This window comes from Flavobacterium sp. LC2016-23, assembly GCF_009674775.1.
In the GTDB taxonomy this organism is placed as follows: Bacteria; Bacteroidota; Bacteroidia; order Flavobacteriales; family Flavobacteriaceae; genus Flavobacterium.
This window is the reverse complement of sequence record NZ_WKKE01000016.1, coordinates 1-115343: the sequence shown is the minus strand read 5'-3', so window position 1 is coordinate 115343 and position 115343 is coordinate 1. Positions and strand designations below refer to the sequence as shown.

The 115343-nt window shown below is 35.9% G+C and carries 100 protein-coding genes (1 of these 100 running past the window's edge); 56 read left to right on the top strand and 44 right to left on the bottom strand.

Annotated elements, in window-relative coordinates; all coding sequences use genetic code 11:
* From rpoN to GJU43_RS14755, 4 genes are all read right to left on the bottom strand, one after another.
* Positions 1 to 655: the beginning of an RNA polymerase factor sigma-54 gene (gene rpoN / locus GJU43_RS14770; protein WP_154341527.1), read on the bottom strand. Its footprint begins 806 nt before the window's first position; the window shows 655 of its 1461 coding nt (coding positions 1-655); the start codon lies at positions 653 to 655; the stop codon falls past the left edge of the window.
* 140 nt (positions 656 to 795) lie between these two features.
* Positions 796 to 2229 carry an asparagine--tRNA ligase gene (gene asnS, locus GJU43_RS14765; RefSeq protein WP_154341526.1) on the bottom strand — a complete coding sequence of 478 codons (1434 nt, stop codon included), beginning with the start codon at positions 2227 to 2229 and terminating at the stop codon, positions 796 to 798.
* A gap of 367 nt (positions 2230 to 2596) precedes the next feature.
* The gene (locus tag GJU43_RS14760; RefSeq protein WP_154341525.1) at positions 2597 to 3403 is read right to left on the bottom strand and encodes a hypothetical protein; all 807 of its coding nucleotides are present in this window, start codon (positions 3401 to 3403) and stop codon (positions 2597 to 2599) included.
* A 26-nt stretch (positions 3404 to 3429) separates the two neighbouring features.
* Positions 3430 to 5814: an RND family transporter gene (locus GJU43_RS14755; protein WP_154341524.1), complete on the bottom strand. Its 2385-nt coding sequence runs from the start codon at positions 5812 to 5814 to the stop codon at positions 3430 to 3432.
* 182 nt (positions 5815 to 5996) lie between these two features.
* Here GJU43_RS14755 and GJU43_RS14750 point away from each other — a divergent pair, with 182 nt between their 5' ends.
* The 4 genes from GJU43_RS14750 (at position 5997) to GJU43_RS14735 (ending at position 10670) form a co-directional block, all read left to right on the top strand.
* Entirely contained in the window at positions 5997 to 6326 is a 330-nt protein-coding gene (locus tag GJU43_RS14750) for a multidrug efflux SMR transporter (protein ID WP_154341523.1), read from the top strand.
* A 312-nt stretch (positions 6327 to 6638) separates the two neighbouring features.
* Positions 6639 to 7400, top strand: coding sequence for a histidine kinase (locus tag GJU43_RS14745; RefSeq protein ID WP_154341522.1), 762 nt, complete (start codon positions 6639 to 6641; stop codon positions 7398 to 7400).
* Positions 7363 to 8082 carry a LytTR family DNA-binding domain-containing protein gene (locus GJU43_RS14740; protein WP_154341521.1) on the top strand — a complete coding sequence of 240 codons (720 nt, stop codon included), beginning with the start codon at positions 7363 to 7365 and terminating at the stop codon, positions 8080 to 8082. The genes GJU43_RS14745 and GJU43_RS14740 overlap by 38 nt, the downstream gene beginning before the upstream one ends.
* A gap of 317 nt (positions 8083 to 8399) precedes the next feature.
* Positions 8400 to 10670, top strand: coding sequence for a cation:proton antiporter (locus tag GJU43_RS14735; RefSeq protein ID WP_154341520.1), 2271 nt, complete (start codon positions 8400 to 8402; stop codon positions 10668 to 10670).
* A gap of 205 nt (positions 10671 to 10875) precedes the next feature.
* On the opposite strand, the gene GJU43_RS14730 is transcribed toward GJU43_RS14735, so the two are convergent.
* From GJU43_RS14730 to pyrH, 3 genes are all read right to left on the bottom strand, one after another.
* Positions 10876 to 13371, bottom strand: a complete 2496-nt coding sequence (locus GJU43_RS14730; protein WP_154341519.1) for a DUF5686 family protein — start codon at positions 13369 to 13371, stop codon at positions 10876 to 10878.
* Between the two features lie 118 nt (positions 13372 to 13489).
* Entirely contained in the window at positions 13490 to 14053 is a 564-nt protein-coding gene (frr, locus tag GJU43_RS14725; protein ID WP_154341518.1) for a ribosome recycling factor, read from the bottom strand.
* Between the two features lie 150 nt (positions 14054 to 14203).
* Positions 14204 to 14911, bottom strand: a complete 708-nt coding sequence (pyrH, locus tag GJU43_RS14720; protein ID WP_127340530.1) for a UMP kinase — start codon at positions 14909 to 14911, stop codon at positions 14204 to 14206.
* Positions 14912 to 15112: 201 nt separating this feature from the next.
* Here pyrH and GJU43_RS14715 point away from each other — a divergent pair, with 201 nt between their 5' ends.
* Positions 15113 to 15730: a thioredoxin family protein gene (locus tag GJU43_RS14715; RefSeq protein WP_154341517.1), complete on the top strand. Its 618-nt coding sequence runs from the start codon at positions 15113 to 15115 to the stop codon at positions 15728 to 15730.
* Between the two features lie 486 nt (positions 15731 to 16216).
* On the opposite strand, the gene truB is transcribed toward GJU43_RS14715, so the two are convergent.
* From truB to GJU43_RS14695, 4 genes are all read right to left on the bottom strand, one after another.
* Positions 16217 to 16906, bottom strand: coding sequence for a tRNA pseudouridine(55) synthase TruB (gene truB / locus GJU43_RS14710; protein ID WP_154341516.1), 690 nt, complete (start codon positions 16904 to 16906; stop codon positions 16217 to 16219).
* A 2-nt stretch (positions 16907 to 16908) separates the two neighbouring features.
* Positions 16909 to 17706, bottom strand: coding sequence for an undecaprenyl-diphosphate phosphatase (locus tag GJU43_RS14705; protein WP_154341515.1), 798 nt, complete (start codon positions 17704 to 17706; stop codon positions 16909 to 16911).
* Positions 17707 to 17806: 100 nt separating this feature from the next.
* Complete coding sequence (locus GJU43_RS14700; RefSeq protein ID WP_154341514.1) at positions 17807 to 18049, bottom strand: DUF3098 domain-containing protein; 243 nt, start codon at positions 18047 to 18049, stop codon at positions 17807 to 17809.
* A gap of 83 nt (positions 18050 to 18132) precedes the next feature.
* Complete coding sequence (locus GJU43_RS14695; RefSeq protein WP_154341513.1) at positions 18133 to 19008, bottom strand: ABC transporter permease; 876 nt, start codon at positions 19006 to 19008, stop codon at positions 18133 to 18135.
* Positions 19009 to 19783: 775 nt separating this feature from the next.
* Between GJU43_RS14695 and leuS the strand changes: the two genes are divergently transcribed.
* From leuS to GJU43_RS14670, 5 genes are all read left to right on the top strand, one after another.
* Entirely contained in the window at positions 19784 to 22675 is a 2892-nt protein-coding gene (gene leuS, locus GJU43_RS14690; protein WP_154341512.1) for a leucine--tRNA ligase, read from the top strand.
* 272 nt (positions 22676 to 22947) lie between these two features.
* Complete coding sequence (locus tag GJU43_RS14685) at positions 22948 to 23799, top strand: alpha/beta fold hydrolase (protein WP_154341511.1); 852 nt, start codon at positions 22948 to 22950, stop codon at positions 23797 to 23799.
* Positions 23799 to 24266, top strand: a complete 468-nt coding sequence (locus GJU43_RS14680; protein ID WP_154341510.1) for an RNA polymerase sigma factor — start codon at positions 23799 to 23801, stop codon at positions 24264 to 24266. The genes GJU43_RS14685 and GJU43_RS14680 overlap by 1 nt, the downstream gene beginning before the upstream one ends.
* Positions 24259 to 24849: a hypothetical protein gene (locus GJU43_RS14675; RefSeq protein WP_154341509.1), complete on the top strand. Its 591-nt coding sequence runs from the start codon at positions 24259 to 24261 to the stop codon at positions 24847 to 24849. Before GJU43_RS14680 ends, GJU43_RS14675 begins: the two co-directional genes overlap by 8 nt.
* Before the next feature lie 160 nt (positions 24850 to 25009).
* Complete coding sequence (locus GJU43_RS14670) at positions 25010 to 25696, top strand: zinc metallopeptidase (protein ID WP_154341508.1); 687 nt, start codon at positions 25010 to 25012, stop codon at positions 25694 to 25696.
* Positions 25697 to 25811: 115 nt separating this feature from the next.
* Here the strand turns inward: GJU43_RS14670 and GJU43_RS14665 are convergent, their stop codons facing one another.
* The 3 genes from GJU43_RS14665 to GJU43_RS14655 all read right to left on the bottom strand — a co-directional run bounded on the left by GJU43_RS14665 (position 25812) and on the right by GJU43_RS14655 (position 27859).
* Positions 25812 to 26282 (bottom strand): Lrp/AsnC family transcriptional regulator, encoded by a 471-nt coding sequence (locus GJU43_RS14665; RefSeq protein ID WP_007811264.1) that lies wholly within the window; start codon positions 26280 to 26282, stop codon positions 25812 to 25814.
* Between the two features lie 144 nt (positions 26283 to 26426).
* Entirely contained in the window at positions 26427 to 27176 is a 750-nt protein-coding gene (locus GJU43_RS14660; RefSeq protein WP_127340493.1) for a uroporphyrinogen-III synthase, read from the bottom strand.
* Positions 27177 to 27190: 14 nt separating this feature from the next.
* A complete protein-coding gene (locus GJU43_RS14655) occupies positions 27191 to 27859 on the bottom strand; it encodes a DUF4271 domain-containing protein (RefSeq protein WP_154341507.1) in 669 nt (222 codons plus the stop codon).
* A gap of 105 nt (positions 27860 to 27964) precedes the next feature.
* On the opposite strand from GJU43_RS14655, the gene GJU43_RS14650 reads away from it, so the two are divergent.
* The 3 genes from GJU43_RS14650 to GJU43_RS14640 are packed head-to-tail and all read left to right on the top strand — an operon-like array spanning position 27965 to position 30541.
* Positions 27965 to 28690, top strand: coding sequence for a polyprenol monophosphomannose synthase (locus GJU43_RS14650; protein ID WP_154341506.1), 726 nt, complete (start codon positions 27965 to 27967; stop codon positions 28688 to 28690).
* A gap of 11 nt (positions 28691 to 28701) precedes the next feature.
* Positions 28702 to 30042, top strand: a complete 1341-nt coding sequence (locus GJU43_RS14645) for a dihydroorotase (RefSeq protein ID WP_154341505.1) — start codon at positions 28702 to 28704, stop codon at positions 30040 to 30042.
* A 10-nt stretch (positions 30043 to 30052) separates the two neighbouring features.
* Positions 30053 to 30541 carry a DUF4296 domain-containing protein gene (locus GJU43_RS14640; RefSeq protein WP_154341504.1) on the top strand — a complete coding sequence of 163 codons (489 nt, stop codon included), beginning with the start codon at positions 30053 to 30055 and terminating at the stop codon, positions 30539 to 30541.
* A 4-nt stretch (positions 30542 to 30545) separates the two neighbouring features.
* Here GJU43_RS14640 and GJU43_RS14635 read toward each other — a convergent pair whose 3' ends face one another.
* Positions 30546 to 31547, bottom strand: coding sequence for an NAD-dependent epimerase/dehydratase family protein (locus GJU43_RS14635; protein WP_154341503.1), 1002 nt, complete (start codon positions 31545 to 31547; stop codon positions 30546 to 30548).
* Between the two features lie 142 nt (positions 31548 to 31689).
* Complete coding sequence (locus GJU43_RS14630) at positions 31690 to 32937, bottom strand: tRNA modification GTPase (protein WP_154341502.1); 1248 nt, start codon at positions 32935 to 32937, stop codon at positions 31690 to 31692.
* A 271-nt stretch (positions 32938 to 33208) separates the two neighbouring features.
* Between GJU43_RS14630 and tyrS the strand changes: the two genes are divergently transcribed.
* Positions 33209 to 34504: a tyrosine--tRNA ligase gene (tyrS, locus tag GJU43_RS14625; RefSeq protein ID WP_154341501.1), complete on the top strand. Its 1296-nt coding sequence runs from the start codon at positions 33209 to 33211 to the stop codon at positions 34502 to 34504.
* Positions 34505 to 34595: 91 nt separating this feature from the next.
* Positions 34596 to 34943 carry a hypothetical protein gene (locus GJU43_RS14620; RefSeq protein WP_154341500.1) on the top strand — a complete coding sequence of 116 codons (348 nt, stop codon included), beginning with the start codon at positions 34596 to 34598 and terminating at the stop codon, positions 34941 to 34943.
* 60 nt (positions 34944 to 35003) lie between these two features.
* Here GJU43_RS14620 and GJU43_RS14615 read toward each other — a convergent pair whose 3' ends face one another.
* From GJU43_RS14615 to GJU43_RS14600, 4 genes are all read right to left on the bottom strand, one after another.
* Positions 35004 to 35984: an acyl transferase gene (locus GJU43_RS14615; protein ID WP_154341499.1), complete on the bottom strand. Its 981-nt coding sequence runs from the start codon at positions 35982 to 35984 to the stop codon at positions 35004 to 35006.
* Between the two features lie 155 nt (positions 35985 to 36139).
* Positions 36140 to 36478 (bottom strand): T9SS type A sorting domain-containing protein, encoded by a 339-nt coding sequence (locus GJU43_RS14610; protein ID WP_154341498.1) that lies wholly within the window; start codon positions 36476 to 36478, stop codon positions 36140 to 36142.
* 105 nt (positions 36479 to 36583) lie between these two features.
* Positions 36584 to 37771 (bottom strand): hypothetical protein, encoded by a 1188-nt coding sequence (locus tag GJU43_RS14605; RefSeq protein WP_154341497.1) that lies wholly within the window; start codon positions 37769 to 37771, stop codon positions 36584 to 36586.
* A gap of 190 nt (positions 37772 to 37961) precedes the next feature.
* Positions 37962 to 40775 carry a TonB-dependent receptor gene (locus tag GJU43_RS14600; protein ID WP_154341496.1) on the bottom strand — a complete coding sequence of 938 codons (2814 nt, stop codon included), beginning with the start codon at positions 40773 to 40775 and terminating at the stop codon, positions 37962 to 37964.
* A 230-nt stretch (positions 40776 to 41005) separates the two neighbouring features.
* Between GJU43_RS14600 and GJU43_RS14595 the strand changes: the two genes are divergently transcribed.
* The 3 genes from GJU43_RS14595 (at position 41006) to GJU43_RS14585 (ending at position 44457) form a co-directional block, all read left to right on the top strand.
* Positions 41006 to 41689 carry a response regulator transcription factor gene (locus GJU43_RS14595; RefSeq protein ID WP_026983516.1) on the top strand — a complete coding sequence of 228 codons (684 nt, stop codon included), beginning with the start codon at positions 41006 to 41008 and terminating at the stop codon, positions 41687 to 41689.
* A gap of 223 nt (positions 41690 to 41912) precedes the next feature.
* Positions 41913 to 42998: a cell wall metabolism sensor histidine kinase WalK gene (locus GJU43_RS14590; RefSeq protein ID WP_154341495.1), complete on the top strand. Its 1086-nt coding sequence runs from the start codon at positions 41913 to 41915 to the stop codon at positions 42996 to 42998.
* 163 nt (positions 42999 to 43161) lie between these two features.
* Positions 43162 to 44457: a porin gene (locus tag GJU43_RS14585; protein WP_154341494.1), complete on the top strand. Its 1296-nt coding sequence runs from the start codon at positions 43162 to 43164 to the stop codon at positions 44455 to 44457.
* On the opposite strand, the gene GJU43_RS14580 is transcribed toward GJU43_RS14585, so the two are convergent.
* From GJU43_RS14580 to GJU43_RS14560, 5 genes are all read right to left on the bottom strand, one after another.
* Positions 44454 to 45530 carry a glycosyltransferase gene (locus tag GJU43_RS14580; RefSeq protein WP_154341493.1) on the bottom strand — a complete coding sequence of 359 codons (1077 nt, stop codon included), beginning with the start codon at positions 45528 to 45530 and terminating at the stop codon, positions 44454 to 44456. The genes GJU43_RS14585 and GJU43_RS14580 overlap by 4 nt on opposite strands.
* 243 nt (positions 45531 to 45773) lie before the next feature.
* Positions 45774 to 46343, bottom strand: a complete 570-nt coding sequence (locus GJU43_RS14575; RefSeq protein WP_154341492.1) for a hypothetical protein — start codon at positions 46341 to 46343, stop codon at positions 45774 to 45776.
* Positions 46344 to 46406: 63 nt separating this feature from the next.
* Positions 46407 to 49835, bottom strand: a complete 3429-nt coding sequence (locus GJU43_RS14570) for a hypothetical protein (protein WP_154341491.1) — start codon at positions 49833 to 49835, stop codon at positions 46407 to 46409.
* A gap of 271 nt (positions 49836 to 50106) precedes the next feature.
* A complete protein-coding gene (locus tag GJU43_RS14565; RefSeq protein WP_154341490.1) occupies positions 50107 to 50523 on the bottom strand; it encodes a hypothetical protein in 417 nt (138 codons plus the stop codon).
* A gap of 461 nt (positions 50524 to 50984) precedes the next feature.
* Positions 50985 to 51899: a glycine zipper family protein gene (locus GJU43_RS14560; protein ID WP_154341489.1), complete on the bottom strand. Its 915-nt coding sequence runs from the start codon at positions 51897 to 51899 to the stop codon at positions 50985 to 50987.
* Between the two features lie 155 nt (positions 51900 to 52054).
* Between GJU43_RS14560 and GJU43_RS14555 the strand changes: the two genes are divergently transcribed.
* A complete protein-coding gene (locus tag GJU43_RS14555; protein ID WP_195760051.1) occupies positions 52055 to 52411 on the top strand; it encodes a helix-turn-helix domain-containing protein in 357 nt (118 codons plus the stop codon).
* Between the two features lie 80 nt (positions 52412 to 52491).
* Here GJU43_RS14555 and GJU43_RS14550 read toward each other — a convergent pair whose 3' ends face one another.
* Complete coding sequence (locus GJU43_RS14550; protein ID WP_154341487.1) at positions 52492 to 53751, bottom strand: aspartate kinase; 1260 nt, start codon at positions 53749 to 53751, stop codon at positions 52492 to 52494.
* 140 nt (positions 53752 to 53891) lie between these two features.
* Complete coding sequence (locus tag GJU43_RS14545) at positions 53892 to 54362, bottom strand: GNAT family N-acetyltransferase (RefSeq protein ID WP_154341486.1); 471 nt, start codon at positions 54360 to 54362, stop codon at positions 53892 to 53894.
* A 171-nt stretch (positions 54363 to 54533) separates the two neighbouring features.
* Between GJU43_RS14545 and fbp the strand changes: the two genes are divergently transcribed.
* Positions 54534 to 55541, top strand: coding sequence for a class 1 fructose-bisphosphatase (gene fbp / locus GJU43_RS14540; protein WP_154341485.1), 1008 nt, complete (start codon positions 54534 to 54536; stop codon positions 55539 to 55541).
* A 165-nt stretch (positions 55542 to 55706) separates the two neighbouring features.
* On the opposite strand, the gene GJU43_RS14535 is transcribed toward fbp, so the two are convergent.
* The gene (locus GJU43_RS14535; RefSeq protein WP_154341484.1) at positions 55707 to 56138 is read right to left on the bottom strand and encodes a TerB family tellurite resistance protein; all 432 of its coding nucleotides are present in this window, start codon (positions 56136 to 56138) and stop codon (positions 55707 to 55709) included.
* A 171-nt stretch (positions 56139 to 56309) separates the two neighbouring features.
* Here GJU43_RS14535 and GJU43_RS14530 point away from each other — a divergent pair, with 171 nt between their 5' ends.
* The 5 genes from GJU43_RS14530 (at position 56310) to GJU43_RS14510 (ending at position 59705) form a co-directional block, all read left to right on the top strand.
* Positions 56310 to 56903, top strand: coding sequence for a HupE/UreJ family protein (locus GJU43_RS14530; RefSeq protein WP_154341483.1), 594 nt, complete (start codon positions 56310 to 56312; stop codon positions 56901 to 56903).
* Positions 56904 to 56908: 5 nt separating this feature from the next.
* On the top strand, positions 56909 to 57340 hold the full coding sequence (locus GJU43_RS14525; protein ID WP_154341482.1) for a dCMP deaminase family protein: 432 nt from the start codon (positions 56909 to 56911) through the stop codon (positions 57338 to 57340).
* Positions 57341 to 58918 carry a S41 family peptidase gene (locus tag GJU43_RS14520; protein ID WP_154341481.1) on the top strand — a complete coding sequence of 526 codons (1578 nt, stop codon included), beginning with the start codon at positions 57341 to 57343 and terminating at the stop codon, positions 58916 to 58918.
* Between the two features lie 15 nt (positions 58919 to 58933).
* Positions 58934 to 59299, top strand: a complete 366-nt coding sequence (locus GJU43_RS14515) for a nuclear transport factor 2 family protein (protein ID WP_154341480.1) — start codon at positions 58934 to 58936, stop codon at positions 59297 to 59299.
* Positions 59300 to 59393: 94 nt separating this feature from the next.
* Positions 59394 to 59705: a hypothetical protein gene (locus GJU43_RS14510; protein WP_154341479.1), complete on the top strand. Its 312-nt coding sequence runs from the start codon at positions 59394 to 59396 to the stop codon at positions 59703 to 59705.
* Positions 59706 to 59811: 106 nt separating this feature from the next.
* On the opposite strand, the gene GJU43_RS14505 is transcribed toward GJU43_RS14510, so the two are convergent.
* The 3 genes from GJU43_RS14505 to GJU43_RS14495 form a co-directional block, all read right to left on the bottom strand.
* Positions 59812 to 60417, bottom strand: a complete 606-nt coding sequence (locus GJU43_RS14505; protein WP_154341478.1) for an FAD-dependent oxidoreductase — start codon at positions 60415 to 60417, stop codon at positions 59812 to 59814.
* Position 60418: 1 nt separating this feature from the next.
* Complete coding sequence (locus GJU43_RS14500; protein WP_047778985.1) at positions 60419 to 60619, bottom strand: hypothetical protein; 201 nt, start codon at positions 60617 to 60619, stop codon at positions 60419 to 60421.
* A 105-nt stretch (positions 60620 to 60724) separates the two neighbouring features.
* On the bottom strand, positions 60725 to 61303 hold the full coding sequence (locus tag GJU43_RS14495) for a MarC family protein (protein ID WP_127340463.1): 579 nt from the start codon (positions 61301 to 61303) through the stop codon (positions 60725 to 60727).
* Between the two features lie 376 nt (positions 61304 to 61679).
* Between GJU43_RS14495 and GJU43_RS14490 the strand changes: the two genes are divergently transcribed.
* From GJU43_RS14490 to GJU43_RS14405, 18 genes are all read left to right on the top strand, one after another.
* Positions 61680 to 62249 carry a DUF3109 family protein gene (locus tag GJU43_RS14490; RefSeq protein WP_154341477.1) on the top strand — a complete coding sequence of 190 codons (570 nt, stop codon included), beginning with the start codon at positions 61680 to 61682 and terminating at the stop codon, positions 62247 to 62249.
* Positions 62250 to 62584: 335 nt separating this feature from the next.
* Positions 62585 to 63574 (top strand): ribonucleotide-diphosphate reductase subunit beta, encoded by a 990-nt coding sequence (locus GJU43_RS14485; RefSeq protein ID WP_154341476.1) that lies wholly within the window; start codon positions 62585 to 62587, stop codon positions 63572 to 63574.
* A 266-nt stretch (positions 63575 to 63840) separates the two neighbouring features.
* A complete protein-coding gene (locus tag GJU43_RS14480) occupies positions 63841 to 66243 on the top strand; it encodes a ribonucleoside-diphosphate reductase subunit alpha (protein WP_154341475.1) in 2403 nt (800 codons plus the stop codon).
* 510 nt (positions 66244 to 66753) lie between these two features.
* Positions 66754 to 67581 carry a prephenate dehydratase gene (locus tag GJU43_RS14475; RefSeq protein WP_154341474.1) on the top strand — a complete coding sequence of 276 codons (828 nt, stop codon included), beginning with the start codon at positions 66754 to 66756 and terminating at the stop codon, positions 67579 to 67581.
* A 198-nt stretch (positions 67582 to 67779) separates the two neighbouring features.
* Positions 67780 to 68925 carry a pyridoxal phosphate-dependent aminotransferase gene (locus tag GJU43_RS14470; protein ID WP_154341473.1) on the top strand — a complete coding sequence of 382 codons (1146 nt, stop codon included), beginning with the start codon at positions 67780 to 67782 and terminating at the stop codon, positions 68923 to 68925.
* A 329-nt stretch (positions 68926 to 69254) separates the two neighbouring features.
* Positions 69255 to 70112, top strand: coding sequence for a prephenate dehydrogenase (locus tag GJU43_RS14465; protein WP_154341472.1), 858 nt, complete (start codon positions 69255 to 69257; stop codon positions 70110 to 70112).
* A gap of 18 nt (positions 70113 to 70130) precedes the next feature.
* Positions 70131 to 71213 carry a bifunctional 3-deoxy-7-phosphoheptulonate synthase/chorismate mutase type II gene (locus GJU43_RS14460; protein WP_154341471.1) on the top strand — a complete coding sequence of 361 codons (1083 nt, stop codon included), beginning with the start codon at positions 70131 to 70133 and terminating at the stop codon, positions 71211 to 71213.
* A 425-nt stretch (positions 71214 to 71638) separates the two neighbouring features.
* Positions 71639 to 74953: a VIT domain-containing protein gene (locus GJU43_RS14455; protein WP_154341470.1), complete on the top strand. Its 3315-nt coding sequence runs from the start codon at positions 71639 to 71641 to the stop codon at positions 74951 to 74953.
* 142 nt (positions 74954 to 75095) lie between these two features.
* The gene (rsgA, locus tag GJU43_RS14450) at positions 75096 to 76073 is read left to right on the top strand and encodes a ribosome small subunit-dependent GTPase A (RefSeq protein ID WP_154341469.1); all 978 of its coding nucleotides are present in this window, start codon (positions 75096 to 75098) and stop codon (positions 76071 to 76073) included.
* A gap of 145 nt (positions 76074 to 76218) precedes the next feature.
* Positions 76219 to 76671, top strand: a complete 453-nt coding sequence (dtd, locus tag GJU43_RS14445) for a D-aminoacyl-tRNA deacylase (RefSeq protein WP_154341468.1) — start codon at positions 76219 to 76221, stop codon at positions 76669 to 76671.
* A 63-nt stretch (positions 76672 to 76734) separates the two neighbouring features.
* Positions 76735 to 78642 carry a DUF3857 domain-containing protein gene (locus tag GJU43_RS14440; RefSeq protein WP_154341467.1) on the top strand — a complete coding sequence of 636 codons (1908 nt, stop codon included), beginning with the start codon at positions 76735 to 76737 and terminating at the stop codon, positions 78640 to 78642.
* Positions 78643 to 78650: 8 nt separating this feature from the next.
* Positions 78651 to 80666 (top strand): DUF3857 domain-containing protein, encoded by a 2016-nt coding sequence (locus tag GJU43_RS14435; protein WP_154341466.1) that lies wholly within the window; start codon positions 78651 to 78653, stop codon positions 80664 to 80666.
* Complete coding sequence (locus GJU43_RS14430) at positions 80667 to 82658, top strand: DUF3857 domain-containing protein (protein WP_154341465.1); 1992 nt, start codon at positions 80667 to 80669, stop codon at positions 82656 to 82658. It begins immediately after the preceding gene.
* Between the two features lie 2 nt (positions 82659 to 82660).
* Positions 82661 to 82987 (top strand): nucleotide pyrophosphohydrolase, encoded by a 327-nt coding sequence (locus GJU43_RS14425; protein ID WP_127340449.1) that lies wholly within the window; start codon positions 82661 to 82663, stop codon positions 82985 to 82987.
* 134 nt (positions 82988 to 83121) lie between these two features.
* Positions 83122 to 84345, top strand: coding sequence for a 3-phosphoshikimate 1-carboxyvinyltransferase (gene aroA, locus GJU43_RS14420; RefSeq protein WP_154341464.1), 1224 nt, complete (start codon positions 83122 to 83124; stop codon positions 84343 to 84345).
* A 386-nt stretch (positions 84346 to 84731) separates the two neighbouring features.
* Entirely contained in the window at positions 84732 to 85781 is a 1050-nt protein-coding gene (gene queA / locus GJU43_RS14415) for a tRNA preQ1(34) S-adenosylmethionine ribosyltransferase-isomerase QueA (RefSeq protein ID WP_154341463.1), read from the top strand.
* A gap of 280 nt (positions 85782 to 86061) precedes the next feature.
* Positions 86062 to 87339 (top strand): kynureninase, encoded by a 1278-nt coding sequence (kynU, locus tag GJU43_RS14410; protein WP_154341462.1) that lies wholly within the window; start codon positions 86062 to 86064, stop codon positions 87337 to 87339.
* Between the two features lie 96 nt (positions 87340 to 87435).
* Positions 87436 to 87852 (top strand): glycine zipper family protein, encoded by a 417-nt coding sequence (locus GJU43_RS14405; RefSeq protein WP_154341461.1) that lies wholly within the window; start codon positions 87436 to 87438, stop codon positions 87850 to 87852.
* Positions 87853 to 87917: 65 nt separating this feature from the next.
* On the opposite strand, the gene GJU43_RS14400 is transcribed toward GJU43_RS14405, so the two are convergent.
* Complete coding sequence (locus tag GJU43_RS14400; RefSeq protein WP_154341460.1) at positions 87918 to 89723, bottom strand: hypothetical protein; 1806 nt, start codon at positions 89721 to 89723, stop codon at positions 87918 to 87920.
* A gap of 85 nt (positions 89724 to 89808) precedes the next feature.
* Positions 89809 to 91365, bottom strand: a complete 1557-nt coding sequence (locus tag GJU43_RS14395; RefSeq protein WP_154341459.1) for a hypothetical protein — start codon at positions 91363 to 91365, stop codon at positions 89809 to 89811.
* A gap of 117 nt (positions 91366 to 91482) precedes the next feature.
* Between GJU43_RS14395 and GJU43_RS14390 the strand changes: the two genes are divergently transcribed.
* On the top strand, positions 91483 to 93870 hold the full coding sequence (locus GJU43_RS14390; protein WP_154341458.1) for a penicillin acylase family protein: 2388 nt from the start codon (positions 91483 to 91485) through the stop codon (positions 93868 to 93870).
* Between the two features lie 117 nt (positions 93871 to 93987).
* Here the strand turns inward: GJU43_RS14390 and GJU43_RS14385 are convergent, their stop codons facing one another.
* From GJU43_RS14385 to GJU43_RS14355, 7 genes are all read right to left on the bottom strand, one after another.
* Positions 93988 to 94440, bottom strand: a complete 453-nt coding sequence (locus GJU43_RS14385; RefSeq protein ID WP_154341457.1) for a hypothetical protein — start codon at positions 94438 to 94440, stop codon at positions 93988 to 93990.
* 222 nt (positions 94441 to 94662) lie between these two features.
* Positions 94663 to 95079 (bottom strand): DUF6157 family protein, encoded by a 417-nt coding sequence (locus GJU43_RS14380; protein WP_154341456.1) that lies wholly within the window; start codon positions 95077 to 95079, stop codon positions 94663 to 94665.
* Between the two features lie 117 nt (positions 95080 to 95196).
* Positions 95197 to 96663 carry a serine hydrolase gene (locus GJU43_RS14375; protein ID WP_154341455.1) on the bottom strand — a complete coding sequence of 489 codons (1467 nt, stop codon included), beginning with the start codon at positions 96661 to 96663 and terminating at the stop codon, positions 95197 to 95199.
* A 140-nt stretch (positions 96664 to 96803) separates the two neighbouring features.
* On the bottom strand, positions 96804 to 97277 hold the full coding sequence (locus GJU43_RS14370) for a DUF4440 domain-containing protein (protein WP_229655066.1): 474 nt from the start codon (positions 97275 to 97277) through the stop codon (positions 96804 to 96806).
* Between the two features lie 32 nt (positions 97278 to 97309).
* Positions 97310 to 98839, bottom strand: coding sequence for a serine hydrolase (locus GJU43_RS14365; RefSeq protein WP_154341453.1), 1530 nt, complete (start codon positions 98837 to 98839; stop codon positions 97310 to 97312).
* Positions 98840 to 98914: 75 nt separating this feature from the next.
* Positions 98915 to 99721, bottom strand: coding sequence for an AraC family transcriptional regulator (locus GJU43_RS14360; protein ID WP_154341452.1), 807 nt, complete (start codon positions 99719 to 99721; stop codon positions 98915 to 98917).
* A gap of 67 nt (positions 99722 to 99788) precedes the next feature.
* Entirely contained in the window at positions 99789 to 100184 is a 396-nt protein-coding gene (locus GJU43_RS14355) for a helix-turn-helix domain-containing protein (RefSeq protein WP_154341451.1), read from the bottom strand.
* A gap of 167 nt (positions 100185 to 100351) precedes the next feature.
* Here GJU43_RS14355 and GJU43_RS14350 point away from each other — a divergent pair, with 167 nt between their 5' ends.
* Positions 100352 to 100690 carry a hypothetical protein gene (locus GJU43_RS14350; protein ID WP_154341450.1) on the top strand — a complete coding sequence of 113 codons (339 nt, stop codon included), beginning with the start codon at positions 100352 to 100354 and terminating at the stop codon, positions 100688 to 100690.
* A 17-nt stretch (positions 100691 to 100707) separates the two neighbouring features.
* Here the strand turns inward: GJU43_RS14350 and GJU43_RS14345 are convergent, their stop codons facing one another.
* Positions 100708 to 101301, bottom strand: a complete 594-nt coding sequence (locus tag GJU43_RS14345; RefSeq protein ID WP_154341449.1) for a GNAT family N-acetyltransferase — start codon at positions 101299 to 101301, stop codon at positions 100708 to 100710.
* Between the two features lie 454 nt (positions 101302 to 101755).
* Here GJU43_RS14345 and GJU43_RS14340 point away from each other — a divergent pair, with 454 nt between their 5' ends.
* On the top strand, positions 101756 to 103096 hold the full coding sequence (locus GJU43_RS14340) for an NAD(P)/FAD-dependent oxidoreductase (RefSeq protein ID WP_154341448.1): 1341 nt from the start codon (positions 101756 to 101758) through the stop codon (positions 103094 to 103096).
* Between the two features lie 53 nt (positions 103097 to 103149).
* Here the strand turns inward: GJU43_RS14340 and GJU43_RS14335 are convergent, their stop codons facing one another.
* On the bottom strand, positions 103150 to 104667 hold the full coding sequence (locus GJU43_RS14335; RefSeq protein ID WP_154341447.1) for a helicase HerA-like domain-containing protein: 1518 nt from the start codon (positions 104665 to 104667) through the stop codon (positions 103150 to 103152).
* A gap of 379 nt (positions 104668 to 105046) precedes the next feature.
* On the opposite strand from GJU43_RS14335, the gene GJU43_RS14330 reads away from it, so the two are divergent.
* The 8 genes from GJU43_RS14330 (at position 105047) to GJU43_RS14295 (ending at position 111540) form a co-directional block, all read left to right on the top strand.
* On the top strand, positions 105047 to 105871 hold the full coding sequence (locus GJU43_RS14330; RefSeq protein ID WP_154341446.1) for a MotA/TolQ/ExbB proton channel family protein: 825 nt from the start codon (positions 105047 to 105049) through the stop codon (positions 105869 to 105871).
* Positions 105872 to 105917: 46 nt separating this feature from the next.
* On the top strand, positions 105918 to 106544 hold the full coding sequence (locus GJU43_RS14325) for a biopolymer transporter ExbD (protein WP_154341445.1): 627 nt from the start codon (positions 105918 to 105920) through the stop codon (positions 106542 to 106544).
* Between the two features lie 19 nt (positions 106545 to 106563).
* A complete protein-coding gene (locus GJU43_RS14320; protein ID WP_154341444.1) occupies positions 106564 to 107127 on the top strand; it encodes a biopolymer transporter ExbD in 564 nt (187 codons plus the stop codon).
* Between the two features lie 30 nt (positions 107128 to 107157).
* Complete coding sequence (locus GJU43_RS14315) at positions 107158 to 107958, top strand: energy transducer TonB (protein ID WP_154341443.1); 801 nt, start codon at positions 107158 to 107160, stop codon at positions 107956 to 107958.
* Positions 107958 to 108188: a hypothetical protein gene (locus GJU43_RS14310; protein WP_154341442.1), complete on the top strand. Its 231-nt coding sequence runs from the start codon at positions 107958 to 107960 to the stop codon at positions 108186 to 108188. The genes GJU43_RS14315 and GJU43_RS14310 overlap by 1 nt, the downstream gene beginning before the upstream one ends.
* Before the next feature lie 2 nt (positions 108189 to 108190).
* Positions 108191 to 109114, top strand: coding sequence for a PstS family phosphate ABC transporter substrate-binding protein (locus tag GJU43_RS14305; protein WP_154341441.1), 924 nt, complete (start codon positions 108191 to 108193; stop codon positions 109112 to 109114).
* Positions 109115 to 109130: 16 nt separating this feature from the next.
* Entirely contained in the window at positions 109131 to 110801 is a 1671-nt protein-coding gene (locus GJU43_RS14300) for a tetratricopeptide repeat protein (RefSeq protein ID WP_154341440.1), read from the top strand.
* Between the two features lie 106 nt (positions 110802 to 110907).
* Positions 110908 to 111540, top strand: a complete 633-nt coding sequence (locus GJU43_RS14295) for a 7-carboxy-7-deazaguanine synthase QueE (protein ID WP_154341439.1) — start codon at positions 110908 to 110910, stop codon at positions 111538 to 111540.
* 84 nt (positions 111541 to 111624) lie between these two features.
* Here GJU43_RS14295 and GJU43_RS14290 read toward each other — a convergent pair whose 3' ends face one another.
* Positions 111625 to 112170 carry a YfiT family bacillithiol transferase gene (locus GJU43_RS14290; protein WP_154341438.1) on the bottom strand — a complete coding sequence of 182 codons (546 nt, stop codon included), beginning with the start codon at positions 112168 to 112170 and terminating at the stop codon, positions 111625 to 111627.
* A gap of 10 nt (positions 112171 to 112180) precedes the next feature.
* Positions 112181 to 112888, bottom strand: a complete 708-nt coding sequence (locus GJU43_RS14285) for a bifunctional 2-polyprenyl-6-hydroxyphenol methylase/3-demethylubiquinol 3-O-methyltransferase UbiG (protein WP_154341437.1) — start codon at positions 112886 to 112888, stop codon at positions 112181 to 112183.
* 74 nt (positions 112889 to 112962) lie between these two features.
* Here GJU43_RS14285 and GJU43_RS14280 point away from each other — a divergent pair, with 74 nt between their 5' ends.
* Together GJU43_RS14280 and GJU43_RS14275 are read left to right on the top strand one after the other, a co-directional pair.
* Complete coding sequence (locus GJU43_RS14280) at positions 112963 to 113457, top strand: YkgJ family cysteine cluster protein (protein WP_154341436.1); 495 nt, start codon at positions 112963 to 112965, stop codon at positions 113455 to 113457.
* Positions 113458 to 113575: 118 nt separating this feature from the next.
* Positions 113576 to 114811, top strand: coding sequence for an ABC transporter permease (locus tag GJU43_RS14275; RefSeq protein WP_154341435.1), 1236 nt, complete (start codon positions 113576 to 113578; stop codon positions 114809 to 114811).
* Positions 114812 to 115343: the final 532 nt, after the last annotated feature.

Sequence of the window (115343 nt, the reverse complement as noted above, 5' to 3'; positions counted from 1 at the left end):
TAATGTCAATCGCTAAATCAACATATTCGGTTGGTGTTTTGTGCTTTAACTGCAATAATAAACATTCCTGTAAATCACGTGCCCCGACTCCCGAAGGCTCCAGCTCGTGAATCACATGCAGCATCTTTTCAACCATTGCTTCATCGGTATAAATACCCTGCGTAAAAGCCATGTCGTCTACAATGTCGGCAACACTTCTGCGGATATACCCCATGTCATCAATACTTCCCACGAGGAATTCAGCGATTTCGCGCTCTTCATCATTCAGAATAAAAGTATTCAGCTGATTGATTAAATCCTGATGAAAACTAATCGGAGAAGCAAAAGGAGTTTCACGTTCTTCCTCGTCCCCGTAATTGTTAACCTGCGTTTTATAATCCGGAGTGTCGTCGTCGCTTAGGTATTCATCTATATTAATATCGTCTGCTTCAATTCTGTCCGATTCTGCATCGTCATAATCGTCGTATTCTTCATTCGCAAATTCATCGGCTTCGTATTCGTCTTCTTTTCCGGCTTCTAAAGCCGGATTTTCGTTCATTTCTTCTAATAAACGCTGTTCAAAAGCTTGCGTAGGCAATTGAATTAACTTCATCAGCTGAATTTGCTGTGGAGATAATTTTTGGGATAATTTTAAATTTAAAAATTGCTTTAGCATAAAAAAAAGTGACTAAGTTACTGAGGCACTAAGGCACTGAGTATCTTTTATTGACGAATTAAATTCGGATTAAATTATTTTTTTTCATTTCTATTTAAAAAACTTAGAAGCTTAGTATCTCAGCCTCTCAGTGCCTTTTATTAAAACTCTGCATTCCCCGGAGTTCTCGGGAAAGGAATTACGTCTCTGATGTTTGTCATTCCTGTTACAAACAATACCAGACGCTCAAATCCAAGTCCGAAACCTGCGTGGGTCGCCGATCCGAATCTTCTGGTGTCTAAATACCAGGATAATTCTTCTTCGTCGATTTCCAGGGCTTTCATTTTTTCAATTAAAACATCGTAACGCTCTTCTCTTTCAGAACCACCTACGATTTCTCCAATTCCCGGGAAAAGGATATCCATGGCACGAACTGTTTTCCCATCTTCATTCAGACGCATGTAAAACGCTTTGATGTTTGCCGGGTAATCGAATAAAATTACCGGACATTTAAAGTGCTTTTCTACTAAATAACGTTCGTGTTCTGACTGTAAATCAGCGCCCCATTCGTTAATGATATAGTTGAATTTTTTCTTTTTGTTTGGCGTGGACTCTCTCAAAATGTCAATAGCTTCTGTATAAGAAACACGTTTGAAGTTGTTCTCCAAAACGAAGTTTAATTTTTCCAGCAAAGGCATTTCGCTTCTGTCGGCCTGTGGTTTTGATTTTTCTTCTTCCAAAAGTCTTCCTTCCAGAAATTTCAAATCATCAACGCAATTGTCCAACGCATATTTGATTACGTACTGAATAAAATCTTCAGCCAGATCCATATTGTCATCCAGGTCATTAAAAGCTACTTCCGGCTCGATCATCCAGAACTCTGCCAGGTGACGCGAAGTGTTTGAGTTTTCAGCTCTGAAAGTTGGTCCAAACGTATAAATCTGTCCCAAAGCCATAGCGAAAGTTTCCCCTTCCAATTGTCCTGAAACCGTTAAGTTTGTTTCTTTTCCGAAGAAATCCTCTTTATAATTTACTTTTCCGTCTTCTGTTCTTGGCGTGTTGTCAAATGGTAAAGCGGTCACTTTAAACATTTCTCCGGCACCTTCCGCATCAGAACCGGTAATGATTGGCGTATTTACATATACGAAACCTTTTTCCTGGAAATACTTGTGCACCGCAAATGACAATACCGAACGCACACGCATAATGGCTCCAAAAGCATTCGTACGCACACGTAAATGTGCATTCTCACGTAAAAATTCAAGGGAATGTTTTTTAGGCTGCATTGGGAATTTCTCCGCATCTGAATCTCCTAAAATTTCCAGTTTTTGAACCTGAATTTCATATTTCTGACCTGCACCCTTACTTTCTACCAAAGTTCCAATTACAGAAACGGCAGCTCCGGTGGTGATTCTTTTTAAAGTTTCTTCCGCTGTATTTTCAAAATCAACAACACATTGTATATTATTAATGGTAGAACCGTCGTTTAGCGCGATGAACTGATTATTTCTAAAAGTTCTCACCCATCCTTTTGCATTAACTTCCTGAAGCGTCGTAGTACTGATTAATAAGTCTTTAACTTTTGTGTGTTTCATTTTAATTTTAGATTTTAGATTTCTGATTTTAGATTAAAATAAAATCAGTGTTTTATATCGAGTTGCAAATATAAACGATAATTATTAAAATTAGAAGCTGTTTCCTGCTATCCGCTATATCTTTTTAGGCAGATCGTTTACGGTAAATAAGATATTTCAAATGGCCTAAAAAGGATACCGCTTCTATCAGGGCTAGGACTCCAGTTTTCAAAAGACCCCCAAAAGCTTATCTTGTCATTGCGGAGAACTGAGCAACCGAACAATGTAAGAGAAGTAATTTAACAAATTAACTTGCTTTGTTTCAAAAAGATTAAATTATCTGAAATCGCTCTTTTAGTCACTAATAACTAGATTGCCTTTTTGATTTTTAAAATACGAATAACTCTTTTAGCTCATCGGGAATTTGATCCTTTTCCTCTATTTTCTCGTAAATTTTTTGAGCCTTTTGTTTCATTTTCTCATCTTTTGTTATCTCCGAAGCTTTTAATAGGCAAAGTGAATAATGAACTCTAAAATTAAAATCTTTTTTATATGTCGATGAAACATTTTCTAGAAAGGGCAGGGCTTCTTCGTATCTTTTGTTTAATGATAGTAGAATTCCTTTTATAAATAATACATCATTTCCCAATTTTGGATTTATAATTATATATTTCTGTATAGCAGTATTTATATTTTCTAATCCTTTTTCATAATCTCCTAAAATTGGTGCGGTAACTGCGAATCCGTAATATCCTTCAGGGTTTTCAGGGAATAGTTTAATTATTTCAGTATACTTTTTTCGTGCAAGTTTTATGGTTTTTTCAATACCATATCGTAAACATTCTGCTGCAAGATTAGTTTTGAATTCAATGGATTTGTTATATGAACTGTCTGCTAACATATAATAAGCCAAAGCATTTTTATCGTTTAGTAATTTTAAAGTATAGCCTGTAAAAAATAATGCATCGCAAAAAGTTGTATCTTTTTTATAAGCTTGAAAAAAAGCTTTAGATGTCATTTGTAGATATTTTTTATCTAATGATCTATTTAAATAAAGAGTTTCAATACCAACATTAAATAACTCAATTGCCTCTGGATTCTCAGATTTGCAATATAAGTTTTTGCCTTCAAAATAATTTTGAGAAAACATCAAATTTATATTCAATATAAGAATTGCCAGTATAATTTTTTTCATATAAAGTTTGCTTTAGACTTTTTATGCTAATTTGTGAAATTAGCGTTTCCCTCCAAACCCTCTAAATCCTCTTTCTTCGCCTTCTTCTTCTCAAAAGTCAGAACCAAAGCAGGTAGAACCAATAAATTCGCAAACATCGCAAACGCCAAAGTACACGAAATTAACCCGCCAAGCGCAATTGTTCCGCTAAAGCTTGAAAGCGTGAAAGTAGCAAAACCTAAAATCAAAACTACCGAAGTATAAAAAGTACTGATTCCGGTTTCTCTCAAAGCACTGAAAACAGATTTTTTTACTTTTCCGTTATTCTGCAATAAATCATGTTTGTATTTCGCCATAAACTGAATCGCATTATCAACCGAAATTCCAAACGCAATACTAAAGACCAAAATCGTTGATGGTTTCAACGGAATTCCGAAATACCCCATTAATCCCGACGTAATACAAAGCGGTAAAATATTCGTGATAACCGAAGCAAATACCATTTTAAACGATCTGAATAAATACAACATCAAAGCTGCAATTACCAAAATGGCAAAAATCAACGATTCGATTAAGTTGTCTACCAGATACGAAGTTCCTTTCTGGAACACCAAAGCTTTTCCGGTTACGGTAACTTCATAACGGTCGGAAGGGAAAATCTCATCGATTTTGGCGTGCAGTTTTTTCTCCACTTTCGCCATTTCATCGGTACCAATATCTCTCATGAAAGTCGTGATTCGGGCATATTGTCCGGTGGAATCCACATAGCTTTTCATTAAATTGTCTTTGCTGTTTTTCGTTGCATTTTTAGCGTACGACAAAATAAAAGTCTGTTCCTGCGAAGTCGGCAATTGGTAATATTCCGGATTTCCGTTATAAAAAGCCTGTTTCGAATATTTAACCAGATTCACTACAGAAACCGGTTTTGATAATTCCGGCATTGAAGCGATAGTGTTTTGAAGTTCGTCCATTTTGCGCATCGTCGATAATTTCATTACCCCTTTTTTGCGCTTGGTGTCGATCATTATTTCGAGTGGCATCACGCCGTTGAATTCTTTTTCGTAGAATAAAATATCCTTAAAAAACGAAGCGCTTTTTGGCATTTCGCCAATCAGACTACCGGAAACTTTCATTTGCGAAACCCCGATAACACTGAAAACCAATAGTAATCCGTAAATCGTATAAATAACTTTTCGTTTATTTTTTACCACATTTTCAACAAAGTCAAGCAAAGTCGAAATGTAGGTTTTGGTCAAATGATACAAATGTTTTTCATTTGGCATTGACATAAAACTGTATACAATCGGCACAATCAAAAGGGTCAGTAAATAAACCGAAATCACATTGATCGAAGTCACCAGACCAAACTCAAAAAGCAAATCGTTACCTGTGATCATAAAAGTGGCAAAACCAATGGCAGTTGTTAAATTCGTCATTAAAGTCGAAACGCCGATTTTAGAAATAATACGCTGCAGCGCTTTTGCCTGGTTACTGTGCAATTTGATTTCCTGCTGGTATTTATTGATGAGGAAAATACAGTTTGTGATTCCGATTACGATAATCAATGGCGGAATAATAGCGGTTAAAATCGTGATTTTGTAATGAAACAATCCTAAAGTTCCAAACGACCAGATGACACCCACAATTAAAATACAAATCGAAATAAATGTTGCCCTGAAGGAACGGAAAAAGAAAAAGAAAATTAAAGAAACGGTAAACAAAGCCGCTCCGATAAAAAGCCCGATCTCACCTTTCATGTTATCGGCATTGATGGTTCTGATGTAGGGCATTCCCGAAACACGAAGATCAACTCCCGTGGTTTTTTCGAATTTATCGATTTTCGGAACCAGATTTTGAAGAATAAAAGTCTTTCTTTCCGCGGTGTTTACCAATGCTTTATTGATGTAAACTGCAGAACGCACACTACCGCTTTCTTTGTTAAATAACAATCCCTCGTAAAAAGGCAGATTGTGAAACAAATCGTATTGAACATTTTTTAAATAAGCCGGATCGTGCGTTTTATTTTGATTGATAAAAGGCGATAAAACGAATTTTTCATTAACCGTATCTTTTTCTAATTTCTTTAAATCATTTAATGAAACGACCAGATCAACTTCTTTCGAATTTTTCAAACCGGTCATCAGCTCATTCCAGGCAGCGTAATTTTTTGGTGTAAAAAAGTTCGGATCCTTAAAACCAATAACCACGAGATTCCCTTCTTCACCAAACCTGTCTAAAAACTTTTGATAGTCTTTATTTGCAATATGATCTTTAGGAAGCAAATTGGCTTCGGTATAAGTCATGGCCAGGTTTTTCCATTGGAAAGCAAGGAATAGTGTTAAAACAGCAAGAACAATCAAAATTGTTATTCTGTTTTTAAGTATGAGTCGGGCTATTTTTTCCCAAAATCCAACTTGAATGGTGTTTTTCATAAAATCTTTAAAATGGTTGCAAATGTAGTGAAAAGCACTCTAAATCATAATTAATCGAACTCGTTTTTACTTTTTGTTAACACAAATATTCATATTAGTTTTGTGATAATATTGGTTTCTTTTGATGGTTTCTCCACGGGCTTTTCTCATATTTGTATTCAAATTTAAAAAAGGAAACGAAAATGAACTGGATTTTATTGATTATCGCCGGACTTTTCGAAGTTGGATTTGCATCCTGCTTAGGAAAAGCTAAAGAAACCACCGGAATGATCTCGACCTATTGGATGGCAGGTTTTTTTGTCTGTCTTTCGATCAGTATGCTTTTGCTGTACAAAGCGACTCAGGTTTTGCCTATTGGTACGGCGTATGCCGTCTGGACAGGAATTGGCGCTGTTGGAACTGTTTTGGTTGGTGTCTTGGTTTTTAAAGAGCCGGCAACTTTCTGGAGAATCTTTTTTCTTTCGACTTTAATCGCTTCGATTATCGGATTGAAATTTGTGTCCAGTCATTAAATTATAGGTCACGGATTTTACGGATTGTACTGATTTACACGGATTATAAAATTATTTTAATCTGTGGCAAAAAAGTTCCCGCAGATTTTGCAGATTAAACAGATGTTATAATTCGTGTTTATTTGTGCAATTCGTGGCAAAAAAAATATAATCTCTTATACCGAGAGCTATTGGGAGTGGCAAACAAAACCCACACAGATTTTGCAGATTTGCAGATATCGGGATTTTAAATTTGTGTAATTCGTGCAATTGCTTCGCCTGTTCGCTATCACTCGGGTCGTGGCGAAAAAAACGTTTAAACTTTAAATAACAATGCAGGAAAACAACACCATCACATTTATATTTCTCGCAATTCTTTTATTGCTGATTGTCATCATCTGCTTTTTGATCTACCAACTGATGCAATTCAAAAAAGCAAAAGACGATGCCGAAAAGAGTTTTTATGCACTCGAAATGAAAGTGAATGATTTGCAGCTGGAAACGCTGGAGTCGAAACTCAATCCGCATTTGTTTAAGAATATACTGAATTCGATTCAGTCTCATGCCTATCAAACGTATTTTGCTTTGGATAAACTGGCGAATGTACTGGATTATATTTTGTACGAAAGCAAAAAGAAATTTGTAACGGCAAAAGAAGAAATTGATTTTGCGCTGAATTTAATCGAAATCAATAAAATCAAAATCAGTCCACTTTTTGAACTGAAGATCAAAACCAATATCAATAAGGAAGACAAACTCTATGAACAGCCCTTACTGGCGCCGCTGATTTCTATTGATCTAATCGAAAATGCTTTTAAGCATGCTGATTTGCAAAGTGCCGATGCTTTTATATCAGTGGTTTTTGAATTTAGGGACAATGCTTTTTTTATGACTGTTTCGAATAAAATTTCCGATAAAAAAGTATTAAAAAAAGAACGCAGCGGTTTTGGCCACGCCACTTTAGAGCACCGTTTACGGATTATTTATAAAAACAACTTCAAACTGGAAAGGTTTGTAGAAAATGATATTTACATAGCCCATCTAAAAATAGACTTACTTGAATACAAAACTGAAATGCTTGCTTCTGGACGATGAGCTGCCGGGATTGACGTACCTCAAAATGCTTTGCGAACAAATTCCCGAAGTAGAAATCGTAAAAACGTTTAACAACCCGGAAAAACTCCTTGCTGATATTCCAAATCTCGATTTTGATTTGCTAATATCAGATATCGAAATGCCCGGAATTGACGGACTTCATCTGGCGGAAATGCTCGATAATAAATTGGTTATTTTCTGTACGGCCTATAAAGAATATGCGGCGGATGCTTTTAATATTGATGCAGTCGATTATCTTACAAAACCGGTAAAACTGGAACGCCTGCAAAAAGCGATCTCAAAAGCTTTTGAGCGTTTTCACAAACCCGATGCGGCCAAAAAATTCATTCAGCTGAATACAGACAAAGGAAAAACACTCTTGTATTTTAATCAGATCCAGTACATCAAAACTGCAGTTAGTGACAGTCGGGATAAAACAGTCCTTTTGGCCGACGGAAGTTTTCTGAATTTGAAAAACGTTAAATTCGATACGCTTTTAAACGAATTGCCCGAAGCCGATTTCTGCCGTGTAAATAAGAAAGAAATTGTGGCGGTAAAAGCAATTAAATTTTTTAATCACAACGAAATTGTCCTGCATCACTTAGAGAAAAAAGACAAAAACAGCACCCTGATCTTGAGCGAAACCTACCGTGCTGACTTTTTAAAAAAGGTAAAAATTTAAATTACAACAATAGAGTCAGGCTGAGCGAAGTCGAAGCCCTTTTGCGCAATGCAAGCCTTCGACTCCGCTCAGGATTATAGTTGTTTTTGCAAGATGAGTTGGCCTAAAATATGTCAGGCTGAGCGAAGCCGAAGCCCCCTCGTTGACTTTATAATCAGGCTTTCGATTCGGGAAACACACTTGTTTTTAGAGCAATTATCTAACTTATTACAAAGTTTTTCAGACTTGTTACATACATTTAAAATTAAGTAAAAAAAACCTTTTTCACTTCATGTTCAGTGTTGATATTTGCACCATTAAAATCAAAAAAACGAGTTATGAATAATATTAAAAACTCCTTATTTTACATTACGGTTATTGGTGGTTTTACAACTCTGATATATTGGGTAATTTCAAAAGGTGCCGCACTCGAAGTAGGACGCGGAATCGTTCAGAAAAAAATCGAAAGCAATCACTGGAATGATTTTTTGCATTCTATGGTGGAAAATCTGCAACATCCTCTGGCTATTTTACTTGCGCAGATTGTGACTATTATTTTGGTAGCACGTTTGTTTGGATGGGTTTTCAGAAAAATAGGGCAGCCGTCTGTAATTGGAGAAATGATTGCAGGTATCGTTTTGGGGCCCTCTTTGGTCGGAATGTATTTTCCTGAATTTTCAGCGGCTTTATTTCCAAAAGAGTCATTAGGGAACTTACAATTTTTGAGTCAGATTGGTTTGATTCTTTTTATGTTCGTAATCGGAATGGAGCTGGATTTGAAAGTGCTTAAAAATAAAGCACATGATGCTGTGGTAATCAGTCACGCCAGTATTGTGATTCCGTTTGCATTGGGTTTGTCACTGGCTTATTTTATTTATCATACGTTCGCTCCGGTTGGGGTTGAATTTGCCTCTTTCGGATTATTCATGGGAATTGCAATGAGTATCACTGCATTTCCGGTACTGGCCAGAATCGTGCAGGAGCGGGGCATGCAGAAAACAAAACTCGGAACTATCGCCATCACCTGTGCTGCAGCCGATGATATTACGGCCTGGTGTATTCTGGCTGTTGTAATTGCGATTGTAAAGGCGGGTTCTTTTACAAGTGCTTTATATGTAATCGGTCTGGCTATTTTGTATGTAATTATTATGCTGAAAATAGTTCGTCCGTTCCTGAAACGTGTGGGAGACTTAAACTCAACCCGTGAAAGTCTGAATAAACCTGTGGTAGCTATTTTCTTCCTGACACTTTTATTCTCTGCTTATGCTGCCGAATTAATTGGAATTCACGCTTTGTTCGGCGCTTTCTTAGCAGGAGCCATTATGCCGGAAAACAATAAATTCAGAAATATTTTTATTGAAAAAGTAGAAGACGTTTCGATCATTGTCTTATTGCCATTATTCTTTGTCTTCACTGGTTTACGTACACAAATAGGTTTGTTAAACGATCCTTATTTATGGAAAGTTACTGCTGTGATAATCGCAGTAGCCGTTGCCGGTAAATTCCTCGGAAGTGCTTTTGCTGCCAAATTTGTCGGGCAAAGCTGGAAAGACAGTCTGGCCATTGGAGCTTTAATGAACACACGTGGTTTAATGGAGCTGGTGGTTTTAAATATTGGGTATGACTTAGGCGTTTTATCTACCGAGATTTTTACCATGATGGTTATTATGGCGCTGGTAACTACGTTTATGACAGGCCCGGCTTTAGATTTTATCGGATTTATTTTTAAGGATAAAATAACCGCAATTCCACAGGAAATCGGAAATAAAAGTAAATACAAGATTTTGCTTTCGTTTGCCACTCCGGAAAGAGGTAAGAAATTATTGAGAATTGCGAACAGTCTGGTTAAAAAACAAGGGGATAATTCTATTATTACGGCAATGCATTTGTCTTTAAGTACAGAAATACATTCGTTTGATGTAAAAGATCACGAACGAAAAATGTTAGTACCCGTTATTCAGGAATCAGAACGTCTGGAACAAAATATGGTCAGTATATTTAAAGTGACGAATGATATTGATACCGATATTATCGATACCGCCAATCAGGGCGAGTATGACTTATTGCTGGTAGGATTGGGGCAATCTATTTTTGACGGGACCTTATTGGGGAAAATCCTTGGCTTTACCACCCGAATCGTAAATCCGGATCGTCTGATCGATAAGTTTACCGGAAAAGAAGGCTTGTTCGAAAATTCTCCTTTTGATGAAAGAACCCGTCATATTATTGCCAAAAGTAAAATGCCGGTTGGGATTTTTATCGATAAGGATTTAGAAGAAGTAAATCAGGTTTTTATGCCAATTTTCAGTAAAGAAGATTCTTTTTTAATTGAATACGCTAAAAAATTAATCAACAACAATGGTTCTCAGATTACGGTTCTGGACGCAAGCGGTGAAGTGAAAAACACACGTGATATCCAGGAAACGATTCGTTCGATAGAACAGATTGCTCCCAACCACATTATGATCATGCACGACAGAACTATCAAGAAAGAGTTTCTGGAAAATCAGAACCTGATGATTATTAGTCTAGACAGTTGGAAAAAACTGATTGAATCGCAAAGCACGTGGCTGAATAACACGCCATCGGTTTTGATTTTGAAACCATAGGCGGAGGAAGAAATTCCAATAATTTAAAAATCCCAAATTCCAATCGTAAAATTGGGATTTGGGATTTTTATTTTGTGTATTAGCGTTTCTTTTTACGCTCTGTCATTTCGACGAAAGGAGAAATCACATCCGCTAAATCCACACAGCTAAAGTTGGAATTTGGAATTTATCCCGAGGCTTCGGGATTAGAATTTGGGATTTAACCCTAAAGTCCCAAATCAAGCACATAAGAAATCTTAACAGCAATATTATCGTCAAATCGTGGTAACTGATTGGGGCCATATCTGTAAAATCCGCCTAAACCGATCCCTTTGTAGATTTTGTTTAATTCAATTCCGGATTCAAAATAACCTTTGTCCAGTGTTTTGTAAGCTGGCCCGACATGCTGCTGTGGATTTTCCATATTTCCCCAGGCCATTCGGGTCACCAAAACCAGTGATGGGCGGACTTTTCTCATAATTTTGATACGGTCAAAACCATGTTTGATTTGAAACATAACATATTCGCTGGAGAAAAACTCATTAAAAAACATCGTTTCAAAACTGTTACGTCCCGAAAAAGTAATACGCTGAACGATGGTCTCTTTGGTTAGGTTATTCGGAGCCGTATTGTATAAATGTGTAATCGGAACATCCCCAAAAGCATATCCTCCCTGCAGCAGTAAACTTGTTTTCTGGCGATTGAGATATTGTTTTTCATATTCGGCCTTAAAATCGATTTTGCCAAAATTAAAATCGTTTTCCAAAACATTGGGCAAGGACTGCGTGTACTGGAAAGTAAATCTCGGAAACCTTTTGTCAGATTCGTTTCTTCCGGTTGGCGTTTGCATGAATTCACTAAAGGGCGCCCAGACTACAGATAACATAGCCGTGGTCATAATGTAACTCGAATACAATCTGCCGTTGAGGTTAAAAAGATAATCAAATTTGGGTTCGATTAAGTTTCTTGATACTTCTAAAACAGCTTCGGTTTTCGGAATAATTTTAGACTGAACATTCGCTCTCCAGCCCGTATATTGATAAAAAGTACTAATGTTAATCGGACGCGGATCGTAAATTTTAAAAACACGCTTGTCAACCGCAAAAACAGTACTCGCAATTTCCCGTACATCATCCATGTAATAACCGTTGATCCAGGTATTAGTGCTTTTGTCAAGCAGAACTCCCGTGCCGATACTGTATTTAAAAGCACCATCTTTAGTTCCGTATGCCGTATATCCTTCGATACGGAAATCTTTAGAGAAACGATCGTTGGTAATACCGCCAAGACCCAATCGGAACCCTTCGTAATTATTATAACTAATGATTTTCTTTAAGTCAAGATCAACCGGGCCAACCGGATAGAAACCATTGATGATTTTTCGGCCTATTCCCAAGCGTTTTTCTACTCTTTTTTTGATCGAAAGGCTGTCCAGCAACAAATAGGTTTTCTGGCTTCTTAAATCCAGGTTTTCTTTTCGGTAGCTTTCCCAGAAAGTTTCCGGTTTTTTGCTGGCATCGTCTTTAATTTCGATATAAAGTGCCGGATTTTTTATCGGCGGATTGGTATTGTAATGAATATCGAAGTTGTTACTTTCAGAAAGTAAATAAGTAAAGTCTGAAGCGACTTTTTTTCTGGGTTCTAAACTTTCTTCCGCGTCTGCATCAAACTGAATTGTTCCGCCCAGAATTTTAATATCCTCCTCGTTTTTGCCTTTTACAATTTTAAAGGTCGTATTGCTTTGAAACCATATTTTTTCGCTTGGAGCGTATTCAAACTCATGAATGCCGCTAATATCCAAAACGCCTTTGATACGCATCACCGCTTTGGCGACGGCAAAATTTTCCTGGTCGATATACAAAACGCCTTCCAGTCCTGAAGTTTTTCTTTTGTGCTTGTTTTTGAAATAAATCATGTAGGTATCCCTGCCTTTTATGTTTACCGTATCAAGCAGTTTGTAATTGTAATCTTTAAGAGCGTTGTCTGAAATCGGACTTTCGTATTTGGTTTCCAGTAATTCATATTTGGGATCGTAAATAGAAATAGATTGCAGGTTGAAAGCGATAATTTCATAAACAGGCTGCCTGAAACCGGCCATTTTACTGCCCAGAACAGTTTCTTTAAGTTTGTGGTTTCCAAATTGATATTGCGACACTTTTTCAGTCTGAAACAAATGCTGCCTGCTGATGATTTCTTTGAATTTATAATCCGAAGAATCAATGTTGATTTTCTTTTTGTCTAAATCCTTATAAGTTGCCGAAGAATCAATCCGGCCGTCAATAGAATCAGGATTAGCAGTGACAATAAGTTTATTGTAGGTTTTGTACTCAAAACTATTCAGCTTTTTTTGCGGATTATTCGTGTTTTTATTTAAGATTACTTTTCTTAAAATTGATAAAGCCGGATTTTCATTTGAAACGACGACTTCTTTTAAATCATCTGTTTTCTGGGAAAGGGAAATCGTGTAGAATTTTTTGTTTTTTATGACAGTTATGGTTTTCGTTTCAAAACCAACATAAGTGACTGTATAAAAAGCAAAGTCAGCTGAAGCTGTAAAGGTAAATTTACCATCAACATCGGTTATGGTGCTAAAGTTGTCTGATGTTTTGATGGTGGCAAACGGAAGAGGTTTGTTGTTGGAGTCATTTACAATTCCGCTTATTTGAAATTGCGCCTGAATGGTCAGCGTGAAAAACAAACTCAGAAAACAAAATAGCTTCATACAGAGGATTCTAGTTTCAAAAATGAAAACAGTTAATTTTTGGTATGCAAAAATAACAATAAAAAAATCCGTCTAGTACAATTTAACTAAACGGATTTTTATTTTGTGTCGAATAAGATTACACTTTCATGATTTCAGCTTCTTTTGCTGCTAATAATTCATCAATTTTTTTAATGTACGTATTCGTTAAGTTCTGAACTTCTTCTTCTGCAGATTTGCAAATGTCTTCAGAAGTGCCTTCTTTTTCTAATTTTTTAATATCACTATTAGCATCTTTACGTACGTTACGCACACCGATTTTTGCATCTTCAGCTTCAGATTTTGCCTGTTTGGCCAAATCTCTACGGCGTTCTTCTGTCAAAGGCGGAACACTGATAATGATAACGTCTCCGTTATTCATTGGGTTGAAACCAATATTGGCGATCATGATGGCTTTTTCAATGGCTTGCAGCATGTTTTTTTCAAAAGGCTGTAAAGTAATTGTTCTCGCATCAGGAACACTGATTTTTGATACCTGCGAAAGTGGTGTTGCAGATCCGTAATAATCTACAAAAACACTTCCAAGCATAGCCGGAGAAGCTTTTCCTGCACGAATGTTAAGAAATTCTTTCTCTAAATGCGCTATCGAACCATTCATGGATTCTTCAGTACTATCTAATATAAATTCTATTTCTTCAGTCATTTTTTTTAGATTTTTAGATTTTCAGATGGTTGGATTTTCAGATTTCTAAAAATTTTGGCATCTAATTTACTAACTAATATGTTTTTTGTTTTTTGAATATTAAGCGATTATTGAAATCTAATAATCTAAAATTCCAACAATCTACGTAGTCTAAATATTTACTACAGTTCCTATGTTGTCGCCTTCACAGATTTTCAACAGATTTCCAATTTTGTTCATATCAAAAACAACGATTGGTAATTTATTTTCCTGGCTTAAGGTGAAAGCGGTAGTGTCCATGACATTTAATCCTTTTTTCAGGACATCATCAAAAGAGATGAAGTCGAATTTTACTGCCGAAGCATTTTTCTCCGGGTCAGAATCGTAAACACCATCAACGCGTGTTCCTTTCAGGATTACGTCAGCATTGATTTCGATTCCTCTTAAAACGGCTGCCGTATCGGTAGTAAAATAAGGATTTCCTGTTCCCGCACCAAAAATTACGATTCTTCCTTTTTCAAGGTGACGGTCTGCTCTTCTTTTGATGTAAGGCTCTGCAATAGATTCCATTTTCAAAGCAGTCTGCAAACGTGTCTTCATTCCTTTGTCTTCCAGCGCACCCTGCAAGGCCATTCCGTTAATTACGGTGGCCAGCATTCCCATATAATCGCCTTGTACTCTATCCATACCGGCACTTGCACCTGCAACGCCCCTAAAAATATTTCCTCCTCCAATAACAATAGCAATTTCGACTCCTTTGCTGTGAATTTGCTTAATTTCCTCGGCATATTCGGCTAATCTTTTTGGGTCAATTCCGTATTGTAAATCACCCATTAAGGCCTCGCCACTTAGTTTTAGAAGAATTCTTTTATATTTCATTTGTTGTGTTGCGTTAATTTGTGCAAATATAGACATATTCTGATTTTTAAAAATAATGTTTAGAAAAATAATTTTTGATCTCTGTGATTTAATTCAGCATGCTTTTTTAGATTCATTTCTCCTTGAATATGAAATATGACAAAAGTCACTCCCGCGTCTTTCTAAAATTTGTATTTTTATGAAATCCTAAACCAATCAAATATGAAAAGTATTGTAGCCAAAGCATTATTCAACAGTTACTCTTATGCTGAATATCGAAAATTAGTGACCGATTTATTGTCCGAAGGAAAATCTACGGGTGATGTGCAGTCCGAAAGCCTCACGCATTACACCAGCCTGAACGAAGCCCGAATGAATCGTCTCGAGAAAACCATAAAAATTACTGAAGATGCCATCGATAAGCTGCAAAAACTGGAAAACCATTATATCTGGCTCGTAATTTCCGAAGGCTGGTGCGGTGATGCGGCACAAATACTTCCGATTATCAATAAAATGGCCCAGGCTTCTGATAAAAAAGTGGACCTGCGAATTGTTTTGCGTGATGCAAACGATGAATTAATGAGTCAATATTTAACAAATGGCGGAAGGGCTATTCCTAAAGTGATCGTTATTTGCAAAGAAGCCGGAATTGTCCGTGCCGATTGGGGACCAAGACCAAAAGGGGCAACCCAACTAATGTCCGATTATAAAAAAGAATTTGGAGTAATTGACGATAAAATCAAAACCGATTTGCAATTGTGGTATCTCGCAGATAAAGGGGTTTCGGTTCAGGAAGAATTGCTTGAAATCATGGAGAATATTAAATATAATCCATTGTAATTTTATAAGAATAAAATCTTTTCAGGCCCTTTTAAATCTGGTAATTTGCTGAAGGGAAGTGTTTTAGTGTGAAAAATATGCTAAAATATTTTTTTATTATATACGATTTTGTATCTTAGTAAAATAATCCCACTTCTATTATTTACTTTTTGATTTACTCTTTTTATTGGTGTTTATTTAATCTTTAACTATTAAAAACTACACTATTATGAAAAAGTTATTCGAAAGGTTTTACGACTATTTTTCATCATTCTTGTTTGGAGGGAAAAGCGTTTCCCACTATTAATCAGAGGAAAACAAGTATGAAGTAACATTACTTAGGAGCTGGCACATTACAATACCCCATTGTGTAATGTGCTTATTTATTGTCGGTTTCAGTAAGATTGCTTTGCTTTAAAGAACAACTCTTAAAACTAATCACAGAAATGCCAAAAATTATTGGTAACGCTGTATTATAAAAAATAAAAGTGAAATGCGAATTATTCTTTATTGGAAGCTTTGCTCAAACAAAGTAATGTCAACTGCATTTTTTACATCGTAATCACCAATTTTAGTCCGGCGCAAAACCGTTAAGTGTGAACCTGAATTCATGGCTTTTCCAAAATCAAAGGCCAAAGAGCGAATATAAGTTCCTTTACTGCAAACGACTCTGAAGTCAATTTCAGGTAATGCAATCCTCGTAATTTCAAATTCGTGAATGGTGGTTTTTCTGCTGGCAATTTCAACAGTCTCTCCGGCACGGGCATGCTCGTACAGGCGGACACCGTCTTTTTTAATGGCCGAAAAAATGGGCGGTTTCTGATCGATTTCTCCCAGAAATTGTTTTACGGTTTCATGAATTAAAGCTTCATCGATATGTTCCGTTGGGAATGTTTCGTCGATTTCCGTCTCTAAATCATAAGATGGAGTAGTAGCACCAATATAAAAAGTGCCGGTATATTCTTTTGCCTGACCCTGTAACTCCGAAATTCTTTTGGTGAATTTTCCGGTACAGATCAGTAATAAACCGGTTGCTAAAGGATCTAAAGTTCCCGCATGACCAATTTTGAACTTCTTGGGAAGTCCGACTTTATTAATTAAAAGATACTTTAATTTGTTGACTGCTTGAAACGAACTCCATTTTAGTGGTTTGTCTATCAGTAAAACTTGTCCGTTTAAATATTCTTCAGGCGTCATTATTATAAGATGGTAAGCGGGTGAATGAAAAAGTGAATCACTAATAAAATGATCCCTGCAAGTATCCGGTAATAACCAAAAACTTTGAATCCGTTTTTAGTCAGAAATCCGATGAAAGTTTTTATAGCCAAAAGGGCTACAATAAAAGCAACAACATTTCCAATAATCAAAAAGTTGATTTGGTCGTGTGATAGTACGAATCCGTCTTTATAATAATCGTAACATTTTTTTACCGTTGCACCCAACATGGTCGGAACGGCCAGAAAGAAGGAGAATTCAGCCGCAGTAGTTCTGGAAAGTTTTTGGGACATCCCGCCAACGATACTGGCACCACTTCTTGAAACTCCCGGAATCATGGCAATACACTGAAATAATCCGATTTTAAAAGCCTGCAAATAACTAATCTCCTGAGAAGTTTCGGCTGTGTCCGGTTTGCTGAACCAGTCATCCACTTTCAATAAAATTAAACCGCCAATCAAAAGGGAAACCGCTACTGTAACCGGATTTTCTAATAACCCGTCTATAAAATCACTTAGCAATAATCCCAAAACGACAGCCGGAATAAAAGCTACTAAAAGCTTAAAGTAAAAATCAAGCGTCTGAAAGAAACGTCTGAAATACAAAACAACTACAGAAAGTATGGCACCCAGCTGGATCACAATCGTGAAAAGTTTAGTAAAATCGTCGTGGGCAATTCCAAAAAAAGAAGAGGCAATAATCATGTGACCAGTTGAAGAAACAGGTAAAAATTCTGTAATTCCTTCAATAATGGCAAGGATAATAGCTTGTAATGTATTCATTTATTTAGATTATTGGATTTTTAGACTTTTGGATTTTTAGATTTGTCATATTTTTTTGGAAAGAATCTAACCAATCGAAAATTCTAACAATCTAAGTAGTCTATTTGGATTTTTTGAATATAGAATAAATCGTGATTCCGAAACCAATTAAAACGGTGGTAGGCGCTAATCGGATGCGTCTGAAGCTAAAAACATCCTCGTTGAAAACATTCGGATTATCACTTCCGCCACCTGACATTAAAATGAACCCTAAAGCAATAACCGCAATTCCTATTAAAAGGATTTTGTAGTTGATGCTGTCAAAAAGGAATTGTTGTTTTGGTTCTTCGTTATTATTTTTCATTGTTATTTTTTTGTTACCCTGAGCGAAGTCGGAGGTTATATTTAGTATTACGAAAATCTAAAATCTGCGATCAAAATCTAAAATTAATAAAGATCGTCCGTTCTTAAATTCAGGAAACGCTGTGTTGCAAAGTGTGTGCTTAACCAGGTAATCAGAATTCCTAATCCTAAAACGGCCAGTAATACCAATGCGATTAAGAGTTTGTCTTCTAAAATACCTAATCCCGGGAAATTGGTTTCTACGTAAAGTAAAAGTGCAATAAGAGCAATTATAGCCAGTCCTGCACCTAGCAGTCCCAGTTTTACACTTCGTGTTACGAATGGTTTACGGATAAACGATTTTGTAGCACCCACCATTTGCATGGTTTTGATGATAAAACGATTAGAATGTATCGATAAACGTAGTGAACTATTGATCAGCAAAACGGCTATTACTGTTAAAAACCCACTGATAATAAGAATCCACATACTGACTTTCTTGATGTTGTCATTTACCAGATTTACCAATTGTTTGTCATAAACAATATCTGAAATCATAGCGTTTTTACGTAAATTGCTTTCAATTTGTAAAATACTGTCTCTTTCAACATAATCCGCTTTTAAGTGAATGTCATAAGAGTTTAGTAAAGGATTCTCTCCCAGGAAGGTCAGGAAGTCTTCTCCGATAATATCGGTGTGTTCCTTAGCTGCTTTTTCTTTGCTAACATAAACAAAAGATCTCGCAAAAGGAGCTCTTTTTAATTCGGTATTGAAAGCCTTTATAACACTGTCATTGGCTTCGTTTTTAAAGAAAACCGTCATAGCGATTTTTTCTTTAAAATCATCAGCCAGTTTTTTAGAATTTATAATGAATAATCCCAGTACTCCTAAAAGGAATAGCACCAGAAAAACACTTAATACAACCGAAAAATAAGAGGAAATTAACCTGCGCTTTTGAAATTTATCAAAGTTAGAACTCATAGTTTGCTTAAATTATGTGGTAAAAATAATAAAGAATTTCTTTATTTAAAGTTAATAACGAACTTTTATCTATAAATGTACAATTTGATACTGAATAGTAAAGGTAATTTAACTGCAAAGTTCGCTAAGACTTTCGTAAGGTTTGCAAAGTTAAAGGAGAAACGCCACAGATTAGTGAATTTAACCGCAAAGTTCGCTAAGGTTTCGCAGGGGTCGCAAAGTTTTATTTAAATAAAGCCTTGTGAACTTTGCGTTTTATGAACGCGGTACTTATAAAAAAAGGTAGCTTGCCTTGCGGTTAAAAACACCAACACTTATTTCACTTCATATACTTCAATATTTTTTAGCCAGCATACATGTTTAACCGCAAAGTTCGCAGGGTTCGCAAAGTTTTATTTAAATAAAGCCTTGTGGACTTTGCATTTTGTAAGCACATGTTTAACCGCAAGGCACGCTAAGGTTTTCGCAGGGTTCGCAAAGTTGTATGTAGATAAAGCTTTGCGACCCTTGCGTTTTATGAGCGGGGTACTTAAAGTTAAAATCTTAGCGTGCCTTGCGGTTAAAAACACAAACACCTATTTCACTTTATGAATTTCAATACTTTCGAGTCAATACGGTTGTTTTTAGTTAATTTGAACAGGTATTTCATTATTTTATTTGTTTGCCAACGAAATAGCTTTGGTACAATCTGTAATAAATGTAAATTTGCGCTGAATTCACTAAAGTGATAAACCTTAGAACCTTTGTCACTTTGCAACTTTGTACCTTTAAAAAAATGAAATACAATCCAAACGAAATAGAAGCCAAATGGCAAAAATATTGGGCAGATCATCAAACTTTTGCAGCCGAAAACAATTCTGAAAAACCAAAACACTACGTACTGGACATGTTCCCGTATCCGTCAGGTGCGGGATTACATGTTGGGCATCCGCTGGGATACATTGCTTCAGATGTGTATTCCCGTTTCAAAAGACATCAGGGTTTCAATGTTTTGCATCCAATGGGTTACGACAGTTTCGGATTGCCGGCAGAACAATATGCGATTCAAACGGGACAGCGTCCTGAAGATACTACTCGTGTAAATATTGACGGAGGAACTGATAAAGAAGGAAAAGAAATTGCCGGCTACCGAAAACAATTGGATAAAATCGGATTTTCATTTGACTGGAGCCGTGAAGTACGTACTTCAAATCCTGATTATTACAAACATACACAATGGATTTTTATCCAGTTGTTTAATTCCTGGTACTGCAAGAAACAAGGAAAAGCTTTTAATATTGAAACTTTAGTTGATGTTTTTGTCGAGGAAGGAAATATTTTGGTTGAAGCAGTCTGTGATGATAATGTTGCGGTTTTTACAGCAGAAGAATGGAATTCCTATTCGGATGAGCAAAAGGAAAAAATCCTGTTGCAATACAGAATGACATATCTGGCAGAAACAGAAGTAAACTGGTGTCCCGGTTTAGGAACTGTTTTGGCAAATGATGAAATCGTAAACGGTGTTTCGGAACGTGGCGGTTACCCTGTGATTCGTAAAAAAATGACACAATGGAGCATGCGTATTTCTGCTTATGCAGAACGTTTGCTGCAAGGCCTTAATGATATTGACTGGAGTGAATCTATTAAAGAATCACAAAGAAACTGGATTGGGAAATCGGTAGGCGCATTAGTAAAGTTTAATGTTATTTCTTCGAATGCCACCCTGAGCGAAGTTGAAGGGCAGTTCATAGAGGTATTCACAACCCGTCCCGATACAATTTTTGGCGTTACTTTTATGACTTTGGCGCCGGAACACGATTTGGTCGCTAAAATTACAACTCCGGAACAAAAAGCAGCTGTAGAAGCGTATATCGAAAAAACAGCAAAACGTTCAGAGCGGGAACGTATGGCCGATGTAAAAACAATTTCAGGGGTATTTACCGGAGCGTATGCCGAACATCCTTTTACCAAAGAACCAATTCCGGTCTGGATTGGGGATTATGTTTTGGCAGGTTACGGGACAGGTGCTGTTATGGCGGTTCCTTGCGGAGACGAAAGAGATTATGCTTTTGCTAATTTCTTTAAGGGTCAAAACGGAATGCCGGAAATCAAAAATATCTTTGCCAATGTTGATATTTCTGAAGCAGCTTATGGTTCTAAAGAGAATGTGGAGATTGCCAATTCTGATTTCTTAAACGGATTAAACTATAAAACGGCAACTCAAACCGTTATTCAGGAATTAGAGAAAATCGGACAAGGAACCGGAAAAACCAATTACCGTTTGCGCGATGCGGTATTTTCACGTCAGCGTTACTGGGGAGAACCTTTCCCGGTTTATTATATAAATGGTATTCCAAAAATGATTGATACGCAACATTTGCCAATTATTTTGCCGGAAGTAGAAAAATATTTGCCAACCGAAGACGGTTTGCCTCCTTTGGGAAATGCAGCAGTCTGGGCATGGGATACCAAACAAAACAAAGTGGTCAATACCGATCTTGTAGATCATGTAATAATTTTTCCTCTGGAACTGAACACCATGCCGGGCTGGGCAGGAAGTTCCTGGTACTGGATGCGTTATATGGATGCGCATAACGAAAACGAATTTGCAAGTAAAGAAGCGTTAGCCTATTGGGAAAGTGTCGATTTATATATCGGCGGAAGCGAACACGCCACCGGACACTTATTGTATTCCCGTTTCTGGAATAAATTCTTAAAAGACAAAGGTTTTGCCCCAACCGAAGAACCCTTTAAAAAACTGATCAATCAGGGAATGATTTTGGGGACTAGCGCGTTTGTGTACAGAATTGAAGGAACGAATAGTTTTATTTCTAAGAATAAAATCGGGGATCATAAAGTACAACCCATTCATGCTGATGTATCAATGGTGAATTCTTCTGATGAACTTGATATTGAAAAATTCAAAGCCTGGAGAGAAGATTACGCCGATGCAGAATTTATTACTGATGATAACGTAAAATATATAGTTGGACGTGAAGTCGAAAAAATGTCCAAATCAAAATACAACGTAGTAACTCCGGATGATATTTGTAACGAATACGGAGCCGATACCCTGCGTTTGTACGAAATGTTTTTAGGTCCATTAGAACAGGCAAAACCCTGGAATACCGCCGGAATCTCCGGAGTTTTTGGGTTCCTGAAAAAATTGTGGCGTTTGTATGTGGATGAGAATAACGGTTTAATCGTAAACAACGAAGAGCCTACAAAAGACAACTTAAAATCATTACACAAAACCATCAAAAAAGTGGCGGAAGATATTGAGAATTTCTCTTTTAATACTTCTGTAAGCCAGTTTATGATCTGTGTGAATGAATTGTCAGCTCAAAACTGTCATTCCCGTGCCATTTTAGAACCTCTGGCTATTGTGATTTCTTCTTATGCACCGCATATTGCAGAGGAATTATGGAGTTTGTTAGGACATAACACCAGTATTTCTACTGTTGCATTCCCTGTTTTCGAAGCAAAACATCTGGTAGAAAGCAGCAAGGAATATCCGGTTTCTTTCAACGGAAAAATGCGTTTCACCATTGAATTGCCTTTGGATTTAACCGCGGCTCAAATCGAAGAAATTATTATGAAAGACGAAAGGACTTTACGTCAGTTAGATGGAAAAACACCGAATAAAGTGATTATCGTTCCCGGGAAAATTATCAATTTAGTAGGATAACCGAATAATTTTCAAATAAAAAGATCCAGATTCCAATTCTTGTTGGGATTTGGATTTTTTTTTGTTTAAAATTTTTACACTGCGAATGCTCCGGCCTTATGGACTATTTGTTAAATCTATGTTTAATTGTAGGCAGGAACTCATCGTATTTGAAAGACGCACTATATATTTACGCACTTAATTGAAAAAAAAGAGTTGAAGTTTGTAACATTTTAATTCTTCCGGTATCCAAAAGGCGAATTTGATTCAGTAACAATTTAAAATTATCAAAAATGAAAAAGCAAATCTTCTTAGTGGTCGCATTATTGTTTTCAGCCCTGTGTTTCAATGTTTTTGCGCAAACAAAATCATATCCGTTTGAGGTTATTAAATCAGGAAAAGGAAAACAATCTATTTTGTTCATTCCTGGTTTTGCATCGTCAGGAGAAGTCTGGAATGATACAAAAGCCAATTTCGAAAAAAGTTTTACCTGTTACACCTTAACAATGGCTGGTTTTGCCGGAGTACCACCGCAAGCCAATGCTTCTTTTAAAAATTGGGAAGAGGCAATTGTCTCTTATATTAATGACCATAAAATCGTGAAACCAATTATAATCGGGCATAGCATGGGCGGCGGACTGGCCATGGCCATTGCTGCTGATTATCCGGATTTGGCAGATCGAATTGTTGTGGTAGATGCGGTTCCTTGTCTGGCTGCGTTGATGGATGCTTCTTTTAAAGCAAAAGAAAATAATGACTGCACGCCTATGGTTGCTGCAATGATGAGCCTGACCGATCAGGAGTTTTATGACAATCAAAAAAAATACCTTCCCAAGCTGACAGCAGATGCCACAAAGCACGAATTATTGTTAGGCTGGAGCACCAAATCAGACCGAAAAACGTTTGGCGAAATGTATTGTGATTTTTCCAATACCGATTTAAGGGATAAAATTGCGACTGTAAAATGTCCGACATTAGTCTTGCTGGAATCTTATTTTGTTAATCTTAAACCTGCCATCGAAGATCAGTATAAAAAATTAAAGCCGGCCAACCTTCAATACGCGACCAAAGGATTACATTTTATTATGTATGACGACAAAGACTTTTATTTTAAACATCTGAATAACTTTATAAAAGTTAAATAATGGAGTTTGAAAATATCTACAAAACCTATTGGGAGCGGATATTCAGACTTTGTATGGGTTTTGTCAATGATCGTGATGTTGCCCAGGACCTGGCTCAGGAAACTTTTATTATCGTGTGGCAAAAACTGGATACGTTCAGGAACGAATCAAGTATTGGAACGTGGATATTCAGAATAGCATCCAATAATTGCCTGAGACAGATCGAAAAAGAAAAGCGTTTTCCAAAATCAGAACTTCCGTCCCATATTACAGAAGAGCAAAACTATTCAGTAGAGCCGCAGATTCAGTTTCTGTATCAATGTATTGCCGGACTTCCGGAAATGGAACGTATCATTATTTCGCTGGAACTGGAAGAGGTAAAACAGGCAGAAATTGCCAAAATTGTCGGCCTTTCGGAAGCGAATATCAGAGTTAAAATTCATCGAATAAAAGAAAAACTGACTCAAAAATTTAAAGAAAATGGATAATAATATTGACTTTAAGGATTTATGGAAAAAGCAAATCATAAGTCAGCCTGATATTGTGGATTTACAGGAAAGAGTAAAACAGTTTAAAAGAGCAGGTGTACGTTCCATTTGGAAAACTAATATTTTGCTTGCTGGAACAAGCGCCTTTATGATTTTTGTATGGTATTACTATCAGCCGGAATTTATTTCCACTAAAATCGGAATCATTCTGGGAATTTTGGCTATGGTAATTTATGTGGGTGTTTATAACAGATTATTGGGGATTTATAAAGACAGCGATGCCACCCGCGACAATTACGAATATTTGCAGCAGCTCATTTTGATTAGAAAAAGGCAGCAATTTATACAGTCTACAATTTTGAGCTGGTATTTTGTTTTACTTATGACCGGGATTTGTTTGTATATGTACGAGTACGCTTCGAGAATGACGGTTTTGTATGCGTTGCTAACGTATGGAATCACTTTGTTGTGGATAGGGTTTAACTGGTTTTACCTGCGTCCAAAACAAATTCAAAAACAGAAAGAAAAAATTGATAGTCTTATTGAGAAGTTGGAATTGGTCAATGAACAATTAGAATTATAAATGGAAAGCTTTGTATTTGTTTACAAGGCTTTTCTTTTGAATGGCAATCTGTTAGTCTGAAATTTTATCAGACTCGAAATGTCATTTTGGCATTATGTTAAATTGGTTCAGAAATTGCTGTTTGTTTTGTAACTTTAAATTCAATCAAAAAAATAAAGATATGGGAAGTGGATATTTAATTCTTGCCGGAGCCATTATGTTATTCAGCTGGATGGTAAGTTCAAAACTAAAAAGTAAATTCGAATTATACTCTAAATTGCAATTGAGAAACGGAATGAGCGGTGCCGAAATTGCAGAAAAAATGCTCGCTGATAATGGAATTACAGACGTTCGTGTGATTTCGACTCCGGGACAGCTAACGGATCATTATAATCCGGCAGATAAAACAGTAAATTTAAGCGAGGCGGTGTATAATCATCGCAATGCGGCTGCAGCTGCAGTTGCCGCGCACGAATGCGGTCATGCCGTACAGCACTCGATAGGGTACGAATGGCTGACAATGCGTTCTAAATTAGTGCCAATTGTAAGCGTTGCATCAAATTACGTACAATGGATTTTGCTTGCAGGAATCTTAATGATTAGAACTTTTCCGCAATTGTTGTTAGTTGGAATCGTGATTTTTGCAGCGACAACATTATTTACCATTATTACTTTACCGGTAGAGTACGATGCGAGCAACAGAGCGTTGGCTTGGTTAGAAAATAAACATATGCTCACACAGGAAGAACAGGCAGGAGCAAAAGATGCTTTAAAATGGGCTGCAAGGACTTATGTTGTAGCGGCGATAGGATCTATAGCCACGTTGTTGTACTATATCTCGATTTATTCGGGAAGCAGGAGGAATTAATTAGATAATGTGTCAATTAGATAATTTAAACCCGACATGTTTTTAAAACGTGTCGGGTTTGTTATTTTTAGAATTATCAAATTATCTCATTTCCTAATTATCTCATTTTCTAATTCTAAAGCTGAATCTGCCTGTCAATTTGCTGATCCAGCGAGATGAAGGTTTCTGTTCTGGAAACGCCTTCGATGGCTTGTATTTTAGTATTTAAAAGCTGCATTAAATGTTCGTTATCGCGACAGATAATTTTTATCAGCACGGACCAGTTTCCGGTTGTATAGTGACATTCTAAAACTTCGGGAATTTTTTTCAGATCTTTTACAGCTTCAGAGTTTCGGGAAGCTTTATCCAGGTAAACGCCGATAAAAGCCATCGTGTTGTATCCTAAAACTTTTGGGTTTACGGTAAATTTCGAACCTGAAATAACACCTGATTGTTCCAGTTTCTTCAAACGCTGATGAATTGCAGCTCCGGAAATGCCTATTTTGTTGGCAATTTGTAAAATGGGTTTTCGGGCGTCATCCATTAAATAACGAAGGATTTCCTTATCGATACCGTCAATTTCAATGAGAAGGGAGTTGATTTTCATAAGAGTTGATATTTGAAACTAATTCTGGTAATTTGGTTTAGAATAGAAATCAAAAGTACTCTAAATGATTTTAAAATAAAAATTCCAAATCCCTACATTAAAGTTGGAATTTGGAATTTAAAATATTGTTATTTTCTAAAAGGCTTATTTTCCTTTATTAGCTTCACTAATGTATTTTTCCAAAGCCATGGTCATGGAAGGAGTTTCAGGAGTCGGAGCAAGAATATCAATTCTCAATCCGTAATCTAAAGCTTCTTTTTGGGTTGTGCTTCCAAAAACGGCAATTCGGGTATCGTTTTGTTTGAAATCCGGGAAATTTTTAAACAAAGATTTTATACCGGTTGGACTAAAAAAGGCTAAGACATCATAATAAACATCTGCCAGATCCGATAAGTCACTCATTACAGTTTTGTAAAAAATGGCCTGAGTCCAGTCTACTTTAAGATTGTTTAAAGTAATAGGGGCATCTGCATTTAACTGATCAGAAGCCGGAAGTAAGAACTTTTCGTCTTTGTATTTTTTAATTAATGGAGATAAATCTGCGAAATCTTTTGCGCCTACATAAATTTTACGCTTTCGGTACACTACATATTTCTGCAGGTAAAATGCTACGGCTTCCGATTGACAAAAATACTTCAATCCTTCAGGTACTTTATAGCGCATTTCATCGGCTACTCTGAAAAAATGATCTACCGCATTTCTGCTTGTCAAAATAATCGCAGTATAATGATTTAGATCGATTTTCTGCAATCTAATCTCTTTTGCGTTAACCCCCTCCACATGAATAAATGGTCTGAAATCAATTTTTATTTTGTGTTTTTGTTGGAGCTCAAAGTAAGGAGAATTTTCCACTTTAGGTTCAGGCTGTGACACCAAAATTGTTTTCACTTTCATATTATAAACTTTTACTAAGCCGCCTCTTTTGTAATCCAATAATACATGAAATAATAAGGGGCTATTTCAAGAGCGCAAAGATATAAAATAAAATAAAATAACTTACTGATTATTATATTTTGATGCGTTTTAATCGAAATAAAGTATGAGAATAGACTTATACATAGTGAAACACCGATGATTGCTAGCGGTACACTTTTCGGAATATTGTCGTAATAAAATAAAATGGCATTAAAAGGAAGAATTAAAACGCCAATATAGGTTCGGTAGGTTGCTTTTTGTAAGTTAAGAAGGTCTATAAATTCTTCAATATTGAAAGAAGTGGCAACAATTTTTTCGATTAAATATTTTGCAAGGATAAAATAAAGCAAAAATGTAGCAATCTGAATGAATAAAACCCAGTCTGTTTTTGAGGCATATCCAAAAATATGCATCGTAAGCTGAATGAAAAAAGAAAACGAAATAATCTGTACAAAAAACAAACCGACAATGAAACTGCCTTTCAGGTTGCTGGTGTCCCGATAGATTTTAGCATACTTATCTGAAAAAATAAGCTTGCTGAATTCGCTAAACCGGGCTTCGTATGCTGATTTAGTAATGGCAACAAGACCAAAGGCCACCACAAATAAAAGTGTCGCCCAATCTTTGTTTTCGAAAATACGGGGATGAAGTTGTTCAATCATAACATTGCAAAATTAGTAATTTTTTGTATCAATACTTTTATTATAAATTTATTATGAATCAAATGCCATAAAAAGTTTACTTTTGCGGTGAAATTACCCAGCAAAATGAATGATTGTATTGTCATAATTCCCACTTATAACGAAATAGAAAACATAGAAAGTATAGTCAGAGCCGTACTTTCTCAACATAAACCTTTTCATCTTTTAATAATTGATGATAATTCTCCGGATCACACTGCTAATAAGGTGATTGCGCTGCAGGAAGAATTTCCGGAAAGATTATTTTTAGAAGTAAGGGCTAAAAAATCAGGTTTGGGAACGGCTTACGTTCATGGTTTTAAATGGGCTTTAGAACGAAAATACGATTTCATTTTTGAGATGGACGCCGATTTTTCCCATAACCCGAATGATCTCGAAAAATTATTTGACGCCTGCCATTTCGGAGGCGCCGATTTAGCAATCGGATCGCGTTATGTAACAGGTGTAAATGTCGTAAACTGGCCCTTAAGCCGCGTTTTGATGTCGTACTTTGCTTCGGTTTATGTGAAATTCATTACCGGAATGAAAATTCATGATGCCACAGCAGGTTTCGTTTGTTATAAAAGAGAAGTTTTAGAGAAGATCAATCTCAATAAAATTAAATTTGTAGGCTACGCTTTTCAAATTGAAATGAAATACAGGACCTATTGCGCTAAATTTGAAATTAGTGAGGTTCCGATTATTTTTACAGACCGTACGAAAGGAGTTTCGAAGATGAGTAATGCTATTATCAAAGAAGCGATTCTGGGCGTCATATCACTCCGGTTGAAAAAATTATTCAATACCTTATAAAAGCTACCGTCATGAATAGAATTTTAATAAAGAATGCTAAAATTGTAAACGAAGGATCCATTTTTGAAGGTGATGTATTGATTGAAAATGACTTAATTGTTGAGATTTCAGATAGTATCAGTTTAAAAACATCCGATTGTAAAGTGATTGATGCCGAAGGGAATTATCTAATTCCGGGTGCTATTGATGATCAGGTGCATTTCAGAGAACCGGGATTAACGCACAAAGGCGATATTGAATCAGAATCCAGAGCGGCTGTTGCCGGCGGAATCACTTCTTTTATCGAGCAGCCTAATACGGTGCCTAATGCTGTTACTCAGGAAATCTTAGAAGATAAATACCATATTGCAGCCGTAAAATCATTTGCGAATTATTCGTTTATGATGGGAGCGACCAATGATAATCTGGAGGAAGTTTTAAAAACAAATCCAAGAAATGTTGCCGGAATCAAAATCTTTTTGGGTTCTTCAACCGGAAATATGCTGGTAGATAACGAGGCTACTTTAGAAAGAATATTTTCAAGTACACCTATGTTAATAGCCGTTCATTGTGAAGATGAAACGACTATTCAGAATAATCTGGCGCTGTTTAAAGAGCAATATGGTGAAGATGTTCCTGTAACGGCACACCATTTAATCAGAAGTACGGAAGCTTGCTATATTTCGTCTTCCAAAGCAGTGGCGCTGGCCAAGAAAACAGGGGCCCGTCTCCATATTTTTCATCTTTCTACTGCGAAAGAAATGGAGTTGTTTACGAATAAAATTCCATTAGAAGATAAAAAGATTACTGCTGAGGTTTGTGTGCATCATCTTTGGTTTACCGATGAAGATTACAAAACGAAAGGAAATTTCATTAAATGGAATCCGGCCGTAAAAACGGCAAGCGACAGAAAAGTACTTTGGGAAGCTTTAAATGATGGCCGTATTGATGTGATTGCTACCGACCACGCTCCACATACAAAAGAAGAAAAAAAACAATCGTACCTGAAAGCACCATCCGGCGGGCCATTGGTTCAGCATGCCGTTGTAGCGATGTTTGAAGCACATCATCAGGGTAAAATTTCTATAGAAAAAATCGTCGAAAAAATGTGCCATAATCCGGCTAAGATTTTCAAAATCGAAAAAAGAGGTTTTATAAGAGAAGGTTATTTTGCTGATTTGGTGATTGTGAATCCAAGTTTGCCATGGAGTGTTAATCCCGATAATATTTTATCCAAATGTGGATGGTCTCCATTTGAAGGTTTTGCTTTCAGATCGAGAATCACGCATACTTTTGTAAACGGAGAATTGGTTTACAATAACTTTAAGGTGAAAGATATTCGCAACGGAAAGAGATTATTGTTCGACAGATAAAAAAAGACAGATGAAGAATTTTGTAGTGATTGTATTGGTTTTGTTTTTTTCTGTAAGCTGTAAAAAAGAGTTGGTCAAACAACCCAAAGGACTTATTGAGAGAGGAAAGATGATTGATATCATGTATGATTTGTCTCTACTGGAAGCAATCAAATATCAGAATCCGTTATCTTTAGATTCAAGTGATACAAGTCAAAAGAGATTTGTCTGGCAGAAATACAAAGTAGACAGTCTGCAGTTTGCGCAAAGTAATATTTATTATGCCGCTTATTATGATGACTATAAAGATATGTTTGATGAAATAGCCAAACGATTGGAGAAAAACCAGAGAGCAGCAGATTCATTAGCTAAAATCGATGACAAGAAGGCAGCTAAAGAAAAGAAAAATAAAGAAAAAATATCAGGGCAGGATTCTAAAACTGATCAAACAAAACTTAGGAAGGTCAATGTTGATTCTATCAGAAGGACCATGCAAATGAAAAAGGCAATTCAGAAATAATCGTTTATAATTTTGAAACGTCTTTTATATACTGATGTACATCTGAAAAAACCGTTCCCAGAGCGGTTTTTATTTTTTCATTAGAATACAGACTTTTAGAATAAGAAGCTTTTGCCGTGGCTTTGGTAATTCTTCTTTTCTGAAAGAACAAAGTCGAAAATATTCCATCGGCTACCCAGGCGAGATTCAATAAAAAAGGTTTAGCGTGAATGTGTGGTCTTTTTACTTTCAGCGTATCGGCAATTGTGTTTAGAATATCCCTAAAAACTATATTGCCGGCAATAAGTGTAAACCGTTCGTTTTTGATATCACTTTTCATTAATTCAAAAGCAATTTTTACAACATCGTTAACGCTGATAAAGCCAGTGCTGCCGAGTGTGTAGAAGGAAAGCCCGTTGGCTACTTTTACATAAAATTCAGCGCTTCCTTGGTCACAGGTTTTTGTTTTCGGAATGGGACCTAAAATCACCCCCGGATTTATAATAATTACCTCTAAGCCTTCCTGCAGACCTCTCCAGACTTCCATTTCCGCGCCATATTTAGAAATGGCATAATCACTATGTGGTTTTTCAGGATTCCATTCCGTTTCTTCTGTAATGATGGTTTCATGGGAAGCTAAGTCGCCTAAAGCAGCAATAGAACTCACAAAACAGAATTTTTTTATTTGTTTTGCGATAGAAAAATTAACCATATTGGCCGTTCCTTCAATGTTGGTTTTTCTTAATTTGTCTTCGTCCTTTGGATCGAGAGAAATGAAGGCAGCACAGTGGTAAACATATTCAATTCCGTCAAAAGCAATTTCTAAAGAGGGAACATCGAGGATATCGGCTTCCGCCCATTCAATTTTTGCAAATAAATCTTCTTTTTTGTACAATTCGAAAACTAATCTGGTTTTCTGAATGTTGTTTGGGTTTCTGTAAATAGCCCTGACAGTTTCTCCATTTTCAATTAAATGAAGTAATAAATGCGAGCCGACTAAACCTGTTCCTCCTGTGACTAATACCATTTTGTAAAGATAGTATTTTTGCTAAATCAATTGGTAATGGAATTTTTATCATTGCTTGATTTATCTCATAGAAAAAGAAAGCACCGAAAATAAATTGTTAATTTACTCTCGGTGCTTTAAAGTTAAGGTGGTGAATGTTTTACTAAAAAATAGTATAGCCAAAAATAAAATCTATTGAACTGTATTTTGCAGATTGATAGACATAGTTGACTAATTCTTTTTTTGTATTCAATCTCATCTCAGCTGAGAACTTATTTTTGAAATTATATCCCAATCCAAATGCCAGGTTTTTTCCAGGATTACCATCAAATTTAACGGTATTGTTGTCGGTCTTATTGGTGTAAACTAAATCAGTCTTACTGCTTACGTCTAAGGAATAGGCAGCATTAATGAATATTTTCGAGTTTTGGTTTAAAAACATATAATGTCTTATTCCTATTGGTAGTTGTATGGAAGTATGACTTATTTTTACGTGATAAGGACTCTGTGGATTTGATATAAAACCACTGTAAACACTGTAGTCTTTTTCATCCTCGTACTTTTGATAGGCAGGATTAACGAAAACACTCCATTTGTTTTTGTTATAAGGGAGTACGTATTCGGCTTCTGCGCCAATTTTGAAAATCATTTTTTTGTCGAGGTCAATAGTAAATCGGGAATCAGCAGTATTTTTCATTGAAGCGGAAACAATGCTTACCCCTGGTGTTATTTTGATAAAAAATTGGCCTTTAGTTCTTTTTGTATTATTTTCTTCAGCTAAACCAGGAGTGATGTTGTTGTACTTAGAAAAATAATCGGTAAGGTCGTCTTTTTTATATTTAAGCTTTAAAATGTCTTTTTCGGTTGTACCCGAAGATTTAACATTTGTGAAGAGCTGTTGTTTGTATTCGTTGTTTTCACTTATTCTTTCTGCTCCTTCGTTTTTATCCGCCTGAATAAATTTGACATAAATCAGTTGTTCTGTCGGAATTGTTTTTGTCGAATAAAAATAGCGGTTCGTATTGCCTTCCGTATAACCGTACAGTGTGGCATCGCCTGCTACGAGTACTTTTAAGAAGATGGTTTCTTCTCTCCAGTCCGGATTTCTGTTCATCGATATTTTTTTCAAATCATTGCTTGAACGGTCTATTTTCACCTTAAATCTTTTGTAGGTACTTTGATTGTCAATTCCGAATTCTTGTATCGTTGCAATGCTTTCTGTTGCAGGTTCTGAATCTGTAAGCTCTTTTTTGTACTTAAAATTTGTTGGATTGTCTTTCCAGTCTAAATTTTTGATATAGCATTCTGTTCTTTTTCCGTCATTTGAAATAAAATATCCTTTTTCAAATGATATTTGTGCATTGGAAATGGTGTAACAAAAGAATAAAGTAAGAAGTAAAATTTTTTTCATAAAAAGGTTTTTGTTTTTTCGCCAAAAGTAGTTAACGAAACACAATAATCTCGTGCTTCTTTAGATATTTTTTAAGTTTTTTAATAAATTTTATGGTGATGTTTTTATAATTTATTAAACAGAAATTTAAATGCTAATTTCATTGTTTTTATCAGTGAATTCCCCGCTCATTGCTCAAATTGAGCTGTACTGCAAAATCTTGAAGACATAAAAAATTTATATGATACCACTACTGTGGAATTAATTATATTTGCACAAATTATTTTAAAAAATGAAAAATCTAGTTGAAGAATTAAAATGGCGCGGGTTATATCACGACAGTATGCCTGGAACGGAAGAACAATTACTGAAAGAAGTAACAACAGCGTATATTGGTTTTGATCCAACAGCAGATTCACTTCATATTGGAAGCATGGTTCAGATTATTTTACTGGTTCACTTAAAGAATTTTGGCCATCAGCCGATCGCTTTGGTCGGAGGTGCAACCGGAATGATTGGTGATCCTTCTGGAAAATCAGATGAAAGAAATTTATTAAACGAAGAAACCCTGGCTAAAAATGTGGCCGGAATTAAAAGTGTTTTATCTCGTTTTCTGGACTTTAATTCGACCGATAAAAATGCTCCGGTAATGGTGAATAACTACGATTGGATGAAAGAATTTTCGTTTATTGATTTTGCGCGTGAAGTTGGAAAACGTATTACCGTGAATTACATGATGGCGAAAGATTCTGTAAAAAAGAGACTGAGCGGAGAAGGAGAGGGAATGTCCTTTACGGAGTTTACCTATCAGTTAATTCAGGGATACGATTTTTATCATCTATATAAAAACAATAATTGTGTTTTGCAAATGGGAGGTTCTGATCAATGGGGAAATATCACTACGGGTACAGAATTAGTTCGCAGAATGGGAGGGGAAAACTCAAAAGCTTTTGCATTGACTACTCCTTTGATTACAAAAGCGGACGGATCTAAATTTGGGAAATCTGAAGGTGGAAATGTTTGGTTGGATGCTGATAAAACTTCGGTATATAAATTTTACCAGTTTTGGGTAAATGCTACAGATGTCGATGCTGAAAAATACATCAAGATTTTTACTTTCCTTGATAAAGAAGAAATCGATAGTTTGATTGAAGAGCATAAAGTCGCTCCTCATTTAAGAGTATTGCAAAAGAAATTAGCAGAAGAAATTACAATCTTCGTTCATAGCAAAGAAGAGTTGGAAAAAGCGATTCAGGCATCAAATATCCTGTTTGGAAATTCAACTGCGGATGATTTAAAACAATTGGACGAAGCGACTTTTTTAGAAGTTTTTGACGGAGTTCCACAAGCTGAAATTGCAAAAGCAGATTTAGAAAACGGATTGGATATCATCACGGTTTTAAACGAAAAAACGGGTTTCTTTAAATCCAACGGAGAAGCAAGACGTGCGTTAACAGCAAATTCAATTTCGGTAAACAGAGAAAAAATCAAAGAAGATTTTGTGTTGACGGCAAATGACTTAATCAACAATCAGTTTGTACTGCTGCAAAGTGGGAAGAAAAACTATTTTGTGTTAAGAATTGTATAGTTGGTTAATTGTTGATTTGTTTAATCGGTTATTCGAAATTAACGATTAAACAAATCAACAATTAGATTTTTTTTGCCTAAACTAAAAACAGATGCTGGGAATTTTTTGTATGTATTGGATTTGGAAAGCATTCAGCAATTTGGCTCTCGAATACCGTAAAAGTAAATGGAAGTATTTCTTTTTGGGTTTAGGAGCATATTATGCAGCCGTGGTAGTATCAGTGTGTATTGTGGTTGCTTTAATGTTGCTGGCTAAAGGTTTTGCTGAAATATCCGATCCGGATTTTGGAAGCGCTGAATGGAATTTGTTTTATCTTTTATCCGGAGCTTCGGGATGTTATGGGTGTTATAGGTTTCTGGAGCATAAAGCCAGAAAGGAAAAAGAATTATTAAACAAAGATGAAATAGAATATATTGGTATTGTGAGTGATGAAAATTAAAATCAATTCTTTTTTTGGATGTTTTTAGGTTAACCAATGAAACAAATCAACGATTAACTTTTATAAAACCATCAAATTGCACCCTCGAATATCAGAATTATCAAAACGTCCCAATACTTCGAAAGAATTGTTGGGATTTTTTTTACCTAAATCCTGTGTAGCGATAAAAGAACACGAATTGATATTGGCTAAATCAATAACGTTGATTCCGCCTGTTTTTCCATCTTTTACATAAGTCAGGGCATCTTCCGGATCCCGGACCAGGATCGTCATCCAGGAAGGGCATTCAAAAACACCTTCTCCTAAAGAATACGCCTGTCCTAAAAGCTCTGTCATTCCGTATTCGGAGTGAATGGCATGAACACCAAAACCTTTGCAAAGCTGTTCGTGAAGTTCTTCCCGAATCATTTCTTTACGTTTGCCTTTCATTCCTCCGGTTTCCATAATAATGGTATGCTGAAGCTGAAACTGATGTTTTTCGATTAGATCTAATAAAGCGTAAGTAACACCAATCAGTATTGTATTTTGGCCTGCCTGATCCAATTCAATAAGCTTTTGAATAAGTTCTTCGTGGTTGTGCAAATAAAACCCGCTTTCAGGCTGATTGGATAGTTTTATCAGGTCTTCAACCATGTAGATTAACGAAGAGCCTTCGCGCTCGAGATAAGACGGCAAAAGCGCTAAAACAACGTAATCTTCAATGTTGCCGTAAAATTCAGAGAACCCCTTTCGATAGCTTTCTTCGTATAAAGAGACATCAGTTACCAAATGTTTACTGGTGATCATGCCTGTAGTTCCGCTGCTGGTAAAAGTGACCTGGGCAGGATTTGTATTGGAAACCACATTATGACTTTTAAAAAACTGAATGGGCAGAAAAGGAATTTGCTGTATTGATTTTACCTGTTGTGGATTTACTTTTAAGAAATCACAAAATTCACGATATACTTTATTGTTCTCATGCTGAAAACGAAACACCTTCAGTGCTGTTTTTTCAAATTGTTTCTGACCTGAAAGGGTAAATATATCGTTGGCTGTAATCAAAACTTTTTTTGTACAAAGGTAGGGATAATTGTAAAAAGTTTGGAGTTTTCAGTCTCAGTTTTCAGTCCTGATCCGCATTTCACTGAAAACTGCGACTGAAAACTGAAAACTACAAAAAAAGGCTCCAATATTCATTGGAGCCTTTTTTTGTAGTACTATCGGATAATCAGTTTTCGCGTTGCGGTAGCATTTTCTTCGCTGATTTTTATAATGTAAACGCCGGGAGCTAAATCTGCGACATTTAATTCTTTTGAAGCCAGATGGGTCTGAATCACTTTTTTTCCCAAAAGATCAAAGACAATAATTTCCTTTTCTAAATCGTTCTTAGAGGAGATGTATACTTTTCCATTTAAGACCGGGTTAGGATACAGGCTTAGTCCCTCTATAGTATTTCCATCCTGAGGTTTTGACGTTTGTTTACTGTCTTGTGCAGAAGCACTTACGGTAAAGAAAAAAGCCAGTAAGATTATAATATAAAAGTAGTTTTTCGCCATCGCATATTTTTAGATACGTAAATATACAAAAAAAATTGCAAAAATGACGCCAAAAAAAAACATCCTAAAATTTTAGGATGTTTTTAACATTTACTATGTTTTTAATTATTTTGTCAAATCTACACCGTCAACTGTAGCCCATGCACCAGCAGTTAAAGAAGCTCCAGTAGCAGTAGCGCTAGTAGTGAAATTTCCAGCTGGGAAAGTTACTGTAAAACCAGGAACGCCTGCAATTGGTGTTACATTTGTAGTATTAGAAATTTTAACATTCAAAAGTTTAATTTTTCCAGTATTTACCTGATGTGTGTTAGTAGCAGCATCTAAGATACTAACTGCACTTCCATAGTAAGTAGTTCCATTAAATGTAAAGTTACCATAACCATCAATGATGATGTTGCTGTATTCTCCGTTACCTTCTCTTTTGAACTGGATTGCATCAACTTGGTTGTCATTACCTTCAGGAACGTTTGTAGCAGCTCTTTTTAAAGTAATGTTAGAAACTTTTGGTCCAAAAGCGTTATCATTTGCAGAAGCTTCGATTTCCATTCCGTAGTTACCTTTACCAGTTTGGTAAGCATACCAGTTTGTATTAGCAGTACCTTGCCATCCATCTTGCCAGTCAAATGAATCATCTGTGTTTCCGTAAGAAATAGCATTTGTTAAACTTACAGTTCCACCGAAGAACTCATATCCGTCATCAGCACCTTTGTAAGATACCAAGTGATCTAGTTTTGTTCCGGAACCTACTGAGTAAAAAGTAAAACCATTGTTTTCTTTATTACCATCCGCTAATTTAGATCCAGCATATTCTACTCTTGTGTATACTAATGAACCACTGTTGTCAGTAGGATTTGTTCCACCGTAAGTAATTTTGTTACCATCTTCAGAAGTACCGGTAGTTAATCCGCCAGCAATTAATGCAGGAGCATTTCCGTATACGATAATTCCACCCCAAGATCCTGGAACTTTAGATTTTTCAGTAAATACAACTGGTTTGTCAGCAGTACCGTTAGTGATTAATTTTCCACCTTTTAAAACAACCAATGCGTTGTCTCCAGTAGCTTTATCAATAGTAATTGTTGATCCTGCATCAAAAGTTACAGTAACACCGTCATTAATTTTTACAATTCCTTTTAGAGTGTAGTTACCGTAAGCAAAAGTTTTGTTTGCAGTAATTGTACCTGTAATCTCACCTGTTGCTGGTGGAGTAACCGGAGTTGGATCATCACTACTTGAGCAAGAATTAAAAAATAAACCTGTAGCAAGTGCTAAAGCAAAAAATTTAGTTTTCATAGTTGTGTTATTATGTGTTTTTATTTTTGTCAAAATTAGAACGTTAATCTTTTTAAGGTGTTATCTGAATATTACTTTACGGTTACCAAAAGACAACTATAATGTCAAGAGAATGTTAAGCGTGTTTTTATCGCTATGAATAAAAAAAGCTCCAGAATCTCTGGAGCTTTTAGTGTGTGTTTTACGGATGTTAAAAAGTATATCCTAATTTTAAAGAGAACCCAACGCCTTTTTTGTAGCTGTTAGATAAGTGTGATTCTTCAGCAAATGGTAATGTTCCTTTATCTCCGAATTCAAATTTTCTTACAGGGTTTAATAAGTTGTCTGCAGTGAATTTAACATCAAAATGTTCTGAAATTTTGCTGCCCCAAACAAGGTCTAATTGCGAGACAGGCAATTCATAAGTATGATCCTGACCGTTTGTTCCTACTGCGAAAATTCTTTTTCCGAATACACCGTAAACTAATGAAACAGTATTGCTCCATTCTTTTGCTAAATTGAATTCATATTTCAAATCAGAATTTACCAGCCAGTTTGATGCTCCTTGCAATGCTCTCGTTCCTTTGTGTGTTTCAAGTGTCGCCAATCCCGTAGAAGGATTTCCGTCCTCATCAACTGAGTCATATGTAGGGCTTACATTTACTTTTGTAGACATCAAAGTTGTGTTCAAACCAAATGAAAATGCAGACAAACTTTCGCTGATTCTTTCTAATCCTAAAAGAAATTCAAATTCTGCTCCATATAAATTAGCGCTGTCAGAATTTAAGAATGTTGTAATAGTTCCGGATGTAGCGTTAGTAACAAATGTTCTTTCGATTGGGTTATCAATGTATTTTCCAAATACACCTACAGCAAACATTTCTTTTGTACTAGGAAATAATTCGTATTTTAAATCAACATTGTAGTTATCACTATTTTTTAATATAGAATTTCCTTGTATTGAAGTTCCATCAGCATTTTGGTAGGTGATAGGAAACGACTCCATTATTACCGGTTTTGTGTATGTTTTGCTTGCTGCAAAACGAAGGTTTGATTTTTCGTTCATAAGATATTTTACATTCAAAGATGGTAAAACATACAAATTATCGTATTTAAGTGTTTTAAACGGATCGTCAAAACTTCCTAATCCTTTATAGTGAGTTTCTTTTAAAGTACTTTCAACTCGAACACCTGCATTCACTTCGTATTTGTCGGCAAATTTCAAAAGTAAATTAGCGTAACCTGCATTGGCACTTTCGTCAAGTTTTACCTTGTAAGTTGAATTTGAGTTTTCTGCAAAATAAACAGAAGAGTCAGTTAAAAGATCACTTTCAATTTTATCGTTAATATCATTTAGGCTATAGGCAAAACTAGAACCATGCAGAGAAACGAATCGGTAAGATGATTCCATTTTCGATGTATAGCCGTTATAACCAACCGTTAATTTATTTTGTTTGTCAGTGCCTTTTCCAAATTTCAGGCTGTATTCTGCCATGGCGGAAATAAATGAATTTCCATCTACAGTTAAGTACTGGCGCAGGATATTGTTGTATGCAGTGTTAATTACGCCATTACTTAAAGTACCAAAAAGAACTTTTCTATCTGGTTGCTCATACTTTGTATTCGCATAAGAAACGCCAGCCTTTATGTTTTGATTTTTGTCTTCTGTCAAAGCATATTCTCCTAGTAATTGTAAGTTTAAATAATCGCTATTCTCTAATTGATTCGTACGGATAAGAGTGTTTTGAATAGCAGGAGTGCTTTCAGATTGTCCAAATTGATCTTTTATAGAGTTTAAAGTAGTTTTAATATATAACGTATTAAAATTTAATTTAAATCTGTTTGTATTATAGTTTAATCCTAATAATGAAGACGTTGTAGTTTTAAAACGGTACTCTGTAGTCATAAAATCATTAGCGTACTCTGAGGGTGTATTTATAGTCATAGTTCTTTCAACACCTTCTCTAATAGCATAATTGTTATCATAGTTAATAGATAATAAGTAAGAAAAAGTTCTATCGTTGCTTAAATTAAATTTTTCAGCATGCAATAAGTTTAAACTTGAATTTAAAGGGGCTTTTGTTTGACTGACATTAAAACCTTTATTGCCACTTATTGAATTTAATGCCTGATCTGTTGTGAAAGTTTGTTTCGTGGCTTGATTTCCAAGAAAACCTGGTAATTCTCTGTCTTTGCCATTAAATCCGAAAAAACCAGCTGCTGTATCGGCGTCAGTTGATAATAAAAAATCTTTAAAGCTGTTTCCGGTTGTGTAACCCGCACCAACACTTATTTTAGTGACACTTTTTGTTGGTTTTGAAGTTTGAATATTAAATGTTCCACCAGCAAAATCGCCATATACATTTGGGTTGAATGTTTTATAAACATCAATAACGCCTACAATATTTGTTGGGAACAAATCAAGAGGAACGATTTTAGAAAACGGATTGTTTGATGGAGCCGCAAGATCATTAATTAATAAGTTGTTATAACGATCTTCAAGACCACGAACAAATAAACCTCTGTTTCCAACTTTTGTGATTCCGGTAATTTTTGTTAAACCTTCTTCAACATCATTAACGCCTTTTCTTGACATTTCCTGTGCGCCAATACTTTGTTTAATAACAACAGCATTTTTTTGATCTAGTAATAACGCTGTTTCTTTTTCTCTGTTAGCTGTTGATTTTACAACAACGTCTTTAAGAGTATAGCCTCCTGAAGAAAGTATCTGATCTACAGTGACAGTTTCATTTGCTTTAACGGTTACCGGTTTTTCAACTGATTCATAACCTACAAAGCTGAAAATTATAGTGTAACTTCCCGGATTTACATTTAAGGTATATTTACCGTCAATGTCTGTGTTTGCGCTAATGTTAGTTCCTTTTATTAAAACATTTGCAAATGGTAATGCCTGATTGTTAGATTCCTTGTCGGTTAATACACCAGAAATCGTACCTTTGTTCTGAGCGACCGAAATCGTGCAGATAAATAATGTGATTAATAGAAATTTAAGATTGAATTTCATTTGAGTTGTGTTTAATTTATTTTTTTGCAAAGAAAGAACCGCCCTGTAAAGTTCATGTTACGCACTTGTTATGTTTTTGTGTGCTGTAGATTATCAAATTGTTACCAGATTAAATTACCGTTAACAGGGATTTTTGACTGTTGATTTATTATTATATTTACCATCGCAATTAAAAACCATCAGATTTTCAGGAATAAAATCTGATGAGAAAACTCAATTTTTGCTACTTTATGAAAAAAACACAAACCAAGATCTTATTAGTTGATGATGAACCGGATATCCTTGAAATCGTTGGCTATAACCTTGCTCAGGAAGGCTACCAGATTGTAACGGCCTCAAATGGAAAAGATGCTATCGCAAAAGCTCAGAAAGAATTACCGGATTTAATTATTATGGATGTGATGATGGCTGAAATGGACGGAATGGAAGCTTGTGAACACATCAGAAAAATACCAGAATTAAATAATGTAATCATAACATTTTTAACAGCAAGAAGCGAAGATTACTCCCAAGTTGCTGGTTTTGATGCAGGTGCAGATGATTACATCACCAAACCCATAAAACCAAAATTATTGGTAAGCAAAGTAAAGGCTTTGTTAAGAAGGTTAAAAGAACAAGAGGTTGTCAGTGATACCTTAAATGTTGGCGGAATCGAGATTAACCGTGAAGAATATAAAATCATCAAGGGGAATGTAGAGATTGCTTTACCAAGAAAAGAATTCGAATTGTTTTACCTGTTAGCTTCAAAACCAGGGAAAGTTTTTAAAAGAGATGAAATCTTGGATAAAGTCTGGGGTAACGAAGTAGTAGTTGGCGGAAGAACAATCGATGTACATATCAGAAAATTACGCGAAAAGATTGGAGAAGATCTTTTTAAAACCATAAAAGGAGTTGGTTATAAATTTGAAGTTTAATTTTTTAAGAAACTAAGGTGCTGAGATACTAAGATGCTAAGGCTCGTGGTGTAATTTGGGATTTTAGTTAAGATTTAAACGAATTCAAATTGTTTTAAAATATTCCATAAATTTAAACCATATAAGAAACTGAAGTTCATTACATTTATGATCTTCAGTTTCTTATATGGTTTTTGAGTTAAGCTCAATTTTTCTAAAGTCTCTAAATGATTAAACAATATCAATGAAAATTAATTTTAAAAAAACATACAAATTTGCTGTAAAGTCGGCATTATACATAAGTCTTTTTACAACCGGATTTGTAATGATACTGATGTCTTTATTTTATAAGAACCAATTAAAACATCAGATTGCATTTGCCTTAATTTTTATTATATCCGTTTATATTTTCTCCTTTTTGGTTTTACAATATCGTGTAGAGCGCTTTATATACAGGAGAGTTAAAAAAATATACGATGAGGTTTCCTTATTAGAATCAACTACCCTTATCAATCAGCCCATAACCACTGACATGGAAACGCTTTCCCGTGAAGTGAAAAAGTTTGCCACCGATAAAAAACTGGAAATTGAAATGCTCGAAATCAGGGAGCAGTACCGAAGAGAGTTTCTTGGAAATGTTTCGCACGAACTGAAAACACCTTTGTTTACGGTTCAGGGCTATGTTTCAACATTGCTTGATGGCGCGATGGACGATAAAAACATCCGTAAGAAATACCTGAAACGTGCCGAAAAAGGAGTAGAACGCCTGATCTATATTGTGGAAGATCTCGATATGATTACCAAACTCGAATCGGGTGATCTGGACTTGCTGATGACGGATTTTGATATTGTAGAACTAATTGAAAATGTTTTCGATCTATTAGAAATGAAAGCGGATAAAAAGAAAATCAAGCTGGCTTTTGAAAGCAAAAATATTAAATCACTTATCGTTCGGGGAGACCAGGACAGAATACAGCAGGTTCTTGAAAACCTGATTGTAAACTCTATCAAATATGGTAAAGACGGTGGTTTAACAGAAGTGGGCGTAGTCAACTTAACAAAGAAAAAAGTGTTGATTCGTATCAGTGATAACGGAGAAGGAGTTGAAAAACAAAATATCCCAAGGCTTTTTGAACGGTTTTACAGAGTCGATAAAAGCGGAACCCGTTCTGAAGGCGGTTCCGGACTTGGACTGGCAATCGTAAAGCATATTATCGAAGCGCATAAAGAGAAAGTATATGTAGAAAGTGAGTTCGGAATTGGTTCTGAGTTTTCATTCACACTTGAAAAAGCACATAAAGCACAAAAACCGGAAGTTAAATTATTGTAACGTTTATTTTGAATAGAGCCATCTGGCCTGACTTTAGAATATTTCGTCATAATTACGTAACTATTTAGAAACAAATCTTCTTATTATGGTAACATACTGTTAATGATTTCTTAACATTGATGATACATCTTTGCACATTGAATTTTAGTGCATTAGATAAAAAATGATAAAAAGAAAAATAATTGCAGTTTTATTGCTAATTACTTCGGTGGCAAATGCACAGGATTTAAAAAAGGAAGACGTAAAAAAAGAAGTAATTCGTCTTCTCGATTCTATCAACAAATCAAAACTTCCCGATACAAAATCCGGAGTCAGTAATGACGAACATTGGTACGACAGAATCTCATTGCGCGGTTATGCCCAAATACGATACAATGGTTTGTTTTCTACAAATGATAAAGTTTCGTGCGATCAGTGTGATAAATCATGGGGAACAACTTCTACAGATCCCCAGGCTAAAGCAAATAATGGTCTTTTTATCAGACGTGCCCGATTGGTGTTTTCAGGACAGGTTCATCCCAATGTATTCTTCTATTTTCAGCCCGATTTTGCAAGTTCACCAAGCACGGGAATTCAGAATTTTGTTCAGATCAGGGATTTGTATTTTGATCTTTCTTTTGATAAGAAAAAAGAATACCGTCTTCGTGTTGGACAAAGTAAAATTCCTTACGGTTTCGAAAACATGCAGTCAAGTTCGCAGCGTCTGACTTTAGACCGTGCCGATGGTATAAACAGTTCAATAGCAAATGAACGTGATTTAGGAATGTTCTTTTACTGGGCACCAGCCGAAATCAGAAAGCGTTTTGAAATGCTCGTAAAAGACGGTTACAAGGGTTCAGGCGATTTTGGTGTATTTGCCTTAGGAGTTTATAATGGACAGATTGCAAATAAAATAGACGGAAACAGGGATCTTAATGTTGTAGCAAGAGTTACCTATCCATTTGTAATTGGTAATCAGATTATTGAACCTGGAATTCAGGCCTATACGGGAAAATGGGCATTCACGGGAGAAATTTCTTCAGGAGTTACCGTTAATGATCCGCAATACATAAAAGATCAGCGGGTAGGAGCTACCTTTGTTTTATATCCAAAACCCTTCGGAATTCAAACCGAATATAATATAGGAACCGGACCACGTTATAATGCAGTAACAAAAACGGTTGATGTAACAGATTTGGATGGAGGATATGTTTTACTGAATTACAAGTGGGACCTGAAAAAACAACGTTTGTATCCTTTTGCGAAATTCCAGTATTATGACGGAGGAAAAAAATACGAAAAAGATGCCAGAAGTTACGTCGTTAGAGATTACGAATTTGGAGTAGAATGGCAGCCGCTAAAAGCTTTTGAACTTACAGCAGAATATGTGATTTCCGACAGAAGCTTTGTAGACAGCGCCCTTCCGGTTAACAGGCAGCAAGGGAACTTACTGAGATTGCAGGCACAGTTTAACTTCTAGACTTTATCTTCAAATATAGAAAACAACGAATCCCAGTCGATGCTATTTTTAAATTGAACAAAACCCTTAAACGATTTTACTCTTGACAGATCTTCAATTGTAAAGTCGTTTTGCGTTGCATAAGGCACTAAGTTTTCATCCTGAAGTTTTATCGCCAGGTATTCCTGCTCGTATTGCCCGGGAGTAGGAATGAAAAAAGCTTTTTTGCCTAATTTTGCCAAATCCATAACAGTCGTATATCCGGAACGGCACAGCACCAATTCACTTTCGTTAAAAGTCTGCTCCAGTTGTTTGGAGTTCATGAAATTATAATAGGTCACGTTTCCGATTTCTTCTTTTGTCTGGGTTTTCTCTACAACACCCTTTACAAAAACCACTTTGCCTTCAAAGCGTTTCACTTCTTCCTGTAATTTCTCATCCAAATAGGTACGCTGAGGTTCAGGTCCCGAAAGAATGACCATCAGGTCGTATACTTTAGGCGTATCTTTTTGGCGCATTCTGCTTAATGGTCCTATGTATTTTAAATTTAATTCGTCTGTCTTAAGGTGTCCGAGATCACCGGTCAGATTTACAGCTTCATTAGTATCCGGAACCCAGCATTCGGAATATTTTTTGATAATATGCTGATGGCATTTACTGGTGAACCAGGTGGTGTTTCCGGTCATCACATTCAGCTGATGCGTCATAAATACAGATGGAATTCTTTTGCTGAAAACGCCCAGTCGGTTATCTGAGATGATACCGTCAATTCCGTGTTTTTTAATCAGGGACTTCACCATTTTCTTCTCATCTAAAATGGCCGTAATCATTTTGGGTAAGTTTTTAATCAGTTTCCATTTAAAGTTTTTACCGTTTTTAGCATATTCTATATGATAAGAAGGTAATTCTAAGGTCTCTATGTAGGGGAATTCTTTACGCAATAAAGCCAATGCAACTCCGTCAGAAGCTATTATCGGGATGTACTTATTTTCCTGGAGCGCTTTTATGATAGGGATACATCTTGTCGCATGTCCTAAACCCCAGTTTAATGGAGCTACTAAAATAGTTTTGTTCGCAGAATATTCAATGCTCATGGTTTAACGCTTTTTGAAACGAAGATAGAGAAATATGTTTTTTATGTTATTTCAGTCGTATTACTAAATTATTAACTCTATAATTCAAATGGAGCCTTATTTTTCAGTTAAAAGAGCCGAATAATATCAGGATTTAGAGGGCAAGGTTATTTGTATGTTAACAGCTGATTTGCTTTTAAAACAGTTTGGCACAAAAAAAGGAACCATTAAATAGTTCCTTTTTCTATACTGGTAAAATTATGCTTAATCCTGAATGTACGTTTTGTTGCCGTTTGCGTTGATATAATATTTACCGCCTCTTGGCCCTGTGTATACTTTTTTACCATTGTACTCCCCGGTAACTTTATCAGCAACTTTTGGTGCTTTTTCGTTGGTTTCCTTCAATGTTTTGGCAGCTGTTTTTTTCGTTGCCGTGCCATCTTTCTTGACTGCCTTAACTTTGGTATCGGTTTTAGCTTCTGTTTTTTTCAAGTCCGCTTTTGTGCTTTCCTCTTTGGCAGCTTTTTTGGCTTTTGCAGCTTCGCTTTTGGTCTTTGCAGCATCAGTTTTTGCTTTTGCTGATGCATCGGTAGCTTTGTCTGCTGCCTTTTTTGCTTTTGCAGCTTCTTTTTTGGCATCTGCAGAGGCTTGGTCTGCGGTCGCGTTTTTAGCTTTTGCCGTTTCTTTTTTGGCGTCTGCTACTTCCTTATCAGCTGCTGCTTTTTTCTTTTTAGCAGCCGTCTCACTTTTTGCCTTAGTCGTTTTTGTGGTTTCCTGAGCATAAAAATTACCGGACAGCACTAACATAAAGCAGAATAATACTAATTTTTTCATAAGTTAAGGTGTTAGAATTTCAATTAAAATTAATCAATTTATGTGAATGTTTCCTGGAAAGCATTAAAAATAAGCGCGAAGCTGAATATTTCCGGTATGAATGGTGTTTCCGGTTTCGCTTTTGCGGCCCTGATAGTTTAAATTGATGTCTAAAAACTGGGTTATATTCTTCTGCAAAAGAAGTTTCCAGACTAAATTCTGCCCCGCCTGAAGCCCTTCTAACATTTGAAATCCAACAGATGAAAATTCATTCCCCGTAAATTTATTTTCATAAAAAGAGAACTCACCACTTATGGTTACTTTTTTTTCACCGGCATACGAAAAAGAAGTTCCGATTCGGTTTTGGGCTAAAGTTTCTAAGTTTCCGGTCTGATTCTTTTTGTTTTGTAATTCATAAAAGAAATCCAGGCTGGTGTTTTTTGAAAACAAATAGCTGATTTTCGGGGCAATCTGATAGCCTTCCAAATCATAATTTTTTTCTGTAAAATCTTCAGAAACTAATGTGGTTTTGATTGTTTTGGTAAACCAGTTAAACAACCAGCTTTTTTGATACAGATGCGTGTATTGCAGTTGATGGGAATTGTTCCTGACTTCTTGTGAACCAATCGAAAGCAAATTTTTCCCCTTATTGATCAGATAAGAATAGGTTACTGAATGGTTCTGTTTTCCACGGTTATAATAAAGGCTGTTTCTGAAACTGGAATTTAGCCCCAGCATATTTTCATCAGAAGTATTAAACGGATTCAGTTCGAAATGACCTCCGTCATTTTTTACCTTTCGGTCCATAATAAACGAAGTCTGGTTGTAAAAATAAGAGACCAGTTTTTTGAAACCAGTCTCGTTTTGCCATTGCAGCGGATTTAAGGTTACCGATTGCGAGAACTTATTCTGATTGGTTTTGATGTAAATCTGATTCGGTAAAAAGATGCGTATAAACTTGGCCTGATCCGGAAAAGGAGCAATTTCAAACTCTTCCAGTTCCTGAATTCCGTTGCCGTTATAATCATTCCAGGTATAAACTCCCTGTCCCGTTGGAACTTCTACGTACGTAAATTCCTGTTGTGCAATAGTTCCGGAACTGGTTTCATAAGTTGTCCCGATTTGCATCAGCTGATTGAAGAAACGATCGTTATAGAGAATTCTGGAATTTAAAGAAGGTTCACTTTTACGGGCTGTATCCGTAAAAGCTAAAGTCCGGTAACTCGCATAAACCGCTAAATCTGTTTTTTTGTTCTGGATTAATTTCGATTTCAGGACGTACATTTTCGAATCATTGACATGCTGTAAAAAACCATTTTGCAAACTGTCATTGCGGCGCTGCAAATACCCCAGTTCTACAAAAACTTTTGTACTGTCGCCGCGTCCCATAAAAACGCCATATTCTGAAAACCGCTGGCTCAACGCCGAAAACTGATTGTTGGTTTTGTCTTTTTCCTGATTATCTTCGATCTGAACACTTCCGCCAACCCAGTTTTTTCCAAAATGATATTTGGTTTTGGTTAGGTTTCTTATGAATTTGGAATTTGAATTTGTAGCATCAGAACTTAGGAAACTTCCGCGATTTTCAATTGTCCAATTATTCAGTTTAAAGAAAGCGTTGGCCGTATGGCGTCCCCCGGAATAACTCTTGGTAAAATCTAATTTTTCGAATTGATAGGTAAACAAACCTATATTAGTGGTTTCTTTTTTAGAGAAGAGATCAAAATTAAGACCTGTAACCAGCAAACTCTGATTTCCTAAAAGGGTCGAATTTAAATTCCAGTCGCGATTAAATTCTATGTTGTATAAACGCTCTACGGACCTGAAATCTTCCTGTACAAACTGATAATTGGCAAAAGCATCCAATGTCCATTCTCTGGTAAAAAGACGTTTTTTGACATTCGTTTTTACAGCAACACCTTCATTATTCGAATCATCAATAGTTGAAAACAGATTTTTATCGTTATTGCTCACTGCAATTTCAAAATCAACCAGCGTTTTTTCATCCGGATTGTATTTTCCTAAAAACGTAGCCACCTGAATTTTCATCGGTGCGGTCAGTTTTACAATCGGCTCGTAATTTCCCTGTAAAATACCATTTACGGGAGCAACATATTCGTAGATACGCTCGACCGAATTGTTATTCTGAATGACATAATTCCCAAGATTATTTCCGACAAGACTAAATTTTACATTGTATAAAACATCAGTTGAATTATTCGAATATTCATAAACGTCAAGACCGTTCAAAATGATTTTTTTGTATAAAATTTTATTGTCTGCATAAGCCTCTTCATAAGCAGAAGGAGCTGTCATCTGGTTCTGGTCATCTCCGGCCTGAGCAAGAATCCGGACTTGGGCTGTAGAAAGGTTTTGCTGTAAGGGCTGATTTTTTAAATCACTTTCAGAATAGATATAACCTCCGAAACTCCAGCTTTTATTTTCATGTGTAGCTCCGGCATACGTCACTAATCGGTTGTAATTTCGGTCGGAATACTGGTATTCAATGGTAATACGCATCTCTGACGTGATTGTAAAAAGCGACGTAAAAACAATTTCGCCCGCATTGTAATCAATCACATAATCGTTGTTTTCGCCGCGTTTTAGTAAAACACCATTTACGTAAACACGTTCTGAACCCGAAATTACCAGAACATACAACTCCCCGTTTTGTCCTTTTAATTTATAAGGTCCCTGATTGCCTTCCTGTCCTACAAAAGTACTTTTGGCGTATTGCCCTTTCACAAAGGCAACCGATGCAAAAATATTGGTTTTGCTTTTTTCCGTATCAAAATCAAAGCTTGCGGCAATTCCCTGAACTTTTTTATTGAAGCTTAAAAATTGTGTTTTCCTGTTTTCTAAAAAGACATCACCAGCCCGAATGTTCCAGTCATCGCTGAAAAGTTCCATGAAGATATTGTCAAACTGATCCAGTTTTTGGGAATAGCCGCCATCCTGCAATGGGATATTGCTGTCCTGAAGTGAGGCTCTTAAACTTACTTTGTCGGATATTTTTCCGGTAATCTGGAGATCTAAATTCGAATTCAAAACGGTGTTCTGATTATTGCCGACCGTAACACCGCGTGTGATGCTTCCGGAGGTATTTAATCCGTCAAACGGAATGGCTTTTTTGGTGGAGTTCTCAATTTTATACAATTTGTCAGTGGTAACATCATTGCTCACCACCTGACTGTCATTGTATAAACTGTATTCTTTGGTTAAAAAATCGGGATAGTTTAGATAATTTACAATTAAGGTATCGGAATCTGAAACAAAATTTTCCTTTAAAATTAAACTTCCCTTAGCAAAATCGATCTTATAAAAAGCAGTATCAATCAGTTCGTTTTTTGAATTTAAAAGTTGAAAGAAGCCTGAATTTATGCTGAATTTTTCCAATTGAATAGTGTCTTTCGAAACCGGAACTTTTTTGGTTTTGTACAGGGAGTTGCTTTCCTGCGCGTGAAGCCCGGAATAAAAAACAAACACCATCAAAAAAAGTAATTTTTTCAACATAAAGACTTTAACTCCAAAAAGTCAAAAGTAGTATTTAATAGTGGTAAAATGAAAAGGCAGTCTGCTAAAACAGAAAAGGCTTTGCTTTTGGACAAAACCTGATTTTGCTATTCGAATTTCCAGTAATCACTATAAAAAGTATGGTGTTTGCATTAAATGGTGCTGGTTTCAAAGTGAGTTATGATTTTATTGTCTAAAAGATAAATCGTGTCAGCAAGATTTTTAAGGATATTGAAGCGGTGTAAAATAAAAAATGCAGCACATTTTTTTTTTAGTAATAGTTTCGCGTGAAGAACATTATGGTAATTACCCAAAGCAATAAGGCATGCACGTAACTGTACCCTACTATTTTTAGCCCATTATCTGTATTGGTATTTGTTAAATGACCAACCTGATGTGCTAAGTAAATAATATAGGTTAATTCAAATAAGTTTAAAATTTGAAGAGGATAAATAGACCACTTTTGCAGCTCTTTGTACTCAATAATATTTAGTGCTGATAACGGATAGAAGTTCTGAATATCTTTTAAAGAGTAACTGGTCTGGAAAAAATAAAACCAGATAATTTTGAAAACAGGAACTAGTAAAAAGATACATTCTGCTTTTATGACAGCGTCCCAAAGACGATAAAACTTTAACTCCCTGTCAGAGAAAGTCAGGCCAATATAAAGTATAGTAGCAATTAGCATAGTTTTAATTAGGAGAATGACCGGAATAAACACATACCCGATCCATTGCCGTTTTTTTTGAAAGCCGATGAAATTTTCAATCTGTTTAGAGATGAGTTGCTCGGAAAATGAATGGAAAGGTAAATAATCAAAATGAATCGCTTTCTTAAAAATTTCTGCAATTAGAATAAAGAGAATAGAAAGTATTAAGTACTTGAAAAAAGGGTTTTTCATAAATTAAGTGAGGGGATTAAGGAATTTTCTTGGGATATTTCATTCCCCAACGCAACAGAATAAGACTAATAATAGCCCAAATAAATGCTAAATACATTTTTAAGTCACATCTGTGAGCGATTATTTCTTCTATAGAAAAGGGTTCCCAATTAAAAAAAAATAACCAAAACATTAAAATAATATATACTGGGCTAACTATGTAGTTGTTAATTAAAATGAGTTTTTTTATATTGTTGGGTTTCATAATGTTATTTAATAAATTTTATCGTAGTACTTTCGTCAGCTAGTAAAACAGTATTTATTAGTGAATCAGAGTTGTCAAAAATGTTAGAATCTGTTTTGTCCGAGTCATTTGCAAGTAAGATATCATTATAAAGATCCTTATAATTTATATGCAAGATTTTTGATTCTTTACGTTCCATTACGCAATCTACAAGTACCCACGCAAAGGTTGTAAGACCACTGCCAACAGCGCCTTTAGCTGCTCCAAAAACTGCTCCTGCTACTATTCCGGTTGCTGTTCCTACTCCTGGTAGTGAGACAGTTCCAACTGTTGCGCCTGTTATTGCGCCACTAACAGCACCCACCAAAGCTCCAGTAGCTACAGCTCTTCCAATATTTTTGCCTTGTTTTGCAACACAGTCTCCGAAACCTGAGCTTTTTCCAGTTCTGTTGATTTGTGATTTGTTTAAAATATTGCTTATTTCATTTGTAGTTTTTTCAATCGTATTGAATATAAAATTAGTTTCCTCTTTAAATTCTGATGAAAAACCACCTTCGTTAAGTGAAATTCTTTTTGAATTTAAAAGCACGATAATTTTATTATCATAACAGTTCACTAAATTCTGATAAAAACTAAGCATGAATTGACTTTCCTTATTATTGTAATGAGGTGCTAGTGTAATTTTAATTGTAGTTTCTTTGGGAATATTTTTATTCTCCATTTCCTTAGCTGGAACTGTTTTAAAATATTTAAGATATTGATCGATATTGTCTTCGTTGAAATGTATTTTGTGGAAGATGTTAATCTGATTGTCTATGGATTTATTTAAAATAGCATAATCAATATTTTCAGGAGATTCTTGTTTTATTGGATCATTCGTACTACATGAGTTTAGCAGACTAATAAATAGTAATAATGTGATTAGTAAAATCTTTTTCATAATAAAGTACTTTAATAATTAGTAATCAACTTAATTTATGAGAACAAACTTACGAATCATTTCAAATAGGTCTTAGTCGATTTTCGGTTATTTAAAACCGATTTTCGGTTTAATGTAAAATATTTCCTATGTTTACTGCCGAAAATGTTGATTATATGAATAGGATAGTAGGAAATAAGCTAAAAAAGTTACGTCAGGCTAATGACATGTCTCAGGAAGCAGCAGCAAATGGTTTGTGTATGTCCCAATCTGCTTATGCACGCATAGAAAGAGGTGAAAGCTGTTCATGGGCGAGTTACATCAACAGAATCTGCGAATTTTTCCAGTTGACACCGGAAGAACTGGTGAAGGATGAGGAAGAAACAATTACCAAAAATAATGATTTGATAAAAGAAAATGAAATGCTAAGTGCATTGCTTAATGTGTATAGGGAAATAATAATGATACGTGAAGGTGAAATTCTTGTACTCAAAGCAATCATTGAAGATCTAAAAAATAATAGAGCAGAATAGTAAAAAAAAAGACCTCATTTATGAAATGAAGTCTTTTGAGTATTTTTGAATTCTATAATTAACGGTAAAGCCAGAAAAAATTAATTGATCTCTTTCGTCACAATCTGCATCGTTTCACGGCTTACCTGTTTTAATAAAACCGCTTTGTTTTCTTCAACAGTCTGGGCTGCCTGTTCGGTGAAGTGACGAATCGTGTATAAAGTCACATTCTCGTTGTAATCCACTTTGAATTTCTTGGAGAGGATTGCATTCAGGTCATTAAAATTCTCAAATTTATCTTCCACACAAACCGAAAAACTAATTGCAGAATTCTGAATTAGGTTGACCTTGATTTTGAATTCGTGGAACAGAGCAAAAATTTCACTAATGTTTTCCTCCATGATAAAAGAGAAATCAATCGAGGAAAGCGAAATCAGAAGCTGGTTTCTTTTTACGATAAAACACGGATATTGCGGTTCTAAGTCAACTCCTTTTGATACACAGGTTCCTTTTAGTAAAGGATTGATAAATGATTTTACATACAGCGGAATTTCTTTTTTCTGTAAAGGCTGTAATGTTTTCGGGTGAATGACAGTTGCACCGTAAAAGGCCAGTTCGATAGCTTCACGATACGAAATCTGATTAAGCAAACTCGCATTTTCAAAATAACGCGGATCGGCATTCATAACGCCGGGAACATCTTTCCAGATTGTTACGCTTTCGGCATTCAGGCAATAAGCGAAAATTCCGGCAGTGTAATCGGAACCCTCACGGCCTAAAGTCGTAGTGAAATTATTTTCGTCCGCACCCAAAAATCCCTGAGTGATGTTTAATGTTTTTCGGGGTACATTTTTGCTGATATTCTTTTGGGTTGCTTCCCAGTCTACTTCAGCATCACGGTAGTTGGAATCGGTTTTTATGAATTCACGTACATCCAGCCATTGTGTTTTGATGCCCATAAAATTCATAAAATGGCTCAGAATTGTAGTCGAAATCAGTTCACCAAAGCTTACCACCTGATCATAAACAAAGTTGTAATTTGGAGATTTGTTATGTGCTAAAAAATATTCCAGATCCGAAAATTGTGCTGTTACCGCTGCAAAAACAGGGTGCTTTTCATCATCAAACAAGTCCACTAATATCTGATTGTGGTATTTTTTTATCTCCTGTACAGAAGAATTCAGTTCCCCTGATTTATCAAAATAATTTTTGATTACCACTTCAAGCGCGTTTGTTGTTTTTCCCATTGCCGAAACAACCAGAATCACATCCTCATAACCCACTTTTTGCAAAACGTCATATACGTTTTTGATTCCTTCGGCATCTTTTACGGACGCTCCTCCAAATTTAAATACTCTCATTCTTAATTTTAGATTTTTAATTTTAGATTTCAGCTTGAATTGAAATCTGGTACTTTGTTATTTTTTTCCACGAATTCCACGAATATATACTAATCAATTCGTGCTAATTCGTGTAATTCGTGGCAAAATGTATTTTGTGATTATTTTTCCAGAAAAGAATTAATTCCCGCTTCGTCCATTTGAACCACCTGCCAGTCTTCAAGGATTCGTGCACCGGAATTTTCATAGAATTTTACCGCCGGCGTATTCCAGGCCAGAACATTCCATTCTACTCTTCTTACGTTATCTTTTTTTCCCTGCTTCATGATTTCGGCGTAGAGGGCAGAGCCCAGACCGGTACCACGCATTTTATCCTTGACAATTAAATCTTCCAGATGTATGGTTTTTCCTTTCCAGGTAGAGTAACGGTAGTAATATAAGGCGATTCCAACAATTTCTTCTTCAACCTCTGCCACAAATACATGAAACAAAGGGTTTTCGCCAAAACCGTCACGTACTAAATCATCTACTGTTATTACAACTGCATCGGGCTCTTTTTCGAATATTGCCAGCTCCTGTATTAATCCTAAAACCGATTCCATGTCTTCCGGATTTCCTTTTCTAATATTCATATATTCTTATTATTAAGCGTTTATTAGCTAAAATAGTATGGTTTTAGTACTCAATTTTTGCTTTTGGTTACCAAATATACAATAGTAGCAAACTAACGAAATAATTTTTAAACCATTCTCACAAAAAAAACGATATTTGTGACTTAAAATTAAAACTACAACGATATAGTAATGGAAGAACGCAATAAAACACTGGGAGAGTTTATTATTGAGAACCAAAAAGCATTTCAATACTCATCGGGGGAGTTATCCCGAATTATCAACTCTATACGTTTGGCGGCAAAAGTGGTCAACTATAAAGTAAACAAAGCAGGATTAGTGGATATTATTGGCGCAGCAGGCGAGCAGAATATTCAGGGAGAAGACCAGCAAAAACTAGATGTCTATGCCAACGAAGTATTTATCCAGACGTTAATAAACCGTGAGATTGTCTGTGGTATTGCTTCTGAAGAAAACGACGATTTTATTACTGTTCAGGGGAGCGACAACAGTCATAATAATAAGTACGTGATCTTAATGGATCCTTTAGACGGATCATCAAACATCGATGTCAATGTTTCTTTGGGAACTATCTTTTCTGTTTTCAGAAGAATTACGCCAATTGGAACTCCGGTGACCAGCGAAGATTTTCTGCAGCCGGGCGTAAATCAGGTGGCTGCCGGATATGTGATTTACGGAACATCAACAATGTTAGTCTACACCACAGGCCACGGCGTAAACGGGTTTACTTTAAATCCGGCTATCGGAACATTTTATCTGTCACATCCCAATATGAAATTTCCGGTTGACGGAAACATCTATTCGGTAAACGAAGGTAATTATGTACATTTTCCGCAGGGCGTAAAAAACTACATCAAATATTGTCAGAGAGAAGAAGAAGACAGACCGTATACTTCCAGATATATCGGAAGTCTGGTGTCTGATTTTCATCGAAATATGATCAAAGGCGGAATTTATTTGTATCCAACGAGTTCGAAAGCACCAAAAGGAAAATTACGTTTGTTGTATGAATGCAATCCAATGGCGTTTATTGCAGAACAGGCGGGAGGAAAAGCAACAGATGGTTTCGGACGAATTATGGAAATCCAGCCAACCGAACTGCATCAAAGGGTTCCTTTCTTCTGCGGAAGTTATAATATGGTCGAAAAAGCCGAAGAATTTATGGCAGAGGCGAAGTAAGTCTCAGTCTCGGTTTTCAGTCTCAGTTACCAAACCCGGCAGGTTTTAAAACCTGTTGTCGGGTTTACAGATATAAAAAAACCGACAGAATCTACGATTTGTCGGTTTTTTTATTTTATTCTCAGTCTCGCTATTCAGTCTAAAACTGTCAACTGTGACTGTAAACTATTTATTCATGTTTTCCATTTCGAATGAAAAAGTATCCAAATCAACTTTTTTATCAATCAGGCATAACGCTTTAGAAACAATATAATCAACGTTTCCGGGTGTAAAACCTAAAGCCAGTGCCATACGTTTTAACATCACTTCCTGTTGGTCTCCTAAATGGTGGTCAATATGTACCATTCTCGCTAAATCATACAAACGTTCAACGCGTTGTGCATATAAATAAGGTGGGTTTATGGGGTGCTTCCACGGATCGTTAAGGATCTCCTTGTATTCTTCTTCTGAAATTTCTAGTCTTGAAGCTAGTTTGTCAAGAAAAGATTGCTCTTCCTCATTAATTTTTCCGTCAGCAAAAGCTACACGTACAATTGCAGAGAAATGACCTTTATTTCTTTGTTTGAATTCGTTATCAAATAATTCTGAAAATGACATAATTAATCGGTTTTTTATCGAGCAAAGATAAATCTTATTTTAATTTAACAAATTTAAATTTCTCATAAAATTTAACTTATTTTTCTTCGTTGTTTTAAAGCAGGGTTTTCTTGAATTTTCAAAATTAATCGTAAGTTTACAACCCCTTAATCAATTAATACTAGTACCGCTATGTCACAATTTTGGATTTATTTTCAAATAGGATTAAAGCATGTTTTAGATATTCATGCCTACGATCACGTTCTTTTTTTAATCGCATTAACAGTTCCTTACACCTTTAAAGACTGGAAACGTATTTTATTGCTCGTTTCCGTTTTTACAATCGGTCATACCGTAGCTTTGGTACTTTCTGTTTTTGGAATTATAACTGTAAAAGTGAATATTGTGGAGTTCTTAATTCCGATCACCATTTTAATAACGGCTTTGTATCATTTGTTTACAGCAGGCAAAGCATCTAAAAATGACGGCGTGAATCTGATCTTTTTTGTGACCTTGTTTTTTGGTATTATACACGGACTTGGATTTTCAAATTATTTCAAGACGATATTAGGAGGTAGCGCAACCTCAAAATTACTACCTTTGGGAGAATTTGCATTAGGAATTGAAGTAGCGCAACTCGTAGTAGTCTTTGTGGCTTTGTTATTATCATATATAGTGCAGACGGTTTTTCGTTTTTCGAAACGCGACTGGGCATTGGTAATGTCAGCTTTTATTATTGGAGTGGTCATTCCTATGATTATTGAAAGCCCTATTTGGAACAGATAAAATAAATGGAAGTAAATAAAATAAATAAATACGATAAAGCGTATTTGCGAATTGCCAAAGAGTGGAGTTTACTTTCGTATTGTAAACGGAAACAGGTTGGTGCCATTATCGTAAAAGACCGGATGATTATTTCTGATGGTTATAACGGGACACCATCCGGATTTGAGAATTGCTGCGAAGACGAAGAAGGATTAACGCGCTGGGATGTTTTACATGCCGAGGCAAATGCCATCCTGAAAGTAGCAAGATCAACACAGTCCTGCGAAGGAGCGACTTTGTATATTACACTTTCACCCTGCAAAGAGTGTAGTAAGTTGATACATCAGTCAGGCATAAAGAGAGTCGTGTATCAGAATGGATACAGAGACGACTCGGGAATTCAGTTTTTAATAAAAGCAGGTATTGAAGTAGCACATATTCCCGATTTAGAAGAGTAAATGAAAGTAAACTCAAAATATTTACCCCTTGTTATAGGAGCCGTATTTGCTCTTGGCACAGTCCTCGGAAGCCTGATGAATGCTCCCGTTGATGATCAGCTTTTGGCTAAAAATTACTCCAAAACAAAACTGAACAAACTTATTGATTTTATCAATAACGAATATGTAGACAGCGTCAATACAGATTCGATTGTAAATCTGACGGTCGACAATATACTGTCTAAGTTAGATCCGCATTCCGTTTACATTCCCCCAACCGAACAGGCAGAAGTGGCCGAAAGTATGAAAGGGGACTTCGTGGGAATTGGAATCAATTTTTATATGTACAAAGATTCGGTTGCCATCATAAGACCCGTTGAAAATGGCCCTTCGGCGAAAGCAGGATTGAAATCCGGAGACCGGATTTTATTTGCCGGAAAAACCAAATTGTTCGGCAGAAAACTACCTTCTGATAGCCTTTTTTCACAATTAAAAGGAATTAAAGGTTCTGAAATAGAACTTACTGTTTTCAGAAAATCGGAACAAAAGAAACTGAAGTTTAAAATCAAAAGGGATATTATTCCGATAAAGAGTGTTGATGCTTCTTTGTTTCTTGGAAATAAAACCGGTTATATCAAAATAAACCGTTTTGCGGAAACCACTTATACAGAATTCAAAACAGGCTTGGCGCGTTTACAAAAAAAAGGAATGCAGTCCTTGATCATTGATCTTCGTGACAATGGCGGCGGCTATATGGAAGAGGCGGTTGCTATTGCGGATGAATTCCTGAAAGATAAACAACTGATTGTTTTTACCAAAAGCAAAAATGGAACGACCGATAAAACGTATGCCAATAAAGGGGGAAGTTTTGAAAACGGTAAAGTATATGTCCTGATTAATGAAAATAGTGCATCGGCAAGTGAGATTCTGGCCGGAGCGCTTCAGGATAATGACCGTGGAATTATTGTAGGACGCCGTTCTTTTGGAAAAGGACTGGTGCAGCGTGAAATGGATTTTAATGACGGATCAGCGGTAAGGCTGACTGTTGCAAGATATTATACGCCAACCGGAAGGTCAATCCAGAAACCATATAAAAAAGGAAACGAAGAATATTATAAAGAAGCTGAAGACCGCATTAAATCAGGTGAACTTTATGCGAAAGACAGCATAAAAGTAGCGGATTCCCTAAAATTTAAAACACCAAAAGGGAAAATCGTCTACGGCGGAGGCGGAATCGTTCCGGATGTTTTTGTGCCAATGGAGGCAGAACACGGAAATGAAAATGTGGCCTATCTGATGCAGACCGGAATTGTGGGGCATTTTGTTTTTGAAGAGCTGGACAAAAATCGAAATGCATTTGAAGGACTTCATTTTAATGAATTTCAGGCTAAGATGAAAAATTCGGAGGAGTATTTCAAAAAATTCAGGAATTATATTTTAATGACTGGTTTAGACTTGAAATTAGATAAAACCAAAGCTTTGGTTAATCGCTATATTAATGCTGAATTTGCCAGACAATTGTATGGTGAATTGTATTACTACGATGTAATCCTGAAAGAAGATGCGATGGTTAAAGCCGTTTTGAGTCCAAAAAAGTAATTTTAACTTTATACAATGGAAAAAAGCAGTGTTGTAAATGCAGAAATTGAACTTCTGACTGCAATTAAAAATGCGGATGTTTCAGCTTTAGAAAATATCCTGCATGATGATTTGCTTTTCAGCTTACCCAGCGGACAAACGATCACTAAAGAATTTGATCTGAATACGTATCGGTCCGGTAAAATGAAAATTGATTTTCTTGAAGCCTCAGATCAAATCATTAATTGTATTGGAGATACAGCAATTGTTAGTGTCGCGGTTTTATTAAAAGGCAGTTACGACAATAATCCGCTGGATGGAGTTTTCCGTTATATTCGGGTTTGGAAACAATTTGGAGAAGACCTGAAAGTAATTGCAGGCAGTTGTACGGAACTAAAGTGAAACTACAGCAAATAATAATAATTTTTTAAAACAGGATGTAACAAATTTCGCTTAAACAGTAGCGAACTTTACGGTTAAAATAATAATTTATAATATGAAAAATTTAAAAAGAATAGGTGCTCTGATTGTTTTAATGACTTTTGTAATTTCTTGTGCCTGTATGAAAGATAAAAACACGATTTCCGGAAAAGTAGAATCTGTTGAATTCGGTAAAGATGGTTATACTGCTAAGATTAACACAGATAAGAATGAAGTTTATTTTGCAACGATCAGTATTGTCAATGTGGGTGGGCCGGAGCATTATAAAGTGCTAAAACAAGGTGATGAGGTTTCTTTAAAAGGGGAATTCTGGAAAACAGATACAGAGAAACATATCAAGGTAAAAGAAATTGTTTCGGTGAAATAAATCTTTAGGGAATTAAAAAAAAGCCATTAAGAGATTAAGAAAATTAAGTTTCAAAACTTAACTGCTTTAATCTTTTAATGGTTTTTAATTATATAAGAAGTTTATATTATCGAATACTGTCGTGCGAATGAGTCTGAACACCATTGTTCCATACAGTAAGAATATCGGTTGCTACAGCAGCACCACTTCCGGCAGCAATTGCCAGCTGGCTTCTCCAGCCTGCCAAAGTCCCGATCACATAAATGCCTTCCACTACTTTATGGTCGTCGTTTTTAAGCTGAATGCGTTGCTTTTCCGGTAATGCTTTTTTATGAGGTTCAATATACTTCATTAAACCTTCGATGTCAAAAGTATTGGCGGAACCAATTCCTATGACGATGCTTTTGGTCTGGTAAGAATTTTTATTGGTAGTAACCGTAAATTCAGGAAAAGATCCTTCCACTTTGATTACTTTTTCATTGGCGATCTGCGTAATATGCGGATACGTTACTGCCAGATCCTGTATGCTTTCAGAAAGTAACTCCGAGCCCAGTTTACCTGGCGTTATGCCATAAGCATTGTAGAAAATCGCTTCCTGTAAAGAAGAATTTTTCTGATGCGTAAAAATTCCGATTTTTTTATCGCCTGCAAAAGCTTTGTTTTTGGCGGAACCTAAAACGAGAGCACAAGACATGCCCGAAACGCCTCCGCCGATAATTAAAGTGTCAAACATATTATCTGCCGTTTGTTTTTTCTTCTATTTTTTTGGAAATTCTAAAAATCAAAAGGATCAAAACGGCGCAAAAAGAAGCTGCTATTCCAATAAAAGCTACTGCACTGTCACCCTGGAAAGGGTTTTTAAAGTCCAGCAATGTAATATTAAAAACAATTAAAGCTAATGCTAAAAGCACTAAGATTGAAGTGAAAATTTTCATAATGGCTGTTTGTTTGTCTAAAATAGTAAAGTAAAATTCTTCGGCAGGGATTGCCGCAAAATTGTATTTTTTAAATTTTATGGGGTAAATTTATAAAAATATCCGTTAGACGAACAAACCTTTAACATTAGCAGCGAATAATTTAACAGCAATCGCTAAAAGTATTACTCCAAATGTCTTTCGTACCACGCCAAGTCCGTTTTCTCCTAATAAAGTTTCGATTTTCTTGGATGATTTCAAAACAATATAAACTAATATAATATTCAATAAAATAGCAATAATAATATTGATGGTATGAAACTGGGAGCGAAGGGAAAGTAAAGTAGTCATAGTTCCTGCTCCGGCGATTAACGGAAACGCTAATGGAACTATAGAAGCGGATCCGGGTTCCTCATCACGATAGATCCGGATTCCCAAAATCATTTCCAAAGCCAGAAAAAATAGTACAAAAGAACCTGCAACGGCAAACGAATGGACATCGATACCAATAAGACTTAAGAAACCTTCTCCGACAAAAAGAAAAACAATCATAATCATTCCGGCAACAATGGAAGCTTTTTCAGATTCGATATGGCCCACTTTTGCTCTTAGGTTTACAATGATCGGAATAGATCCTACGATATCAATTACTGCAAAAAGTACCATTCCGACAGTGATAATTTCCTTAAAATCAATTTCTAACATACTTTTTTCTATTTAGTGTTTAAAGATGTGCAAAGTTAGATAATAAAGTTAGGGCTTTTTTTGATAAAATCAGCCGACGGCCATTTTTGTTATAAAAACATGTATCCGTTATTAAAACAACGATTTTTATAACAAAACATTCTTCTCACCGCAAAGATTCGCAAAGATCTTCGCAAAGGGCGCCAGCTTATAAGCAAATAGTCTGCAGCATTTATAAAGATTAGTTTTTTGCTGATGATAAAACTTCGCGATCCTTGCGAAAAACTTTGTGCTCTTTGCGGTTAGACTCCAACGATGATGTAGTAAGAATTTAATCTCCTTTCATCTGTTTTCTTTGCCTATCTTTGCACTTTATAAATCTCAGTATTTTAATATCATGTTTCAACTAGGAAAAACCATTATTTCAGAAGATATTCTTGAAAAAGAATTTGTGTGCAACTTATCAGCCTGTAAAGGAGCCTGCTGTGTTGACGGAGATGCCGGTGCGCCTTTGAGTGAGGCAGAAACTAAAATCATGGAAGAGATTTATCCGAAAGTCAAACCTTTTTTGAGAAAAGAAGGAATTGCGGCTATTGAAGCGCAGGGCACCTGGGTGAAAGGAACTGATGGTGATCTTGAGACACCATTAATTGACAATAAAGATTGCGCTTACGTTATTTTCGATGGAAAAACGGCGCTTTGTGGAATCGAGCAGGCTTACAACCAGGGTATCGTGGACTGGAAAAAACCGGTTTCCTGTCATTTGTATCCAATTCGTGTAAAAGATTTTACGGAGTTTGCAGCCGTCAATTATGATAAATGGGACATTTGTGACGATGCCTGTTCGCTAGGTAAGGAATTGGAAGTTCCGGTGTATAAATTTGTCAAAGAAGCGCTAATTCGCCGCTTTGGTCAGGATTGGTATTTAGAGCTCGAAAAAGTAGCCGAAGAACTCAGAAAATCGTAAAATCCGCGGCCTTTAGTTACGACTTTAAAAAGGTATATTTTAACTCAAAAAATAAAGTTTTAACTCAAAAAAAAACTTTTAAAAACAATTAAAAATTTCTTGCTTTTTATTGTAAAAAGTCTATATTTTACGGGGGTTTAAGGTATTAATGACAATATTAAAGTCCTCATTTACAAATATTTAATTATTGTCTGAAAAATATCATACTTTTTGTCCGTTGTTAAAAACTACGACCAATTGTGAATAAGTTTGGCTTTTATTTTCGCCAACAAATGACAATCTTTGTACTCTACTGAATGAGCAAAAATTCAATACAAAAAATAAACATAAAAGCCATGTCACAAGTCGAGCCAATTTTACAAGAAAATAAGAATCGTTTCGTAATTTTCCCTATCAAACACCATGATATTTGGGATTGGTACAAGAAGATGGAAGCGAGCTTTTGGACTGCAGAAGAAATTGATTTGCACCAGGACTTAAATGACTGGAATAATAAGCTGTCTGATGATGAGCGTTATTTCGTAAAACACATTTTAGCTTTTTTTGCTGCTTCTGACGGAATTGTAAATGAAAACCTTGCAGAGAACTTTGTAAACGAAGTTCAGTATGCCGAAGCGAAATTTTTCTATGGTTTTCAAATCATGATGGAAAATATTCACAGTGAGACGTATTCTCTTCTTATTGATACCTATGTAAAAGATGAAGCGGAAAAAGCAGAGCTGTTTAATGCGCTTGAAGTTTTTCCTGCTATCGGTAAAAAAGCAGAATGGGCTTTGAAGTGGATTGATTCGGATTCTTTTGCTGAAAGACTTATTGCTTTTGCAGCTGTTGAAGGTATATTTTTCTCAGGAGCTTTCTGTTCTATTTTCTGGTTGAAAAAACGTGGACTAATGCCAGGTTTGACATTTTCTAACGAATTAATTTCACGTGACGAAGGGGTACATTGTGATTTTGCAGTGCATTTGCACAATCATCATTTAGTAAACAAAGTTCCAAAAGAGAGAATTAAAGAAATTATCGTTGATGCCTTAAATATTGAAAGAGAATTTGTTACGGAATCTCTTCCGGTAAGTTTAATCGGTATGAATGCGGTTTTAATGACTCAGTACCTGGAGTTTGTGGCAGACAGATTATTGGTAGAGTTAGGGTGTGACCGTGTTTACGGATCCGCAAACCCATTTGACTTTATGGATATGATATCTTTACAGGGAAAAACCAATTTCTTTGAAAAAAGAGTTTCAGAATATCAAAAAGCCGGAGTAATGAATAGTGGCTCAGGCGGAGACAGCGATTCTCAGAAAATCAGCTTTGATGCAGATTTTTAGCGTATAAGAATATTTTAGTGATTGCCCCAAAAAAACACTAAAAAGAATACAATTTATAACACAATATTTTCAGATTGAATCTCATCCCAAATCGCGGATTCAATTATTTTAAGTCATTTTCAATTTGTTTTTCAAACTGGAACTAGGTTACTATTGAGAATCCCGTAATTCTCAAAATAAAAACAATAAAACACACAATGTTTAAGTACTGGAATCCGTTATTCCAGTGTCTTTCATTTTTTCAATAACAATAAAAAAGTAAGCTTATGTATGTAATAAAAAGAGATGGACGCAAAGAGCCGGTAATGTTTGATAAGATTACAGACAGAATCAAAAAATTGTGTTACGGTTTGAATGAACTTGTAGATCCTGTAAAAGTCGCCATGCGCGTTATTGAAGGATTGTATGATGGTGTTTCTACTTCAGAGTTGGATAATCTAGCTGCCGAAACAGCTGCTTCTATGACTATTGCACACCCTGATTATGCTCAGTTAGCCGCTCGTATTGCTATCTCTAACTTACATTCTAATACAACAAAATCGTTCTCGGAAACGATGTCGGATATGTATCATTATGTTAATCCAAGAACAGGGAAAGAAGCTCCTCTATTGGCAGATGATGTTTACGAAGTAATTAAGAATAACTCTCAGGTGCTGGATTCCACTATTATTTATAATCGTGATTTTAACTACGATTATTTTGGATTCAAAACATTGGAACGTTCCTATTTACTAAAAATAAATGGAAAGATTGTAGAGCGACCACAACACATGTTAATGCGTGTTTCTATAGGAATTCATAAAGACGATATTGCTTCTGCGATTGAAACGTATGAATTAATGTCTAAAAAATTCTTCACGCACGCGACGCCTACATTATTTAATGCAGGAACACCAAAACCTCAAATGTCATCTTGTTTCTTGTTAACCATGAAAGATGACAGTATTGATGGTATTTATGATACTCTAAAACAAACAGCTAAAATTTCCCAATCAGCGGGAGGAATTGGTTTAGCTATTCACAATATCAGAGCTACCGGTTCTTATATCAGCGGGACTAACGGAACTTCTAACGGAATTGTTCCGATGCTTCGTGTATACGACATGACTGCCCGTTATGTAGATCAGGGTGGAGGAAAACGTAAAGGAAGTTTTGCTATGTATATCGAACCTTGGCATGCTGATATTTTTGATTTCCTTGATTTAAGAAAAAACCACGGTAAGGAAGAAATGAGAACCCGTGATTTATTTCTTGGAATGTGGATTCCGGATTTATTCATGAAAAGAGTTCAGGAAGATTCAACATGGACTTTAATGTGTCCTAACGAATGCCCTGGATTATCAGAAGTACACAGTGAAGAATTCGATGCTTTGTATGTACGTTATGAAGCAGAAGGAAAAGGAAGAAAAACAATTAAAGCGAGAGAAATCTGGGAAAAAATCCTGGAATCTCAGGTAGAAACAGGTCTTCCGTACATGTTGTACAAAGATGCGGCTAACCGTAAATCGAACCAGAAGAATTTAGGAACAATCCGTTCTTCCAACTTGTGTACTGAAATTATCGAGTACACCTCTCCGGATGAAGTTGCGGTTTGTAACCTGGCTTCGATTTCATTGCCAATGTTTGTGGAGAACGGGAAATTTGATCACCAAAAATTATTTGATGTTACGAAACGTGTGACATTCAATTTAAATAAAGTAATTGACAGAAACTATTACCCGGTAAAAGAAGCTGAAAATTCCAATGTACGTCACAGGCCAATTGGTTTGGGAGTTCAGGGTCTTGCAGATGCTTTTATCATGTTAAGAATGCCTTTTACAAGTGACGAAGCTAAACAGCTGAACCACGAAATTTTCGAAACGTTGTACTTTGCTGCCGTGACCGCTTCTATGGAATTGGCGAAAGTAGAAGGACCATACTCTACATTTGAAGGGTCTCCAATGTCAAAAGGAGAATTCCAGTACAATATGTGGGGAATGAAAGATGAAGAATTATCAGGACGTTGGGATTGGGCTTCATTGCGTAAGGAAGTGGTAGAACACGGAGTTCGTAACTCTTTATTAGTAGCGCCGATGCCAACCGCATCCACTTCTCAGATTTTAGGAAACAATGAAGCTTTCGAGCCTTATACTTCTAACATCTACACCAGAAGAACGCTTTCAGGAGAATTTATCGTGGTAAACAAACATTTACTGGAAGACTTAGTGAAATTAGGAATCTGGAATGAATCATTGAAACAGGAAATTATGCGTCATAACGGATCTGTTCAGAACATAAACGGAATTCCGGATGATATCAAAGAATTGTACAAAACAGTTTGGGAAATGTCTATGAAAGATATTTTGGATATGTCACGTCAGAGAGGTTATTTTATTGACCAGTCCCAATCATTGAATTTGTTTATGCAGGATGCTAATTTCTCTAAACTAACGTCTATGCACTTCTATGCATGGCAATCTGGTTTAAAAACAGGAATGTATTACCTAAGAACAAAATCTGCGGTAGATGCGATTAAATTCACCTTAAACAACGATAAAAAAGAAGAAGCAACACCGGCATCAGCTACTTTAGTTCCGGAAACAGAACCGATCAGTGTTGAAGAATACAAAGCAATGTTGCTAAAAGCACAAGCTGCAGATCCTGAGGATTGTGAAATGTGTGGATCTTAATTTTTTTTAAGAATAAAGAGAATAGAATAAAGAGAATAGATTTATTCTTAAAGTAAAAAAAAGCAGTTATTGTTATGATAGCTGCTTTTTTTATTATACTTCCTTCCCGCTCTCCTAAAAATTGGTCCAAAAGATTAAACATATAGTTAGGCTCTCAGAACCTTAGTTCCTCAGAATCTAAGTACCTCCCTAAAACCCAATTGCCTAAATCGCATTTTAAGGCCGATTTATTCATATATCTTACAAAAGGCAGGTAATTTGTTAAGAAATCCTTTTTTGTTTCATAAAATGCAATATTTTTTTTGGTGCAGTAAAAATAATTTATACATTCGCAGAGAATTTATTGAAAAACACAAACAAAATGTCTAATAACCGTTTTTATTTTAGCAACTCTTTTTATTTCTTCTTTAGTAGAAGTAAGGATTGTGCTATGGTTATTTGAGAAAATTAAAAAAGACAAATAAAACTAATATACAATCCTGATGAAAATCAGGATTTTTTTTTGAATATATGACAACGAAAATTGCAATACAAGGTATAAAAGGTTCTTTCCACCATCAGGTAGTAAAGGAGTATTTCTCTGAAAATGTGGCTATTGATGAGTGCTTGTCTTTTGAAGAATTAATTGACAGCCTGCTTTCCGGAAAATCGGATCAGGCGGTAATGGCAATTGAAAACTCGATTGCAGGGCCAATTATTCCGAATTATGCGTTGATTGACAAGAATAATTTGCACATTATCGGAGAGCATTATCTGAGCATTCACCAAAATTTAATGGCCCTGAAAGGTCAGAAAATAGAAGATATAAAAGAAGTTCATTCGCACCCGATGGCCATCCTGCAATGTATGGATTTCTTAAAACAATATCCAAATATCAAATTGGTTGAAGATAAAGATACAGCCGAAACCGCCAGAAGAATTCAGGAAAAGCAATTAACCGGAATTGCCGCAATTGCAAGTAAAACGGCTTCAGAAATGTATGATCTGGAAATCCTGGCACCGGAAATTCAGACGATCAAAAATAACATGACCCGTTTTGTGATTATTAAAAAACAGAATTCATTTTTGCCCGAAAACGAAATCAACAGAGCTTCCATCAAATTTGAACTGGATCATAAAAGGGGAAGTTTGGCAGCGGTTCTCAATGTCATGAGCGATTGTAAACTGAATTTAACAAAAATCCAGTCGCTTCCCAAAATTGAAACGCCCTGGAAATATTCTTTTTTCGTCGACGTCACTTTCGAAAAATACGAAGACTTTGCAAAAGCCAAAGCATTACTGAATATTATGGCAGAATATTTAAAGGTTCTCGGAGAATATAAGAATACAAAACCGTAAAGTGAAATTCCAATTTTTTGAAATTCCAAATTCCAAAGGTTTAAAATAATGATTGTAAGGCTGAGCGAAGTCGAAGCCCCGTTAGTTTTCAAAAGCCTTCGACTTCGCTAAGGGTGACAAAAGTTTTAAAAGTTAGAAGTAAAAAAAGCATAAAGCTTACGGCCTAAAGCCTAAAGCATTTTTAATAAAAAAATAAAAATGATTACAACAGCAAAAAGATTAGATACAGTTGAAGAATACTACTTCTCCTCAAAATTGAGAGAAGTGCGTCAACTGCAGTCTGAAGGAAAATCGATCATCAACATGGGAATCGGAAGCCCTGATTTGAGTCCGTCAAAAGCAGTAATTGAAGCAGTAGCTGCGGCAATTCTGGATGAAAACGGGCACGGTTATCAGAGCTATCAGGGATTGCCGGAATTGAGAAAAGGAATGGCCGATTTTTATCAGGATCAGTTTGGTGTTGTGTTGAATCCGAATAATGAGATTTTACCTCTGATGGGTTCTAAAGAAGGAATTATGCACATTTCGCTGGCTTTTTTGAATGAAGGTGATCACGTTTTAATTCCGAATCCGGGTTATCCGACTTATACTTCGGTAACCAATCTGGTAGGAGCGGTTCCGGTTTATTATGATTTAAAAGAAGCCAATGCCTGGGAACCGGATTTCGAAGCTTTGGAAAAATCAGATCTATCGAAAGTGAAAATCATGTGGCTGGGTTATCCGCACATGCCAACAGGAGCCAGAGGAAGTTTAGCGTTATTTGAAAAATTGGTTGTCTTTGCTAAAAAACACAACATATTACTGGTAAATGATAATCCGTATAGTTTTGTTCTGAATGATAATCCAATGAGTTTATTGCAGGTGGAAGGGGCGAAAGAAGTGGCTTTGGAACTGAATTCATTAAGTAAAACATTCAACATGGCCGGATGGAGAGTCGGAATGGTTTTAGGTAAACCTGAAATTATCGATGCAGTCCTGAAAGTAAAAAGCAATATGGACAGCGGCATGTTCTACGGAATTCAGAAGGGTGCAATCGCGGCTTTGAATTGTGACAAATCCTGGTTCGAAGATCAAAATAAAATTTACAGACGCCGCCGAGAATTGACAGAAAAATTAGCAGAAAAATTAGGATGCAAAGTGTATAAAGAAGGAGTAGGACTTTTTGTCTGGGCGAAATTGCCTGAGGGAATCAAATCGGCAGAAAAGTTCATTGACGAAATATTATACGAGAAACATATTTTCATTACACCGGGAACCATCTTCGGAAGCAATGGTGAAGGATATATCAGATTCTCGTTGTGTGTGAAAGAAGAAAAAGTACAGGAAGCGATAGATAGGTTTTAAGTGTTAAGATTTTAGAATAAAGAATAAAGAATAAAGAATAAAGAATAAAGAATAAAGAATAAAGAATAAAGAATAAAGATTTTTGATATGGACTGTCAGGCTGAGCGAAGTTGAAGCCCGGGTGCCGGATCGACAAAGATTGGTCATTTTGATTATGGAGTTACTTGTGAAGATTTCCCCTTCGTCGAAATGACAAAAAAGACAGAAAGTAATAAAAGGTCTTGAAAAAACGAGAAGCCTAGCCCTGATAGAAGCGGCATCCTTTTGCGCCGGGGTTCGGCGGAAAAGATATAGCGGATAGCAGGAATTAGCTTCTAATAAAAATAAATATGAAAGTATACGTAATAGGAATAGGTTTAATAGGGGGTTCGATGGTGCTGGACATCAAAGAAAAACATCCGGACGCGACTATTTTTGGAATAGACAGTAACGAAAAACACTTGCAGGAAGCGATTGATTTAGGTGTTATTGATCAGGCGGGAAGTTTTGAAGAATTGGCTGAAGCTGATTTTGTGATTGTTTCGGTTCCCGTAGATGTTGCCCTGACCATTTTGCCAAAAGTACTGGATTCGGTTGGAGATAAAACCATTGTTTTTGAAGTGGGATCAACTAAAAAACCAATTTGTGATGCAGTGGCGAGTCACCCGAAAAGAAGAAATTTTATCGCGACGCATCCCATTGCAGGAACAGAATTTTCCGGACCATCGGCGGCGATAAAAGGATTGTTTCAGGGAAAAACGAATATTATTTGTGAGGTGGAAAAAACCACTTTCAAATTGCAGGAAAAGGCACTGAAGCTTTTCAGCGAAATCGGAATGCGGATTCGGTATATGGATCCGACTTCACACGACAAACACATTGCTTACGTTTCGCATTTGTCGCACATTAGTTCGTTTATGCTCGGAAAAACGGTAATGAACAAGGAAAAAGACGAACAGGATATTTTTGATATGGCAGGAAGTGGATTCGAAAGTACGGTTCGTTTAGCAAAAAGTTCACCTGCGATGTGGACACCGATTTTTAAGCAAAACAAAGAACATGTCATTGAAACCTTAGAAGAATACATTTCAAATCTCAGTCGGTTTAGGGATTTGTTAAAAGAAGAAGATTACAATGCCATTTTTGAAGAAATGGAAAGCACGAATAAAATTAAAGAGATATTAAACGGATTAACAATTAAAAAATAAAAATAAACTAAAAAAAAGATGGAAAATAAGAAAGAAATGAGAAAGTGGTTAGAAGATTTCAATTTAAATCACCCACTTGTGATAGCTGGACCTTGTAGTGCAGAAACAGAAGATCAGGTTTTGAAAATTGCTCATGAGTTGAAAGATTCAAAAGTAAGTGTATTCAGAGCCGGAATATGGAAACCAAGAACGCGTCCCGGAGGATTTGAAGGTGTTGGGGAAATTGGATTGAAATGGTTACAAAAAGCTAAAAAAGAAACTGGTTTACTGATGGGAACTGAAGTGGCTACTGCAGCGCACTGTAAACTGGCTTTAGAGCATGATATCGACGTTTTATGGGTTGGTGCCCGTACTACTGCAAACCCATTTGCGGTACAGGAAATTGCGGATACTTTGAAGGGGACAGATAAAATCGTTTTGGTTAAAAACCCTGTAAACCCTGATTTGGCTTTATGGTTAGGTGGTGTAGAACGTTTACACATGGCCGGAATCGAAAAATTAGGGGTTATCCACAGAGGTTTCTCTACTTACGAAAAAACAAAATACAGAAATATCCCGGAATGGCAGATTGCTATTGAATTGCAAAATAAATTCCCTGATTTACCTTTAATCATCGATCCATCTCACATTACAGGAGATCGTAAAATGATTTTCGAAGTAACGCAGGAAGCATTGGATTTAAATTACGATGGTATGATCATCGAAACACATTACGATCCGGACAACGCCTGGTCGGATGCAGCGCAACAAGTTACTCCGGATGCTTTGAAAAAAATCATCAAAGATTTAACGATCAGAAAAACAGATGATAATACAGATGAGTACAGTTCAAAAATGACGAAACTAAGAGCTAACATCGACGTTTTGGATGCTAATTTATTAGAGTTATTAGGAAAACGTATGAAAGTTGCTGACGAAATTGGTCAGGTGAAAAAAGATGCCAACGTAGCGATTCTTCAAAACAACCGTTGGAATGAAATCTTAGGAAAAATGATTTTAGAAGGGGAGAAAAAAGGACTTACGGAAGAGTTTGTTTTGAGAATGTTCAAAGCCATTCACCAGGAAAGTATTGGACACCAGGAAAAGATTTTCAATGCCTAATTTTCTCTAAATTATATAAGTGATATAAGTTAATTTAGCTTTTTATAAAATTAGCTCTCAGGTTTTCTTATGTCACTGTATTAAAATTAAATTGTTTTTTATATTAAATCTCCATTGCTGTAAGGCTATGGAGATTTTTTTTGGCTTTAAAGGATATAGGTTATAGAAGGTTAAATAGAATTTTCTATAATAAACATAGCCCAAGGTTTTAACCTTGGGATGCAATCAATGTTCGCAATCTTTTTGAATCGCGAATCTTTGTCCCCAAGGTTAAAACCTCGGGCTTTGTTTTTCAAGGCTTTTAATTTCAATTCTGAACTAATATTTTCTTATATACCTTATATGGTTTAATTTTTTTATCATCTATTCCAACCTTTTTAGATTTTATATACTCTATAGTTATATACAACCTTAACTTCTATGTTATGAAATCGAAAATCTGTTTGTCCAAGCCGGAAATTTTTCAGGGCATCCTGAAATTATTCCTTTATGTTTTATTGTTCGCGGGAACAAGAACTTTTGCACAGAGTCCTGAATTGACCGTAAAAGGAGATGCCGCGGAAAGTGTCAGAATGAGTCAGCTTATTGTTAATGTAAAAGTGGTTGGGAATATTGCTTACACCACTGCTGAGATGCATTTTTTTAATTCGGGCAGCCGTCAGATGGAAGCGGAACTTATTTTTCCGTTGCCGGAAAATGTTTCGGTTTCCAGATATGCCATTGATATCAATGGGAAAATGCGTGAAGCGGTTCCTGTAAATAAAAATAAAGGGAAACAGGTTTTTGAGGCCATTGAACATCGTCGTGTGGATCCCGGATTATTGGAGAAAGTAGATGGGAATAATTTTAGAACGAGAATTTATCCTTTGATGCCCAATGGCGAACGCATCGTTATTATTGGCTACGAAGAAGAACTTTCTGCGTTCGATAAAAACAATCTGGCGTATCAGCTGGTGAGCCGTTATCCGAAAAAGTTAGATAAATTTGAAATTAATATTTCGGTTTTGGGAACTGCCGCTTCGCCGACGGTGAATGAAAACTCGGGTGAGCAGATTGTCTTCTCAAAATGGAATCAGTCATTTCAGACTTCTTTCAAAAAAGAAAATTATCAGCCTTCCGAAAAATTACTTTTTAACATTCCGATACAGGAAAATGTGCCAAGTGTACTGATGCAGACTTTGGGAGGACAATATTATTTTTACGGAAATACGTTTGTTGAAGGAAATAAAATTGCCAAAAAAGTGCCAGCCTCGATTGGTTTGGTCTGGGATAATTCCTTGAGCTGTAAAACGCGCGATTTAAAAAAGGAATTAAATTTACTGGATGCCTATTTTCAAAAAATAAAAAACACGAAAGTAACCTTATACTTTTTAAATTATACGTTTGAAAGACAAAAGGAATTTTTGATTTCAGAGGGTAACTGGACGGAATTAAAATCCGTTTTGCAAAATACAAAGTACGATGGTGGCACTCGTTTTTCGCAAATAAATTTTCCAGTCCATGATGAGTTTTTGTTTTTTTCTGATGGATTGTCTTCTTTGAGCGAAAATGTTTTACCGAAAACAAGCATTCCAGTGTATACGATTACGTCTTCTGTTTCTTCAGATTTTGCTTTCCTGAATTTTGTTGCCATGAAAACCGGCGGTAATTTTATCAATCTGAACCAGTTGAACGGGACAAATGCTTTAGATAAACTGGTAAACAATAACTTAAAATTTTTAGGAATAAAAGAAAATTACACCATCACGGATTTATTTCCGATGAAAGGGACTTCGGTTTCGAGAAGTTTTAGTTTTTCAGGGATTTCCTTAAATCCGAAAAGTGAAATCACCTTGTTGTTTGGTTATAACAATACTGTGGTTGTGGAGCGAAAAATCACGCTGGATGCTTTTGCTCAAAATACAACAGACGTCAATATTGAAAAACTCTGGGCTCAGAAAAAAATAGCCAATCTGGATTTGCAATATGAGAAAAATGCGGATGAAATCGAACTTCTCGGAAAGAAATACGGAATCATAACGAAAAATACCTCCCTGATTGTTCTGGAAGATATCCGCGATTATATCGCTTACGATATTTTGCCGCCTGCCGAATTGCGTGCCGAATTTGATCGCATGAAGAAACAGGAACAGGATACTAATGTCGCCAAACAAAAGAATAATTGGGACAGTATTGATAGTTATTTTGCAGCATTAAATTCCTGGTGGAAAGAAGACCTTAGATATACGACTCCAAAACCGCTGCCAAAAGTAAAAGTAAAACATCCCCGAAGACCGAATAACAGGGAGTCAAATGTGAGTTCCAGCAGAAATGCAAGAGTTCCGGCAGGATTTATTTCGGGCGTTATTGTCGATGCTCAGGGTTTGCCGTTACCCGGAGCTGTGGTTCGTATAAATGGGGAAAGAGGAGGAGTGAATACCGATTTTGAGGGTAAGTTTACGATACAGGCTCCCGAAAACAGTAATCTGAATGTTGGCTTCATTGGCTATGAATCTTCTCAGGTAAATGTGGGCAGAAACAATCAGATCAGAGTGCAGCTAAGAGAGGATTCACATTCGCTAAGTGAAGTTGTGGTAACAGCACAAGGTGTGAGCAGAGAGCGAAGGTCAGTTGGATATTCTACGCGGGTGGTTTCAGAAGAAAGTATTTCTAATAATACCAATATGCCACAAGCGCTTGCCGGTAAAGTCGCCGGAGTTCAGATAGCGCCATCCGTAACCAGTGATAAAGCGATCAGTAGTGAGAACGAAACCAATTCTGATGCTAAAAAAGATTCAGATATCGAAGATGAAGATGGAAATCAGGACATGGAATACGTGCCATCAAATGGGATCGAAAATGAACCTAAAACCTGGAATCCGCATCGTTTGTATTTAAAGGCTCTTGCTTCAGTGCCGAAAGAAAAACAATATGATCTGTATTTTGAATTAAGAAATGCACAGGAAAGAAACCCCGCTTTTTATTTTGATGTGGCGCACTTTTTTTACAATCAGGGTGATGTCAAAAAAGCATTGCAGGTCATTAGTAATATTGCCGATTTAGGATTGGAAAACCATCAGCTTTATAAAACCTTAACTTATACGTTGCGTCAATGGAAGGATTTTGATGATGCTTTGTTTGCAGCAGGAAAAATTGCAAAATGGAGAGCACATGAACCACAGAGCCTTAGGGATTATGCTTTGGCTCTCGAAGATGCGGGAAAATATCAGGAAGCTTTCGATCAATTGATTAAAGCACTGGAAGTTAATTATTACGGAGAAATGAGCGGACAATATGAAGGGGTCGAAGATATCATCCTAATGGATATTAATCGTTTAATGATCGAACACAAAAATCTTAAAACGGGTAAACTGGATAAAAAATACCTGGATAAAATGCCGGTTGATATCCGAATTATTATGAACTGGAACCTGATGGATGTCGATTTGGATTTGCATATTATTGAACCTAATGGCGAAGAATGTTATTACGGACACAGAAGCACACAAGCCGGAGCGCGATTTTCTAAAGATTTTACGCAGGGTTACGGACCGGAACAATATTTAATCCGAAATGCCATAAAAGGCAAATATCAGATTAGAACCAATTATTTTGGCGAAAGGGAATTAACCGAAAGCGGCCCGGCAACCGTTATGGTAGAAATTTATACCACCAGAGCCGGAAAGACTTCCAAAACTTTAAAAACAATTCAGTTAGGGAAAATCAAAGAAAACGAAATTCTGGCCGAAATTATCTGGTAAATGAGTCCATTTTAGGAGGTGTTTTTTTAATTTTAAAAGGCGAAGTTGCGTTGTTCAATTCTAAAAACGTAATTTTGCCTTTTAATATTTTTTAGTTTTTAAGAATACATCTAAAATCTAAAATCTAAAATCTACAATTTGAATGACAGGACTCGTTTATAAATCTACAGGAAGCTGGTATACCGTAAAATCTGAAAAAGGCGATTTTATAGAATGCCGTATGAAAGGAAAGTTCAGGATGAAAGGGATCAAAAGTACCAATCCTATTGCTGTAGGCGATATTGTCGATTATGAACTCGAAGAAACTTCTGATGCCGTAACAGGAACGATTTTTAATATTCACGAAAGAAAGAATTATATTGTTCGTAAATCGGTTAATTTATCACATCAGATGCATATCATTGCGTCGAATATTGATCGTGTGTTCTTGTTGATTACCATTAATAATCCGCCCACAACCTTCAATTTTATAGACCGTTTTCTGGTAACTGCTGAAGCGTACAATATTGAAACAATTCTGGTTTTTAATAAAATAGATACTTTTGACGAACCAACGCTGGAAGATCAATTGTATATGCAATATGTTTATCAGCAAATTGGTTACAAATGTCTTCGTGTTTCTTCTACAGAAATGAAAGGTGTTGAGGAACTTAAAGAAATGATGATCGGCAAGGTAAGTATGTTTTCAGGACATTCCGGTGTCGGAAAATCGACTCTGGTTAATGCAATGGAACCTTCCCTGCATCTTAAAACCAAAACTATTTCTGAAGCCAGTAAACAAGGACAGCACACGACCACTTTTGCAGAGATGTACGACTTGTCTTTTAATGCAAAAATCATTGATACACCCGGAATTAAAGGTTTTGGGATCGTAGACATGGAAAAAGAAGAAATCAGCGGGTATTTTCCTGAATTCTTTAAACTAAAAGACCAATGTAAGTTTAACAACTGCCTCCATAAAGAAGAACCGCATTGCGCCATAAAAGCCGCATTGGAAAGAGACGAGATCGCCTGGTCCCGTTACAATAGTTATTTAAAAATCCTCGAAGGCGATGATGAAAATTATCGTACCGATTCTTATGACGAAGACCGAAAAGCAAGTGATGAGTTGAGGAAATAAGACTTTTTTAAATTTTAATATTCAAATTCCAAATTCCAAAAAAAACAATATTTGATTGTAGCGATGCACAGCAGTGCATCTAACTAGAATTTAAAATCTGTTTAATCCGTGTAATCTGTGGCAAAATCAAATTATTAGAAAAAATATGAGAGTTGTTCTTCAAAGAGTTTCAGAAGCATCAGTAACTGTCGATCATCAAAAGGTTGCTGATATTCAAAAAGGGTTATTGGTTTTAGTCGGAATCGAAGACGCCGATACGCAGGAAGACATCGACTGGCTGGTTGGGAAAATTACAAAAATGAGGGTTTTTGGAGATGAAAATGATGTGATGAACTGCTCCGTTCAGGATATCGATGGCGACATTATTGTTGTAAGCCAGTTTACTTTACATGCTTCTACCAAAAAGGGCAACCGTCCTTCGTATATAAAAGCGGCAAAACCCGAATTTGCTATTCCAATGTATGAGCAGTTTATAACGACTCTGGAGAAGGAGTTTGGTAAAAAAATACAAGCAGGAATCTTTGGTGCAGACATGAAAGTCAGGCTTTTAAATGACGGTCCCGTTACGATTATAATAGACAGCAAAAACAGAGCATAAATATTCTTAAAGATATGTTAAGGATTTCTAAAAATGATATATATTTGGCGAAATTCCCTGTTAATGAAAAAGCTATATTGCGCATTGTTTTTTTTCTTATTTACGTTCATTTCTTTTGCTCAAAAGACTGAATATACTACTATTTCTATTTCAGACAGTCTCAAAGAAAATGCTGATGCAGTCGTTCGTTTAGATCAAATGGATATTACCATTGAATCGCAACGCAGCATGAACATTAAAACGCAAAGGGTCGTATCTGTTTTTAATGAGAAAGGACTAAGCGATATTGATGCCTATCAGAACTACGATAAAACAACTTCGGTAAAAAATATTGAAGCTGTAGTTTATGATGCTTTTGGTAAGGAAATCAAAAAAATTAAAAGAAAAGATTTTAAGGATCAAAGCACGGTAGGAGGAAGCACACTTTTTTCAGACAGTCGCGTGGTTTTCCTGGAATATACCCCAATATCCTATCCCTTTACGGTAGTTTACACCAGTGAAATTGAAACGTCAAATACGGCCTTTATACCACAATGGTACTTTTTGGGCGGTTATAATCTGAGTGTGGAGAAATGCATTTTAAATGTGACTTTCCCGAACAACCTCGGATTTAAAAAGAAAGAATTTCAGTTTGCAGACCTGAACATCAAAAAAACGATAGATACAGACACCAAACTGTCTTATGTGGGAACTACTATTTTAGCCCAAAAACCGGAGGATTACAGCCCTTCTTCCTCAGATCTTTTTCCAAGAGTAATGATGGGTCTGGAAAATTTTCATCTGGAAGGTGTAGACGGGACAGCAAAAACATGGGAAGCATTTGGTAAATGGTACGGGGATAAAATTCTAACCGGAACTACTGTTTTGCCGGAAGAGACGAAAACAAAAATAAAAGCCCTTGTTGGTAATGAAAAAGATCCCGTTAAGAAAGCAAAAATCATCTATGATTATGTTCAGAAAAAATCAAGATATGTAAACATTGCAATTGGTATCGGCGGTTGGAAGCCAATGCTTGCCACTGATGTAGATCGTTTGGGTTATGGCGATTGTAAAGCCCTGACCAATTATACAAAAGCACTTCTGGAAGCTGTCGATGTTCCTTCATACAATACTATTTTATACGGTGATACTTATAAAAGAAATATCCAGTCTGATTTTGTCTCGATGCAGGGAAACCACATGATATTGGCAATTCCAACAGGAGATAATTACACATGGCTTGAATGTACGAGCCAGGACGATCCTTTTGGTTATCAGGGAACATTTACAGATGACAGGGATGTACTAGTGGTGAAGCCTGAAGGCGGCGTAATTGTACGAACTAAAATATACGAAGACAAAGGCAATGATCAAACCGATAAAGGTCACTATACGATAGATGAAAATGGTAATTTTTCGGGTTCAGTTTCAATAGTATCCGGTGGTTCTCAATACAATTCAAAAGCAAGAGTGGAGCATTTACAGCCCACGGAAAAAGAAGCGCATTATAAAGAATACTGGGACAATATCAATAATTTGAAATTAGGAAAAATAACCTTTACAAACGATAAGGAAAATATTCGTTTTACGGAGAATGTTGAAATCAGTGCCGTAAATTATGCGACTATTTCTGCCAATAAAATGATTTTTGCTGTTGATGCCTTCAATAGGAGCAATGGAAATGTAAAACGAATCCGAAACAGAAAAAATCCATTCCAAATTCAGCGTGGTTATTTAGACACAGATGAGATCGAAATTAATCTTCCGGCAGGTTTTACGGTAGAATTTCTTCCGGCAAATTTCGAATTGAAAGGGAAATTTGGAGAATACAAAACCGAAATCATCAAAAAAGAGAATAACAAACTGACTTACAAGCGTTCGATGTTTTTAAATAAAGGAAAATACTCGAACAAAGAATACGATGAATACCGCCTCTTTATGGAGCAGGTGTCAAAAAATGATAATGCCAAAATTATATTAACCAAGAATTAATCAAACGAATGAAAATCAAACAGCTATCCATTATTTTATTCTTTTTCCTCTTTTCATTTCTTCAGCTGACGGCTCAGGAATTTAAACTTGGAAAAGTATCAGTTGCCGAATTAGAGGAAAAAAAACATCCTAAAGATACTGCTGCAGTTGCCGCTATTTTATACAAAAAAGGAACTTCCTACTTTGATTATAATGAAATTAACGGTTTTGTTTTAACAACTGAAGTTGAAACGCGTATCAAAATATATAAAAAGGAAGGGTATGATTTTGCCAATCAGACTATCGGTTATTCCATTTCAGGAAACTCAAAAGAAAGTGTTCAGATTTCCGATGCCAATACCTTTAACCTTGTTGGGGGCAAAGTCGAAAAAACAAAATTGAAAAGTGACGGAATATTTGATGAGCCGGTGAGTAAGTTTTACGGAAGAAAGAAAATCTCATTGCCGAATGTAAAAGAAGGGTCTGTTATTGAATTCAAATATACGGTAAGAGCCCCTTTTGTCAGCTGGATGAGAGACTGGAGATTTCAATATAGTATTCCGGTAAATAAATCAGAATTTTCTACTGCTATTCCGGAGTATTACATGTACAACGTAATGCAGAAAGGATATCTTTTTCCTAATAAAACTGTTGAGACCAAGTCAAAAACAATAGTATCGACAACGAAAGAACGAAGTGAGGGCAGAGTAACCCAAACTAGTTTTTCGACAGACAAAACGGATTATTTTGAAACTAAAACGACATATACTATTGAAGATTTACCGGCAATAAAAGACGAATCTTTTGTAAATAATATTGATAATTATACATCGATTTTATCTTTTGAACTGTCTGCTGTTAAATGGCCTAATACTCCTGTTAAATCGTTTTCTTCCGATTGGAATTCAGTGGTGAAAACAATTTACGATTATGATGATTTTGGACCGGAACTGAATAAAACAGGTTATTTTGAAGATGATTTAAAAAAGCTTCTGACCGGAATCACAGCGCCTGATGAAATAATACTGACTGTTTTAAACTATGTAAAATCAACCGTTAAATGGGATGGTAACAGCAGCTATGGTTGTGATGTCGGAGTACGTAAAGCCTATAAGGAAAAAACAGGAAATTCTGCCGATATTAATTTGATGCTAACCGCTATGTTACGCAACGCTGGTCTTACGGCAAATCCGGTTTTAGTAAGTACACGTTCTAACGGGATTGCTTTATTTCCTAACCGAACAGCCTTCAATTATGTAATTGCTGCCGTAGAAACGCCAAATGGAATTATTTTATTAGATGCCACAAGCAAATATTCATCTCCTAATATTTTGCCTTTCAGAGCTTTGAACTGGCAAGGAAGACTGATTCGTAAGGACGGAACTTCTGAAGCGATTGATTTAATGCCTAAAAAAGCATCCAATGATAATGTTTTCATTAATTATGAAATTGATGCCGAAGGTAAAGTGAATGGAAAAGTAAGAAGACAATGTACCGACTATAATGCCATGTCTTACCGAAATGAAGTAGACGGAGTTAAGGAAGATGTCTATCTTGAAAAGCTTGAAAACGAAAATAATAAGATCGAAATTAGTGACTACAGCAGAACAAACGAAAAAGAAATTTTACTGCCAACGATAGAAAGCTATTCCTTTAAAGGAGACAATTTAACGGAAGTAATTGGAGGTAAAATCTATATCAATCCAATGTTGTTCTACACAAAGACTGAAAATTCCTTCAAGCAGGAAGTTCGCGAATATCCGGTAGATTTCGGATTCCCTTTTGTGGACAAATTTAATATTACCATTAAAATTCCTGAAGGATTTGCTGTAGAAACATTACCGGCACCGGCAGTATTAGCCATGGAAGATAATTTGGGAACTTTTAAATTTAATATTGCCCAAAACGAAAATTCATTGCAATTATCAATTCTTCATCAGATAAACGAAGCAATCGTTTCAGTTGAAAAATATGAAATGCTAAAAGAATACTATCAAAAAATGATTGCGAAAGAAACAGAAAAAATAGTTTTAAAAAGAATATAAATGAGATTTCAAAGTTTCGTTCTAATTACTTTTTTATTTTTTGGATTTTCAAAAGGCACAGCGCAAAGCTATGAGCTTGGAAAAGTAACGGTTACAGAATTAGAAGAAAAAGCGAATCCAAAAGATACAACAGCACCGGCTGCCATTTTGTTTAAAAAAGGAAAAACATCTTTTACCTATAATAAAGATAAAGGGTTCATTGCCAATCATGTTTATGAATTTAAAATCAAAATTTATAAGAAAGAAGGATTAAAGTGGGCCGATCAGAAAGTGCGGTTTTATATTGGTTATGAAACTTTGGGGGAAGATCGTTTAGAGTTTTCAAATGCGGTAACATACAATCTGGAAAACGGGGCAATTGTAAAAACAAAATTAGATAACCAGGGTACTTTTAAGAAAAAAGTAAATAAATTCTGGAATGAGAAAATGATCACAATGCCCAATGTAAAAGTGGGCTCTGTTATTGAATACAAGTACATCCTGAAATCGGAGAATATTGTAAAGCTGCCGGATTTTGATTTTCAATATGAAATTCCGGTCAACTATTTTGAGTATAAAACCGATATTCCGGAATATTATATTTATAAAACCCTTTTGACAGGGAGTCATAAAATTGAAGCAGATTCAAAGTTTACGGATAAAAATCAAAGTTTCGAAGATGAGTACAATAGGTCAAAGACAATTTCGTACAGACAAATTAGCGCTTTTTACACCGGAAAAGATATTCCCGCTTTAATAAATGAACCTTATGTAAATAATATTGACAATTATAAAGGTTCCATTCAGCATGAATTAGAAAGAGTTCGTTACCCGGATCAGCCTGTCAAAGATTATGCAATGACATGGGAAGGTGTCGCCACTACTATTTTTAAAGATAAAAGTTTCGGAAAAGAACTCAGTGAAAAAAGCTTTTTACAGGAAGACGCCAGGCGTATCCTGACGGATGTCGAATCACCGATCGAAAAATTAAAAATCATTTTTAAATTCGTTCAGAGCAAAATGAACTGGAATGAAAAGAATGATTATTATACAGAACAAGGCGTAGTAAAAGCATATGCCGATCAGACCGGAAATGTGGCAGAGATCAATTTTATTTTAATCAATATGTTGAAATTGGCCGGAATAGAAGCAAACCCTGTTTTGGTCAGTACAACAGGAAATGGAGTCCCGGTTTATCCCACAAGAACAGGATTCAATTATGTAATTGCAGCAGCTGAAATCGATGGGAATCAAATTTTATTAGATGCTTCAAATAAATTTACCTGGCCGGGAATCTTGCCGCTGAACGTTTTGAACTGGAAAGGAAGGCTGATTAAAAATGACGGAACTTCGAAAGAAATAAACCTGGTACCCACTGCAACATCAAAGGAGATTTGGAATGTTTTAGCCAAAATCGATAATCTGGGTAAAATTGAAGGTAAAGTTAAAGTGCAAAGAACAGATTATGACGCATTTGTTTTTAGGACAGAAAATGGCAACAAGAGTGAGGAAAATTATCTTGAAAAATTAGAAGAACAATTCGGGGATATTAAAATCTCAAATTATACAGTAGAGAATAGGAAAGTAAATTCTTCCGATCCGGTTATTGAGGTGTTCTCTTTAGTTTCGACTAACAGAATAGAGATTATCGGTGACAGAATTTTCATCAATCCGTTATTGTTTTTTACCAGAACCAAGAATCCATTTAATCAGGAAATAAGGCAGATGCCAGTTTGTTTTGGTTATCCGACCCAGGAAAAATTCAATCTAAGTTTGGAAATTCCGGAAGGATATGCGGTAGAATCGCTGCCAAAGGCGGTTAAAATCATATCTGAAAATGAAGACATCGTTTATTTTTTAAATATTGGAAATCTGGGAAACAAAATCCAGATCAGTAGTTCAAAAGAAATTAACAATAGTATTTTTGCAGCAGATCAATATACTGGATTAAAAGATCTTTTCCAGAAGATGATCATGAGTCAAAATGAAAAAATTGTTCTTAAAAAAATATAATAATGGACTTAAAAAACGCACAATTAGACGTAGACAACTGGATAAAAGAACACGGAGTTCGTTATTTTAATGAACTTACCAATATGGCACAGCTTACGGAAGAAGTGGGTGAAGTAGCCCGCATTATTGCCAGACGTTATGGCGAACAATCCGAAAAAGAAAGTGATAAAAACAAAGATCTGGGAGAGGAACTGGCAGATGTTGTGTTTGTGGTTCTGTGTCTCGCCAATCAGACCGGAATTGATTTGCAGGCCGCTTTCGATAAAAAAATGGATTTAAAATCAGTTAGGGATAAAGACCGTCACAAAAACAACGATAAATTAAAATAATTGTGAAATATCATTCATAAGCTTTGAATTATGAGTGCTGAATTTTGAATTATGAACGGGGAGTGGTAAATTGCGGGGCTGAATTACGTTTCTAATCCTTCGTAATTCATAATTTACAACTTACAATTAAAATAATGAATTTACTACTTCACACCACTCAACATAATTTACAAGGACAAATTGCAGTAACAGGATCAAAAAGCGAAACGAATCGTTTATTATTGCTCAAAGCATTGTTTCCAAATATCACCTTAGCCAATACTTCAAACTCAGATGACAGCGAAGTAATGCAAAAAGCCCTGATTGGAAATGATGAAATTGTAGACATTCACCATGCCGGAACAGCAATGCGTTTTTTAACCGCTTATTTTGCTGTAAAAGAAGGAAGAGAAGTTGTAATGACCGGTTCATCCAGAATGCAGGAGCGTCCGATAAAGATTTTGGTAGAAGCTTTGGCACAATTAGGTGTTGAAATCTCCTATCAGAAACAAGAAGGATATCCGCCAATAAGAATCAAAGGAAAAAAAGTAACGGCTTCAAAAGTTACTCTTGCTGCCAATGTAAGCAGTCAGTATATTTCCGCACTTTTATTAGTAGCTTCAAAACTTGAAAATGGGTTGGAACTGACTTTAGAAGGCGAAATTACGTCGGTTCCGTATATCAAAATGACCTTAGCTTTGCTGAAAGATTTGGACATTCAGACCAGTTTTGAAGGAAACGTAATCAAAGTATACCCAAAAGCGGAGGTTGCGACTAAAGAAATGGTGGTAGAATCAGACTGGAGTTCCGCTTCTTACTTTTTTAGTTTGGTGGCTCTGGCCGATACAGCTTCAATAACATTGAGCAGTTATAAAGAAAACAGCTTACAAGGAGATTCTGAATTAGTATCACTTTATGAGAAATTAGGAGTTCAGACTACGTTTCAGGACAACAAAATGACTTTGGTAAAACAGCAGAACTTTAAATTTGAAACGGTAAATTTTGAGTTAAACAACACACCTGACATTGCTCAAACAATTGTAGTGACTTGTTTAGGTTTGGGAATCGGCTGTCATTTAACAGGGCTTCACACTTTAAAAATTAAAGAAACAGACCGTCTTGAAGCACTTAGAATTGAACTGACCAAATTAGGCGCTACTATCTCAGTAACTAATGATAGCCTGACTTTGGCAGCTTGTGAAAATATAAATCACAATGTCAAAATTGCGACTTATAACGATCACCGTATGGCAATGGCTTTCGCACCTTTAGCTTTAAAAATTCCTATTATAATCGAAAATGCCGAAGTGGTCTCCAAATCATATCCTGATTTCTGGGAGGATCTGAAACAATTGAATTTCGAAATTTCAGAATTATAAGAAAATTAAACCATATAAGTAATGTAAGTTCATTTAAGTGAATTGAGCATAATTACATAGCCTCCGGTTTTGACCGGAGGTTTTTTTATGAAAACGATGAAGGAAAACCGACAGGTTTTTAAAACCTGTCGGTTTTAAATAGTTGAGTTTTTCGATTTTTGAAAAACAGGAAATCCGGATTAAATGAACTTATATTTCTGATATGGTGAAAAAAGTAGTGAAATTCATTTTTTTAAGAGACTCCAAACCGCAGCAAATCAACGGCTTTTGAAAATAAACAGCAAAACACTTGACAACGCCTATCTCACAGTCGTATATTTGCACACGATTAAAAATCAGGTATCCAAATAATCCTGATCGAAATCTATAACTCATAACTTTCTCAAATGAAATTATCACATTTTCAATTTAATTTACCGAAAGAACTTTTAGCGGAATTCCCGGCAGAAAACAGAGACGAATCCCGTTTAATGGTAATCGATCGTCAAAAACAAACTATAGAGCACAAAATGTTTAAAGATGTTATCAATTATTTTGATGACGGAGACGTTTTAATTCTTAACAATACTAAAGTTTTCCCTGCACGTTTGTACGGAAACAAAGAAAAAACAGGAGCTAGAATTGAGGTTTTCTTGTTAAGAGAATTAAATTCAGAGCAACGTCTTTGGGACGTTTTGGTAGATCCGGCCCGTAAAATCAGAATTGGTAATAAACTTTATTTTGGTGACGACGATTCGTTGGTTGCTGAGGTAATTGACAATACGACTTCCCGTGGAAGAACTTTGCGTTTCTTATACGATGGATCTTACGAAGAATTCAGAAACAAATTAACAGAACTTGGAGAAACTCCAATTCCAAAATACATCAACAGAGAAGTAACGGCTGAAGATGCTGAAAGATACCAGACTATTTATGCCAAAGAAGAAGGAGCTGTAGCGGCACCAACTGCTGGTTTGCACTTCTCAAAACACCTTTTGAAAAAATTAGAAATCAAAGGCGTAAATTTTGCTGAAGTGACTTTACATGTTGGTTTAGGAACTTTCAATCCGGTTGAGGTAGAAGATTTGTCTAAACATAAAATGGATTCAGAGGAATTGATTATCAAACAGGAAGCCTGCGATATCGTAAATGAGGCAAAAGCGAACAAAAAACGTATTTGTGCAGTGGGAACAACTTCAATGCGTGCGATTGAAAGTTCGGTTTCTTCTCAAAATACGTTAAATCCTTATGAAGGATGGACGAATAAATTTATTTTCCCTCCTCACGATTTTAGTATTGCAAATTGTATGATTACAAACTTTCACACACCAAAATCAACATTATTAATGATGATTTCTGCTTTCTGTGGTCACGATTTAATGAAAAGAGCCTACGAAGAAGCTATCAAAGAAGAATATAAATTCTATTCTTACGGAGATGCGATGTTAATTCTATAAGGTGAATCTATCTCATAAGCAGACCCGACAGGTTTTTACAACCTGTCGGGTTTTCTGTTTTATAAATGGTTTTATTTCAAGTTTCAGGTTTCAGGTTTATCCCAGGGCGGAATGGCTTTGCGAACTTTGTGTATCCAGACAAGTATCAGTATTGTGAACTTTGCGTTTAAACACACAAACTGCATCTACCCCTCATTTCAAACCTGAAACTTGAAACCTGAAACAAAAACAACAACTTTCAAGAACATTTCCCTATTTTTACGATTCAAAACAAAAAACAATGACTTTTCTAAATACACGCGAATTCGCACGAGAGCTTGATTCGCAGGACACATTAAATCATTATCAGGATCAGTTTATTTTTCCTAAAGTAAATGAAAAACGCGTAATTTATTTCACAGGTAACTCTTTAGGATTACAGCCAAAACGGACCAAAGCCTACATCGATGAAGTAATGAATGACTGGGCAGAACTTGCTGTTGAAGGTCATTTTTATGCTCAGAAACCATGGTGGGATTATCAGGAAAGATTTGCTGAACCCTTGAGTAAAATTGTGGGGGCCTTGCCTTCAGAAGTTACGGTGATGAATACTTTAACCGTAAATCTCCATTTGCTGATGGTTTCATTTTATCAGCCAACAGCAACACGTTACAAAATTATCTGCGAAGAGAAAGCATTTCCTTCTGATCAGTACATGTTTCAGAGTCAGGTTGATTTTCATGGCTATAAACCGGAAGATGCTATTGTGGAAATTAAACGCCGCGAAGGAGAACACAACATTCGTCTGGAAGATGTCCTGGCTAAAATCGAGGAAGTTGGTGATCAACTGGCGCTGGTTTTAATCGGAGGGGTAAACTACTACACGGGACAGGTGTTTGATATCAAAACAATTACAGCCGCAGGACAAAAAGCCGGCGCAAGAGTAGGCTGGGATTTGGCACATGCAGCCGGAAATATCAAATTGCAGCTTCATGACTGGAATGTAGATTTCGCCGCCTGGTGCAGTTATAAATATATGAACTCAGGACCGGGCAATGCCTCGGGTTGTTTTGTTCATGAAAAACACCACAACGATTCGAGCCTGCCCCGTTTTGCAGGTTGGTGGGGACACAATAAAGAACGCCGTTTTAAAATGGAACCAGTGTTCGATCCGGTTCACGGAGCAGGCGGATGGCAAATCAGTAATTTACCGGTACTTTCATTAGCGCCTTATCTGGCTTCTGTGGAAATGTTTGCAGAAGTTGGAATGGACGCCTTAATTGCAAAAAGAGATCATATCACTTCCTATTTAGAATTCATTCTACACGAAATAGATAAAGAAGTTAAAGGTAGTTTTGAAATTATTACCCCTTCAAATCCGGAAGAAAGAGCGTCTCAGTTATCTGTTTTTTTACATGGAGAAGGAAGAAGTTTATTCGATTATTTAATGAAAAACGGAGTTATTACAGATTGGCGTGAACCCAATGTAATTCGTCTGGCACCGGTTCCGTTGTATTGCTCCTATGAAGATATGTATGATTTCGGACAAATCCTTAAAAAGGGAATTCTGGGAAAATAGAAATGCCAAATTCTGTAATGTTTAAATGAAATTATGTAACATATGCCTCATTGATTACGCTTTAATTTGTACAGTATAATTTAAATGCCAAAAATCATGAAAGCAATAGTTGTAATAATAGCAGCCTTGAGTATCGTTTCTTGTCAGAATCAGGATAAGATGGATATTAGCAAAGCGAAACAGGCTAGCATAGATTCGATGAAAGTTGAAATTAATAAACAAAAAGTTATTGATTCAATGAACGTGGAAATGGCTAAAATGGAAAAAGAAAAAGCCGAAGCTCAGAAAGTAGTTGTCGTAAATCATCAGGCTGATGGAACCACGACCGCTGCACCCGCCAAAAAGAAAGGCTGGAGTTCTGCTGCCAAAGGTGCTGTAATTGGTGCCGGAGTCGGAGCCATTACCGGAGCAGCTGTCAGTAAGAAAAAAGGCGAAGGTGCTATAATCGGTGGATTAGCAGGTGCCGGAGTTGGAGCCGGAACAGGAGCTATTATCGATTCCAAAAAGAAATAAACATAGACTAAGACACAGTTTAAATATAAAACCCCGGATTGAATTTCAATTCGGGGTTTTCGTTTTTAGGAATATTCCGGTACTTTAATTTCCGCTAATTCCAGTTTACAGAAATGGAACTGTTCTTTGATTTTATCTAAATCAGTTTTGAAATAGGAAGTCGATTCAAGTAAATTTTGATAATAGGCAATACCTTCAAAAAGATTGGATTTAAAAGTATTCCATTTTTTTAACTGATTGGAAGTGATTTCTCCTGTGCTATTTTCAATTTCATTCCTGAAATAATCCAGATACATTTTTAATTCTTTTACGAATATATTGGGACGGTCTAAATTTCTTAATACAGAATGGTTTCCGTAAATGTGTTGTAGCATTTCTTTAAGCGAAACTTCCTGATCGAAATAAGCCATATTAGGTCCCGGACAGATCACAACACCCTGGGCTTGTCCTTTTATTTTGATGTCATTTTCCAAATAAGCGGCATTCGCCAGCCCGACACATAAACATGATTTCTCGGTAATAGAATCTTTTGCTTTACTATAACCGGAATCAGAAAGTGTTTGTTTTACGTTTTCTAATGCTGCCAGTTTTAGATCCTGATATTTTTTTGCCGCAGTACAAATTCCATCCGGACCATATTCTTTGCTTAATGCCAGAAAGCGTTTCGGACAGGAACTACCTGCTTTGTTCTCCTGAATTCGTTTTTGTTTTAAAATTTCATTTGAGGTGCCTCTCAAAGAATTAAAAGGCACTCCAAGAGGTGAAATATGACTTAAATATAAATCCTCTTCTTTGGCATCGATCAATAGTTTCCTGGTTTCGCGGTCTACAGAAGTTGCTTCCGGAACCAGTAAAAACGGAGTTCCCCATCCTACGGAATCTACCTGGTACGTATCTAACAGAAATTCGTGTTCTTCTGCAGTTCCGACTCCGCCCTGAACCGTAATTTTTGTTGCTAACGGTCTTTCGGGAAAAGGCACGTTTTTTTGCTGTAACACCTTAATCATCATTTCGTGCGACGATTGTACTAATTGTTCTTTTTTTTGTCTGAATTCCTCTAAAATGGTGCCCAGAAGCAATCCTTCGGTGGCAAAGGCATGTCCGCCGCAGTTCAGTCCCGATTCTATTCGGTATTCTGAAACCCAGAGCCCTTTCTTGGCCAAAAAGTTTCCCTGTATCATGGCAGAACGAAAATCACTTACTTTTAAAATAATTTTCTTTTTCAGTATATTATTTTCATCCGGATAAAAATCAGTGAAGTTTTCAAAATAACTGTAAAGCCTTGGATTCATTCCGGCAGAAAGCACAACCGAAGAGTTAAGGTTGCTCTTTGCAAAACCTCTTAAGGCAGCATGGGCATCATTAAATTCGATAGGAAGCGGTGTGTTTTTATTAAAATTATCTTTGTCAAGTTTGGTCATGATGTTGACATCGATAGCACCGGGGGAAAGCTGAGATTCGATATAATTCTGAATGTTGTCCTTAAAAGTAATCCCGTCATCCAGCAAATTCTGAAACCCTTTTTTGATATCGGAAGTATTGGGTAACATCGCCATAAAATTTTCCAGGGCTGTTTTACTTTCGGCCAGTTCCATTTTAAAGCTTTCAAACTTTTGCTTTACAATTTTATCGACTAAATTCAGATAGGAAGTAATGCGTTCCGCGCGGTAATCCTGTATCTTCTGACTGATTTCCTGATAGGGCTGATTGAATTTGGTACTGTAAAAAAGTCTCATTTTTTCAATTAACTCATCATCAGCAATAGAGATTACGGAGGAAATGCCATATTGCGCTACCCGAATAGGGCTGTCAATCGTATAAGCAAGTCCCATTACGGGAATATGAAATGTGTGTAAATTATTTTTTGACATTTGCTTTTTGAGTTAAAAGAGCAAATGTTGGAAAAAAGATTGTCTCAAAACCTGACATATATCAGGTTTTGAGTGATTTAAAATTTTAAATCAAAATTTTCTTCAGTGATTCGGCTACACTGCGCCATAAAAAGTTGTAAAATGACTTTTCGGGAATTCGTTCTAATTCAACATCGGCATTCCTGGCTTTATGATCCGAATCGTTTTTCACTAATAAATTGGCAATGGCACTTTTGAATTTGGCTTCTTTTTCCGGATTTTTCTTTTTATAAAGTTTGATTTTCAGATCGTCATAAACCAATGCTGCATTTCCTTTTGCAGTAACGTCATTTCCATAAAAATTAAAAGTATAGGTTTTAAAAGTTCCCGTGAAAGAAGTATTCATGTAAGGTTTGCTAAATTGAGACATGGCGGCAACGTCAAAATTGGAAATCTTTCCCTGAATATGAAAACTGTCTTTTATATCCAGGACATTAAAATTCCAGTTCACATGAAAAGGTGATGTTTTCATAAACCTGCAATCAATGACAATTTTTACATCGTCTACTTTTTTTAGTCCAAAACCGCTTTGAAGATTATTCGCCTGAAGATTAAAATGATCGAAAGTCAAAATTCCGGGACCTTTGGAAAAATCAATTTCTTCCTCATAAACCAATTTTGATTTTCGAATCAGCAAAGAATCAATCTTCATTGGGAATTTGATTTTTCTCAATAAATGGTTATAGAGGTATTTTTTGCTTAAATCGTCTTTGGGCATTTTACTGCGATAAATATTAGCATCAAAATGATCCATAACGACAGAAGAAGCATTAAAGAAAAAACGATCATTTTTGAAACCCCATTTCAGATTGTTGATATTGGCAGAATCTATTTTTAAGGTATAAATGTCTTTTTCTTTTTCGAGTTTCTGAACAAAAACTTTTCTGGAATATTCCGGTAAAAGCGAAAATTTATTGATTTTTATAAAGTTGTTTTCAGTAATGATCTTGCCAATAGCAATTCGGTAAAAAGAACTCGGTTTGTAATAAAGGCTGTCACAAACCAAAGTATATTTTTCGTATTGAAGTGGAATCTTTTCTTTTAAAGTCGTGTCCGTAATCAAAATCCCCTCCAGTTTCAGAATGATTTTTTTGACGTTCAAAATCGGTTTATTGGTGTTTAAGGAAACAACATCTACGGCACCGTCATTAAGGTAAATATTCTTAACGGCTATTATTTTTCGGAAAGGCTCAATGATTTGTGTCCGAATACTTTTATTGTTATTCAGCAGTTTTTCCCCTTTTTTATATAAAATTACACGGGGTTGATCGATCACGATGCTTTCGGCCTGGATGATATCGCGAAACGCCAGGTCCCAAATATTAAAATGTTTAATAGTGACAGATTCAATTTTGGCATACAGTCCGTTTTTACTGTCCTTAGGCTGATTTTTAGGGTGTACCAATAGTGTCGTCGCGTAGATATTTCTTGATACCAGTGAGACTTCGATTTTTTCGTAATTGATATTATAGGGCGTATTATTTTTCTCATCTATAATAATGGGCAATTGTTTTTTTATCCAATAATTGAGGCCAATATTGATTAAAATCACAAAAAGGAAGAGAGAAATTACACCGATTGCTATTTTTTTATAGATTGACATAGTAAAGTAATGGTTTTAATACATAAATTTAGGTTTTTAAAAGGAAGCTTTCTTACATGATTTTTCCTTTAAGTTACATCATTTATGAATCGCCCATTTGTTTATACTTTTTTAAATATGAGAAAAATTAAAAAAATCCTGTTGGTTGTATTGGTGTTAATTGTGGCTCTCGGAATTGGTTTGTTTGGGTACATATTCCATCTGAAGCCTAAATATGGCGGAGAACTGGAACTAAAAAACCTGCAGAAGGAAACAACAGTCTATTTTGATGATTTTGGAGTTCCTCATATTTATGCTGATTCAGAAAAAGACGCGATGACTGCTTTGGGTTATGTACATGCACAGGAAAGATTATGGCAGATGGAATTGTTGCGCCGAATTGCTCCGGGAAGATTGTCTGAAATCTTCGGATCGGTAGCGCTTAAGAATGATACGTTTTTCTCCGGAATTGGTATCGAAGAAGCTTCAGACAAAGCCATTTCTAAATTAGACAAAAACAGCCAGAGTTATCAATTGGCAATGGCTTATTTAGATGGGATTAATCAATATTTGGAAGAAGGTACCACACCACTTGAATTTACATTAGTGGGGGTGAAAAAAGAAAAATTCACCATAAAAGACATTTATAATATCTTCGGTTACATGTCTTTTAGTTTTGCAATGGCTCAAAAAACAGATCCATTTTTGACCGACATTCGCAACAAATATGGCGCAGCATACCTCAAAGATTTAGGAATTGAAGGCGAATTTAATACCACGCAGATTAAAAGTTCGAAAGAAAATTTAGAAGAATACAGCACGATTGCAAAATCTGTAGCGGCCTTGTTAGATAAATCACCGATTCCGCCATTTGTAGGGAGCAACAGTTGGGTCGTTGGGCCTCATAAAACAAAAAGTGGAAAAGTTATCTTCGCGAACGATCCGCACATTGGCTTTTCGCAGCCGGGAACCTGGTATGAAGCCCATCTGGTAACGCCTAAGTATGAAATATATGGCTGTTATCTTGCCGGAACGCCGTTTCCGCTATTGGCACACAACCGCGATTATGCTTACGGGCTCACGATGTTCGAAAATGATGATATCGATTTTTATAAAGAGACCAACAAAAAAGGGGACCCAAGTCAATATCAGACGCCAACAGGTTTTGGAGCTTATGAAACCATAAAAAAAACGATAAAAGTAAAAGATACGTCAGATGTGGTTTTGACTTTTAAATCAAGCCGCCACGGACCTATTGTAAACGATATACTGGAACATTTAGACCGCAAAAATCCGATTGCCATGTCATGGGTTTATACACAACAGCCGATTCAGATTCTGGATGCTATTTACGGACTTTCTCATGCTAAAAGCAAAGATGATTTCAGAAAAGCGGTTCAATTAGTGGCCGCTCCGGGACTGAATGTGATGTATGGGGATGCCAAAGGAAATGTAGCCTGGTGGGCAACAGGGAAATTGTACAAGCACAATAAAGGCGTGAATTCCTTTTTTATCTTAGATGGTGCAAGTGGTAAAGATGATATTACCGAATATTTAGATTTTTCGAAAAATCCATCAGCTGAAAACCCTAAGTGGGGATATGTCTATTCTGCGAATAATCAGCCGGAAGCGGTTGACGGGTATTTGTATCCCGGATATTATCTGCCGGAAGATCGCGCTAAAAGAATTTCAGGATTGTTAGATCCAAAATCAGATTGGGATAAAGAAGCGATAAGTAAAATGATTTACGATAATACCTCTGCCGTTGTTCCCGGTACGGTTGCAAGTCTAATTTCGAATCTGAATAGTAATTCTGTTTCAGCGGAAGAAAGACAGGCCATTACAGTTTTGAAGTCGTGGAATGGAAGTCACAATTTAGAAGATGTTGCGCCAACCATTTACAATAAATGGATTTACCTCTATTTGAAAAATACTTTTGCAGACGAAATGGGTGAAGATAATTTCAATTTATTTATCGGAATGCATTTAGCAAAGCAGATTATTGCGAAACAAATCACCAATGAAAATTCAGTGTGGTGGGATAACATCAAAACAAAAAATACAAAAGAAACCAGAAGTGAAATTGTTTCAAAGTCATTTCATGAGGCAATTGCGGCGCTTCAAAAGCAGTTAGGCAATCAGGTTTCCGATTGGAACTGGGGAAAAGTACATACCGTCGAACACGAGCATCCGTTGGGGAAAATAGCAGCTTTGCGCAAACTGTTTAATGTCGGGCCTTTTGAAGATCCGGGATCTAATGAGGTAATCAATAATCAGTTTTTTAGTTTTAGCAGTGACGGGAAATACGATGTAAAAGGAGGGCCTTCCACCAGAAGAATTGTCGATTTCTCTGATATTGAAAACAGCTGGAGTATTTTGCCAACGGGCCAATCCGGTAATCAGTTCAGTAAACATTATAACGATCAGGCCGAAATGTATAACGCCGGCAAATTCAGAAAAATGAAAATGAACAAAGAGGAAATCATAAAAACGTCAACCAAACTGGTCCTGAAACCGAAGAGATAAAAGGGTTAAAATTCCAAATTCCAAGTTTAAAAACCTCAGAACCTTTGTGCCTTTGCGCCTCAGAACCTTAAAAAAATTGGAAAATAAAAGTATCAAACTTTTATTTTCCAATTTTTTTTACTTAGAAATTAAATATTTCCCCTTAACAACATCTCGGGCATAAATATCCAGATTATTAAGGAGGACTTTGTTGGTCGTCATCACATTGGTACTTTGATAAACACTGTCTTTTTCGTATGTTTTTAATAACGTCTCTAATTCGACTTCATTATAAAAAGCAAACATATTATAAACGGCTTCCCTAAAGTTTTTAAAATTAATGGTTTCCGTTATTGCAGTGGTTTTCTGGTCGTTCCATTTTTCTTTAGAAGCGGTTTCGTTTATTTTACCCAGACAATAATCAACAAAATAAGTTTTGTAATTGGTGGCTTCAATAATTTTGTTGACTATGATTGTATTTTGTTGGGAAGGCAGTGGCACATTTGTAGAAGAAGTCTGAGAAATACCAACAGACGGCACAAAGAGCACTAAGATTAAAATCAAAAAGGAAATCTTTTTTAAATTTTTCATAGGTTTTTCGAAATTACTTACAGCTTTTAGTACTGTAAATCGGGTTGATCCGGGATTATAAAATTGTTTTTTCGGGCACGGCTAAAATAGTATTTTTTATTGTAAATGGTCAATTGAAAAATGACTTTCAGACAAAAAAAACTCCGATAATACTTTTTTAATTTTGTACTATCGGAGTTCGTAAGATTACGATTACCCGTATTTAAATATTGCTTTTTTGTATTATTTTCTCGAAGACCGCATTGCCTTTACCACTTTCAGATTTTTATCGTTTAGCAGCTTTTGATAGTCTTCGGTTTCCCTTCCGAAAAGGGCAATTTTTCCGTTTTCATTATGATGTACGCCCCAGCCATATCGTTTGGTTAAGGGAGAAGCACGTAAGCAGGCCTGTCCTTTGGAAAAGAATTTTTCACGCGCTTCGTCATATTCCGATTTTGTCAGATCATTTTTGTCTGCAAAAACCTGAAATAAAACATCGTCCGAAGTGTATTGATAAGGATGTTGGCGGATCATTTCAAACATAATAGCCGCAATGGTCTTTACATCTGCTTTCGGCTTTGGGATTTCCCCGCTCACAGCAGGACAATCTTCTGCCACTTCAATAAAAGTGTTTTCGTAATTTGTAGTGTGAACTTTCATCGTATTCGTTATAAAGGGATAAAAAGACTCAAGCTAAAATAATGATTTTCAAACAAAAAACTCCGATAACAGAGGTTTTAATTTCTGCTGTCGGAGTTGACCAACTAACGATTGTTTTTATTGTTTTTTGGAAATTTCTTCAAGCACTTTTTTTCCGCTTTCATTTTTCGGATCCAGTTCTATCGATTTTTTATAATTTTCGATGGCCAGTTTGGTGTTTCCATCTTTCAGGTAAGCTTCTCCCAAACTGTCATATACATTCCCGGATTTAGGAAAAGTTTCCACATTGATCTTGAATACTTCTATAGCTTCTTTTGTTTTTCCGGTTTGCAATAATTGATAACCCGCGCTATTTATTTCCCCTTCTTTGATGCCGTAAGTGGGATCATTTTTTAATTTTTTGTACGTCTCAATTCCGGTTGTCAGTCCTTTTGTCGTAAAAATATCCACTAATTCTAAAGCAATGGATTTTTTCGGCTGTTGATACGGCTGATTGTATAAAATAGCTCTGATCGCCTCATTCATTTCTCCTAAAACAGTTCCTCCGGTATTGTTTAATATAACAACCAGGTTTTTATCTGCCGGAAGACGGGATATTATGGTGTTAAACCCGTTGATGCCGCCGCCATGCTCGATCACTTTTAGTTTGTCCTTACCGTTTACAAACTCTCCGATAAACCATCCGTATCCGTAAGCCTCATCGCCGATGCGGATATAAGGTTTGTAGAGCAAATCCATAGAGGCTGGTGAAAGTAATTTATTTGTATACAAGGCCTGATCCCAAAGGTATAAATCCTCAACAGTACTGTACAAAGATCCTGCTGCGTATGGAATACTCATATCGATATAAGAAGAATTAATGATTTTTTTGCCTTGTTTTTCATAACCTGCGGCTCTGTTTTTTATAAGAACATCGCTGTGATCATAACCGGAATTTACCATTTTTAAAGGTGTAAAAATAATTTCCTGTAAATACTGCTCATATGTTTTACTGGTAATTTTTTCAATGATATATCCCAATAAAAAATAACCGGAATTACTGTAAGCGAATTTTTCCCCAGGCTTAAATTCAAGCGGCAGATTCGAAAATGTTTTTACAAAATCTGCGGGAGAATATGGATTTTTGGCCTTTTCTTTCAGGAAATTGGGTGCACTGGTATAATTCGGAATTCCGGAAGTATGTGTCAGCAAATGATGAATCGTGATTTTGTCACCCGTTGCTTTTGGATAATCCGGTAAATAAGTAGTGATGGGCACATCTAATTTTAATTTGCCTTCTTCCGCTAGCTTCACAATTAAAAGCGCTGTAAATTGTTTACTGATAGAACCCAGCCTGAATTTGGTATCCGGCTGGTTCGGAATATTCCATTCCATATTCGCGAGACCATATCCTTTTTTGAAGATTACTTTTCCATGTTCCGAAACAAGTACCGACCCGTTAAGTTGTCCGTATTCAGAATATAGGCTCATTAATCGTTCAATTTGCTTTGCTTTGTCCTGGGCAAACGATAGATTGAGGGTAAAAAATGCAATCGCACAAAGTGTAATTGATTTTAATAAAGAGTGGTTTGATTGTTTTTTCATAATGATTGATGATTAGTTTTAAAGATAATAAAAAATTATATTCCTGTATGCTAATCTGTTAGACGACGAATTTTTTATTTCGTTTCAATGTTAGTCCTTTTTTTCTTATTTAATTTTAAAGAAAGAAGAATAAGGGTTTACTAAGCGTTTTTTTCGAAAGGTTTGTGTCCGTACGTAACGATTCGTTTCAATTTCCAGTCTTTGCCTTTTCGTTCCCAGATATGAATAAATTTTCCGGTTCCTTCAGGAATATCATTCGTAAAAAAAGTATGTTCGCCAACTTGTACCGCACCAAAATCTCCTAATTTATCGATAGTACAGCAGTCTAATTTTCGGGTTATGTTTTCTGCCCGGGTGTAATTTTCAGACAAAGCTTTTATGTCGTTGCCGTAAGGGATGTTAAATCCGTATCGGTCATCATAAAATTCGACATCATCACCTATTATTTTTTTAAAAAGAGCAGCATCGCACTGATTGAATGCCACATCAAAAAGCAGGCTGTCCATTCTGATGATTTCAGTTTTCAACTGATCTGTTTTTAATTCTTCACTCTTTGTATGGCCTAATGCTTCCCTGCTTAAAAACAGCATAAAGAGAACAAGTATATTTATCATCGGTAGCATATTTAAATTTTTTGGTACTTCAGTTACTTTGTTTCAATATCAATCAGTCTTTTTCCGTTTTTACCTAAGTAGTGCAAAAGTAATTTCTCGTACACTTTGTAGCCATCATCCACATTGGTGAAAATAAGCAGGCCTTGTTTTGTTTTCGGTAATATAAAAACAAGAGTCTGAACGCCTTGGTCAGAACCGCCGTGCGATAACGCATATTCCCCGTTTTCGAGATCATATTTTTCAAAACCCAATCCAAAATGTTTGCCTTTTTCGGTCTCCACCTGATTGGCAGTCATTTCGTCAAAAACTTTTTTGGTTAAACCGTCGCCGTTCAGGACACTGCATAAAAAGGTTCCGTAATCTCCAATCGTAGTTAGTAAATCGTCAGCCGCATTTGCTGTTGTGTTTTTATGGGTTTCATAGGCATTTCCCTTATTGTCATATCCGGTTGCAAACCTTGATGCATCGGTTTTTTTGTCCCAGAAATATTGGGTATCCGTCATTTTAAGAGGTTCGAATATCAGTTCAGAAGCCAACTGATTTAAGGATTTATGAAATTTGCTTTCCAGTGCTTTTCTCAGATATTCCAATCCTTCTCCTGAATATTGGTATTTTGTTCCGGGTTTGAATTTAAAATCCAGTTTGCCCGATTCGTTCATAAATCTCCAGTTCGGAAAACCGGTCTGATGGCTTAAAATAATACGTGTCGTGAGTAATTTGTTGTTCGGATCTTTGGCAATATCCGGATCTGTCCAGTATTTGTACACAGGTTCGTCTAAATCCCATTTTCCTGTACTGACCAGTTTTAAGGCCACTATTGCAGTTATGGGTTTGGTTAACGAAGCGACATTCCAAATGGTATTGTAAGGTGCCGGAACTCCTTTTTTGAGTTCACCATATACCTTTATTTCCTGCAGTTTTCCGTTGTTGATAACGCCGATTCCAAGTGTTGGAATATTATTTTGTTTCAGCCATTTTTCAATTTCGGGGTCATTGTCAAAAATGCTTGCTTTAGTTCCTGCCGTATTTTCGCTCTGATGATCGTAACTAAAAGAACGTTTCAGTTTCCAGACACCGTTTTCTAATAGCCAAACGTGGGTAAATCTTGCTGTGCTGCCAAATTGTTCTTTTGCATTGGCCAGGGATTCATTTTTCCCGGCTGATTTTTCATAAAACTGATGAATTCCGTTTTGTAAAGCACCATACAAAACGCCTTTTTTGTATAGCGGGTAAACTTCTGTGCTGTTGGGTACCAGGTATCTTCTGGATTGATAAGTTGCGACGGAGCCGCACAAACCCTTTCTGAGATTTTTCAGAAACAAAGCCTTGTCGGAAATACTGTCTTTGTCGTGATAAAACTCAAAGTCGTCACTCAACAGGTTTTCAAACTGTGAAACGTCGCAAGTATTGAAACCTACATTAAAAAGAAGACTATCTTTTGACATAATAGTCTGGTACAATGCTGAGGTTTTTTCTTCCTGTGAAAACCCGATATGGAACAGGAAAAGTAGTATTCCGATTAAAATTGCTTTTAAACGGAAAGTTGATTTGTTGATTTTCATTTTGTGATTGATTGATGATTAATGATTTGCAAAAATACCTCAATCAAAATTAACAAAATTGTATAAATGCGAATATTACCTTTTTTGCGAAAGAAAATACAAACTTGAATTGAACATTTTGGGAGTTGTTTTCGTCACATCTTTAAACTTTTTTATAAAATGTGACTGGTCAAAATATTTGTTGTAAAGCGCTACATCGGTCAGGTTTAGTTTTTCCTGGCTCATCGTGAGCATCTGATCTACCGATTTCCTGAATTTTAAAATCTGAATATATTTTTTGATTGTGAGTCCCGTAGCAGTTTTAAACTTAATCTGCAATAACCGCTGAGAGAGCGCTAAGATTTTTCCAATTTCAGAAACCGTAATTTCTTCCTCGTGAAGTTTGATGATTTCGCAGATTTTTTCGATAAGGTTTTTGGCGGGATGTAAAGAGGCCAATTCCTCAAAATAAGAGTTTACAGCTAGTAATAATTCTGAAGTGGAGTTCCTGAAATTATATTCGGTTTTAGTATCGAAATGAAGATCGGTCTGTTGCAATTTAAGGATCGAATCAGAAAAATCACTTAAATCATAATTCGGAAACATCGAAAGCGTCCAAGTGTGCAGTTGAATAATTGTAACTTTGGTTTCAGGCTGAATGTTGACTAAAACCTTATTTGTCATTTGCGAGCAGAAATAGAATCCTTCGTTCATTTCGTACTTCTTTTTACTGGTATGAACTTCTATAAAATTTCCGGTAACAATCGCCAGATTAAAACAGCCATTGGGTAAAACGAGTTTGTTTTCGATTAAAGTCTGGCCTGTGCTATTATCCAGACACCAGATTTTATTGACGAATCTTTCGCACTTTTCACTCACATAATGTTCTGAGTATAGGTTCATTTTTTTTGAGGTTCAAAGAGGCAAAGTTGCAAAGGTACAGAGGTTTTTTGCGTGCTTTTGAAATAGATTATTTTCCTTTTAGCAATTTCTCTATATATTCAACTTTGTCTTTTTCTGCCTGAACCAGACGTTCGTACAGTTCGACTACTTTATCGAGTGGATTGAAAGAGCAATTATGATTAAGTGTTGGCCCGCTATTAATTACGGAACCTTCATAATTATTTTGAATATTATTTAAAACACTTTCATCGCTGTAATTTTTGATTGCTTCAGCAGAAACTCCTAGTACTTCTGCAATTGCGTTTAGTCTGTCTTCATCAACAATTTCGCTTCCTTCAATGTTAGAAACAGATTGCTGACTGATGCCAATAGCGATGGCCAGTGCTTCCTGCTTCATGCCTCGTAATTCCCTGATACGGCTGATATTTCTGCCGATGTGTTTTGGTTTTATTGCTGTGCTCATAACTCAAAGGTATTTAAAATTCTTAAAAAAAATAGATTTTAGTGAAAAACAAGTTGGCGTTGGTGAGACACAACTTGTAATAGTTTGAAACAATAAAATCTCTTGCTTACTTGCGGCGCCGTAAAAGTAGGATTTTTACTTCAATTAATAAATTAAAAACAAAAAAAATGAAAACACAACAAGAAGAGTCCGCCACCGATTTTTTAAAATTAGTAAAAAACATGGAATATTTTACAAAACTAAAGTCCGATAACAGCAATGGGAATTTGTTTAATGTCACATTAAAAACAGCTTCGTATAACGAATTAAATCTAATGGTTTCCTGCCTGCTTAAAGCAAGTATTTGTGCGCTAAAAAATGATAATTCGGGTTATTCTTCTGCATGTGAGTCAGGAATTGATGTACTGCTTTTGCTTGAAATGGCCTTACAGCTCCTTCCGGACGAAGAAATGCAGTTACTGGATGAATTGCATAAAAATGCTATTGATCGAAAGGCTGCGCAGTAGAAAATCAGGTTTGAATTTTAGAGAAATTCCGTGAAATAGTTTCTTTTAGTTGCAGCCCATTCTTCAGCAATTATACTGTAGTAAACATCGTCTTTGCTTTTCCCCTCAGAATCGATGTAATTGTTTCTGAATATCCCTTCTTTTAAGGCACCTAGTTTTTCAATTGCGCTTTGGGATCTTTCATTTTGAAGATCAGCACTAAATTGTATTCTTCTGAATTGAATGTTTTCAAAGCCAAAATTCAATAATTCATACTTGCAGGCTTTGTTTAAGCCCGTTCCCTGAAACGCCGCACCGTACCAGGTCCAGCCAATTTCACATTTTTGGCTTGCCTGGTTTAGATATCCGTAACGGGTACTTCCGGCTACTTTGTTGGTCGCTTTGTCAATAATTAAAAACGGATAGCATATTCCGGCTGCTTTTTGTTTTAAGGTATTTTGGATATAATTTTCGAAATCAACAGCATCGCGTACATACATGCCCATGTATTTCCATATTTCATCATCAAAAATGATAGTTTGGAGTTCGGTGTTTCTTTCGTTTTCAAATGGGAGTAATAGGACTTTTTCGTTTTCTAAAATAATATTTGTTTGTAATAGTTCTGTTCTCATACCTTTTTTGTTTGATTGGAATTTCCCCGCAAAGACGCAAAGTTTTTTGTCATTTCGACGCAAGGAGAAATCACACGTGCATATCGACAAAGATTAAAGAATTTCTTTGCGGAATTTCTAATGCGATTTCTCCTTGCGTCGAAATGACACCATCATATGAAAGCTTTGCGTCTTTGCGAGATTATTTCTTCCGCTAAAATAACTTTTTTAAAACTTTAAATAAATCCAATTCACTTCAAATTTGTTATGAAAAACAGAGTTGCATGAGGGATAATAACGGCATCCTTTTGTGGCAATGCGCGTTGCTATTTTTAGCCACAAAAGATACAGTGGATAGCCCGACCCGCTTTTTTCGGCGGGTCATGCCCATATAAATCATAAATATTTCCTTTATTTTTAAGCTCTTGTAGAATTATTACTTATTTTTACGATCTTATTATTTAGATTATTTTTGATGCAAACTCCACTTAAAATTGCTGTTGTTGGTTCTGGATTGGTAGGATCACTTTTGGCAATTTATCTCAAAAAAGCAGGTCACACCGTTCATGTTTATGATCGTAGTCCTGATATTCGTCAAATAAACTTTTCGGGTCGTTCCATTAATCTGGCCATGTCCAACCGGGGCTGGAAAGCGCTGGATGGTGTTGGTGTTGGTGATTCGGTTCGCGAAATTGCCATTCCCATGGACAAACGAGCCATACATCTGGTCGATAAATTAAACTTTCAGAATTACGGTCAGGAAGGCGAATCGATTTATTCGATCTCAAGAGGAACTCTGAACCGAAAAATGATTGACCTGGCAGAACAAGCCGGAGCTGAGTTTTTCTTCGAGCAGAAAATCTGGGATGTTACGCTAAGCGATGCAACACTGCATATTGGCGAAACCGAAAGAGGGGAGTGGGAAGAAAAAAAGTTTGATATGGTTTTTGGTGCCGATGGCGCTTTCTCCAGAATCAGGCACCGGATGCAACGCCAAAGCATGTTCAATTATTCGCAGGAATTTTTGAATATGGGGTATAAAGAATTAAATATTCCCGCAAATTCGGATGCTTCACATAAATTAGATAAAAACTCTTTTCATATCTGGCCGCGAGGGGAATATATGCTGATCGCGCTTCCAAATTTAGATGGCAGTTTTACCTGTACGTTGTTTATGCCTTTTGAGGGTGAAAATTCATTTGCATCCTTAACAGACCGTAAAATGGTAGAAGATTTCTTCGAGAAAAACTTCCCGGACTCAATAGAGGTAATTCCCGAACTGGCAGAAGATTTCTTTAAAAATCCAACCAGTACATTGGTGACCATGAAATGCTTCCCGTGGACTTACGAAGATAAAATTGCCTTAATCGGAGATGCCTGTCACGCTATTGTTCCGTTTTACGGACAAGGAATGAACGCCGGTTTTGAGGATATTACGGTTCTAAATGAAATGATCGAAAAGTACGGCGACGACTGGAAAAAAGTGTTCTCCGAATATCAGATTTCACGTAAACCAAACGCCGATGCAATTGCAGAACTTTCGTATCGTAATTTTATGGAAATGAGCACGAAAACGGCCGATGAAAAATTCCTGCTGCAAAAGAAAATCGAAAAAGCATTCTCAGATAAATACCCGGATAAGTGGATTCCGTTATACAGCCGCGTAACCTTCAGTGACCGTCCTTACGCAGAAGCTTTAGCCATTGGTGATTTTCAAAACGGAATTATGGAAGAGATTTTAAAGCTCGAAAATATTGAAAACATTTGGAACAGCCCCGAAATCGAAAATAAGATTCTGGAGTTGTTAGAAAAATAAAATTCTTAACTAAACCCGACAGGTTTTTAAAACCTGTCGGGTTTGTTGTTTTATTACTTTTTCAGAAATTTGGATAAAACGCCAAAAACACCTCTGATAAAAGTAGCACTGGTAACCACTTTTAAAACAGATTTAGTAACAACGCTAGCCGTACTTGGTTCTGATTTTGAGGAATTTGCCGGAGCTTGTTCTTCCTGTTCGGCAGCAGCCTGACTGGCAGTTTCTATTTTTTTAATTAAGATTTCGTAGGCACTTTCGCGATCGATTTCTTCACTGTATTTTTTGACCAGTTTTGACTTATTATTGATGTCCGCAATTTCATCGGAAGACAAAACATCCATTCGGCTCATTGGGGCACGCATCATGGTGGCTACAAGCGGTGTGGGAATTCCTTTTTCATTCAATGCCGTAACCAATGCTTCTCCAATTCCTAAATTCGTCAGTAATTCATCTGTTTTGTAATAAACAGAAGTAGGGTAGTTGTCAGCTGTTTTTTTAATAGCCTGTCTGTCATTGGCTGTAAAAGCCCTTAAGGCATGCTGGATTTTTAATCCTAACTGTGCCAGAACACCACTCGGAACATCCATTGGATTTTGGGTAACGAAATAAACACCAACGCCTTTAGAACGAATCAGTTTTACAATGGTTTCAATTTGTTCCAAAAGTGCTTTACTGGCTTCATTAAAAATTAAATGCGCCTCATCAATAAAAATAACCAGTTCAGGTTGATCAGCATCTCCTTTTTCAGGCATTTGCTGGTAAATTTCGGCCAGTAAACTCAGCATAAAAGTCGAGAACAACTTAGGCTTATCCTGAATGTCCGTTAAACGGATGATATTTACGTAACCTTTTCCGTTTTCATCAATACGCATCAAATCATCAATTTCGAAAGATAGTTCCCCAAAGAATAAATCTCCGCCCTGTTGCTCCAACTCGATTATTTTTCTCAAAATAGTTCCGGTTGTAGCAGTTGAAATTTTACCGTAAGCAGCGGTAATCTCATCTTTTCCTTCTTCGGTAATATAATTGATAACTTTCTTGATGTCTTTCAGGTCCAGTAAAGGCATCTGATTGTCATCGCAATATTTAAAGATCACCGATACCACGCCTGCCTGTGTGTCATTCAGATCCAGAATTCGCGAAAATAAGACCGGCCCAAATTCTGAAACAGTAGCGCGTAAACGGACTCCATTTTGTTTGGATAAAGACATCAGTTCAACCGGAAATGCGGATACATTATAAGGTATGTTTATTTTGCTATGTCGCTCTGTAATAAAACCTTCTTCTTTTCCTTCTTTTGCAATTCCACTAAAATCACCTTTTATGTCCATCATCAGGACAGGGATTCCCGCATTCGATAATTGTTCTGAAAAAACCTGAATAGTTTTCGTTTTACCGGTACCAGTGGCACCTGCTATTAGTCCGTGTCGGTTTAAGGTTTTTAAGGGGATTTTGACATGTGCTTCAGCAAGCGGTTCTCCGTCAAGAATGGCACCTCCCAGAATAATACTGTCCCCTTTTGATGAATATCCATTGTTTATCTCCTGAATGAAATTGTCTTTTTTATTCATGTTTTATTTGTAATTTAGATGATTATAAGAGTATTGCTTTGTTTTTTAACAATTTGACCTTGTTTTTTTTAGTAGGAAAAAGCTTTTCGCAATTGAAAATAAAACAAAAAATAATTTCGCAACTTTTTAAGAAGATATCAACGGAATGTTTGAATATTTACTAAAACGTTGTAATTTTCCCAGAAATCATCCTGTTTTTTGTTTTATCTAAAAAACAACGGCGGCAATTTAATGAGATATTTTTTAAATTGACGTTAAATTTCCTTCAATAAAATTAAAAAAAGTTTTTTTATTTAAACTAAACGTATAAATTTGCTCCTCTACAAGTTAAATATAACTAAAAAATAAAAATTATTTAAAACTATTAAAATTAAAAAAAATGGCAAACGTTAAAGTTAAAAAAGAAAGTACTTCAAATGGAGGAGGAATGATTACTGGAATCATTATTGTTGCGTGTATTTTAGTTGGGGTATTTATTTGGAAAGTAATCATGGGAGATGCTTCTAACTTCGAGGGAGGGAACCCTGAGACTGGTCATCCAATCAATACATTAGGTCAGGTATATAAAGGAGGATTCATTGTACCGGTATTATTAGGTATGTTTTTAATGGTTGTTGTATTTTCAATTGAAAGATTTATCGTTATCGGAAAAGCAGCTGGAAAAGCTAATTTAGATAAATTCATGAAAAGCGTTCAGGGAAGTATTAAAGAAGGTAACATCGAAGCTGCAATCGCTTCTTGTGACAAACAACAAGGTTCAGTTGCAAATGCAATTAAATCTGCTTTAATTAAATACCAGGATGTTAAAAAAGAGGGATTCAACAGTGAAGAAGCTTCAGAAGTAATCCACAAAGAAATCGAAGAGGCAACTTCATTAGAAATGCCAATGTTAGAGAAAAATATGACTATTATCTCTACTTTAGTATCATTAGGAACTTTAGGAGGATTATTAGGAACTGTATCTGGTATGATTAAAGCGTTTGGTGCGTTAGCTTCTGCCGGAACTCCAGACCAGGCTGCTCTTGCAACAGGTATCTCTGAAGCACTTATCAACACTGCAACAGGTATCTCTACTTCAATCCTTGCAATTGTATCTTACAACTTCTTTACAGCTAAAATTGACGATTTAACTTACTCTATCGATGAGGCTGGTACTACAATCGTAAACACTTACAGAAGATTCAGAGGAAGTTTGAAACAATAATTAATTTTTGATATTTAATACTATCAAAATAATAAAATAAAAGAGAATGGCTAAATTAAAAATGAAAAAAAAGTCAACATCGACAGATATGACTGCCATGTGTGATGTTGCGTTCCTTTTGCTTACGTTCTTTATTTTGACCGCTACAGCTAAAGTGCCTGAAGCACTTCCTGTAGATATGCCTTCTTCTGTTGCTCAAACTAAATTGCCTGATACGGATTTAGCTATTATTACAATAGGTAAAGGCGCAGATGGAAAAAGTAAAGTGTTCTTTGACATTAAAGGAAGAGAGATTCGTAAAAGAACTCTTGAAGGAATGGGAGCAAAATTAGGTGTGACTTTTTCAGAAGAAGATAAAACTAAATTTGCTTTGATGGATGACTTTGGTGTGCCATTAGCAAATCTAAAGCAAATCATCGACATGAAAGCGTCTGACAGAACTAAGGCAAACCAACCTGGAATTCCAATGGATTCTTTGGATAATCAATTAAAAGACTGGCTTTTGGTTTCAAGAAGAGCTGCGATTGACATTGATGACAAAGAATTGCAAATTGCAATAAAAGGTGATGCTAAAGAAGAATATCCGCAAATCAAAAAGATTATGGATATTTTACAAGATCAGAAAATCAATTCCTTTAACTTGGTTACGGGTATGAGAGATAAAAACTTTTAATTAAAAAAGATACACTAAAATGGCTGAATTAAATACCGGCGACGGTGGTGGCGGAAAAGGTGGTAAAGTAAGAAGTAAAAAGCAGAATTCTAAGGTCGATTTAACGGCAATGGTGGATTTGGCATTCTTATTGATCACGTTCTTTATGCTAACCACATCGTTGTCAAAACCTCAATCGATGGATTTGTCGCTGCCAGATAAAGAAGATGATCCGACGAAGAAAGTTGATACGAAAGTAGATGAGAATCGTACGATGACAGTTATGTTGGGTGCAGATAATAAAATGGTTTACTATATGGGTTTGCTTGCCACTCCTAAAGTAGGACCTAAGGATATTACTTATGGTAAAAACGGAATTCGTAAAGTATTATTAACTCAAAAGAAAGCAGTTTTAGCTTATTCTGCAGGTTTAGGGAAACCTAAAAACGGGATAATAGTTATTATAAAACCAACTAAAAAATCAAATTACCGTAATTTGGTTGATATTTTGGATGAGATGGCTATTTCAGGAGTTGATACTTATGCGATTGTTCCTGAGTTTACTCCAGAAGAGACAAAATTGATAGATAAGAAACCAGAGTAATCTTGTTTTAATCCTTAATAATCAAGAAAAATGAAATTAGATATAATTAAAAATCAGTGGCTTGATATCGTATTCGAAGGACGTAATAAGATATATGGTGCATATGAGTTAAGAAAATCGAACGGTAAGACGACTGTAAAGGCGCTTGTTATTGGTTCACTTATTTTTAGCTTTGCTGTTGCAGCTCCTCTTATTGCAAGCTTTTTACCGGATTCTGAAGAAGAGGTAGAAAATAAAGATATTAAAATTGCTACAGTAAAATTACCTCCTAAGAAAGAGGAAATTAAGCCAAATCAGCCACCACCACCACCACCACCACCAAAAGTGGATCAGGTGAAATTTGTGAAACCGGTGGTTGCCAAAGCAAACGAAGTTACCGAAGACCCGCCAAAAATTGTGGATCTTAAGGATAAGAAAGTAGGTAACGAAACGATCAAAGGAGATCCGGATGCAGTTTTAACTGTAGATGAGCCAGTTGGTAAAGGACCGGTTACTGAAATCATACAGGAAGATAATAATGTTTATAATACAGCCGGTATCGAGGTAAAACCTGATTTCCCTGGAGGTATTGAAAAATTCTACAAGTTCGTAGGAAACAATTATAAAACTCCTGAAGAAGAAGGTTTAAAAGGTAAAGTATATGTTACTTTTGTAGTTGAAAAAGACGGTTCATTAACCGACATTAAAGTTTTAAGGGATATCGGTTACGGTACAGGGGCAGAAGCAATTCGTGTTCTTAAAAAATGTCCGAAATGGACTCCCGGCGAGCAAAATGGTAAAAAAGTTAGGGTACTTTATTCTCTTCCTATTACTATTCAATCTGCAGAATAATGTTAAAAGATATGCTTAATAATATTCAGAAGAAATCGCTCAAAGAGCGATTTCTTCTTGTTTTAGGAATACTGTTTTTTTTAATATATCTTGTACTGGGTTTAATGATTATGTTCTGGAAGAAACTTCCTTTGGATATGGAACTCAAATACAGATATGCTTTTGGCGGTTTACTGATCGTTTATTCGGGAATTCGTTTTCTAAGATTAATTAATTCAAATGCAGACTAATTATGTTAAAATATAGCAGAGTTGCAGGTTTGGTTGTTTTTGTTTTTTTGTTTGCCATGTGCAACCAAAAAAGCAAAAATGAAGGGGATAAAGAAACAATTTTAAAAGGATCCATGGAGATTACGGTCGACGAGACAATCAAGCCTATCGTTGAGGATCAGGTCGCTGTTTTTGAAGGAACCTACTATGATGCGAAAATTTCAATTAAAGCAAAATCTGAGGCTGAACTTATTAATGATTTATTGAATCAGAAAGCTAAAGTAGTAGTTGTAACGAGGGATTTAACTAAAGAGGAACGAGACAGATTTGAAAAAAGCAAGATTAATCCCAGAGTAACCCCTTTTGGAACGGATGCAATTGCTTTTATTTCAAACAAAAGCAATAATGATACATTAATTGCGTTGAAAACCGTACTTGATTTTCTACAAGGAAAAGCTGAACCACAAATTAAAGGGCTGGTATTTGATAATCCAAATTCAAGTACAGTACGTTATATGAAGGAATTCGCGAAAGTAAAAGATTTACCGGCAAAAGGTGTTTTTTCATTTAAAACGAACGATGAAGTCATTAAATTCGTTTCGGAAAATGATGGTATGATTGGAGTAGTGGGCATGAATTGGCTTTCCCAACCATCGCCAAATATGGAAGGTGTGTTAAAGAATATAAATGTTTTGAGTGTTAAAGGCTTGAATAGCGATAAGTACTATAGCCCGACTCAAAATGATCTTGCTGAATTAAAATACCCTTTGGCACGCGATTTGTTTATTATAAATTGTCAGGGATATACTGGTTTAGGAATGGGACTGGCCTCATTTATATCTGGAGACATAGGACAACGTATTGTTTTAAAATCAGGATTATTGCCTGTTAGGACTCCGGGTAGAAAACTTAGTATTAGAAAAGAAATTATAAAAGATAAAGAATAAATTAATTACGATAAAGATGAATAAATTTAAAATTTTTAGTCTTGCCTTAGTTGCATCAGCTTCTGTTGCAAAAGCGCAAGACATCAACGAAGCTAAAAAAGCAATTGATGCTGAACAATTTCAAAAAGCAAAATCGTTGCTGAAATCAATTATTAAAGCAAAACCATCTGACGGTGAGGCAAATTTTGTACTTGGTAACGTATATTTAAATCAGTCTGTTGTAGACTCGGCTAAAATCTATTACCTAAATGGATTAGAAGCATCTGATAAGAAAAACCTAAACTACATCGGATTAGGACAATTGGATCTTGATAGTAAAAATACAGCTGGAGCTCAGGCTAATTTTGCTTTAGCAACAAAAGATATTAAACGTAAAGATGTAAATGAATTTATTTACATTGGTAGAGCTTATATGAATTCAGTAAATCCTGATTATAAAAGCGCTATTACAAGCTTGCAAAAAGCTTTAGCGATCGAGCCTCAAAATCCTGTTGCACTTTTGGCAATCGGAGATGCTTATTATGGAGCAAGTAATCAAAATGATGCTTATAAAGCATATCGTGATGCATTTACAGCAGATCCAAAACTTTTAAGAGCAAAAATGCAATTAGGAGTTTTATTAAAAGGGGCTAAATCGTACGAAGAAGCAATTAAAGCTTTTAATGAGGTTATTGCTTTAAATCCTAATTATGGTCCTGTTTATAGAGAATTAGCTGAAACATATTACAAATGGGGAAGAAATAAAACATCTACTGCCAAAGTTAATATGCAAAATGCAATTACAAACTATGAGAAGTATTTAAGTCTTACAGATTACTCTTTAGATTCTAAAATGCGTCATGCGGATTTCTTAATTTTAGTAAAAGATTACAAAACTTTAGAAACTGTTGCCAATAAAATGATTGCAGAAGATAAAGTGAATCCAAGAATTTACAGATACTTAGGATATGCTGCTTACGAAAACGGAAATGTTGATGTAGCGATTAAATCTATTGAAGATTTTATGAAAGTACCTTCAAATAAAGTAATCGGTAGAGATTATTTATACTTAGGTTTATCTAAAATTAAAAAAGGAACGAATGCAGAAGGCGTAGTTGATCAGGCAGCTTTTGATGCTGGTGTAGCTGATATCAAAAAAGCAATTGAATTAGAACCTTTAGTAGTTGAAGAACTTGCTGATTTAGGAAAAGCATTGTTCGGTAAAAAACAGTTTGCGCAAGCTGCTACTATTTTTGAACTTGCTGTTAATAACAGTGAATCTAAAAATTACTTAGATGATAATGTTTATTATGGTATATCACTTTATTATGCTAATGTAAATAAAGCTGCCGGTACTGCTCCAAATGCTGAAGCATTAGCGAAGGCAGAAGCTGCTTTCGACAGAGTTTTGGTTGCTTCTCCTACCTATGATGAAGCGTACTTATACAAAGGAAGAATCAACAACTTGCTTGAAAAAGACGATTTAATCATTAAAAACTACGAAGAGTATGTAACTAAAACAACTGCTAAAGGTGCTGAAGAATTGGCAAAACCGGCGACAGTTAAAAAAATAGTGGAAGCTTACAATAGTATTGGTGCCAGTTACGCTAACACTGATAAAGTTAAAGCGGTTGAGTATTTCAACAAAACTTTGGCTTTAGATCCTGCAAACACTTATGCTGCACAATCTGTAAAAGCTTTAAAATAATATAAGCTCTTATTAGAGTAAATAAAAAACCGATAGTTCGCTTTGAATTATCGGTTTTTTTATGTTCCGTATTTAAATGACTATCTTTGCACTTTAAAATAAAATAATGTTAGCTAAAGAAATACAATTAGAGGTGAATAAAGGCGCTATGTTGCCTTTGATGGAAGAGTTTTATACGATTCAGGGAGAAGGTTTTCATACAGGAACTGCTGCTTACTTTATAAGAATTGGAGGTTGCGATGTGGGCTGTCACTGGTGTGATGTGAAGGAAAGCTGGAATGCAGAATTGCATCCGCCAACAAGTGTTGATTTAATTGTGAAAAATGCTTCGGCTTACGCAGATACTGTGGTAATTACAGGTGGAGAACCGTTAACATGGGACATGACTTTGTTGACACAGCAATTGAAAGACAGAAATTTAAAAGTTCATATTGAAACTTCCGGTGCGTATCCATTGTCCGGAACCTGGGATTGGATTTGTCTTTCCCCGAAAAAGAATAAATTGCCAACGCAAACCGTATACGATAATGCCCACGAGTTAAAAGTGATTATACATAATAAGCATGATTTTATATTTGCAGAAGAACAAGCTGAATTGGTAAATGACAGTGCGATTTTGTTTCTTCAGCCGGAGTGGAGTAAAAAAGAAGAAATGACCCCGTTAATTGTAGACTATGTAATGAATAATCCAAAATGGAGGGTTTCACTTCAGACACATAAATATTTGAATATTCCCTAATCGGACAAAACAAAAAGCGCTTCAATTGAAGCGCTTTTTGTTTTTAGAAGTATACACACTGTGTAAAAATGATACAATTTGTGTTTAGTTCCAGTTTTTATTTTTTTTCAATGTGGTAATATGGGCCAAATGATGATTTCCATGCCAGGCATAAGTGGCGATCATTTGTTTTATTTTAATTTCCGAATTGTTTTCCGGATGTATAAAGCTTCTTTCGAGTTCAGTTTCGGACAAATTTTTTAGAAGATATGTTAATCTGAAATGCAATCCTTCCAATAAAGATAAAGTGGGTTGTATCGGCATTTCTAAATTATCAGGTAATGTGGACCATAAAACTTCATCATATGCTTTTATTACAGGATTGTTTTCGGTCAAAGCCCATTTTATTCTTATAAAACAATTCATATGGCTTTCTGCACAATGATGAATTACTTGTCTGACAGTCCATCCGCCCAGACGATAGGGGGTGTCTAGTTGCTCGTCTGATAAATGAAGCGTTTCCTGTTTTAGTTTTTCAGGAAATAATGCGATTTCTTCAATCTTTTTTGAAAGATATTCTGTTGAATAGGTTGGAGGTGCAATAAATTTTCCTATTGGATACTTTAATTTTTCTAAATCTGAATTTTCCATAAATCTAAAATTAAATAGAAAGTCTGGCTAAATAATCATAATGTTCACCTTCTAAAATAAGTTCACATTTTAAACCATTCGCAACAGCGGCATTTTGAAGTGTATTGTAATCTAAGTACAGCCAATTGAAAGGTTCTTCTTTTTCTCCTTTATAAGAAATATTGAAAACAAGTTCACCATAATAATCATTATTAGAAGGAATCCATTTTCCACCATCTTCATCTTCATCAAACATATAAATAATATCTGAGCTGTCTAACAGAATTTGTCCGCCTGGATTTAATAAAGATTTTAATTTTGATAAATATTGATTGCAGTTTTCTATCTTTCCAAAAATGCCAACACCATTCATCAATAATACAATAGTATCAAATTTTTCTTCTTCAAGATCCAATATATTTTGAACCTTAGCATTTTTTACACCTCGAAGCTTACAGGTTGCTATTGCTTTTTCTGAAATATCAATAGAGGTCACGTCTAAGTTACGATCATTTTGTAATGATAAACTATGACTTCCGGCTCCGCAGCCTACATCCAGGGTTTTTCCACTCGCCATTTGTAACGCTTTTTGTTCGATTTTTGGCATTTCGTTGTAAGAACGAAATAAATAATCAACACTCATTTCGTCTTCTTCAGAAATCGAAGTTTCTGTGATGATGTTTTCAGGTGAATTATTGGTTTGAAAGTCGAACATTGCCTTTCCAAAAAGATCTTTCATCGTATTTTAGTTCAAAGTTTAAGGTTTCAAGTTTAAAGTTGTTTAATTTTGCAGATCAACTTTAAATTTTAAACTTGAAGCAAATTTTAAATAACTTAAATAAGTTAGCCAAAGATAAGCATATCGAAAACAAAAAGTATTTTGATAAGCTTAAAAAGAAACAGCCTAAAAACTTAGACTATATTATGCAGGAGTTGCATGATAAAGAGTTTAAGAAAACAGACTGTCTGGAATGTGCCAATTGTTGCAAAACTACGGGGCCGTTATTTACGCTGGCTGATATCGAAAGGATTTCGAAATCTTTCAGGCAAAAACCACAGCAGTTTATTGAGCAATACCTTCGGGTCGATGAAGATAAAGATTATGTGCTAAAAAGTGTTCCCTGTACTTTTTTAGATAGTGAAAACTATTGTATGATTTACGACGTGCGCCCAAAAGCATGCAGAGAATTTCCGCATACGGATCGTAAAAAGTTTCATCAGATTTCCGATCTTACTTTAAAAAATGTCGCAATTTGTCCGGCAGCCTATAATATTGTGGAGGAGATGAAGAAACGACTTCCGTTATAAATAAATCTTTCCTGACTTAAATAAAATATAATTGTTTTTCGGAACAATTCATGTTTGCTTTTTTAAATGTATTTTTGACTCAGACGAAAGCGAAACACTAATAAACGATAACTGAAAATTGAATCTAGAATATTTTATTGCTAAAAGACTTATTACTGCCAGAGATTTTAAAAGCAGTATTTCAGCTCCAATTATAAAAATTGCCATTTCGGCTATAGCTATTGGTATTATTATGATGCTGGTTTCGGTAGCAACAGGGATTGGTCTGCAGCAAAAAATCCGTGAGAAGGTTTCTGCTTTTAATGGTCAGATTGTTATTTCAAATTACGATAACAACAATTCCGAAGTAACGATAATTCCAATTTCTAAAAAACAGGATTTTTATCCGAATTTCAAATCCGTTCCTGAAGTGAGCCATATACAGGCAATAGCAAGTAAAGCCGGAATTATTAGAACAGAAAGTTCTTTCGAAGGGATTATTTTCAAAGGAGTTGGTCTGGATTACGATTGGAATAAGATAAAAGAGTATTTGGTAGAGGGTAAATTACCGGATTATTCTAAAGGTATAAACGAAGAAGTGATAATTTCCAGGTTTCTTGCTGATCGATTGGGTCTTAAGGTTGGGGATAATTTCAATACCTTTTTTATAAAAGAGGAGCAAGGGAAGATGCCGAACAGCCGTCGTTTCAAAATAACAGGAATTTTTAATTCCGGTTTTCAGAGTTTTGATGCAACGTATATAATAGGAGATATACGCCACATCCAGAGAATCAACAAATGGAACCCAAATCAGGTTGGAGCTTTCGAGGTTTTTGTAAACGATTTTGATAAAATTAAAGAAACAGGTGATAAGATCTATGAGCAAACATCATCTAGTTTAGACACTAAAACAATGATAGAGAAATACAGTTATATTTTTGACTGGCTCCAGCTTTTCGATTTTAATATTATTGTCATTCTTGCGATCATGATTATAGTCGCAACCATCAATATGGTAGTGGCTCTATTAGTCCTTATCTTAGAGCGTACACAGATGATCGGAATATTAAAAGCATTGGGAGCAAACAACTGGGCGGTGAGAAAGATATTTTTATACAATGCATTTTATCTCATTATAAGAGGACTTTTCTGGGGCAACCTGATTGGGATCTCATTATTGTTAGTGCAACAGTACTTTGGAATCATTCAGCTAAATCCTGAAAATTACTATGTCAACCAGGCGCCGGTATATATTAATTGGGTCTATGTAGTCCTGTTGAATTTGTTAACTATCACGGTCTGTTTTGTGGTGTTGTTAATTCCATCCTATATAATTACTAAAATATCGCCAGTCAAAGCCATTCGTTTTGATTAATTGAATATTTAGATTTCGCTTCTCCAACCCGACAGGTTTTTAAAACCTGTCGGGTTTGTTTTGTATATATAGGTATACAGTAATTATTCTGTCGTGCTGATCGAATTCAAGGCTTCTGGAATTTGGAATTTAAGAAATTGTAATTTGATAAGGAGCTTAATCCCGCTGTCCGTTCCAATCTTTTGTCCGCCGTGGCGGACAAAAGGATTTCCACTTCCATCGGGGCTAGGGCAGAGGTTTTCAAAAGAGATGTACGTTATATATTAGGAAAGAAAAGAAACTTAGCGTTTTTACGATAAAGAAAAGCGCCTCAAACCATACAAAAGGGAGTGTTTGAATCTATATAGGAGAATAGGCAAAAAGGCATTTTAAAATGTAAAGTCCTTAAAAATGGCGTACGGGCAAATGCCCGGATTGCGAAAAGCATAATCATCACCTGAATTTTCTCACAAAAGATAAAAAAGTTTAATTTATAAAAAGTATGTTATCAGAGAGTTAAGAAAAAGTTTTAAAAAAGGTTGAAATTATATAA

What these genes read in the sequence shown, in the direction of transcription:
- asnS (WP_154341526.1), bottom strand. Translation starts at nt 2,229, where the DNA reads ATGAAACACACAAAAGTTAAAGACTTATTAATCAGTACTACGACGCTT.
- GJU43_RS14760 (WP_154341525.1), bottom strand. Translation starts at nt 3,403, where the DNA reads ATGAAAAAAATTATACTGGCAATTCTTATATTGAATATAAATTTGATG.
- GJU43_RS14755 (WP_154341524.1), bottom strand. Translation starts at nt 5,814, where the DNA reads ATGAAAAACACCATTCAAGTTGGATTTTGGGAAAAAATAGCCCGACTC.
- GJU43_RS14750 (WP_154341523.1), top strand. Translation starts at nt 5,997, where the DNA reads ATGAACTGGATTTTATTGATTATCGCCGGACTTTTCGAAGTTGGATTT.
- GJU43_RS14745 (WP_154341522.1), top strand. Translation starts at nt 6,639, where the DNA reads ATGCAGGAAAACAACACCATCACATTTATATTTCTCGCAATTCTTTTA.
- GJU43_RS14735 (WP_154341520.1), top strand. Translation starts at nt 8,400, where the DNA reads ATGAATAATATTAAAAACTCCTTATTTTACATTACGGTTATTGGTGGT.
- GJU43_RS14730 (WP_154341519.1), bottom strand. Translation starts at nt 13,371, where the DNA reads ATGAAGCTATTTTGTTTTCTGAGTTTGTTTTTCACGCTGACCATTCAG.
- frr (WP_154341518.1), bottom strand. Translation starts at nt 14,053, where the DNA reads ATGACTGAAGAAATAGAATTTATATTAGATAGTACTGAAGAATCCATG.
- pyrH (WP_127340530.1), bottom strand. Translation starts at nt 14,911, where the DNA reads ATGAAATATAAAAGAATTCTTCTAAAACTAAGTGGCGAGGCCTTAATG.
- GJU43_RS14715 (WP_154341517.1), top strand. Translation starts at nt 15,113, where the DNA reads ATGAAAAGTATTGTAGCCAAAGCATTATTCAACAGTTACTCTTATGCT.
- truB (WP_154341516.1), bottom strand. Translation starts at nt 16,906, where the DNA reads ATGACGCCTGAAGAATATTTAAACGGACAAGTTTTACTGATAGACAAA.
- GJU43_RS14705 (WP_154341515.1), bottom strand. Translation starts at nt 17,706, where the DNA reads ATGAATACATTACAAGCTATTATCCTTGCCATTATTGAAGGAATTACA.
- GJU43_RS14700 (WP_154341514.1), bottom strand. Translation starts at nt 18,049, where the DNA reads ATGAAAAATAATAACGAAGAACCAAAACAACAATTCCTTTTTGACAGC.
- GJU43_RS14695 (WP_154341513.1), bottom strand. Translation starts at nt 19,008, where the DNA reads ATGAGTTCTAACTTTGATAAATTTCAAAAGCGCAGGTTAATTTCCTCT.
- leuS (WP_154341512.1), top strand. Translation starts at nt 19,784, where the DNA reads ATGAAATACAATCCAAACGAAATAGAAGCCAAATGGCAAAAATATTGG.
- GJU43_RS14685 (WP_154341511.1), top strand. Translation starts at nt 22,948, where the DNA reads ATGAAAAAGCAAATCTTCTTAGTGGTCGCATTATTGTTTTCAGCCCTG.
- GJU43_RS14680 (WP_154341510.1), top strand. Translation starts at nt 23,799, where the DNA reads ATGGAGTTTGAAAATATCTACAAAACCTATTGGGAGCGGATATTCAGA.
- GJU43_RS14675 (WP_154341509.1), top strand. Translation starts at nt 24,259, where the DNA reads ATGGATAATAATATTGACTTTAAGGATTTATGGAAAAAGCAAATCATA.
- GJU43_RS14670 (WP_154341508.1), top strand. Translation starts at nt 25,010, where the DNA reads ATGGGAAGTGGATATTTAATTCTTGCCGGAGCCATTATGTTATTCAGC.
- GJU43_RS14665 (WP_007811264.1), bottom strand. Translation starts at nt 26,282, where the DNA reads ATGAAAATCAACTCCCTTCTCATTGAAATTGACGGTATCGATAAGGAA.
- GJU43_RS14660 (WP_127340493.1), bottom strand. Translation starts at nt 27,176, where the DNA reads ATGAAAGTGAAAACAATTTTGGTGTCACAGCCTGAACCTAAAGTGGAA.
- GJU43_RS14655 (WP_154341507.1), bottom strand. Translation starts at nt 27,859, where the DNA reads ATGATTGAACAACTTCATCCCCGTATTTTCGAAAACAAAGATTGGGCG.
- GJU43_RS14650 (WP_154341506.1), top strand. Translation starts at nt 27,965, where the DNA reads ATGAATGATTGTATTGTCATAATTCCCACTTATAACGAAATAGAAAAC.
- GJU43_RS14645 (WP_154341505.1), top strand. Translation starts at nt 28,702, where the DNA reads ATGAATAGAATTTTAATAAAGAATGCTAAAATTGTAAACGAAGGATCC.
- GJU43_RS14640 (WP_154341504.1), top strand. Translation starts at nt 30,053, where the DNA reads ATGAAGAATTTTGTAGTGATTGTATTGGTTTTGTTTTTTTCTGTAAGC.
- GJU43_RS14635 (WP_154341503.1), bottom strand. Translation starts at nt 31,547, where the DNA reads ATGGTATTAGTCACAGGAGGAACAGGTTTAGTCGGCTCGCATTTATTA.
- GJU43_RS14630 (WP_154341502.1), bottom strand. Translation starts at nt 32,937, where the DNA reads ATGAAAAAAATTTTACTTCTTACTTTATTCTTTTGTTACACCATTTCC.
- tyrS (WP_154341501.1), top strand. Translation starts at nt 33,209, where the DNA reads ATGAAAAATCTAGTTGAAGAATTAAAATGGCGCGGGTTATATCACGAC.
- GJU43_RS14620 (WP_154341500.1), top strand. Translation starts at nt 34,596, where the DNA reads ATGCTGGGAATTTTTTGTATGTATTGGATTTGGAAAGCATTCAGCAAT.
- GJU43_RS14610 (WP_154341498.1), bottom strand. Translation starts at nt 36,478, where the DNA reads ATGGCGAAAAACTACTTTTATATTATAATCTTACTGGCTTTTTTCTTT.
- GJU43_RS14605 (WP_154341497.1), bottom strand. Translation starts at nt 37,771, where the DNA reads ATGAAAACTAAATTTTTTGCTTTAGCACTTGCTACAGGTTTATTTTTT.
- GJU43_RS14600 (WP_154341496.1), bottom strand. Translation starts at nt 40,775, where the DNA reads ATGAAATTCAATCTTAAATTTCTATTAATCACATTATTTATCTGCACG.
- GJU43_RS14595 (WP_026983516.1), top strand. Translation starts at nt 41,006, where the DNA reads ATGAAAAAAACACAAACCAAGATCTTATTAGTTGATGATGAACCGGAT.
- GJU43_RS14590 (WP_154341495.1), top strand. Translation starts at nt 41,913, where the DNA reads ATGAAAATTAATTTTAAAAAAACATACAAATTTGCTGTAAAGTCGGCA.
- GJU43_RS14585 (WP_154341494.1), top strand. Translation starts at nt 43,162, where the DNA reads ATGATAAAAAGAAAAATAATTGCAGTTTTATTGCTAATTACTTCGGTG.
- GJU43_RS14580 (WP_154341493.1), bottom strand. Translation starts at nt 45,530, where the DNA reads ATGAGCATTGAATATTCTGCGAACAAAACTATTTTAGTAGCTCCATTA.
- GJU43_RS14575 (WP_154341492.1), bottom strand. Translation starts at nt 46,343, where the DNA reads ATGAAAAAATTAGTATTATTCTGCTTTATGTTAGTGCTGTCCGGTAAT.
- GJU43_RS14570 (WP_154341491.1), bottom strand. Translation starts at nt 49,835, where the DNA reads ATGTTGAAAAAATTACTTTTTTTGATGGTGTTTGTTTTTTATTCCGGG.
- GJU43_RS14565 (WP_154341490.1), bottom strand. Translation starts at nt 50,523, where the DNA reads ATGCTAATTGCTACTATACTTTATATTGGCCTGACTTTCTCTGACAGG.
- GJU43_RS14560 (WP_154341489.1), bottom strand. Translation starts at nt 51,899, where the DNA reads ATGAAAAAGATTTTACTAATCACATTATTACTATTTATTAGTCTGCTA.
- GJU43_RS14555 (WP_195760051.1), top strand. Translation starts at nt 52,055, where the DNA reads ATGAATAGGATAGTAGGAAATAAGCTAAAAAAGTTACGTCAGGCTAAT.
- GJU43_RS14550 (WP_154341487.1), bottom strand. Translation starts at nt 53,751, where the DNA reads ATGAGAGTATTTAAATTTGGAGGAGCGTCCGTAAAAGATGCCGAAGGA.
- GJU43_RS14545 (WP_154341486.1), bottom strand. Translation starts at nt 54,362, where the DNA reads ATGAATATTAGAAAAGGAAATCCGGAAGACATGGAATCGGTTTTAGGA.
- fbp (WP_154341485.1), top strand. Translation starts at nt 54,534, where the DNA reads ATGGAAGAACGCAATAAAACACTGGGAGAGTTTATTATTGAGAACCAA.
- GJU43_RS14535 (WP_154341484.1), bottom strand. Translation starts at nt 56,138, where the DNA reads ATGTCATTTTCAGAATTATTTGATAACGAATTCAAACAAAGAAATAAA.
- GJU43_RS14530 (WP_154341483.1), top strand. Translation starts at nt 56,310, where the DNA reads ATGTCACAATTTTGGATTTATTTTCAAATAGGATTAAAGCATGTTTTA.
- GJU43_RS14525 (WP_154341482.1), top strand. Translation starts at nt 56,909, where the DNA reads ATGGAAGTAAATAAAATAAATAAATACGATAAAGCGTATTTGCGAATT.
- GJU43_RS14520 (WP_154341481.1), top strand. Translation starts at nt 57,341, where the DNA reads ATGAAAGTAAACTCAAAATATTTACCCCTTGTTATAGGAGCCGTATTT.
- GJU43_RS14515 (WP_154341480.1), top strand. Translation starts at nt 58,934, where the DNA reads ATGGAAAAAAGCAGTGTTGTAAATGCAGAAATTGAACTTCTGACTGCA.
- GJU43_RS14510 (WP_154341479.1), top strand. Translation starts at nt 59,394, where the DNA reads ATGAAAAATTTAAAAAGAATAGGTGCTCTGATTGTTTTAATGACTTTT.
- GJU43_RS14505 (WP_154341478.1), bottom strand. Translation starts at nt 60,417, where the DNA reads ATGTTTGACACTTTAATTATCGGCGGAGGCGTTTCGGGCATGTCTTGT.
- GJU43_RS14500 (WP_047778985.1), bottom strand. Translation starts at nt 60,619, where the DNA reads ATGAAAATTTTCACTTCAATCTTAGTGCTTTTAGCATTAGCTTTAATT.
- GJU43_RS14495 (WP_127340463.1), bottom strand. Translation starts at nt 61,303, where the DNA reads ATGTTAGAAATTGATTTTAAGGAAATTATCACTGTCGGAATGGTACTT.
- GJU43_RS14490 (WP_154341477.1), top strand. Translation starts at nt 61,680, where the DNA reads ATGTTTCAACTAGGAAAAACCATTATTTCAGAAGATATTCTTGAAAAA.
- GJU43_RS14485 (WP_154341476.1), top strand. Translation starts at nt 62,585, where the DNA reads ATGTCACAAGTCGAGCCAATTTTACAAGAAAATAAGAATCGTTTCGTA.
- GJU43_RS14480 (WP_154341475.1), top strand. Translation starts at nt 63,841, where the DNA reads ATGTATGTAATAAAAAGAGATGGACGCAAAGAGCCGGTAATGTTTGAT.
- GJU43_RS14475 (WP_154341474.1), top strand. Translation starts at nt 66,754, where the DNA reads ATGACAACGAAAATTGCAATACAAGGTATAAAAGGTTCTTTCCACCAT.
- GJU43_RS14470 (WP_154341473.1), top strand. Translation starts at nt 67,780, where the DNA reads ATGATTACAACAGCAAAAAGATTAGATACAGTTGAAGAATACTACTTC.
- GJU43_RS14465 (WP_154341472.1), top strand. Translation starts at nt 69,255, where the DNA reads ATGAAAGTATACGTAATAGGAATAGGTTTAATAGGGGGTTCGATGGTG.
- GJU43_RS14460 (WP_154341471.1), top strand. Translation starts at nt 70,131, where the DNA reads ATGGAAAATAAGAAAGAAATGAGAAAGTGGTTAGAAGATTTCAATTTA.
- GJU43_RS14455 (WP_154341470.1), top strand. Translation starts at nt 71,639, where the DNA reads ATGAAATCGAAAATCTGTTTGTCCAAGCCGGAAATTTTTCAGGGCATC.
- rsgA (WP_154341469.1), top strand. Translation starts at nt 75,096, where the DNA reads ATGACAGGACTCGTTTATAAATCTACAGGAAGCTGGTATACCGTAAAA.
- dtd (WP_154341468.1), top strand. Translation starts at nt 76,219, where the DNA reads ATGAGAGTTGTTCTTCAAAGAGTTTCAGAAGCATCAGTAACTGTCGAT.
- GJU43_RS14440 (WP_154341467.1), top strand. Translation starts at nt 76,735, where the DNA reads ATGAAAAAGCTATATTGCGCATTGTTTTTTTTCTTATTTACGTTCATT.
- GJU43_RS14435 (WP_154341466.1), top strand. Translation starts at nt 78,651, where the DNA reads ATGAAAATCAAACAGCTATCCATTATTTTATTCTTTTTCCTCTTTTCA.
- GJU43_RS14430 (WP_154341465.1), top strand. Translation starts at nt 80,667, where the DNA reads ATGAGATTTCAAAGTTTCGTTCTAATTACTTTTTTATTTTTTGGATTT.
- GJU43_RS14425 (WP_127340449.1), top strand. Translation starts at nt 82,661, where the DNA reads ATGGACTTAAAAAACGCACAATTAGACGTAGACAACTGGATAAAAGAA.
- aroA (WP_154341464.1), top strand. Translation starts at nt 83,122, where the DNA reads ATGAATTTACTACTTCACACCACTCAACATAATTTACAAGGACAAATT.
- queA (WP_154341463.1), top strand. Translation starts at nt 84,732, where the DNA reads ATGAAATTATCACATTTTCAATTTAATTTACCGAAAGAACTTTTAGCG.
- kynU (WP_154341462.1), top strand. Translation starts at nt 86,062, where the DNA reads ATGACTTTTCTAAATACACGCGAATTCGCACGAGAGCTTGATTCGCAG.
- GJU43_RS14405 (WP_154341461.1), top strand. Translation starts at nt 87,436, where the DNA reads ATGAAAGCAATAGTTGTAATAATAGCAGCCTTGAGTATCGTTTCTTGT.
- GJU43_RS14400 (WP_154341460.1), bottom strand. Translation starts at nt 89,723, where the DNA reads ATGTCAAAAAATAATTTACACACATTTCATATTCCCGTAATGGGACTT.
- GJU43_RS14395 (WP_154341459.1), bottom strand. Translation starts at nt 91,365, where the DNA reads ATGTCAATCTATAAAAAAATAGCAATCGGTGTAATTTCTCTCTTCCTT.
- GJU43_RS14390 (WP_154341458.1), top strand. Translation starts at nt 91,483, where the DNA reads ATGAGAAAAATTAAAAAAATCCTGTTGGTTGTATTGGTGTTAATTGTG.
- GJU43_RS14385 (WP_154341457.1), bottom strand. Translation starts at nt 94,440, where the DNA reads ATGAAAAATTTAAAAAAGATTTCCTTTTTGATTTTAATCTTAGTGCTC.
- GJU43_RS14380 (WP_154341456.1), bottom strand. Translation starts at nt 95,079, where the DNA reads ATGAAAGTTCACACTACAAATTACGAAAACACTTTTATTGAAGTGGCA.
- GJU43_RS14375 (WP_154341455.1), bottom strand. Translation starts at nt 96,663, where the DNA reads ATGAAAAAACAATCAAACCACTCTTTATTAAAATCAATTACACTTTGT.
- GJU43_RS14370 (WP_229655066.1), bottom strand. Translation starts at nt 97,277, where the DNA reads ATGATAAATATACTTGTTCTCTTTATGCTGTTTTTAAGCAGGGAAGCA.
- GJU43_RS14365 (WP_154341453.1), bottom strand. Translation starts at nt 98,839, where the DNA reads ATGAAAATCAACAAATCAACTTTCCGTTTAAAAGCAATTTTAATCGGA.
- GJU43_RS14360 (WP_154341452.1), bottom strand. Translation starts at nt 99,721, where the DNA reads ATGAACCTATACTCAGAACATTATGTGAGTGAAAAGTGCGAAAGATTC.
- GJU43_RS14355 (WP_154341451.1), bottom strand. Translation starts at nt 100,184, where the DNA reads ATGAGCACAGCAATAAAACCAAAACACATCGGCAGAAATATCAGCCGT.
- GJU43_RS14350 (WP_154341450.1), top strand. Translation starts at nt 100,352, where the DNA reads ATGAAAACACAACAAGAAGAGTCCGCCACCGATTTTTTAAAATTAGTA.
- GJU43_RS14345 (WP_154341449.1), bottom strand. Translation starts at nt 101,301, where the DNA reads ATGAGAACAGAACTATTACAAACAAATATTATTTTAGAAAACGAAAAA.
- GJU43_RS14340 (WP_154341448.1), top strand. Translation starts at nt 101,756, where the DNA reads ATGCAAACTCCACTTAAAATTGCTGTTGTTGGTTCTGGATTGGTAGGA.
- GJU43_RS14335 (WP_154341447.1), bottom strand. Translation starts at nt 104,667, where the DNA reads ATGAATAAAAAAGACAATTTCATTCAGGAGATAAACAATGGATATTCA.
- GJU43_RS14330 (WP_154341446.1), top strand. Translation starts at nt 105,047, where the DNA reads ATGGCAAACGTTAAAGTTAAAAAAGAAAGTACTTCAAATGGAGGAGGA.
- GJU43_RS14325 (WP_154341445.1), top strand. Translation starts at nt 105,918, where the DNA reads ATGGCTAAATTAAAAATGAAAAAAAAGTCAACATCGACAGATATGACT.
- GJU43_RS14320 (WP_154341444.1), top strand. Translation starts at nt 106,564, where the DNA reads ATGGCTGAATTAAATACCGGCGACGGTGGTGGCGGAAAAGGTGGTAAA.
- GJU43_RS14315 (WP_154341443.1), top strand. Translation starts at nt 107,158, where the DNA reads ATGAAATTAGATATAATTAAAAATCAGTGGCTTGATATCGTATTCGAA.
- GJU43_RS14310 (WP_154341442.1), top strand. Translation starts at nt 107,958, where the DNA reads ATGTTAAAAGATATGCTTAATAATATTCAGAAGAAATCGCTCAAAGAG.
- GJU43_RS14305 (WP_154341441.1), top strand. Translation starts at nt 108,191, where the DNA reads ATGTTAAAATATAGCAGAGTTGCAGGTTTGGTTGTTTTTGTTTTTTTG.
- GJU43_RS14300 (WP_154341440.1), top strand. Translation starts at nt 109,131, where the DNA reads ATGAATAAATTTAAAATTTTTAGTCTTGCCTTAGTTGCATCAGCTTCT.
- GJU43_RS14295 (WP_154341439.1), top strand. Translation starts at nt 110,908, where the DNA reads ATGTTAGCTAAAGAAATACAATTAGAGGTGAATAAAGGCGCTATGTTG.
- GJU43_RS14290 (WP_154341438.1), bottom strand. Translation starts at nt 112,170, where the DNA reads ATGGAAAATTCAGATTTAGAAAAATTAAAGTATCCAATAGGAAAATTT.
- GJU43_RS14285 (WP_154341437.1), bottom strand. Translation starts at nt 112,888, where the DNA reads ATGAAAGATCTTTTTGGAAAGGCAATGTTCGACTTTCAAACCAATAAT.